Annotated in this window: 94 protein-coding genes and 1 pseudogene; 74 read left to right on the top strand and 21 right to left on the bottom strand. The window is 45.5% G+C overall.

Annotated features, from left to right (window positions below; all coding sequences use genetic code 11):
• Window positions 1-152 precede the first annotated feature (152 nt).
• From GC093_RS32190 to GC093_RS32180, 3 genes are all read left to right on the top strand, one after another.
• Window positions 153-2,612, top strand: a complete 2,460-nt coding sequence (locus GC093_RS32190) for a PAS domain-containing hybrid sensor histidine kinase/response regulator (RefSeq protein ID WP_171656039.1) — start codon at window positions 153-155, stop codon at window positions 2,610-2,612.
• Between the two features lie 106 nt (window positions 2,613-2,718).
• Window positions 2,719-3,834, top strand: a complete 1,116-nt coding sequence (locus tag GC093_RS32185) for a hypothetical protein (protein ID WP_171656038.1) — start codon at window positions 2,719-2,721, stop codon at window positions 3,832-3,834.
• 117 nt (window positions 3,835-3,951) lie between these two features.
• The gene (locus GC093_RS32180; protein WP_171656037.1) at window positions 3,952-5,163 is read left to right on the top strand and encodes a Rho termination factor N-terminal domain-containing protein; all 1,212 of its coding nucleotides are present in this window, start codon (window positions 3,952-3,954) and stop codon (window positions 5,161-5,163) included.
• Window positions 5,164-5,354: 191 nt separating this feature from the next.
• On the opposite strand, the gene GC093_RS32175 is transcribed toward GC093_RS32180, so the two are convergent.
• Window positions 5,355-5,783, bottom strand: coding sequence for a cell wall hydrolase (locus GC093_RS32175; protein WP_171656036.1), 429 nt, complete (start codon window positions 5,781-5,783; stop codon window positions 5,355-5,357).
• 179 nt (window positions 5,784-5,962) lie between these two features.
• Here GC093_RS32175 and GC093_RS32170 point away from each other — a divergent pair, with 179 nt between their 5' ends.
• The 17 genes from GC093_RS32170 (at window position 5,963) to GC093_RS32085 (ending at window position 23,856) form a co-directional block, all read left to right on the top strand.
• Window positions 5,963-7,240, top strand: a complete 1,278-nt coding sequence (locus GC093_RS32170) for an MFS transporter (protein ID WP_171656035.1) — start codon at window positions 5,963-5,965, stop codon at window positions 7,238-7,240.
• Window positions 7,241-7,403: 163 nt separating this feature from the next.
• Window positions 7,404-8,282 (top strand): radical SAM/SPASM domain-containing protein, encoded by an 879-nt coding sequence (locus tag GC093_RS32165; protein WP_171656034.1) that lies wholly within the window; start codon window positions 7,404-7,406, stop codon window positions 8,280-8,282.
• 27 nt (window positions 8,283-8,309) lie between these two features.
• The gene (locus GC093_RS32160; RefSeq protein ID WP_171656033.1) at window positions 8,310-9,452 is read left to right on the top strand and encodes an FAD-dependent monooxygenase; all 1,143 of its coding nucleotides are present in this window, start codon (window positions 8,310-8,312) and stop codon (window positions 9,450-9,452) included.
• Between the two features lie 62 nt (window positions 9,453-9,514).
• The gene (locus GC093_RS32155) at window positions 9,515-10,012 is read left to right on the top strand and encodes a CYTH domain-containing protein (protein ID WP_171656032.1); all 498 of its coding nucleotides are present in this window, start codon (window positions 9,515-9,517) and stop codon (window positions 10,010-10,012) included.
• Window positions 10,013-10,295: 283 nt separating this feature from the next.
• Window positions 10,296-11,069 carry a sporulation protein gene (locus GC093_RS32150; RefSeq protein WP_171656031.1) on the top strand — a complete coding sequence of 258 codons (774 nt, stop codon included), beginning with the start codon at window positions 10,296-10,298 and terminating at the stop codon, window positions 11,067-11,069.
• 259 nt (window positions 11,070-11,328) lie between these two features.
• Window positions 11,329-11,784, top strand: a complete 456-nt coding sequence (locus tag GC093_RS32140; RefSeq protein WP_171656029.1) for a MarR family winged helix-turn-helix transcriptional regulator — start codon at window positions 11,329-11,331, stop codon at window positions 11,782-11,784.
• 13 nt (window positions 11,785-11,797) lie between these two features.
• Window positions 11,798-13,015 (top strand): MFS transporter, encoded by a 1,218-nt coding sequence (locus GC093_RS32135; protein ID WP_171656028.1) that lies wholly within the window; start codon window positions 11,798-11,800, stop codon window positions 13,013-13,015.
• 94 nt (window positions 13,016-13,109) lie between these two features.
• On the top strand, window positions 13,110-13,463 hold the full coding sequence (locus GC093_RS32130) for a Na-translocating system protein MpsC family protein (RefSeq protein ID WP_171656027.1): 354 nt from the start codon (window positions 13,110-13,112) through the stop codon (window positions 13,461-13,463).
• A gap of 440 nt (window positions 13,464-13,903) precedes the next feature.
• On the top strand, window positions 13,904-14,947 hold the full coding sequence (locus tag GC093_RS32125) for a Nif3-like dinuclear metal center hexameric protein (protein ID WP_171656026.1): 1,044 nt from the start codon (window positions 13,904-13,906) through the stop codon (window positions 14,945-14,947).
• A 35-nt stretch (window positions 14,948-14,982) separates the two neighbouring features.
• Window positions 14,983-16,038 carry an ABC transporter substrate-binding protein gene (locus GC093_RS32120; protein WP_171656025.1) on the top strand — a complete coding sequence of 352 codons (1,056 nt, stop codon included), beginning with the start codon at window positions 14,983-14,985 and terminating at the stop codon, window positions 16,036-16,038.
• A gap of 4 nt (window positions 16,039-16,042) precedes the next feature.
• The gene (locus GC093_RS32115) at window positions 16,043-16,822 is read left to right on the top strand and encodes an ABC transporter ATP-binding protein (RefSeq protein WP_171656024.1); all 780 of its coding nucleotides are present in this window, start codon (window positions 16,043-16,045) and stop codon (window positions 16,820-16,822) included.
• Window positions 16,803-17,687 (top strand): ABC transporter permease, encoded by an 885-nt coding sequence (locus tag GC093_RS32110; RefSeq protein ID WP_171656023.1) that lies wholly within the window; start codon window positions 16,803-16,805, stop codon window positions 17,685-17,687. Before GC093_RS32115 ends, GC093_RS32110 begins: the two co-directional genes overlap by 20 nt.
• A 431-nt stretch (window positions 17,688-18,118) precedes the next feature.
• A complete protein-coding gene (locus tag GC093_RS32105) occupies window positions 18,119-19,165 on the top strand; it encodes a Nif3-like dinuclear metal center hexameric protein (protein ID WP_171656022.1) in 1,047 nt (348 codons plus the stop codon).
• A gap of 64 nt (window positions 19,166-19,229) precedes the next feature.
• Entirely contained in the window at window positions 19,230-20,285 is a 1,056-nt protein-coding gene (locus tag GC093_RS32100) for an ABC transporter substrate-binding protein (RefSeq protein WP_171656021.1), read from the top strand.
• Between the two features lie 4 nt (window positions 20,286-20,289).
• Window positions 20,290-21,069 (top strand): ABC transporter ATP-binding protein, encoded by a 780-nt coding sequence (locus GC093_RS32095; RefSeq protein WP_171656020.1) that lies wholly within the window; start codon window positions 20,290-20,292, stop codon window positions 21,067-21,069.
• On the top strand, window positions 21,050-21,931 hold the full coding sequence (locus GC093_RS32090; protein WP_171656019.1) for an ABC transporter permease: 882 nt from the start codon (window positions 21,050-21,052) through the stop codon (window positions 21,929-21,931). Before GC093_RS32095 ends, GC093_RS32090 begins: the two co-directional genes overlap by 20 nt.
• Before the next feature lie 473 nt (window positions 21,932-22,404).
• Window positions 22,405-23,856, top strand: coding sequence for a hypothetical protein (locus GC093_RS32085; RefSeq protein WP_171656018.1), 1,452 nt, complete (start codon window positions 22,405-22,407; stop codon window positions 23,854-23,856).
• Window positions 23,857-23,893: 37 nt separating this feature from the next.
• On the opposite strand, the gene yyaC is transcribed toward GC093_RS32085, so the two are convergent.
• Window positions 23,894-24,499, bottom strand: a complete 606-nt coding sequence (gene yyaC, locus GC093_RS32080; protein ID WP_171656017.1) for a spore protease YyaC — start codon at window positions 24,497-24,499, stop codon at window positions 23,894-23,896.
• A 184-nt stretch (window positions 24,500-24,683) separates the two neighbouring features.
• Here yyaC and GC093_RS32075 point away from each other — a divergent pair, with 184 nt between their 5' ends.
• The 18 genes from GC093_RS32075 to rbsK all read left to right on the top strand — a co-directional run bounded on the left by GC093_RS32075 (window position 24,684) and on the right by rbsK (window position 42,101).
• Window positions 24,684-25,430 carry a creatininase family protein gene (locus tag GC093_RS32075; protein WP_171656016.1) on the top strand — a complete coding sequence of 249 codons (747 nt, stop codon included), beginning with the start codon at window positions 24,684-24,686 and terminating at the stop codon, window positions 25,428-25,430.
• 62 nt (window positions 25,431-25,492) lie between these two features.
• A complete protein-coding gene (locus tag GC093_RS32070) occupies window positions 25,493-26,836 on the top strand; it encodes a hypothetical protein (protein WP_246315760.1) in 1,344 nt (447 codons plus the stop codon).
• Window positions 26,837-27,018: 182 nt separating this feature from the next.
• Window positions 27,019-27,723 (top strand): iron-containing redox enzyme family protein, encoded by a 705-nt coding sequence (locus GC093_RS32065; protein WP_171656014.1) that lies wholly within the window; start codon window positions 27,019-27,021, stop codon window positions 27,721-27,723.
• 306 nt (window positions 27,724-28,029) lie between these two features.
• Window positions 28,030-29,508 (top strand): aldehyde dehydrogenase family protein, encoded by a 1,479-nt coding sequence (locus GC093_RS32060; RefSeq protein WP_171656013.1) that lies wholly within the window; start codon window positions 28,030-28,032, stop codon window positions 29,506-29,508.
• Window positions 29,509-29,550: 42 nt separating this feature from the next.
• Window positions 29,551-30,024, top strand: coding sequence for a GlcG/HbpS family heme-binding protein (locus tag GC093_RS32055; protein WP_171656012.1), 474 nt, complete (start codon window positions 29,551-29,553; stop codon window positions 30,022-30,024).
• A 123-nt stretch (window positions 30,025-30,147) separates the two neighbouring features.
• Complete coding sequence (locus tag GC093_RS32050; RefSeq protein ID WP_171656011.1) at window positions 30,148-30,735, top strand: chromate transporter; 588 nt, start codon at window positions 30,148-30,150, stop codon at window positions 30,733-30,735.
• A complete protein-coding gene (locus GC093_RS32045) occupies window positions 30,732-31,262 on the top strand; it encodes a chromate transporter (RefSeq protein WP_171656010.1) in 531 nt (176 codons plus the stop codon). The genes GC093_RS32050 and GC093_RS32045 overlap by 4 nt, the downstream gene beginning before the upstream one ends.
• A gap of 80 nt (window positions 31,263-31,342) precedes the next feature.
• Window positions 31,343-32,020 carry a GntR family transcriptional regulator gene (locus GC093_RS32040; protein ID WP_171656009.1) on the top strand — a complete coding sequence of 226 codons (678 nt, stop codon included), beginning with the start codon at window positions 31,343-31,345 and terminating at the stop codon, window positions 32,018-32,020.
• Between the two features lie 41 nt (window positions 32,021-32,061).
• A complete protein-coding gene (locus GC093_RS32035; RefSeq protein WP_171656008.1) occupies window positions 32,062-32,349 on the top strand; it encodes a 2Fe-2S iron-sulfur cluster-binding protein in 288 nt (95 codons plus the stop codon).
• A 73-nt stretch (window positions 32,350-32,422) separates the two neighbouring features.
• A complete protein-coding gene (locus tag GC093_RS32030) occupies window positions 32,423-32,896 on the top strand; it encodes a RidA family protein (RefSeq protein WP_216624978.1) in 474 nt (157 codons plus the stop codon).
• Between the two features lie 57 nt (window positions 32,897-32,953).
• A complete protein-coding gene (locus GC093_RS32025; RefSeq protein ID WP_171656007.1) occupies window positions 32,954-33,253 on the top strand; it encodes a hypothetical protein in 300 nt (99 codons plus the stop codon).
• A 301-nt stretch (window positions 33,254-33,554) separates the two neighbouring features.
• On the top strand, window positions 33,555-35,315 hold the full coding sequence (locus GC093_RS32020) for a sensor histidine kinase (protein ID WP_171656006.1): 1,761 nt from the start codon (window positions 33,555-33,557) through the stop codon (window positions 35,313-35,315).
• Window positions 35,287-36,909 carry a response regulator gene (locus GC093_RS32015; protein ID WP_171656005.1) on the top strand — a complete coding sequence of 541 codons (1,623 nt, stop codon included), beginning with the start codon at window positions 35,287-35,289 and terminating at the stop codon, window positions 36,907-36,909. Before GC093_RS32020 ends, GC093_RS32015 begins: the two co-directional genes overlap by 29 nt.
• Before the next feature lie 122 nt (window positions 36,910-37,031).
• Complete coding sequence (locus GC093_RS32010; RefSeq protein WP_171656004.1) at window positions 37,032-37,928, top strand: nucleoside hydrolase; 897 nt, start codon at window positions 37,032-37,034, stop codon at window positions 37,926-37,928.
• 28 nt (window positions 37,929-37,956) lie between these two features.
• Window positions 37,957-39,288: an extracellular solute-binding protein gene (locus tag GC093_RS32005; RefSeq protein ID WP_171656003.1), complete on the top strand. Its 1,332-nt coding sequence runs from the start codon at window positions 37,957-37,959 to the stop codon at window positions 39,286-39,288.
• Window positions 39,289-39,365: 77 nt separating this feature from the next.
• Window positions 39,366-40,235 carry a carbohydrate ABC transporter permease gene (locus GC093_RS32000; RefSeq protein ID WP_312886656.1) on the top strand — a complete coding sequence of 290 codons (870 nt, stop codon included), beginning with the start codon at window positions 39,366-39,368 and terminating at the stop codon, window positions 40,233-40,235.
• Between the two features lie 12 nt (window positions 40,236-40,247).
• On the top strand, window positions 40,248-41,087 hold the full coding sequence (locus GC093_RS31995) for a carbohydrate ABC transporter permease (protein WP_171656002.1): 840 nt from the start codon (window positions 40,248-40,250) through the stop codon (window positions 41,085-41,087).
• A gap of 81 nt (window positions 41,088-41,168) precedes the next feature.
• Window positions 41,169-42,101, top strand: a complete 933-nt coding sequence (gene rbsK / locus GC093_RS31990; RefSeq protein ID WP_171656001.1) for a ribokinase — start codon at window positions 41,169-41,171, stop codon at window positions 42,099-42,101.
• 129 nt (window positions 42,102-42,230) lie between these two features.
• Here the strand turns inward: rbsK and GC093_RS31985 are convergent, their stop codons facing one another.
• Window positions 42,231-42,566, bottom strand: a complete 336-nt coding sequence (locus GC093_RS31985) for a 2Fe-2S iron-sulfur cluster-binding protein (protein WP_171656000.1) — start codon at window positions 42,564-42,566, stop codon at window positions 42,231-42,233.
• Window positions 42,567-42,805: 239 nt separating this feature from the next.
• Here GC093_RS31985 and nadX point away from each other — a divergent pair, with 239 nt between their 5' ends.
• The 5 genes from nadX to GC093_RS31960 all read left to right on the top strand — a co-directional run bounded on the left by nadX (window position 42,806) and on the right by GC093_RS31960 (window position 50,456).
• On the top strand, window positions 42,806-43,612 hold the full coding sequence (gene nadX / locus GC093_RS31980; protein WP_171655999.1) for an aspartate dehydrogenase: 807 nt from the start codon (window positions 42,806-42,808) through the stop codon (window positions 43,610-43,612).
• A gap of 33 nt (window positions 43,613-43,645) precedes the next feature.
• Window positions 43,646-45,049 carry an NAD-dependent malic enzyme gene (locus tag GC093_RS31975; protein ID WP_171655998.1) on the top strand — a complete coding sequence of 468 codons (1,404 nt, stop codon included), beginning with the start codon at window positions 43,646-43,648 and terminating at the stop codon, window positions 45,047-45,049.
• Between the two features lie 201 nt (window positions 45,050-45,250).
• Window positions 45,251-47,812, top strand: coding sequence for an Ig-like domain-containing protein (locus GC093_RS31970; RefSeq protein ID WP_171655997.1), 2,562 nt, complete (start codon window positions 45,251-45,253; stop codon window positions 47,810-47,812).
• A 100-nt stretch (window positions 47,813-47,912) separates the two neighbouring features.
• Complete coding sequence (locus GC093_RS31965) at window positions 47,913-49,325, top strand: glycosyltransferase family 2 protein (RefSeq protein WP_171655996.1); 1,413 nt, start codon at window positions 47,913-47,915, stop codon at window positions 49,323-49,325.
• Between the two features lie 303 nt (window positions 49,326-49,628).
• On the top strand, window positions 49,629-50,456 hold the full coding sequence (locus GC093_RS31960) for a sugar phosphate isomerase/epimerase family protein (RefSeq protein ID WP_171655995.1): 828 nt from the start codon (window positions 49,629-49,631) through the stop codon (window positions 50,454-50,456).
• A gap of 863 nt (window positions 50,457-51,319) precedes the next feature.
• On the opposite strand, the gene GC093_RS31955 is transcribed toward GC093_RS31960, so the two are convergent.
• Window positions 51,320-52,678: a hypothetical protein gene (locus GC093_RS31955; protein WP_312886655.1), complete on the bottom strand. Its 1,359-nt coding sequence runs from the start codon at window positions 52,676-52,678 to the stop codon at window positions 51,320-51,322.
• 90 nt (window positions 52,679-52,768) lie between these two features.
• Here GC093_RS31955 and GC093_RS31950 point away from each other — a divergent pair, with 90 nt between their 5' ends.
• Window positions 52,769-53,329 (top strand): SLOG family protein, encoded by a 561-nt coding sequence (locus tag GC093_RS31950; RefSeq protein WP_312886654.1) that lies wholly within the window; start codon window positions 52,769-52,771, stop codon window positions 53,327-53,329.
• 89 nt (window positions 53,330-53,418) lie between these two features.
• Here GC093_RS31950 and GC093_RS31945 read toward each other — a convergent pair whose 3' ends face one another.
• The gene (locus tag GC093_RS31945; RefSeq protein WP_171655993.1) at window positions 53,419-54,339 is read right to left on the bottom strand and encodes an aldo/keto reductase; all 921 of its coding nucleotides are present in this window, start codon (window positions 54,337-54,339) and stop codon (window positions 53,419-53,421) included.
• 344 nt (window positions 54,340-54,683) lie between these two features.
• On the opposite strand from GC093_RS31945, the gene nirB reads away from it, so the two are divergent.
• A complete protein-coding gene (gene nirB, locus GC093_RS31940) occupies window positions 54,684-57,107 on the top strand; it encodes a nitrite reductase large subunit NirB (RefSeq protein WP_171655992.1) in 2,424 nt (807 codons plus the stop codon).
• 81 nt (window positions 57,108-57,188) lie between these two features.
• On the opposite strand, the gene GC093_RS31935 is transcribed toward nirB, so the two are convergent.
• The 5 genes from GC093_RS31935 to efeO all read right to left on the bottom strand — a co-directional run bounded on the left by GC093_RS31935 (window position 57,189) and on the right by efeO (window position 64,464).
• A complete protein-coding gene (locus GC093_RS31935; RefSeq protein ID WP_171655991.1) occupies window positions 57,189-57,884 on the bottom strand; it encodes a class I SAM-dependent methyltransferase in 696 nt (231 codons plus the stop codon).
• 95 nt (window positions 57,885-57,979) lie between these two features.
• Window positions 57,980-58,975: a MerR family transcriptional regulator gene (locus GC093_RS31930; protein WP_171655990.1), complete on the bottom strand. Its 996-nt coding sequence runs from the start codon at window positions 58,973-58,975 to the stop codon at window positions 57,980-57,982.
• 1,445 nt (window positions 58,976-60,420) lie between these two features.
• Entirely contained in the window at window positions 60,421-62,220 is a 1,800-nt protein-coding gene (locus GC093_RS31925; protein ID WP_246315758.1) for an FTR1 family iron permease, read from the bottom strand.
• A gap of 27 nt (window positions 62,221-62,247) precedes the next feature.
• Window positions 62,248-63,537: an iron uptake transporter deferrochelatase/peroxidase subunit gene (gene efeB / locus GC093_RS31920; RefSeq protein ID WP_171655989.1), complete on the bottom strand. Its 1,290-nt coding sequence runs from the start codon at window positions 63,535-63,537 to the stop codon at window positions 62,248-62,250.
• 3 nt (window positions 63,538-63,540) lie between these two features.
• The gene (gene efeO, locus GC093_RS31915; RefSeq protein ID WP_171655988.1) at window positions 63,541-64,464 is read right to left on the bottom strand and encodes an iron uptake system protein EfeO; all 924 of its coding nucleotides are present in this window, start codon (window positions 64,462-64,464) and stop codon (window positions 63,541-63,543) included.
• A 393-nt stretch (window positions 64,465-64,857) separates the two neighbouring features.
• On the opposite strand from efeO, the gene GC093_RS31910 reads away from it, so the two are divergent.
• The 5 genes from GC093_RS31910 to GC093_RS31890 all read left to right on the top strand — a co-directional run bounded on the left by GC093_RS31910 (window position 64,858) and on the right by GC093_RS31890 (window position 70,509).
• Window positions 64,858-65,613 (top strand): spermidine synthase, encoded by a 756-nt coding sequence (locus tag GC093_RS31910; RefSeq protein ID WP_376768692.1) that lies wholly within the window; start codon window positions 64,858-64,860, stop codon window positions 65,611-65,613.
• A 56-nt stretch (window positions 65,614-65,669) separates the two neighbouring features.
• Window positions 65,670-67,802 carry an ABC transporter transmembrane domain-containing protein gene (locus GC093_RS31905; protein WP_171655987.1) on the top strand — a complete coding sequence of 711 codons (2,133 nt, stop codon included), beginning with the start codon at window positions 65,670-65,672 and terminating at the stop codon, window positions 67,800-67,802.
• Between the two features lie 383 nt (window positions 67,803-68,185).
• Window positions 68,186-69,175, top strand: coding sequence for an aldo/keto reductase (locus GC093_RS31900; protein ID WP_171655986.1), 990 nt, complete (start codon window positions 68,186-68,188; stop codon window positions 69,173-69,175).
• Window positions 69,176-69,249: 74 nt separating this feature from the next.
• Window positions 69,250-69,612: a cupin domain-containing protein gene (locus GC093_RS31895; RefSeq protein WP_171655985.1), complete on the top strand. Its 363-nt coding sequence runs from the start codon at window positions 69,250-69,252 to the stop codon at window positions 69,610-69,612.
• A 369-nt stretch (window positions 69,613-69,981) separates the two neighbouring features.
• The gene (locus tag GC093_RS31890; RefSeq protein ID WP_171655984.1) at window positions 69,982-70,509 is read left to right on the top strand and encodes a YceI family protein; all 528 of its coding nucleotides are present in this window, start codon (window positions 69,982-69,984) and stop codon (window positions 70,507-70,509) included.
• 115 nt (window positions 70,510-70,624) lie between these two features.
• Here GC093_RS31890 and GC093_RS31885 read toward each other — a convergent pair whose 3' ends face one another.
• Entirely contained in the window at window positions 70,625-71,191 is a 567-nt protein-coding gene (locus GC093_RS31885; protein WP_171655983.1) for a glutathione peroxidase, read from the bottom strand.
• 198 nt (window positions 71,192-71,389) lie between these two features.
• Here GC093_RS31885 and trxB point away from each other — a divergent pair, with 198 nt between their 5' ends.
• Entirely contained in the window at window positions 71,390-72,361 is a 972-nt protein-coding gene (trxB, locus tag GC093_RS31880; protein WP_171655982.1) for a thioredoxin-disulfide reductase, read from the top strand.
• Window positions 72,362-72,410: 49 nt separating this feature from the next.
• On the opposite strand, the gene GC093_RS31875 is transcribed toward trxB, so the two are convergent.
• Window positions 72,411-73,382 carry a C40 family peptidase gene (locus GC093_RS31875; RefSeq protein WP_171655981.1) on the bottom strand — a complete coding sequence of 324 codons (972 nt, stop codon included), beginning with the start codon at window positions 73,380-73,382 and terminating at the stop codon, window positions 72,411-72,413.
• A gap of 271 nt (window positions 73,383-73,653) precedes the next feature.
• Here GC093_RS31875 and GC093_RS31870 point away from each other — a divergent pair, with 271 nt between their 5' ends.
• A complete protein-coding gene (locus GC093_RS31870; RefSeq protein WP_216624977.1) occupies window positions 73,654-74,250 on the top strand; it encodes a type 1 glutamine amidotransferase family protein in 597 nt (198 codons plus the stop codon).
• A gap of 123 nt (window positions 74,251-74,373) precedes the next feature.
• On the opposite strand, the gene gdhA is transcribed toward GC093_RS31870, so the two are convergent.
• Entirely contained in the window at window positions 74,374-75,753 is a 1,380-nt protein-coding gene (gene gdhA / locus GC093_RS31865; protein ID WP_312886653.1) for an NADP-specific glutamate dehydrogenase, read from the bottom strand.
• A 414-nt stretch (window positions 75,754-76,167) separates the two neighbouring features.
• On the opposite strand from gdhA, the gene pdaA reads away from it, so the two are divergent.
• The 10 genes from pdaA to GC093_RS31815 all read left to right on the top strand — a co-directional run bounded on the left by pdaA (window position 76,168) and on the right by GC093_RS31815 (window position 86,379).
• Window positions 76,168-76,950, top strand: coding sequence for a delta-lactam-biosynthetic de-N-acetylase (gene pdaA / locus GC093_RS31860; RefSeq protein ID WP_171656092.1), 783 nt, complete (start codon window positions 76,168-76,170; stop codon window positions 76,948-76,950).
• Window positions 76,951-77,031: 81 nt separating this feature from the next.
• Window positions 77,032-78,705, top strand: a complete 1,674-nt coding sequence (locus GC093_RS31855) for a ribonuclease J (protein ID WP_281365349.1) — start codon at window positions 77,032-77,034, stop codon at window positions 78,703-78,705.
• Between the two features lie 220 nt (window positions 78,706-78,925).
• Window positions 78,926-80,317: an MATE family efflux transporter gene (locus GC093_RS31850; RefSeq protein ID WP_171655979.1), complete on the top strand. Its 1,392-nt coding sequence runs from the start codon at window positions 78,926-78,928 to the stop codon at window positions 80,315-80,317.
• Window positions 80,318-80,793: 476 nt separating this feature from the next.
• Entirely contained in the window at window positions 80,794-81,330 is a 537-nt protein-coding gene (locus GC093_RS31845; RefSeq protein WP_171655978.1) for a GNAT family N-acetyltransferase, read from the top strand.
• 60 nt (window positions 81,331-81,390) lie between these two features.
• Complete coding sequence (locus GC093_RS31840) at window positions 81,391-82,236, top strand: transporter substrate-binding domain-containing protein (protein WP_171655977.1); 846 nt, start codon at window positions 81,391-81,393, stop codon at window positions 82,234-82,236.
• A gap of 33 nt (window positions 82,237-82,269) precedes the next feature.
• A complete protein-coding gene (locus GC093_RS31835; RefSeq protein WP_171655976.1) occupies window positions 82,270-82,971 on the top strand; it encodes an amino acid ABC transporter permease in 702 nt (233 codons plus the stop codon).
• On the top strand, window positions 82,971-83,699 hold the full coding sequence (locus tag GC093_RS31830) for an amino acid ABC transporter permease (protein WP_216624975.1): 729 nt from the start codon (window positions 82,971-82,973) through the stop codon (window positions 83,697-83,699). The genes GC093_RS31835 and GC093_RS31830 overlap by 1 nt, the downstream gene beginning before the upstream one ends.
• A gap of 48 nt (window positions 83,700-83,747) precedes the next feature.
• Window positions 83,748-84,500 carry an amino acid ABC transporter ATP-binding protein gene (locus GC093_RS31825; RefSeq protein ID WP_171655975.1) on the top strand — a complete coding sequence of 251 codons (753 nt, stop codon included), beginning with the start codon at window positions 83,748-83,750 and terminating at the stop codon, window positions 84,498-84,500.
• 52 nt (window positions 84,501-84,552) lie between these two features.
• Window positions 84,553-85,095: a GNAT family N-acetyltransferase gene (locus GC093_RS31820; protein WP_171655974.1), complete on the top strand. Its 543-nt coding sequence runs from the start codon at window positions 84,553-84,555 to the stop codon at window positions 85,093-85,095.
• 105 nt (window positions 85,096-85,200) lie between these two features.
• Entirely contained in the window at window positions 85,201-86,379 is a 1,179-nt protein-coding gene (locus tag GC093_RS31815; RefSeq protein WP_171655973.1) for an amidohydrolase, read from the top strand.
• A 114-nt stretch (window positions 86,380-86,493) separates the two neighbouring features.
• Here GC093_RS31815 and GC093_RS31810 read toward each other — a convergent pair whose 3' ends face one another.
• Window positions 86,494-87,825, bottom strand: a complete 1,332-nt coding sequence (locus GC093_RS31810) for an MFS transporter (protein WP_171655972.1) — start codon at window positions 87,823-87,825, stop codon at window positions 86,494-86,496.
• Between the two features lie 315 nt (window positions 87,826-88,140).
• Between GC093_RS31810 and GC093_RS31805 the strand changes: the two genes are divergently transcribed.
• Window positions 88,141-88,986: a metallophosphoesterase family protein gene (locus GC093_RS31805; RefSeq protein ID WP_171655971.1), complete on the top strand. Its 846-nt coding sequence runs from the start codon at window positions 88,141-88,143 to the stop codon at window positions 88,984-88,986.
• A gap of 316 nt (window positions 88,987-89,302) precedes the next feature.
• Here the strand turns inward: GC093_RS31805 and GC093_RS31800 are convergent, their stop codons facing one another.
• Genes GC093_RS31800 through GC093_RS31790 form a run of 3 tightly spaced genes read right to left on the bottom strand, consistent with a single transcriptional unit; the run spans window position 89,303 to window position 91,135 of the window.
• Entirely contained in the window at window positions 89,303-90,016 is a 714-nt protein-coding gene (locus GC093_RS31800) for a 2OG-Fe(II) oxygenase (protein WP_171655970.1), read from the bottom strand.
• Window positions 90,009-90,560: a methylated-DNA--[protein]-cysteine S-methyltransferase gene (locus GC093_RS31795; protein ID WP_171655969.1), complete on the bottom strand. Its 552-nt coding sequence runs from the start codon at window positions 90,558-90,560 to the stop codon at window positions 90,009-90,011. Before GC093_RS31795 ends, GC093_RS31800 begins: the two co-directional genes overlap by 8 nt.
• Before the next feature lie 32 nt (window positions 90,561-90,592).
• Window positions 90,593-91,135, bottom strand: a complete 543-nt coding sequence (locus tag GC093_RS31790; protein ID WP_246315766.1) for a bifunctional transcriptional activator/DNA repair enzyme AdaA — start codon at window positions 91,133-91,135, stop codon at window positions 90,593-90,595.
• Between the two features lie 229 nt (window positions 91,136-91,364).
• On the opposite strand from GC093_RS31790, the gene GC093_RS31785 reads away from it, so the two are divergent.
• Complete coding sequence (locus tag GC093_RS31785; protein WP_171655967.1) at window positions 91,365-92,471, top strand: Ada metal-binding domain-containing protein; 1,107 nt, start codon at window positions 91,365-91,367, stop codon at window positions 92,469-92,471.
• 4 nt (window positions 92,472-92,475) lie between these two features.
• On the opposite strand, the gene GC093_RS31780 is transcribed toward GC093_RS31785, so the two are convergent.
• Together GC093_RS31780 and GC093_RS31775 are read right to left on the bottom strand one after the other, a co-directional pair.
• A complete protein-coding gene (locus tag GC093_RS31780; RefSeq protein WP_171655966.1) occupies window positions 92,476-93,654 on the bottom strand; it encodes a MalY/PatB family protein in 1,179 nt (392 codons plus the stop codon).
• Window positions 93,655-93,763: 109 nt separating this feature from the next.
• Window positions 93,764-94,831 carry a ParB/RepB/Spo0J family partition protein gene (locus GC093_RS31775; protein WP_171655965.1) on the bottom strand — a complete coding sequence of 356 codons (1,068 nt, stop codon included), beginning with the start codon at window positions 94,829-94,831 and terminating at the stop codon, window positions 93,764-93,766.
• A 285-nt stretch (window positions 94,832-95,116) separates the two neighbouring features.
• Between GC093_RS31775 and GC093_RS31770 the strand changes: the two genes are divergently transcribed.
• Together GC093_RS31770 and cysI are read left to right on the top strand one after the other, a co-directional pair.
• Window positions 95,117-96,940: an assimilatory sulfite reductase (NADPH) flavoprotein subunit gene (locus tag GC093_RS31770; protein ID WP_171655964.1), complete on the top strand. Its 1,824-nt coding sequence runs from the start codon at window positions 95,117-95,119 to the stop codon at window positions 96,938-96,940.
• Window positions 96,941-96,978: 38 nt separating this feature from the next.
• Window positions 96,979-98,706: an assimilatory sulfite reductase (NADPH) hemoprotein subunit gene (cysI, locus tag GC093_RS31765; protein ID WP_171655963.1), complete on the top strand. Its 1,728-nt coding sequence runs from the start codon at window positions 96,979-96,981 to the stop codon at window positions 98,704-98,706.
• 255 nt (window positions 98,707-98,961) lie between these two features.
• Here the strand turns inward: cysI and GC093_RS31760 are convergent, their stop codons facing one another.
• A complete protein-coding gene (locus tag GC093_RS31760; RefSeq protein WP_171655959.1) occupies window positions 98,962-99,396 on the bottom strand; it encodes a hypothetical protein in 435 nt (144 codons plus the stop codon).
• 1,027 nt (window positions 99,397-100,423) lie between these two features.
• On the opposite strand from GC093_RS31760, the gene GC093_RS31755 reads away from it, so the two are divergent.
• From GC093_RS31755 to GC093_RS31735, 5 genes are all read left to right on the top strand, one after another.
• A complete protein-coding gene (locus GC093_RS31755; RefSeq protein WP_171656090.1) occupies window positions 100,424-102,040 on the top strand; it encodes a type 2 periplasmic-binding domain-containing protein in 1,617 nt (538 codons plus the stop codon).
• An 86-nt stretch (window positions 102,041-102,126) separates the two neighbouring features.
• Window positions 102,127-103,095 (top strand): ABC transporter permease, encoded by a 969-nt coding sequence (locus tag GC093_RS31750; protein WP_171656089.1) that lies wholly within the window; start codon window positions 102,127-102,129, stop codon window positions 103,093-103,095.
• A gap of 61 nt (window positions 103,096-103,156) precedes the next feature.
• Window positions 103,157-103,984, top strand: a complete 828-nt coding sequence (locus tag GC093_RS31745) for a carbohydrate ABC transporter permease (protein WP_171656088.1) — start codon at window positions 103,157-103,159, stop codon at window positions 103,982-103,984.
• A gap of 118 nt (window positions 103,985-104,102) precedes the next feature.
• Entirely contained in the window at window positions 104,103-106,505 is a 2,403-nt protein-coding gene (locus GC093_RS31740; RefSeq protein ID WP_246315756.1) for a helix-turn-helix domain-containing protein, read from the top strand.
• 125 nt (window positions 106,506-106,630) lie between these two features.
• Window positions 106,631-110,944, top strand: a complete 4,314-nt coding sequence (locus GC093_RS31735; protein WP_171655962.1) for an S-layer homology domain-containing protein — start codon at window positions 106,631-106,633, stop codon at window positions 110,942-110,944.
• Window positions 110,945-111,059: 115 nt separating this feature from the next.
• On the opposite strand, the gene GC093_RS31730 is transcribed toward GC093_RS31735, so the two are convergent.
• Window positions 111,060-112,052: a GNAT family N-acetyltransferase gene (locus tag GC093_RS31730; protein WP_171655961.1), complete on the bottom strand. Its 993-nt coding sequence runs from the start codon at window positions 112,050-112,052 to the stop codon at window positions 111,060-111,062.
• 173 nt (window positions 112,053-112,225) lie between these two features.
• On the opposite strand from GC093_RS31730, the gene GC093_RS36735 reads away from it, so the two are divergent.
• The 3 genes and pseudogenes from GC093_RS36735 to GC093_RS31715 all read left to right on the top strand — a co-directional run.
• Window positions 112,226-113,191 (top strand): GNAT family N-acetyltransferase, encoded by a 966-nt coding sequence (locus GC093_RS36735; RefSeq protein WP_312886651.1) that lies wholly within the window; start codon window positions 112,226-112,228, stop codon window positions 113,189-113,191.
• Between the two features lie 422 nt (window positions 113,192-113,613).
• Window positions 113,614-114,846: an aminopeptidase gene (locus GC093_RS31720; protein WP_171655960.1), complete on the top strand. Its 1,233-nt coding sequence runs from the start codon at window positions 113,614-113,616 to the stop codon at window positions 114,844-114,846.
• Between the two features lie 270 nt (window positions 114,847-115,116).
• Window positions 115,117-115,343, top strand: a pseudogene (locus tag GC093_RS31715) (hypothetical protein); the annotation flags it as partial.

The raw sequence follows: 115,343 nt of genomic DNA, 5'->3' as shown, positions 1-115,343 counted from the left end.
AGCTTCCAGCTTACTCAGTGCTTTTTTCATAGCGAATAAAGGAATTTCCTGTCGGATTGAGGAATAAGTCCTAATGACTATTTTCAGGAGTTCATGACGGGTTCTTGGTGATTTGGTTCATGGTAATACAACCTCTGTGGGAGGGGATTCTATTGTTTCGGGACCTGGTACTAAATTTTGCAATCATTAGCCTATTTGTATTTTTAGCTGCACCTTTATTTATCAGAAAGAAAAATGCGGTCAAACCGATTTGGTTGTACCGGTTATATGTTGGCGCTGCTCATGGAGGACTTGGCGTTGTTTTGTTGTTTTTAAGTGTCGAGACCCCAAAATATACTTTTCTTAACTTGAGAGGAATTGCTTTTCTCCTATCATCCTTCTTCGGCGGACCTGTTAGCAGCTTCCTCACCTTCACCTTTGTTACCATTGGGCGACTAATAACAGAAGGCTCTATCGATATGCTCCAGAGTGGAATAGGCTTTGCAGCGGCTCTCGGAACAGGGGTGTTATTTAGCAAAATCAAAGCATATGGACTCAAATGGACTATCGGCACAATGTTTTTACTAAACTTTTATTACTTCAGCTTATGGTATGCGGGCAAAATTATTTTGAACGACGTATGGCCCTACATGCTTTATCAGTCTTGTGGTGCTTTATTGGTTGCCCTCTTTCTTCGCTATTTGATTCACACCTATCGATTTCAACAGTCGGCCAAGCAGGTGGAGCGGGAAATGATTCAGATGCTCTGCATGCAGCCTGGATTCACATTTAAGTTTCTTAAGAGAGATGACGGCAAGTACATATTTACTTTAATAGAAGGAGAATTGTTGCAGCGACTAGGGGTGAAGCCGAGCTTTTTTACAGGCCGAGCGGTTGATGAAGTTGAGTTTTTTCCTGATGCTTTTGTAGCTATGTTGAATAGTTATTATGACCGGGCATGGAAGGGCGAGAGAGTTGTTTTTGAGGCGGAATTGGACTCGTGCAGCATTCTGGTAACGTTAAATCCAGTCTTAATAAATAATGGAGTTAGCTATGTTATAGGCAGCGCATTAGATTTGTCCGAAAGCAAAGCAGCCGATAAATTAATTCAGGCAAGCGAGGAACGATATCGCAGGCTAGTGGAACATTCACAAGATTATATCCTTGGCTTTGATATAGAAGGCAATGTGACTTCAGTGAATCATAAATTAATTCATACCTATAAGCTGAACAGCAAGCCAACAACAGGAATGCCTTTGCCAGAGTTGATTAGCATAGACGAAGTGGGGAAGTGGCAGCATTATTTTCAACAGGCGATGCTCCAACAAGAGTCCCAGCAGTATGAAATGACTTTGAAGCTTCCCGATGACAATGTGCATATTTACACGGTCTCGTTGTCGCCGATTTTTGGTGCTAATCAAGAAATAATAAGCCTTACCTGTACGTTTCATGACATTACGGATTTGAAAAAGCGCCAAGAGGCTGATGAGTCTAATTGGGCAAAAAGTCGGTTTCTAGCTCAAATGAGCCACGAAATACGCACTCCGATAAATGCCGTTATTGGTCTTAATTATTTGCTTCAGCAGACGGACTTAACGGATCAACAACAGGAATATGTAAACAAATCCATGCGGTCGGCCCAAGGCTTGCTGACGATCATTAATGATGTCTTAGATTTCTCAAAAATTGAGGCCAAGAAAATCGTAATGGAGCAAATCGACTTTGATTTGTATGAGGTGCTTCACACGTTAACCGACATGATCAGCTTACAAGCTCGCGATAGAGGGTTGAATCTGCATACCGAGGTACATCCTAAGGTACCGCAAAAGCTTACAGGAGATCCGTTCCGACTCAATCAGGTGCTCTTGAATTTAACCAATAATGCTCTAAAGTTCACAGATGCTGGACAAGTATCAGTTCGGGTAGATGTTGTTTCACATCATGGATATGGCGTTACCCTTCGTTTTACTGTTCGGGATACAGGGATAGGTCTAACGAATGAGCAGCAAAAGCAGCTATTCCAAGAATTCATACAGGCCGATATGTCCACAACGCGCAAATATGGAGGAACGGGGCTTGGTCTTGTTATTAGCAAAAATCTGGTGGAGCTTATGGAGGGGACGATTGGCGTTGAAAGTGAGCTTGGTCAAGGAAGCTGTTTTTATTTTACCGCAAAGTTTGGCATTAGCTCTCAGACGATCTCCGATACGGCTATAGAGCCTCCATTTAAGGAGCTAGCTGAGAAATTTGCTTCACTTAATCATACAGACGTTTTACTGGTGGAAGATAACGAAATCAACCAACTGGTGGCCAAAGAAATACTCAAGGAGCTGGGAGTTCGGGTTGATGTGGCAGAGAATGGGGAGGAAGCGGTTAGATGTGTTGAAAATAAGCGGTACGATGCGATTCTGATGGACTTGCAGATGCCCATTATGGACGGCTACGAGGCTTCTAGAATCATTCGAAAACTGGAATATGCGAAGAATATACCAATCATAGCAATGACCGCGGATGCTATGCAAGGGGTAAAGGAGCAGGTACTAGAAGTAGGGATGAACGATTATATCACCAAGCCTTTTGAACCGGCTCAGCTCTATAGTATGCTGCAGCGAGTTATTCAAGCTTCGAAATGAATGTGATCCAATTGGTTGTTATGAAGTAATCCCCCTTATTTTTCCTGTAATGGTTTTTCTGATTTCAGTAGAAAATGAATCATATCAAATCAACAGGGGATAAGGGATGGTTACTATCTATAAATGGTTAGTTGTGTTTTTTGCTGCATTTATATTGGTTGTTTTATGTGATCCTCATGTTCTCGCGGCGCCTGAAGCAAAAGCGATGTTGACCGTGAAAGCTTCCTCTGAAGCACAAATGGAAACGCAATTAGCCTTAGACAATAAATTTCTCCAACATATCCGTCGGAACAGCAAGCATACAGCCGCTTCTATTATTCCAGTTACGGACACCGCTTTGACCCTTGTAGATAATGGAGTTACTGTAACCTATTCGGTAGACCGCAAAGGCAATTTATATCATACAGAAACCAACGAAATGATTCAATTGGATACGAAAATAAAACTGGAGCTTGTAAAGTATATTCAGCTCGCACGATCCACACATTTCGGGAAAGTTGTCCCGTGGGATAAGGCAAAAGGAATCATTCCAAAGAAAAAGAAGTTTAAAGTCATTGATGTAGAGACGGGACTGAGCTTTAATGTACAAAGAAGAGCAGGCAAGCATCATGCAGATGTACAACCTCTAACCAAAGAAGATACGGCTATCATGAAACAAATATACAAGGGCAAATGGAGCTGGAAACGAACAGCCATTGTTGTGCAAACGGGGAATAAATTCCTTGCTGCCTCTATGCATGGAATGCCGCATGGGGGAGATGGGATACCCGACAACGACTTCTCCGGCCATTTCTGTATTCACTTTTTGGGAAGCACCACGCACGGTTCAGGGAACGTCGACCCCGAGCATCAGCTAATGGTATATAAAGCAGGCGGAATGCTGGAGGAGTACTTCATTCAAGCATCTCCTTATGAAATAGTGGATGCTTACATTAACGCCTTCAACTTTCGTGATTCCCAGCTGTTGAAAATGAGCTTTTCCAATTCCAAGCATCAACAACTTGAATTACTGTACAAAAATAAGGATCAAATCACAGGGATGCGTAAAAGGGTAAAAACGATAACAAAAGGAACTTCAGGGCTGCTCTCATTGGAAATTCCGGTGGAGGTTGGTATTACACGGGGGGGGCGTGGCGAGGAACGGGCAACATTACTGTTTCAGATGAAACGAACGTCATTCTTCGAGCAGTGGACGATTGATTCCATCGATATGATTTCTTGATGATCATGCCATAATGAGAGGGCGCCCGTAAAAGCGCCCTTTTTTGTTATCCAAAAGGGTTGATGCAATGTGTTATAATAAATTAAATGATTAACCATGGCAAGGAAGGATGGGAAAATGGACGTGCAACTAAGAAAAAAGAACGAGAAGACACTATTGTCTCCTTTGGCAACGGCGAAAGACATGAGGAGGGAAATGGAGATTAAAGAGGAGGAGAAGCGCTGGCCCCAAATGGAAGTGCCAATTACCCTCGGAGATTGTCTTGCCGGTCTGACGAAAAATGATTTATCGGAGATCCGTACAAGTTTGGGTGTTTACGGAGCAAGCACACTAAAAAAACAAGAGTTGATTACGGTATTGGAACAACAGATTCCAATTATGCTGCCTCATCTTTTAAATAAAATAGACGATACGCGGTATAGAATAATAAAGCAGCTTGCGAGCCGTGGTGGACATGCCTTCCTGCCGTTGGAATCGAATCAGCTTGATTACTTTAAACATAGAGGAATAATCTTCTCAGGGATGCAGAATGGGAAGAAGACTCTGGCCATCCCCCAGGAAGTTCTCCAATGCTTCAATAGTATGGATACTGGTTCCTATAGAGAAACGGTTCGAAGAAACACGGAATGGGTGAAGCTTTCACAGGGCCTTCTTTTTTACTATGGCCACCTGAGCTTGGACGAATTGAATAGCATGGTTAGTTACCATGTGGGTATGAATGTAATGATGAGTGATTATTTACCGGTGATAGAAGAGGCCGCTTGGTTCTACGAGGAAATTCAGATTGAGACCGATGGCTTTTCAAATAGTAGGGTTTGGGACGGGGAAGAAGTGAAGAAAGAGCATCTAACTAGACCCGACTTACCGTTCTATCCATTTACTAAAGCTCAACTGATTGCTGCAGGTGAGCCGGACTTCGTTGATCGGACTCGAGCCTACCAAGCACTTGTCAGTTTCATAATGAAAAATTACCCTGTAGACCGGGTCCATGCAGATAGGCTTGTTGAAGAATGTGTATATGCTATTCAGATTGGAGAGGCGCCGAGTAATTTGCTCCAGTTTCTTCAGTCCCAATTGAAAATTGATAGCTTGGAATTGATAAAAGGTTTTATGGATCATATTGTTATGCTGAATAACACTACCAGACAATGGGTGATCAAGGGTCATTCGCCAAATGAGTTATCTTCTTCTAGAAATAAACCCAATATTCCGCAGTCTACTCCATTCAAGGCCGAGGTTATTGATATGGCAACGAGGAATAAAGTGGGGCGCAACGACCCTTGTACTTGTGGCAGCGGCAAAAAGTTTAAGAAGTGCTGCGCCAAATAATCAATATTAAATATTTATTGCGCTGTATACGCACACAAAAAAAACCTGAGGCACAGCCTCAGGTTTTTCTTATAATATCAGCATTTATATGTTTTCAGCGGAGCTGAACCATTCTGATATTGCAAGCAAAGCTACTTCTTAGACACGAATGTATCTTCATTGAAAGGGCTTCGATCAGAAGCTTTCTTACTTCAATAAGTGTTATAAATATTTTCGCACTCTTCTCCTGTCGGTTGATAGAAGCAGTGCTTTTTAAAACGTCCAACAAGGGGCTGATTATACCAAGTATCAGGACAGTCTCCTTCAGGTCTGAAATACCACAAGCTGAATTTAGCCGGCCACACTCTCTCGCCATCTACAGACCTTCTAGCTAATCGTTTGTCGCGGTCTCTTGATCTTTGATAAAAATATCCGTGCTGAACAGCTTCAAAAGCATGTGGCTGATAGATCATTTGCTCAATAGTACGGATATCCTTGAAATCAGAGCAATCCCCTCGTATTCGATTAATGCCCACATTTCCGACCATCAGCATGCCTTGTTCGCCTTCGCCCTCAGCTTCGGCTCGAAGTAATCTTGCCAAGAGATCAATATCTTGTTCCCTTGCTTTAACAACAGCCATAATTTCACCTCATAATTATCAAAATTAAGCCTTTATGTCAAGCGGTCTAGTCATTGACTAGTGTAATGTATGAGCGGATGTCCTTATTGGTGCCTAAATCAACTGTAAACAGTCATGCGATTATATGGTAACATATACAAAAAACCAATATTAGAGCGGGAAGGGAGAGATGCTTATCTATGTCGGAGGGAGCAGCAGTAACGGAAGCCCAGCAAGTAAGAATTGAGCCTGCAAAACGCAATCCATATAAAGACGGTCCCTTTTGGGGGATTTGTATCGGGCATGCTTTTACGCACTGGTACCCGTCTTCCATGTATATTTTATTGCCGTATATTGTTATTGCCTATAATTTTTCTATTACACAAGCAGGCTTATTATTAACGTTAAGATCTTTAATCACTGCATTCCTAACGATGCCGATAGGCGCTTTTACCGATATGTCCAGAAAGAAGCATCTGTTCTTGGCGGCTTCTTTGTTTTTGGTCGGAATGCCGTTTCTATTCATTGGATTTGTTCAGGAGTATTGGCTGTTTGCACTGCTTTTCATCGTGATGGGTGTGGGCAATGAATTCTGGCATCCGGCTTCCTACACAACCTTGTCCGTAAGATTTCCGGAACAGCGGGGATTGACGTTCGGTTATCATGCGATGGCCTCAAACCTCGGGGATATGCTGGCTCCTATCGTTATCGGAGCTTTGATTGTCACCTATACATGGCAGGAAATTATATATTGGAACTTTGTTCCGGGAGTGTTTTTCGCGATTTTCATTTTGATCACCTTAAGGAATATGAATGTCGATACATCACACCTAACAAAAGCCAAAGCCAAAGTAGAGTCGGCAGGCGGTGGGTTACAGGATTATTTTAGAGGGTTAAACGAATTGCTTCGCAATAAAACGGTTGTGCTGATTGCTATTTTAAGCGGAATTCGCGCGATGGCACAGAATGGTATAATGATTTTACTACCTTTATATTTAGCGATGGAAATTGGTCTGAACGCATTTTGGGTAGGTATGACATTGGGAGTGCTTCAGGCAGGTGGGTTGATAGCGGCCCCTATTGTAGGAAGAATGTCGGATAAATCGGGTCCGCGGAAAATTTTGACCAGCTTGATGGTCATTACGTCGATTATGCTTGTGATTGTTTCGGTTATCCATCATGAATGGATCCTGATTGGTACGATTGCCGTGCTTGGATTTTTCTTGTATGCCATAAGGCCCGTGCTGCAGGCTTGGGCGATGGAAAGTACGGATACAAAAGTGGCGGGGACCGCGACGAGCTTACTGTTCAGCATGCAATCCCTCATGGGGGCTGCCTCCCCAATCATCGGTACGTATCTGGCTCAAACCTACAGCTTCGCTGTGGCCTTTTACTTTTTGGCGGGAGTTATTTTGGCAGGTAATTTGGTTATTCATTTCATACCTAAAACTGTGGCAGACCAACAGAGTGTCAGGTAAGAAATAGTCCGCACATCGCCCCAATTAAATTCTCTTACTAAGGATGGTTTCTCCCAAGAGTCCAAATATTAGAAAGAACCTTGTTCTATGCACATCAAGGAACTGACGGTACAATAAATAGATAAAACAACTATTAAGTGCAGACTGAATGGAGTAGCTCATAATGAAAAAATTCAAGAAATTTTATATCGAGATCACGAGCGTATGCAATCTGGCCTGTACGTTCTGCCCGCAAACGCAGCGGCAAGCTAATTTTATTAAGGTAGATGCATTCACTAAAATTTTAGATGAAATAAAACCTCATACGGATTATATATATTTTCATGTAAAAGGGGAACCTCTTCTTCACCCCAAAGTCGATGAGCTGCTGGATTTGAGCCATGAAAGAGGATTTAAGGTTAATATTACCTCCAATGGAACGCTTATTAATAAGAACAAGCACAAGCTGCTAAACAAACCGGCTCTAAGACAGATCAACTTCTCCTTGCATAGCTTTGACGGACATGAGGGCTCTACCAATAAAGAAGAGTATATTATGAGCATTTTGTCATTTGTAAAGGAAGCTGTGGCGACTAGCAAGTTATTGATATCCTTTAGATTATGGAATCTGGATACCGATAACACTACCAACCTGGAAAGAAACAGAAATCGTGAAATACTTGAAATGATTGAAAGAGAGTTTAATCTGGATTACAAAATTGAAGAAAAATTCGTTCGAGGCAGTGGGCTCAAAATTGCAGATCAGATTTACTTGAATCAGGATCATGAATTTAAATGGCCTAAGCTAACGGAAAAAGAAGATGAAGGAAAAGGTTTTTGTCATGCGCTTAGAAATCAGGCGGCTATATTAGTCGATGGGACGGTTGTGCCTTGCTGCCTTGATGGGGAAGGTGTTATTAACTTAGGCAATATCAATCAAACTCCTTTCTCCGAAATTGTAGAGGGTGAAAGAGCGAACAAGTTGTTCGATGGATTTTCCAGAAGAGAAGTGGTTGAGGAATTATGTAGGAAGTGCGGATATAGACAAAGGTTTAGCATGTAAGTTGGCGAGCGAGTGGAGGCTTGAGCCGTGAGTAAGAAAGTGTTGATTATTGGAGCGGGAATCGGGGGATTGACAGCGGCCCTTGCGTTGAAACGAATAGGCTATGAGCCTGTTATATTCGAACGTTCACCACAGCCTTCATCTAATGGCACGACTCTTGTGTTATGGCCCAATGCATTCCGTGTCTTACAGGTTCTCGGTGTGGCTGACGATATCATGAAATTGGGTGTCCGCAACCTGAAGACGAGCGTGTTTACTGCAAAAGGACAACCGCTGTACGAGCTCTCGCTCGACATGGAAGCCGAATACGGCTACCCGGTAATGACTGTATTGCGGGCAGATTTGCAGCGTGTGCTTCTGGAACGGCTTGGGGAAGGCTCTGTAGTATGGGGCCAAGAATTTGTTGGCGCGAAGCAGGGGGATGAGCAAGTTACCGTTAATTTTGCCAACGGACACCGGGAACAAGGTTGTTTGTTAATCGGAGCCGATGGCATTCATTCTAAAGTTAGAACCGCATTGCTTGGAGAAGTGCCGTTGCGTTTTTGCGGGTTTGCTGCATATAGGGGGATGGTGGACAATCATTCAACCATACTGCCGCAACAGATAGGGATGGAAGTGTGGGGAGAAGGCAAGCGATTTGGCCTGTTTCATACCGGACATCAGGGGCTTTACTGGTTCGCCACGCTGAACAGCATGGCGGATAGTGATAGCTCACCACTCGGAATAAAACAGCATCTGCTGCATGAATTTGCAAGCTGGCATCCGCCTGTGGAACAGATTTTACATCAAACGGATGAATCCAAGATGCTGCGTCACCTGATCTATGACATACCATCATTGCCCTATTGGTCGAAGGGGCGAGTGACTCTGCTGGGTGATGCGGCGCATGCAATGACACCTAACCTGGGACAAGGTGCTTGCCAAGCTATTGAAGACGGTATGGCTTTGGCTGAGTCGATTCAGGGTGAATCTATTCTAAGCTTGGCCTTACAACGGTATGAAGCCAAGCGTAACTCACAAGTAAGAAAAGTGGTGAGCTTATCCAATCGCATGGGGCGGGTTTCCCAATGGTCCAATCCTATGCTATGTGGAGTTAGGAACTGGGTATTTGCTACCCTTCCAGGCTCTATGAAATTAAAGCAACTGGAACGAATTATTGGTAAGGGATAGCGTTTTTAGCGAATGACAAAAAAGTTGTTGATGCTGTGATACTAGAAAGGGGCATAATCGTCATGAGTAAGGAAATCGAAAGAAAGTTCCTATTGCCAGCTTTCCCTGCGAAGGAGCTTGAGAATAAAGCCATTGCTATGGTTTCGAAGCAGTACATTTATCAAACCTATTTGGCGTTTTCGGAGGATCAAGAAATTAGAGTCAGGAAATTGGTTAACAATGAGGGTCTTTCTGATTTCACTCATACTTTCAAATCAGGACATGGTTTAGTAAGGGAAGAGATTGAATATCCAATTTCAGAGAAAATTTATACGCAGCTGCTGAATAATACGAAGCTTAAACCGCTGGAGAAGATCCGCACTAAGGTAGAGTATGAAGGGCATATCTTTGAAGTGGACGAGTATAAACAAATAGATCTTATTGTTGTAGAAGTCGAATTTCCCGATGTGCATTCCGCAGAGGTATTCACGGTTCCGGATTGGTTTGGAAGAGAGCTGGGACAGGAAGAGGAATTTCGGAATAAGACTCTCTGGATCAAGCTGCAGACTGAAACCTTATAATTATATAGAAAAAGCGTCGGACTGGATACAGTGCCAACGCTTTTTTTATATCATTGAAAGGACTCCCCTATAAATTTTTGAGAAAACCTTTGTATTTACAGTTCTCTCTACATATACTATAGCGGTCTACGTCGTAGGATCGTCGCATTTCTGAATAAATATCCATAAGATGAAATTACAAAGAAACCAACTGTTTTCTGCATCGTAGTTAATGGAGGGATTAAAGTCAGTTTATGCTTACGATGCTGGTTTTGCTGAAGCAAAACCTTTAGGGGGAATACGGATGTCCACGTTTAAGAAAATGCTGGCTACTGTGGGGATAGGCGCCGCGAAGGTTGATTTGCAGATAGATAATGAGCAGGTGGCTGCTGGTGATATGGTAACAGGAGTCGTTCTTATTCAAGGCGGACGGGTTAATCAGGAAGTGGATGATGTATACGCATTCGTGAAAACGCAATATGTACAGGAAAAGGACAATCAGAGGTCTTTGGTGGAAACAACAGTCGGGAAGTTTCTGCTGGCAAGTAAATTTACGGTAGAAGCTGAGCAAGCTTACGAATATCCCGTTTCCTTCCAGCTTCCGTCGGGCACTCCCATAACGGTTAAACGGACTTCCATCTGGATTCAGACGGGTCTGGATATTAAAGAAGCTGTTGATCCGAAGGATGAGGATCGGCTCGAGGTTTTCCCACATCGACATTCTCAAATCGTACTGGATGCGATTGATCTGCTTGGCTTCCGGCGTCGTGAAATCACTTGTGAATATGCACCGAAGCTCGGACGAAACCTCCCATTCGTGCAGGAATTCGAATTTGTCCCAACGACACATTTCCTAAAGGATTTGGATGAACTAGAGGTAATCTTTCTACCGGATGAAGACGGTGTGGAGCTGCTGCTGCAGATTGACCGCAAGGCGAGAGGTCTGATGGGGATGTTCGCTGAAGCGACAGATACGGATGAGAGCTTTGTCCGTTGTCACTTTAGTGCTCACGATCTGCATAGTGGTGCAGACTCAGTTGCTGAAGAATTGTCCCAGATCATCCGGCAGTTTATATAAATTAATATTCTCCTATTACTCATGAAAAACGGTTGTTTTTGTCGGAGCGGGCTGACCATGCTGTCGCGATCCAAAAACTAAAAGATGCCAAAAGCGGGCCCTCTGTGTTGAATGACTTCATTCAGCAGGAGGGCTTTTTTATGAGTGTCTGGTACGGTGGGATGGGTTCAACTCGTATCAGCTCGGGTATCCTTGATTGACAATCATAGTTGCCACGAATATAATTGTCTTAACAACTATTTAAGTGGGAGGGAAACATATGACCAAGACTAGCGACAATGGAATGGAGCATTCTATAGGCTTCAATATGGGAGTAACCTATCGCAAGCTAACGAACCTTCTACAGGCTCGACTTAAGGAATATGACATTACGCCGGAGCAGTGGTCCGTTCTTTATCAGGTAGCCAGATCGGAAGGGTTGATTCAGAAGGAAATTGCGGATCGTGCAGGCAAGGATAGACCAACGACGACCCGAATTCTGGATCAGTTGGAGGGGAAGGGCTGTATTTATAAGAAAACCGGGGAGAATGATCGACGTTCGTTCTTGGTCCATATTACGGAGAAAGGAAAGCTGCTGATCGAAAAGACGCTCCCCATCGAGCGGCAAGTCATTAATGATATTAAGGAATGCATGACCACTACCGAATACGAATTGCTAATGGAGCTTATGCTTCGAATCAATAATCGCATCAGTGAACTAACAGACTTAGAGTAGGAGAAAAGACACCATGAATGCTCATGAATCAGAATCAGCTTCAAAATTGTGGACGAAATCATTTATTAGCTTAACGATTTGCTCGTTCCTGTTATTCTTAAATTTACAAATGCTGCTGTCCTCATTTCCCGCTTATGTAAAAGGGACTTTCTTAGTTGGGGATTTGACTGTCAGTCTTGTAACAAGTGTGTTCGCCATATCCGCGATAGCTACCCGTTTTTTGACTGCGGCGCTCATTCGGAGGATGCAGCGTAAAGTGATTTTGTTTATCGGGCTAGCCGTAGCGGCTATCATCACAGCTATTTATGGATGGGCCGATTCCATTGGATCGCTGCTTGCTATGCGCGTTGCCTATGGGATCGGTTTTGGCATGTCTAGCACGATAATACCGACATTGGTATCGCCTATTATTCCAAGTAAAAGGATGGGAGAAGGCATCGGTTATTTTGGTCTTTCGACTAGCCTTGCCATGTCCATTGGACCGATGATCGGTTTAAATATGATGAACCATTATGGCTTCGGAACTCTTGCACTAACGGGTGCAGCAACGGTTCTTTTGATTTTTCCAATCCTACTGTTGTCTCGTTCCCTTCCGCAGGAACCCGTTATACAGCGTGACACAAGTGCTGTTTCTGGGTCCCGGTCATTTAATCCCCTATTGTTATTTCCCGCTCTGCTTAATGTTCTTTTATCGGTGACATACAGTGGACTTCTCAGCTTTATTGCCTTATTTGGAGAAGTGGTGCATCTTGAACAGGTGGGGCTATTCTTCTTGTTTAATGTAATCACTATAATCATTATAAGGCCTATTTCAGGCAAAATATTTGATAAGAAGGGTCATGCAGCTGTCCTTATTCCTGCGGCAATTTGTGTGCTGGCCAGCATGACATTGCTCTCCTATACCACTACGATGCCAATGCTGATTGTGTCCGCACTGCTCTATGGACTCGGTTTCGGATCTATTCAGCCGACTATTCAAGCATGGATGCTTCGCTCGACGCCCCTAGCGCAGCACGGAACGGCCAACAGTATGTACTACAATTCCACAGACTTGGGTGTGGCAGCAGGCGCATTAATTCTAGGAGCCATCTCTTCTGTTTCTGGGTATGCGGCAATGTATCGATATTCGGCGGGATTTATGATTGTGTTCCTTGCTGCGTATGTAATCTATTGGATCGCAAGGGCCAGACAGACAAGAAATTATACGAAGACCCAGGCTGCCTCTAAATAAATTCATCTCCTAATTTATTATTCCACAAAAGGATTGTTCCCGGTATTCGTAGAAATTAACATAGATGTTACTGTCTACGAAGGAGGAAGCTTGGATGAAGCAACCATACTCGACCGGTGTATTGAAGCAGGAATTTATTAAAATTTATAATTCAATCAATCAGGAAATTTTTGGGACGGGCATCAAGTCGCAGAAGATTGAAATTTCCGGCGATAAAGTGTTTATTTTTGCAACGCACAAGCGTATACCCGCGCTAAAAATACTTGACGAATCCAACCGGAGTTTGACGGCCAGTGTAGACATCTTGTTAATGGAGGCCAACAAACGGATGCTCAAGGAACAGATCGAGAGTACACTGGGACTAGAGGTCAAGCTGGTACTCAAGGACTACGATCCAGTAACGGAATTTTCAGGAACCGTTATACTTTTGAAAGAACCATTGGAATAACATGTTAATTTATATAACATTACAATGACGAAAAACCTGTATTTTTGCGTATTAAATATATTTTTATTGATATTTATGAATTTAATTGTTATATTAACTAACATATTAGTGAGCAATCACATGATATCATGCAATAGCTCACACAAGCTTTGTGCTTCTGTACATTAAGGTATCGCATCCTTTTGCAAAAGAGAGATCCGGTTCCATTGTGTATAGCAAGCGAAATCCATACATATAGCAGGTGCTGAGGAACTCCTTACGGAGAGCTTTACAACCGCTAATTGTGACGTATCCGGGTCTGGTTTCTTTCAGCCCCAGTATGCTCATGATAGCGGTTTTTTTGTCTAATTAACCAGCGGGGACAAGAAGGATCAGAAGAATGCTTTTGGATGCGCAGCGGGGTTGTTCAACGGATGCAGCCAGAGAGGAGGAAACACAGGATGGCAGGAAGAGCGCGGACAGATGTGGCGAGTGTACTTGAGGCACTTAATAAAATTTCCAAAGGAAGGATGGTGATGGATTGGAATGAAGTGACCTCTGGAGCTAATCCCTATGTGGTTATGAAAACCTCGAACATTCCAGGTAAAGGTGTAATTGAAATCCCGGGCCTTATATTTGGTGACAAGCATAAGCCGGTATCGCGAATTGGTGTTGGAATGACATTGACTGAATCGGTCATTGAGCTTGCTTCTGCCATGAAGCTTGATCTTATCGTCGTTCACCATCCAGTAGCAGATGCAGCGAGCTCAGGAGGGGTGCCATTCTCGGATTATTTACCTCTGTATGATTTGGCTCTAATTGAAATGCACGAGGCTTTTCACGGACTCCATCCCGGACTTACGCTGTTGCACGGACACACCAAGCTGAAGACGGATATTACTTTCGGGGGTATCCCGGGAAATGTGCTTCATAAGGGTGTTGCACTTCCAGATGTGCATACAGTAGGGGATATATTAGCAAGAATAGAGCGGTTTATGGGACGGGAGATCGACCAAGATATGCTGGAGGCAGAGCGTGCGATCCGTGGGGAGTCAACGCTGCAGGAAGCAACACTCTCCAATCCGGCTAAGCTGCTGAGCGGTGGTATGACAAGTCCGGTGAAGCATATCCTGCACTTTTTCCCTCACACTGGATTTTCAGTTGATCATTTGGAGAAGGCTCTTCAGATGTATCCCGAAACGGACACGATTATCGTTAGTATCAGCAGAGTTAGGGAGGATCATCCTTTCGTTACGCTGGCCAAGGAGATAGGGCTTAATTTTATCGTAGGCAATCCTCATTCAGTTGAAATTATGGAGAATGGACTGCCGCTCGCTTATGCGTTGGAGCTGCTGCTTCCAGAGGTAGAGGTATTCTTGCTAAGAGAGCGCATAACGGCTGTGTCGCTGAAGGATGTGGGGCATCGTCAAATGGTGGAGTACGGCAGGGAGATGGCAGAGACGCATTTGGTTTCCATGCCGCCTAGAGCTGTTCAGACTTATTAAAGCTCGTCAAATACATAAATCGGGAGGAAGAAACCATGATAAAAGTTAAGAAATCCGCATGTATGCTGCTTTCTGTAGTGCTGCTAACACTTGCCGCGGGCTGCGGCTCCGCACCTGCTGTTGAAACAAAGCCTTCCGCACCTGCGCCAGAAGTAAAGAAAGAGCAGCCGCTGAAGACGGTTAAATTTTCCGAGGTTATCCGGTCCATCTTTTACGCTCCTCATTATGTGGCCATGCAAAAAGGCTTTTTCAAAGAAGAAGGCTTAGTTATAGACATGAATACCGCGCAAGGCTCGGATAAAGGGGCGGCCGCTTTGATTGCAGGGGTTGCGGATATTTCGTTGGTTGGGCCAGAAACTGCCATTTATATTTATAATCAAAAAGGAGATAAGACGCTCAAAATATTCCATCAGCTAACGATGAAGGATGGTTCGTTCCTGCTATCACGCAACAAGGCGGATGCTTTTAAATGGAGCGATCTCGAAGGGAAATCCGTTATAGGCTGGAGACCGGGCAGCGCCCCTCAAATGGTGTTAAATAACAAGCTGCTGTTGGAAAAAGTAAATAAGGTTGACGTTGTGACGAATATTGCTTCTCCGGCAATGGCGGGTGCTTTTACAAGCGGCAAAGGTGACTACATCCAGGTGTTCGAGCCCATTGCCTCCAGCTTGGAAAAAGAGGGGAAGGCATTCTTTGTAGCCTCGGTAGGTCAAGCATTTGGTGCATTTCCTGAAACCTCCTATGTAGCAACCTCTGATTATATCAAAAGTAACCCGGAAATCGTGCAAAAATTCGTCAATGCTGTAGCCAAAGGCGCCAAGTGGCTGAACACCGCATCCCAGGATGAAATTGCTGAAGCACTGATGCCATTTTTTGAAGGGACGCCTAAGGATGTTGTTATTCAATCGATAGAGCGCTATAAAAAGCAGGATACATGGCCTGCTGTGCCTGAATTGACAAGCGAACAATTCGAAACGCTGCAAAAGGTGTTAATAGATAACGGTGTGCTTAAGCTGGAGCAAAAGGTCACAGACATGGGAGCCATTGTTGATATGAGCTTTGTCAAAAATATCGGGAAGGTGGCGAAATAAGCCCATGGCCCAGATTGAATTGAACGAAGTGAACTTAAGCTATTTTACCATGAAGCAGGAAACAGAAGCTTTGAGGGATATCAATCTATCGGTAGAAGCCGGAGAGTTTATTAGTATCGTGGGTCCGAGCGGCTGTGGGAAGAGCACACTGCTCTCCCTGATCTCGGGTATGTATAAACCGACTCAAGGTAAAGTATTAATTGATGGGCAGGAGGTGTCGGGCACCTCCCCCAAGGTGGGGTATATGCTGCAGCATGACCATTTGTTTGAATGGCGGGATATTCTGAGCAACCTGATGGTTGGGGCGGAGATTCGCAAGATGGACCGCAAAAAAGCGGAGCGCAAGGCGTTGGAGCTCATGGAACGCTACGGCTTGGGAGGGTTTGCTCATCATAGTCCGGCGCAGCTCTCCGGCGGCATGCGTCAGCGGGTAGCATTAATCCGAACGCTTGTGACCGAGCCGGACATTCTGCTGCTGGATGAACCCTTCTCCGCATTGGATTATCAGACAAGGATAACGCTTGCTGATGAAATATTTAAGATTATTAAGGATCAGGGGAAAACAGCGGTTTTGGTCACTCATGATATATCTGAGGCCATCAGCATGGGGGATCGCGTCATGGTTATGTCGAACAGACCTAGCACCATTTCTACGATTTATTCAATTCAATTGGGTAACGGTCAGGATCTGACTCCTTGGAAGAAGAGGGAAGCGGATCAATATAACAACTACTTTAATGAAATCTGGAAGGAGCTGCAGGGGCATGTCGTCTCTACCGGTTAGTGAATCATCAGTCGTCGCGGAGACACAGGAGGAGAAAATTCAGGCAGTGCGTGTAAATAAACAATCCGTTTCCCCGCGATATGCCGAGTATAGGCAGGCTCAAAGGCGGAAGCAGTGGATGGTTCGCTTGTCCCAGCTGTTATTGTTTGTAGCTTTTCTTGCGCTGTGGCAGCTTGCCACTGACTTGAAGTGGGTCGACTCCATGTTGACCAGCAGGCCGTCGCAATTGTTCACATCCTTTCAAGAGCTCGCCTTTAAAGGTGAATTATTTAAGCACATGTGGACGACCAGCCTGGAGACCTTGATTGGTATTGTTGTTTCTATGCTGCTTGGGACCTTAATTGCTGTTGTGTTCTGGTGGTCCACCTTTGCCTCGAAAGTATTGGAGCCGTACATGGTCGTGCTGAACGCTCTGCCGAAGGTAGCGCTTGGTCCTATCTTTTATATTTGGCTGGGAGACAGGTACTCTATCTATGGAATGGCCATAGCGATATCCGTAATTGTCACAATCATCATGGTTGAGAGCGGATTTAGGGAAATTAGCCAAACGAAGCTGAAGCTGATGGAGTCATTCGACGCTACCAAGGCTCAAATGCTCCGGATGGTACTTCTGCCCGCAAGTATTCCGAATTTTATTGCAACGTTGAAGGTGAATGTTGGTTTGACGCTGGTGGGAGTCATCATGGGTGAATTTTTATCTTCTAAGGCTGGACTGGGCTACTTGATCATTTATGGAGGTCAAGTGTTCCAAATGAATATGGTTATGGTAAGTATTGCGATGTTGGCTATCTTATCTATCATTTTGTATGGCTTGGTAAATGCGGTGGGTCGCTTTGCGAAGAAAAAGTATCACTTTGGAAATTAAGCATAATAGCCGTTTCCTTGGAGGGATGCTCCCGTCGAGACGGCTTGTTTGTTCTTTTGAAATAAATTTCGTATACAATATGCAACAAGCCTAGCGCAATTGAATGAAGTATGTTATTATCTATGTAAGCGCTTTACAAACAAGTTTTACCAGTGAATTTTCAATTCATGATAAGTATGGTATTTGAGAACATTAAGGATCGAATCCTTTTATTTAAAAGAGATTAGACGCCATTTTGATTCTTTCACAAGACCATGCCTAAAGCAGGTAATAAGGAACTCTACGGAGAGCCTTGCAACCGCTACTTTATGACATATTCGGGTCCGCAAGGAATCCGTATGCTCATGGTGGCGGTTTTTTCTGTTTCTCAATTTGAACCATTATTTTTATATCAATCAAACTAAGCAAATGCAGCGAGGGAGTGGAAACGTATGAAGGGAACGCGGGACCAAGTAGATGTGGGAAATGTGTTAGAGGCGCTCAATGTAATATCCAAAGGAAGGATGGTCATGGATTGGAATGAAGTAACCTCTGGCACAAATCCGTATGTGGTTACGAAAACCTCGAATATCCCAGGTAAAAGTGTCATTGAAATTCCAGGGCTCATTTTTGGCGATAAACGCAAGCCGGTATCACGCATAGGTGTTGGAATGACGCTGACCGAATCGGTTATCGAGCTGGCTTCGGCTATGAAGCTTGATCTCATCATCGTTCATCATCCTGTGGCGGACGCGGCCAGCTCAGGTGGAGTACCGTTTGCCGATTATTTACCTTTGTATAATCTATCGCTTATCGAAATGCACGAGGCTTTTCACGGGCTTCATCCGGGACTTACGCTTCTGCATGGACACACCAAGCTGAAGACCGATATTGCCTTCGGCGGTATTCCGGGAAATGTGCTGCATAAGGGCGTCGCTCTTCCTGAAGTTCATACTGCAGGGGATGTGCTAGCTAGAATAGACCGGTTCATGGGACGGGAAATCGATCAAGATATGCTAGAGGCAGAGCGGGCGATCCGAGGAGAGTCCACTTTGGAGGAAGCGACAATCTCGAATCCGGCCAAGCTGCTGAGCGGCACGCCTGAGAGCTCTGTAAAGCACATCCTTCATTTTTTCCCGCATACTGGCTTTTCGATGAAGCATTTAGAAACGGCGCTGCAAATGTATCCAGAAACGGATACGATTATTGTCAGTATCAGCAGGGTGAGGGAGGATCATGAATTTGTAGAGTTAGCCAAGCGTCGAGGACTCAATTTTATAGTAGGCAATTCCCATTCCGTTGAGATTATGGAGAATGGGCTTCCTCTTGCTTACGCCTTGGAAATGCTGCTTCCGCAGGTTGAGGTATTCCTGTTAAGAGAACGTATAACGGCTGTCTCGCTCAAAGAAGTCGGTCACTCTCAGATGGTTAAATACGGTAGAGATATGGCTGAAATGCATCTGATATCTAAACCAACCCAAGCTGTCCAAATATTATAAAAGGTGGCTAAGAAGCCCCCTTTTGAACTTTCACTATAAGTATATTCTGAAAGGATGATATCTAATGAGAATGAGGAAAACCGCCTGTCTATTGCTTTCTGCCGTGCTATTATCGCTTGCCGCGGGCTGCGGCTCTGCGCCGTCTGCTGTACAATCGAATGCTAAACCAGCCGCTGCCTCGGAAGGAAAGAAGGAGGAAGCTTTAAAAACAGTCAAATTTTCGGAGGTCATTCGTTCTATCTTTTACGCTCCTCATTATATCGCCATGCAAAAAGGTTTTTTTAAAGAGGAAGGCCTAAATGTAGATATGAACACAGCACAAGGCTCTGATAAGGGGGCGGCTGCTTTAATTGCTGGGGTTGCAGACATCTCGTTGGTCGGACCGGAAACCGCGATTTATATCTATAATCAAAAAGGGGACAAGACGCTCAAAATTTTCCACCAGCTAACGATGAAGGATGGTTCATTCCTGCTCTCCCGTACTAAATCGGATGCTTTCAAATGGAGTGATCTGGAAGGGAAGTCCGTCATAGGCTGGAGGCCGGGCAGTGCGCCGCAAATGGTGCTAAATAATAAGCTGCTGCAGGAGAAAGTAAACAAGGTTGATGTTGTGACGAATATTGCTTCTCCTGCGATGGCTGGAGCTTTTACAAGCGGCAAAGGCGACTACATTCAGGTGTTCGAGCCAATTGCTTCCTCCTTGGAAAAAGAGGGAAAAGCTTTTTATGTGACATCTGTGGGGCAAGCCTTCGGTCCCTTTCCAGAAACCTCGTATGTGGCAACATCTGATTTCATTAAAAAGAACCCTGAAACCATTCAGAAATTCGTAAATGCCGTCTCCAAAGGAACGAAATGGTTGAACACAGCCTCTCCTGATGAGATTGCAGCTGCGTTGATGCCATTCTTTGAAGGAACGCCTAAGGATATTATTATTCAATCGATCGATCGTTATAAGAAGCAAGATACATGGCCTGCTGTTCCTGAGCTGAATGCAGAGCAATTCGAAGCGCTGCAAAAGGTACTGATAGATAACGGAGTACTTAAACCGGACCAGAAGGTCGCTGACCTGAATGCGGTTGTGGATATGAGCTTTGTGAAAAACATCGGGAAGGGGAAGTAAGTCTATGGCACAAATTGTATTAGATGATGTTTGTTTAAGCTATTTTACAATGAAGCAAGAAACCGAAGCTATTCGGGACATCAATATGTCCATTGAAGCGGGTGAATTCATCAGTATCGTGGGCCCAAGCGGCTGTGGCAAAAGTACAATGCTTTCGTTGATTTCCGGCATGTACAAGCCGACGAAGGGCAAAGTGCTGATCAACGGGCAGGTAGTATCCGGCACCTCCCCCAAGGTGGGGTACATGCTGCAGCATGATCATTTGTTCGAATGGCGGGATATTCTGAGCAATTTGATGGTTGGAGCGGAAATTCGCAAGATGGATTTGCGGAAAGCCGAGCGTAAAGCGATGGAGCTGATGGAGCGTTACGGCTTGGGGGGCTTTGCCCACCATAGTCCAGCTCAGCTCTCCGGCGGTATGCGTCAGCGAGTGGCGTTAATCCGTACGCTAGTGACAGAGCCGGACATCCTGCTGTTGGATGAGCCGTTCTCTGCCTTGGATTATCAAACAAGAATAACGCTTGCTGATGAAATATTTAAGATCATTAAGGATCAAGGAAAGACCGCGGTGCTGGTTACTCATGATATTTCAGAAGCTATCAGCATGGGGGACAGGGTAATGGTTATGTCGAAGCGGCCGAGTACAATTTCTTCCATTTATAATATTGAGCTGGGTGAGGGTAAGGGGCTTTCCCCCTGGAAGAAGCGGGAAGCGGTTCGTTACAATGATTACTTTAACCAAATTTGGAGGGAGCTGGAAGGGCATGTCGTCGCTACCGGTTAGAAAGTCGACTATTGGTCAGGAACCGAGGAAAGAACAATCGATAGCATTGGTTATAGAGAAGAAGAGCTCGCAGCAATACACCGAATATCTTCGAGTCCAAAAGCGTAAACTGTGGATGGTACGTATCGCCCAGTTATTGTTATTAGTCGGATTCCTTGGCTTGTGGGAATTGGCTGCAAATTTGAAATGGGTGGACTCGATGCTGACCAGCAAACCGTCGCAATTAGTCACATCGTTTCAAGAGCTGGCATTTCGAGGGGAGCTGTTCAAGCATACCTGGACTACGGCATTTGAGACGTTGATTGGAATTGTGGTTTCCATGGTGGCAGGAACCTTGATAGCGATTGTGTTCTGGTGGTCGACTTTTGCTTCCAAGGTGCTGGAGCCTTATGTTGTAGTGTTGAATGCATTGCCTAAAGTCGCGCTCGGTCCGATCTTTTACATTTGGCTGGGTGATAAGTATTCCATCTATGGGATGGCGATGGCTATATCCGTTATTGTTTCTATTATTATGATAGAGAGCGGGTTTAAGGAAATTAGTCAAACGAAGCTGAAGCTGATGGAGTCATTCGGCGCTACTAAGGCCCAAATGCTCCGGATGGTACTTCTGCCCGCAAGTATTCCGAATTTTATTGCAACGTTGAAGGTGAATGTTGGTTTGACGCTCGTAGGGGTTATTATGGGTGAATTTTTATCCTCTAAGGCTGGGCTTGGTTACTTGATTATATATGGCGGCCAAGTTTTCCAAATGAATATGGTCATGGTTAGCATCGCCATGTTGGCTATCTTATCTATTATTTTGTATGGCTTGGTTAATGCAGTGGGTCGTTTTGCGAAGAAAAAGTATCATTTTGAAGGTTAATTAATATAAGGTTATAGGTAAATGGTGGAAACCATAGTTAAGAAAAGCCTGCTAGCTTCATGGTTTGCGTTGATGAGGCGGCGGGTTTTCCTTGGTTTTATTGTATACAATATGCAATATGCCTAGTTATTTGTCTAGGTTTGTGATAAAATACATTTTACAGAAATGTAATCGCTTCCATTAACCGTTTTCATTAAATCTGAATGGGAAACATGCTGCGGGAGAATGGCGCTTACAGACAATACAACATTTTGAAACAATGCGAATAGCTGTAATGAAGCTAATGTTGCAGGTTTCTTTTGTTGTGTTATGTTTTATGACGTGATAAACTCGGAAACAAAGGAATTAGTCGGTGTTGAATCTTATATTCTATTAAAATTGTATACCAAATGCCGAAAAAGACTATTTAAGAGACAAAAAATGTGCTACAATCACTTTGAAGTACATTACATCGAAGAGGCAGGGGATTCTGAATGATCACATCATCACATCTTATGTACGCTTTTATCACAGTTGCGGTTATTGTAGTCATGTTGTTCAGACGTGGTGTAATCATTCCGACTTTAATCGGGACCTTTTTAGTCGGATGGATTTACAAGGGTGATGTGATTAGCGGTTTCAAGGCGGTTTACAACGCGAATCTTACTGCTGCAAAAGAACTCTTCACGATTTTCCTGATCATTACGTTTATGGTGGCGTTATTGGCATCATTGCGCGATATCGGGGCGGACCGCCGAATGATACGACCTATACAGAAGCTGATTGTTAATGGTCACATAGCATTCTTTGTACTTGCGGCGGTTACGTATGTTATTTCATTGTTCTTCTGGCCGACACCGGCCGTACCTCTGATTGGTGCATTATTGTTTCCAGCGGCGATTCGAGTGGGGCTTCCACCGATGGCTGCGGCAATGGCTGTTGCTCTTGCGGGACAGGGGATGGCCTTATCCTCCGACTATGTCATGCAAATAGCTCCAATGCTAAGTGCCAAAGGAGCTGGTGTTTCAACAGCGCTTGTTGCTGACAAGGCTATGGTGCTGTCACTGATTACGGGCGTGGTTTCCATTACGGGGGCTTACTTGATGCATCGTAAGGCGATCCGTAAATCGGATGCTCCTGTTCAGCAAGAGGCAACAGTAATTGAAATGAAGGCTGCAACAACAGTGGAATACGCGGAAGCGGCAGCAGCGACAGAAACCCTTTCGCCATCTGTGCTTAAGTGGTCCAAGATCTTTGCCGTACTGGTTCCAGTGTCTATGCTGGGAGTTATGATTGTTATGGCCGCAAGTAAGTTCGGCGGTACAAACATGGGCGGCTTTGAAGGTGGAGATGGAGCAGCTTTTATTGGCGGGGTTGCTGTCATACTGCTCATTCTATCCTGTACCGTGTTTTCGAAAATCAGTGCATTGGACAAGATTGGAGATCATCTTACTGAAGGCTTTGTATTTGCCTTTAAAGCAATGGGACCCGTTATTCCAATTGCAGGCTTCTTCTTCTTGGGTAATGCCGACTTTTCGAAAAGTGTTTTATCGTTAGGGGATAATGTCAAGGCACCAGCTTTTCTGTATGATTTGGTTATGTCCGTACAGTATGCAATTCCAACCAACGAGTTTTTTACAGCTTTTGGAATTTTGCTTATCGGTATTATCGCCGGATTGGAAGGATCGGGATTCTCTGGTCTGCCATTAACAGGCTCTCTCTCGGGCGCATTGGCGCCAACAGTAGGCATGGATCCTTCAACACTGGCTGCTATCGGTCAGATGGGTTCGGTATGGTCTGGTGGCGGAACGCTTATTGCCTGGTCATCACTTGTAGCTGTAGCGGGGTTTGCTGGGGTATCCGTTATTGAATTAGCACGTAAAAACTTCCTGCCGGTTTCTATTGGATTAATCGTATCAACCATTGCTGCTATGCTGCTGTGGTAATTGCATAATGCGTACGTTGTAAAAAAGTTGGAAAGCTCTATCTCCCCGAGGATAAGTGATCCGATAATTGGTCAATCGGCTGCTGCTCTTGTGCAAGCTTAGGAATAATATCTTGGCTAGATTTGACCAAGATGCGGCTAATGACGGCCGACATTTCTTGGACGAAGGTAAGACTGGTATGCTCCAGAACTTTATGATTTAGCTGACCATGATTGTTAATAATACCTTTAATATGAATGTGGCCAATGGGGGGCAGCTGTTTGTTAAGACTGACTCCAGGTTGAAGAGGCTCCTCCACGAGCTGGAGCGTACCGATTTTATAGAATTGCCCGAGACAAGCATCAACGGCGATAACGTAAGCACGGCTATGTTTGCTCGTGATGCTAGCTAATGTTTTGTGCATATTTAAAGCATGTACAGGCTTAGCGAGTGTTCCGTAAATATGAACAAAAGGGTGCCCATCAAGTCGCTCGGACAAACGGCTGCCAACCAAAGGTCCTAAGGAATCACCGTTGTAGCGGTTCGTTCCTATGCATATGATTACAATTTCAGTAAAGTTCGGATTTTTCAAGAAATGCTTGGTTAATAAATCCGAAATATAAGGTGCTGATTTTTTATCTAGGTAATGCTTGTGATGCATCATAGTGAATCGCCTGCTTTCTTGCTGATCTTATACTTGGAAGCACATCGTAGATGTCGTTATACTATATTGTAAACCATTTGGGTTCGTGCAATAAACAGTAATGAGAGAAAAAGATTTGTTAATTCTTCGTAATAATGGTATACAATACACCATATTATATAGTAAGAGAGGAGTTTATGCCATTATGCCAAACCCATACTTTTTAACACAGATGACTTGGCCTGAAGTGAAAGAAGCGCTTCAAACTGTTAAGATCGCTATTATTCCGCTAGGGGCGCATGAGCAGCATGGTCCTCATATGGTAGAAAGCTGCGATGCGGTTCTCGCGGAGGAAATGGGCAAACGGTTAACCGAGAAATTGCATCCTGAGGCAGTCCTGACTCCTACTATTAATATGGGGGTTTCACCGCATCATATTCACTTCCCGGGAACGATATCCTTAGAGCCGACGACAGTCATTGCTATTCTGCGTGACATGATGAAATCGTTAAAGCAGCATGGCATCCAACAATTTCTTATACTCAACTCACATGGAGGCAATCAAGCTACGCTTGGAGTTGCTGTTGATATGCTTACTACTGAGTTGGATGTGCGGATTTATTATGCCAAAACGACGGCATCGGCTAAGGATGTCATGGATAGACGAATCGAATCCAAGCTATATGGTCACAGCTGTGACCGCGAGGTATCGGAAGCCCTCTATCTGGCTCCTCATATAGTAAGGAAGGATAAGCTGGAAGCGGCCGACTATCAGGAAGGCCGATGGAAGAAGCTGCGTCCGGGCAATCCGCTGCAAGGGTTTTACTATTACGATGAAATGACACGTAATGGCTGCATTGGCGATGCTACCAAAGCCAGTGAAGACATAGGCAAGGAAATTGTAGAAACCGCTCTGGAGCGCTTAACCAAGGCAGTTAAAGAAGTGATATAAATATGAAGCAATCTTTATTCATACTAGCGATAGCTGCTTATCTTTGCTCGGCTTTCTATCCCATGGAGCTACTCCAATGGGTCATCTCTATAGCATGCTTGTTGATTGTTATTTTGGTTTTCCCTTCTGTTAAGAGATTCGTTCAAGGGATGGGCATAGTGTTCTTGGGCATAGGCGCTTTGCTGTTGATTATGAATGGAGCACCATGGATAAGTTTTATATCAAGCTTCGGTAACATGCTGAATATTTTAAGCTTGTTTGCTTTGCTTCCGCTAATTGCTTTGCCGATAGAGCTAGGGCAATATGCATCGCGGATTCAGTTAATCATTCAAAGTAAAATCAAGCATTCCGGTTTACTCTATACTATCACTTCCGGATTGTCGTATATATTAAGCTCTTTTATGAATTTAGCCACTTTGCCTATGATGTATCATACCATTCGTCCTTCGCTTGATTTGTATCCCATTGAAAAGAAGGAACGCTTTATAAGCAGAGCTATTACCCATGGCTACAGTATGCCGATTGTATGGACGCCAGTAGCGCCGATCGTTGGCATTATTGTCGAGATGACGGGTGTCGCTTGGAGCTCTATTCTACCAATCGTTATTCCGTTCAGCTTACTTGGGCTTGTCTTGGATGGTTTTATGGGAAAGTGGATCGCTAATCGCAGGCAGAAGCTGCTGGGTCAAACCGTGCTCAATGAAATAGCTGCATCCAGGGAAGTATTGTTAGAATCCGGACAGCGGCAGCCAGGGGGGCTTAAAGCAAGCCATCCTATACAAATCCTTATTGCCATTCTTATTTTTAATAGTTTGATTTCTTTATTGGAGAATTACTCTCATTTTAGCTTTTTGCTGTTAGTTTCTGTGTCTGTTATCCCTTTTGCGTTTTTATGGTCGCTGATGCTGGGCAAGGGCAGATTGTTTATTAAAAGGAGTCGCAGCCTGCTGCCGGAGCATTTGCTGAGGATGAAGGAGCAATTTTTTGTTTTTCTTAGTGCGGGCTTTATGATATCGGCCATTCAAACTACGGGTGCAGGACATTTTATTAATAGTTGGATTATAGGTGTAAAAGATATGGTAGGAGCGGATCTGTTTCTACTATTCATTCCTTTAATTCCTTTAATACTGGCCTTTGTAGGCTTGCATCCAGCCGTTGCTCTGGCTCTGGCTGGTGAGTCTCTTAACCCAAATGCACTTGGAATCTCCGTAGAGCTGACAGCAATTGCGATGCTCACAGGAGCCGCTGCGGCCTTCATGGTAGGTCCTTATAATGCAACAGCAGGTATGATGGCGGGACTCTCAGGACAGAGCTCTTACCGGGTCTCCAACTGGAATATTCCCTTTACAGCTGCGTATTTATTAATGGCGATGCTGCTTCTGTTAATACTTAAAAAAGTAGGTTGACAGATGAGCCTAGGTAAGCAATAATACAGGTATAAGGTTTTTGGTATACAATATACCAAAAACCAAACAAAGAAAGAATGAGAATTAAAATTCAGACTAACTAGGGTCCGGATTGCCGTGCAGGAAATGAGTTAGAGCAATTTATCCTACTTTTTTTCAAATTTGAGAGGAGTGCTTTTATAATGACATTGACTAAATCACGCTTAATGAACAAAGAGGAGTTTCGCCACGCTTTGGAGCAAGCAATTGAAGGAAATGCGGTAGCTAAAGCACCTTTTACAACTATGTGGGCAAACGGTGAATTGAAGAAAGAACATTTCGCAAGCTGGGTTGAGCAGCATTACGCATACGTTGGTCCATTCGCAGAGTACTTGGCTTATATATATGCTAACTGTCCACATGAGGATGCAAGAGATTTCTTGCTGCAAAACATGTGGGAGGAAGAGCTTGGCGGCGACCGTCATACGGATCTGTTGATTCGTTTCGGTGAAGCTTGTGGAACTACTCGTGAGCGTGTTGAATCGATGGAGCATTTGCTGCCTGAAACCATTGGTCTTCAATCCTGGTGCTACCGTATGGCATTCAAAGAGAACTTCTTGTTTGCTACCGCGGCTCTAGTGGTAGGACTTGAATCGCAAGTGCCTGCTATCTATCGCAGACAAACACCTACACTTCGTGAGAAATACGGCTTTACGGATGAAGAAGTGGAATTCTTCGATCTTCACATCGTATCCGATGAAATTCACGGAGAGCGTGGCTATCAAATCGTTCTGGAATATGCTAGAACGCCTGAAGATCAACAGCGTTGCATTGAAATCGTTGAAGAAGCAACTAAAATGCGCAGAATGTACATTGCAGCTATCTCTCGCGAATTTTGCTTAGAATAATACAGATCTTATAACCTAGTATTTCTTATCATTAACGATATAGCACATTAATAATTCCCGAGAATTCCTTCTTTCTCGGGAATTGGTTTAACAATAGCCCTATCTAGTGCGAGTTTAAAAAGTCCGGTTTCAGAACCGAGAAGATTGGACGAAAGCCGAGGAAGGAGGAACGGAGCGTAGGCAGTACCTACGTGAGTACCGGACTTCCCGGGTTTGTTCAATATTCGATGTCGAGTTACTTCCTGAACTACTACGTTATCAAAGTGGACTTTTTAAACAACCTCTTAGTGAGGAAAGGGGATTTATATGGTAATCGAGACAGCGGTACAAACATTTAAAAACCTAGTTAACGGGCAATGGGTGGATTCGGTAAGCGGTGCTACATTCGAGAATACGAATCCGGCTAACGCAACGGAAATTGTCGGACGATTCCAAGCCTCGGTAGAGGAGGATGTCAATCTGGCGATTGAATCCGCAGACCGCGCGTTCCAAACTTGGCGTTACACAGCTCCGACTAAGCGTGCTGAAATTCTGTATAAAGCAGCCGACTTGTTAGAAGCTGGCTTGGAGCAATATGCACAAGAGCTGACCCGAGAAGAAGGGAAAACGCTGGCAAGCAGCCGTATGGAAGTTAAGCGTTCAGCTCAAACATTGCGTTACTACGCATCAGAAGGCCTGAATGTAGCAGGGGAGACCCTTCCTTCCGATGACCCTACTACCTTTGTCTATACAAAAAAAGAACCATTAGGCGTTATAACGGTCATCACTCCTTGGAACTTTCCATTATCCATTCCGGTTCGGAAGATCGCTCCCGCCTTGGTTTCAGGTAACACGGTGGTGTTCAAGCCGGCATCAGATACGCCATTAATTGCGCTTCGTCTGGTTCAGGCCTTGCATGATGCAGGATTGCCTGCAGGCGTCCTCAATTTTGTAACTGGATCGGCTTCTAGAACAGGGACTCCGCTTGTAACTCATCCAGCTGTCAAAGCTGTTACATTTACAGGCTCAACAGGAGCAGGGGAGAAAATTAATAAATCGGTTCGTTTATCGACTCGCGTTCAACTGGAGCTTGGCGGCAAAAACCCGCTTATCGTTATGGCAGATGCCGACGTGGAGCAAGCGGCTGAATTAGCTATCAAAGGCGGCTTTGAGTTGACAGGCCAGGCCTGCACTGGCACTAGCCGCGTCATCGTAATGGATTCTGTGCATGACCAGTTTGTAAATGCGCTGATTGCCAAAACCCAATTATTGACTGTGGGCAGCGGCCTTACTAAAGGTATCGAAGTTGGACCCCTCGCCAATGCCAGCCAATTGAAGAACGTGCTGGATTATGTAGAAATCGGCAAAGCTGAAGGTGCTGAGCTTGTATATGGCGGAGAGCATTTGTCCGAGGGCGAATACGCAGAGGGCTATTATGTCCGGCCAGCTATCTTCACTAATGTGCTGCCAAACATGAGAATTGCTCAGGAAGAAATTTTCGGACCGGTCATTTCGATCATTCGTGTTACCTCCTTCCAAGAAGCTATGCGCATTGCTAATGATGTGGAGTTTGGATTATCGGCAGCTATTTGTACCTTTGACCCTAATCACATTCAGCATTTTATTAATAACATTCAAGCAGGTGTGGTCAAGGTTAACCGGACAACAACAGGCAATGCCTATAACGCTCCGTTCGGCGGTGTGAAAATGTCCAGCACCGCAACGTACCGTGAGTCAGGACGCGGAGCTCTGGAATTCTATACACAAATTAAAAGTGTCTACCACGGAGTAAAAAGCATCGATTAAATTGCAGAGCTTACTTATATAGAATGGAGGAGCTACCTACCTATGAAATCCGTATTGAAATTGGAATTGGAAGAAGCGAAAGTCATGCTGGAGGCGGCGAGAATCGCGGCTGAGGAAGTAAAAGCTCTGGAATCGATTTGTATTGTCGATGACGGCGGGTATGTAATAGCTATGGAGCGTATGAACGGCGGACGTATCACAGGTCCTGAGATTGCGATTGCTAAGGCGTTTACAGCAAGCGGACACAAGCGGTCGACTCATCTGTTCAATCAGCCAGGAGGTCCGGCTTCAACGACGGGCGAAGCGTTTGGTATCCATGCTATGCTTCCCGGCAAGTTCGCTATATTCGTAGGGGGCTTTCCCATTGTTGTGAATGGGGAAGTAGTCGGCGGTGTTGGAGTCAGCGGAGGCAATGGGGAGCAGGATACTGCAGTCGGAACAGCTGCATTGAAGGCGCTGCAAAATTACTTGGGCAATGAGTACGAAGTCATGACCCAAGCGGATATTAAGAAGTAGAGCGGAGAACAACGAGCGGAGCGGCCGAAAGCGTTCTGGAGAAGCGTTCGCTTTAGAAAGAATGCTTCGGCTACGAAGCGGGACTTGTTCGCAGACTTGTGACAGATAGGGTGGAGAGGCAAGATGGAGTATTGGAATTTGTTCCTCGGATTTTTCCGGATCGGCGTCTTGGGTTACGGCGGAGGACCTACCATGATTCCTCTTGTTCATGCGGAAGCCGTACAGAAGTATAAATGGATGACAGACGAAGAGTTTACGGACGTGCTGGCTATGGGGAATGCCTTGCCAGGGCCAATCGCCACGAAAATGGCCGGGTACATTGGCTATAAAGTGAAAGGGACCGCAGGTGCTTTCATCGCGATCTTGGCAATGGTCATTCCTGTTCTAGCTGCGATGATTTTTCTGCTGGGTCTCATTTATAAGCTCAAGGATTCCGGAATTGTAGGCGGCATGACACATGGGATTCAACCGGTAATCGGTGTGATGATGGCAGTTATGGCTTATGAGTTTTTCTTAAAATCATGGAAAGGCTGGACGAAGAACAGGACAATCGGATGGACGGTCATCTCATTAGTCGTCTTGGTTCTGCTGGATTTGAATCCGGGACTGCTCATAGGTATTGCCCTTGCTTACGCATTTATCGAATCGACCTACTTATTTAAAAAGCGGAAGAAGAAGCAGGCCGATTCTGACAGGGGATTTTCAGCATGATACTACTGCACATATTTTGGGCCTTTTTCATTCCTAATATTTTGGGATACGGCGGCGGGCCGCCGATCATCCCTTTACTGCAAGCCGAGGTAGTCGATCATTACGGGTGGATGACCTTGGAGCAATTCGGAGATGTGCTGGCGCTCGGGAATGCACTGCCAAGTCCTATTGCAACTAAGCTTGCTGGGTACATTGGATATCAGGTAGGAGGCGTCACCGGTGCTGTGGTGGCTTTGATTGCAACTATAGCGCCGACCGCCATCGCCATGGTCATCCTGTTCAAATTTCTACAGTTTTTTAAATCGGCTCCGCAGGTTGCTGCTATGACTCAGATCGTACGTCCGATTGTAGCGGTTTTACTTGGAACGTTAGCTTTTCAGTTTTTTGCAAGTGCTTATCAGTCCGCAGGAATATGGCAGACAGCAGCGCTTACAGCAGTTAGTTTAGTTGCTCTGGAGAAGCTTAAAATTCATCCGGGTCTGGTAGTTGCCTCTGCTATGGTATATGGAGCTGTTTTTCTTAGTTAAATGGAATACCTTCGAAATTGTTGTACTCTATATGTCATTTCGTTTACACTGAGAAGAAACAACATTCGGAGGTATACCAGATGCCAGATATGCCAGTCATATGGAAAGATGAAGAATTAAGCCCTATTCGTGATAAGGTATACCAGTATATTAAACAAGCCATTGTTCAAGGGATGTATAAATCGGGTGAACGCATTATCGAGCGCGAGCTGGCTGATCAATTAAATGTGAGCCGTACGCCCATCAGAGAAGCGCTATTTCGGCTTGAATCTCAAGGCTTTGTCAAAACGATGCCGCGAAAAGGTGTGGTTGTGTCCAAGCTATCACCGGAAGAAATCGTTGAAATATTCACGATATTAGCCGCTCTTGAGAGCTTGGCGATGAAGATGGCCGCACAAAAGGTAGAACAATCCCATCGTGATGAATTAAAGCGCATCATTGAGGAAATTGATCATGCGCTCGCTCAGCCGGTTTTTGATTTAAAGAACCGCATGTTCCATTTTTCGATTAACGATATTATTTTCCGGGCTGCGCAAAGCCCAAGATTGACACAGATGCTGGATAGCTTATCGGATTATATTCGCGCTTTTGCCCATCTTGGATATGAGCTTCCAGGACGGATGCGTAAGGCCGCGGAAGAGCACCGGGAGATGGCAGTGGCCGTCCTTAACGGCTATGGAGATCTTGCGGAGCAGCTAACGAAAATTCATCTGGAAAACTCCAAAAAAGCTTATATGGAAGCTTTGGAAAGAGAATAGAGAATAGAACAGCATGCTAAATTGTATAGAGGAGGTTTGCTATGCCCAATGTGAAATTACATCATAATAATGGAGAGCTATATGAGCAGGAAGTGGCGGCAAACAGCAATTTAGTTGTATTAGCCGGGATCAAGAAGTTTCCTCATCTGAAGTATGGCTGCGGCATGGGTAAATGCACCAAATGTATGGTCACCGTTCTTGCAGGCGGCGAGGCTCTAGCTGAACCTAACTGGAAAGAGAATAAAATGATAGGCGACAAGTTAAATGATGGCTGCCGTTTAGCATGCCAATTGTATATTTCAGAAGATATTGAGATCCGCCAAGAATAGCTTTGAGCTACTCGGAACTACTGCCGTGAGCTTATACCTTGGTTTTCAGACAAGCCTGGAGGGGGCGCTCCAATTGGAAAAATGCATACAGGTCGAGGAGAAGCTTAAGGAGCTAAATATTCAACTAGAATCACTTCCTAAGCCGAGCGGTAATTATGTTCCCTATACTATAGTAGGGCCGATGATCTATATGAGCGGTGTAACTCCTAAAGTAAACGGTGTGCTCCAATATAAAGGCAAGGTTGGGTTAGATCTAACGAAGGAAGAAGGCTATCAAGCGGCTCGGCAATGTATTATTAACCAACTGGGTACACTAAAGACCATTTTAGGGGATTTGGACCGGGTGGTAGGGATTGTCAAGATGGAAGGCTTTATTCATGCAGCCTCTGATTTCTATGATCTGCCTTATGTGTTGAACGGTGCTTCCGATCTGCTTGTTGAAGCGTTTGGCGGCGAAAAGGGGGCACATGCCCGTTCAGCGATTGGTGTCGCTGCCTTACCTGGCGCTGCTGCTGTCGAAGTAGAGCTAATTGTCCGATACGAATAAAATCCGATTTCAAATGGTTTACACCATTAACTAATAAATTAACTGGAGGTTTTGGAGATGAGCGAATTTATTTTGGTATCCACAACAGAACGTTACAAGACGGTAACCGACAATCCTGACCTGGAAACGATAGCTGAATACGAATATCACTTTTTTGGTAAGAAAAAGACTACATTTTCCATCTGCAAAATTAAAAATCCGGTTACCAGAATTGTGATTCAAGGTGTTTCAGAGGTGTTTCCGGACAACAGCATTCCCATTAAAGTATTCCCTAAGTTTGATACAACGGAACAGATCGAGAAAGAAATTTTCGAGTTGGATATGGATAAAGACAGCAAAATCGTAAGAGTCCAATAATTTGCCATAGCAAAAGTGCAGGCTTGATGAAGCTTGCATTTTTTTGCGTAGTGCTGCTCTAAATTGAGATTAAGATCAGGCTGTTAAGCCTTGATCTTTTTTTGTTTTTTCCATGCACAGGGAATAATGAAGTTATAGCTGCGTCTTGTTTTTGACGGTATAAACTCATATAATTGCCACGAGTTGTACAAGGAGCTCCAAGATTAACGCTCAGCAGCTCAGCTTGCCGGTTGGTGTTGAACTTTGCTAAAGCGAACGAAGAATGGGGCCGCTAAATCTTGTATGCGCAAAGGGGATTCTGATGATAATCAAAAAAAATATTTTTACTAAGCTCAATGCCGTTATCTTCATTTTTTTAATACCGATCTTACTTCTTTACGGCTTATCCAATCAGGTTAGCGTTCAGGTCGTAGAGGGCTTGTTACAGAAGGAAAAGAGCAATCAGCTGGAGTTTTTCCGCAAGCAATTGGATGCGACAGCTTTAAGCTTGGCCATGAATGCGATCACACTTACGAGAGACACAACTGTCCTGGGAATGGAAAGAGTGATGTTGACAGGCATAGAACAACAGTTGAATCAGATCGAATCCAACGTTCAAGAGAAATTAACTCTTCAGAGCTCTGCAAACAGCTGGTACAACGATATCACGTTGTATTTTCCTTCTGTTCAAAGAACGTTATCTACTTCATTTCGCCAAGTTCCTTATGATGAACGAAAACTAGATAAAAGTGTAAGGAGTCCCGGTTGGAGCTATAGACCAGACCCTGACCGTCCGGATACGTCATCCTTTGTTTATTACGCAGGCGGACCTATAAATGAAAATGGAAAACTCGATCAGAGCTTGGTTATTGTGGAAATGGCGTTCTATGAGTCCAATGTTACTTCCCTGCTGGATCAGTTGAAGACAGGCAGCAAAGGTGACCCTTTTATGGTGGACCGACAAAATCATCTCAGCTACAACCGCAGCTCCGACAAACAAACAACAAGCGCTGTGGTTGACGCTCTTTTTCAAAAAACGCTGGAGGAAAAAGGTGACTTTGTTACGGAAATCGGCAAAAAAACGTATCTGGTTAACTACGTTTATTCGCAAGCACTCGGGTATTATGTTGTTGATTATACGCCGCTAGAGCAAATTTTATCTCCGATCACTAAGATTCGCAACTTATTCTACGGCTTTATTATCCTATTGCTTGCAGTAGGGATTATGGCTTCCTTTTTGCTGTATAAACATGTTCAGGCTCCGCTCCACGCACTCACAGGTGTATTAAAAAGATTTCAAAACGGTGATTTTAGCGTGAGGCTGCATAGATGGTTTCACAGTGAATTCGATTTTGTCGTCGTTCGATTTAATGACATGGCGGGGCAAATTCAACATCTGATTGAAAATGTATATGAAGAGAAGAATCGATCCCGGATGGCTACACTCAAGCAGCTGCAGGCGCAAATTAATCCACATTTTTTGTACAACTGTCTTAATTTCATCATCAGCTCTGCCAATCTTGGCCGTAATGAGTCCGTTATTGCTATGGCTTATAACCTAAGTGATTACTATCGTTATATCACCAGGCTTGATGACCCCAACACATGCTTGCGGGATGAACTAAAATTAGTGAAAAATTATTTGGAAATCCACATGCTAAGGCTGCAGCGGATCCAATACGAAATTAACGTTCCTGAAGAAATGATGGGCATACGGATGCCAAGACTGCTCATACAACCGATCGTGGAAAATGCTATTGTGCATGGCTTGGAGCCCAAAATGGGTGGTGGAACCCTCGTTATAAGCGGAGAGATTATAGGGGAATACATCCGCATTACGATTGAAGACAGCGGTGTTGGAATTTCCTCAGACAGACAACAGCAGCTAATGGAGCAGCTTAATCAACCTATGGATGAGACAGTCGGATACGGGCTCTGGAATATACATCAACGGTTGAAGTATTGGTATGGTGAAACCTCGGGTCTGGAAATAACCTCCTCGTCAACCCAATCAGGACTTTGTGTAACTATATACTGGAAAGAAGGCTATGATCATGATTCGATTACTGCTGGTGGACGATGAGCCTGTTATTTTGGAGGATCTGGCGTTATTTATAAATAAAACAGCGGACTTTGAACATGTGTATACAGCAGCTTCCGGCCAGGAGGCCGTAGAATTAATAGAGCAATTTCCCATCGATATTGTTGTTACAGATATTCGTATGCCGGGGATGTCAGGACTTGAGTTTTGCGAATATGTCAAACAAAAACAGATGGATATCGAATGTATACTCTTATCGGGCTATGCTGAGTTCGAATATGCGCAGCAAGCGTTAAAAACCAATGCAGCGGCGTACCTGCTGAAGCCTGTGAAGAAGGACGAACTGCTGCAAACCATTCTCCAAACAGTGGAGGTATTGAAGCAAAAGAGGGAAGCAGCAGTATCGAACAAAAAGGCGCACGAGACGCTTCGCTCTCATTTGGTGCACTTGCAAGCCTCCTTGCTGCTTGATTTGCTCAAAGGGAAGAAGCTGACGCCAGAGAAACTGACCGAAGAAATGGAAAGGTTGAATATTCCTTTCGCTGTGGGCGATTGGGCAGCTATCATGCTGCTTAGAATTGAGAACCGCTTCTTGGAGTATGATGAGCGCAGCATTTCCTTATTCGAATTTGCAGTCGTCAATATTACGGAGGAAGTGCTTAATGACCATTTTGAAGTCTGGGCATGCAAGGATGACAGTCAATACTTGGCATTCTTGATCAAAATGAAAAACAGCGATTTGACGGATGCACCTCGAAAAAAGGTTCTTGAGCAGTTGATTCCGCAATTGCAGCATTATATAACGATCTATTTGCAAGGGAAAATTTCGGTAATCGTTAGTGACTTCGAAGCATTTCCAGTATGTCTTGCCGAGTTATATCAAAAAGCTCTGCTGTTGTTCAGAAGGCTGCCCGGCAGCGAGCAGGAGCTCTTTCTTCGCCTGTGGGATCAACCGCCACAAACACCATTGCGCCCTCTCCAGCGTTTGCATGAGCCTCCAACGATTTTGCAGCTGATTGAAACGGGTCGGTGGCAGGATGCGCACGAGAGATTGGATTATATTTTTGAAGAGCTAAGCAGCAATGGTATGGATACCGGGGAATATTTGTCGGAAGTGTTCTTTGCTTTATCGAATGCTTATACCTATGTGATTCACATGAACGGACTGCAAATGGCAGATGTGGTAGAGGAGCCCTATATGACAGGGAATAATGTCGCTACGTTCCGTACCGTAAAGCAGCTGCATGGGTGGGCGATGCAGGTGCTGGAGCGGATTAAAGAGCGCGTAGCAGATGGCAGCAAAGTGACGAGAGGTTCCTTTGTTTTGCAAATCCATCAATATATTGAACGGCATTTATCTGAGGATGTAACTCTGCAGGCAATTAGCGAGCATGTGCATCTGCATCCGGCTTACTTGTCGGTTACGTACAAGCAAGAGACGGGTGAGAATCTGAGTGAATATATATATCGCTACCGCATGGAAAAGGCCGCCTATTTGTTAAGAAATTCGAAAGCCAAAATCTATGAAATCGCAGCCCAGCTCGGCTACCAGTATACTCCCTATTTTACGAAGCTGTTTAAAAGCTATTATGATGTATCGCCGCAAGAGTATCGCGGTATGTCTAACCGGGAATAAGCAATATCTTTAAATTGTCCTCTATTTTCTTAAAATATCATCCGTATTCGTCTCCCCCTATACAACTTATACTTTAGTTAAGAAGCAGTAACAACTTTCAAAGCATATAGGGGGATACAGCAGTGAATCGCATAATACTTGACACAGATATCGGAACGGACTCAGATGATGCCGTCGCATTGTCGCTTGCACTGAGATCACCGGAAATCAAGCTTGAAGGAGTGACAACGGTTTATGGTAACGTGCATGTCCGTGCAAAGATTGCCAAGAAAATAATGGCGTTGTCCGGCGATAGCGAAGTCAATGTTTATCCCGGAGTTGTACAAACCTTGCTGCATAACCGAGAGGTATTCTGGGCGGGGATTGAGGGTGAAGGGCTGGACATTGAAGATCACAGCATGAAGGACGTCAAGCACGCCGTAGATTATATCATTGAAACGGTTATGAATAACCCGGGTGAGATTACTTTAGTGACCATTGGGCCGCTGACCAATATTGCTGCTGCTATTATTCGGGAGCCGCGCCTCGTAAGGAATGTCAAGGAAATCGTTATGATGGGCGGGGTTGTAAGGTTGGGCAGCAGTGCAGTAGAGCTCCCTCCGATTGAACATAATGTGAAATGCGATCCTGAAGCGGCATCGCTGGTATTTTCGAGCGGAGCTCCGATCCTTATGGTTGGGCTTGATGTTACAAGACAGGTTTCAATTACGAGACAGGACAAAGATGATTTGGCAGCATCGGGAACTCCGTTGGCCGTTACTTTGACCAAGCAAATCGAAGGCTATATGGATTATCGGAAAAGAGATTTCACCTTTATGCACGACCCCTTGGCTGTTGCACTGCTGGTAAACCGCCAATTGGTAACGACCAGAAGGATGAGCATCCAGGTTGATTACGATCATAGACATCCGACGGGAATTACAGTTGGGGAGCTGAATGAAGAGGGAAATGTGGAGGTTTGCCTAGAAGTAGACCGCGAATCCTTCCTGAAGCTGTTAAAAGAAAGAGTATTTTGCTGACACGCATTCATTATAAGGGGGCTTTACTTTGAAAAAAATACAAACCAGTATCGTTTGCTCGCTTGCTCTCCTGCTTGCCGCAGGATGTTCCGGTGCTCCTGGCAAGCAAGCTCAACCTGTCAAACAAACGGATAATGCTTCAGGCACGACTGAAATTTCTTATTTGGCTAACTCGATTTGGGAAAAGCCTATTAAAAAGGTTATCGAAGAATTTGAAAAGGAAAATCCTACTATCAAGGTTAATCTACAGCTAAGTCCTTCGACCAAGCTGACTGAAACCATCGAAATCAAGCTAGCCTCCAAAGCACAGGATCTGGATGTTATTTCTGTTGATGTTCCGCTAACCATGGGCTACTCGTTAAAAGGATATTTGGAGCCGCTCGATGCGCTGATTGGTGCGGATGCCAAGCAGAAATGGATATCCTCGGCAACGGATGCAGGATCCTATCAAGGACAACTAATGGCTGCACCGATGAACACCTCCAGTGTCGTGCTGTTTTATAATAAAGATTTATTCCAGAAAGCAGGCGTTTCATTTCCATCGGATCAATTGCAATACCGGATGACCTGGGAGAACGTACTGGAAGTCGCCAAGAAATTATCCAAGGATACGAACGGCGATAATCAAAATGATGTATTTGGCTTCAGCTTCGACCAGGTTGGCAAGGCCTATCAGCTAATATCCCTTGGTCAAAGTAAAAATGCGAAGGTGCTGAGCGACAACGGCCTTACAGCCAAAGATTACACGAATTCACCGGAAATGGTGACCGCGTTTCAGTTCTACTCGGACCTGTTCAATAAAGAGAAGGTTAGTCCCAAAATCAAACGTGAGGAAGCTTTGGATTACTTTATTTCCGGTAAAGTAGCGATGTTCTTGGCTTCAACCCAGAATATGCCCCGGATTAAGGACGCCGGCATGGACTTCGGCATAGCGCCTCATCCGTATTTCGCAGGGGGTAAAGTAGCAACTCCTACCGGCAGCTGGCACGTTGGTATTTCCAAATACTCAACGAAGAAAGAAGCGGCAGCGAAGTTCGTCAAGTATTTGACTTTAGGAAAAGGCTCACAAATTTGGTTCAATGAAAATGGTGCGCTGCCAGCCAGCTTGGAGCTGCTGGATCAGATCGATAAAGATCCGAAATATAAGGATTTCCCTAATAGCATTATGAAATTAGCCGCAGGCGAAGCGCGTGAAACAGCGGCTGTACGCCCGAAGACGCCAGGTTATCTGGAGTGGGAAAACAATGTTAACAAGGCATTCGAAGATATTAAAAACGGAACGGATCCAAAGAAAGCATTGGATGATGCGGCAACTTTAATAGACAGTCAATTGAAGAAATATCAATCCGTGGTGAAGTAATACAACCGCGCTGGGATGGGGAATCCATTTCCCCGTCCCTTCTTATTTAAGGCTGTTAGAAATTCAGATGATTGAAGGTGAATGATATCAAAGCAGGGAGAATCACCCCTTATATATTTTTATTTCCAGCGATCGCAGGCTTGCTAATGTTCAAGCTGTATCCGGTTTTTAAGGGCTTGGAGGACAGCTTCTATGCACCGTCCTTTTTAAATGCAAGCGAAGCGTTCGTTGGTTTGCAAAATTATAGCTTTCTATTTACAGATCCGGTATTTTGGAGCTCTCTGAAAGTTACGTTGTTATTCAATGTATTCGTCAATCCGATTCAGGTCATTCTTGCTTTCATGCTGGCACTGTTACTTAATGCCAAGCTCAAGCATATCGGTTGGTTTAGGGGAATTCATTTTGTTCCCGTAGCTGTTTCAGTTTCTACCGCTTGTATCCTGTGGAACATCATGCTGAGCCCGGAGCAAGGCGTCGTCAATTCGATGCTGGTGGGTCTTGGCTTGGATCAGCAGCCTTTTCTGACAGGCTCTAAACAGGCCCTTGCGTCAATCATTGGTATAGCAACATGGAAAGGCATCGGGTACTGGGCTATCTTTTTTCTGGCAGGGCTGCAGGAGGTTCCAGTGTCGCTATATGAAGCTTCATCCATAGATGGAGCATCCCGCTGGGAGCAGTTTAAGCAGGTTACTTTCCCGATGATGAAACGGTCTATAACCTTTGTCGCAGTATCGGTGACGGTGTCCAACTTCTTATTATTCTCCCCGATGTATATTCTTACTCAGGGCGGACCGGAGCACAGCACGAATGTTTTGATGCTGGAGAGCTACAACAGCGCTTTTCTTTACTCCGATTCAGGCAGAGCCTCCGCGATTGTTATTATCTTATTGCTTTTAACTTTGAGTATTGTTGCCTTGCAATTCAAATTCCTGAAGGCAAAGCATTAGAGAGGAGATCCCATGAAACGTAATAAAGGCTCAGTCCCTTTACTGTATATCGCTCACATCCTTCTGGGGTTAATCATTCTGCTTCCTTTGGCGTTTGCACTTGTATCTTCTCTGCGGCCTCTGGATGAAATCTTTCGCTATATGTCTCCTGTTTCCTGGCGAACGTTTATCCCGACTCAGATTACTTTTGATGCTTACGTCTCCTTATTTGTAGAAAGAGGCTTCGGCCGAATTTTCTTTAACACGTTCTATGTTTCTATTGTCAATGTTGTGGTGGGGTTGGTTATCGCTTCGATGGCTGCCTTTGCTTTTGTATATTTCGAATTTAAAGGCAGAGCTTTATTGTTCTTCCTCGTTATTCTTACTTTTATGATACCGTTTGAGGTTATTGCAATTCCTTTGTATGGCTTGGTTGACAGCTTGGGGTGGATTGATACTTACTCCGGCATCATTGTTCCGGGTTTAGCTAATGGGTTAGTCATTTTTCTATACAGGCAATTTTTCCTTGACCTTCCCAAGGCTCTTATTGAATCGGCTCGGATTGACGGAGCTTCGTGGTTCAAAATATATGCGGGAATCATCCTGCCGCTTTGTAAGCCTGTTACGGTAAGTGCCGGATTGTTAATCTTTATCCATCAGTGGGAGTCCTTCATGTGGCCGTTGATAGCAACCCGTTCGAAAGAATATAAGGTTATACAGGTTGCATTAAGCGATTTTGTTACCGAGTTTGCAACCTATTGGAATGAAATGTTCGCCGGTATCATTATAGCTGTTATCGTGCCTGTCCTTGTTTTACTGCCGCTGCAGCGTTATTTTGTCAACGGTATCGCCAATACAGGGTCCAAAGAATAGAGCCGTGAAACGGTTGGTGAAATTCGAATTGCAATGGAGAGACAAAAATCCGTTTGGCCTATACAAAGGGAGGTTGTTTCAATGGAAAATATAGTGGTAGTAGGCAGTATCAACATGGATTTTGTATGTTATATTCGCAAGCTTCCGCTGCCGGGAGAGACGGTTCAAAGCTATAAGACGGAGACGAAGTCCGGTGGAAAAGGAGCAAATCAGGCTGTTGCAGCAGCGCTTTCGGGTGGGAAGGTAACTTTAGTCGGGGCCGTTGGAAACGACTTCTACAGTCGGGATATAGTGTCTGGCCTTAAAAGCTTCCAAGTAAATACAGATCGAATATTGTGGAAAGATAGTGATATCGGCACAGCTTTCATTGCAGTGGATGAGTCAGGTCAAAACAGCATTGTCCTTAGCGAAGGGGCAAATGGCTGCTTGACTGTAGAAGATTTGGTCATCCTGCCGGAGTTGTTTGCAGAGTCATCGGTTTTACTTGTACAGAATGAAATACCTTGGAATTGCACGCGATTTGCTCTCGAAGCTGCAAAACAGCAGGGAATACAAACTTATGTAAACCCGGCTCCAGCTCTAGCTATACCAGAAGAAGTATTTCCTCTAATAGATGTATTGATATTAAATGAATCCGAGGCTGAATACATTACTAGTGTGAAGCTTAACGAAGATTTATCTAACGTTAAACAAGCTGCAAGCCAGATCCTTGCATCAGGGGTCCGAGAAGTTATCGTTACATTGGGTGAAAATGGTTCATTCTATATGAACAAGGAAGAAGAAGTCATCTTCACGCCTGCTTTTTCTGTAAATACCGTGGATACAACAGCTGCGGGTGATACTTTTATTGGCTCCTTAATTGTGGCAAGGCAACAAGGCTTGGCAATTAGAGACGCCCTGCAGCAGGCGAGCGCTGCTTCAGCTATCGCGGTGTCGCGAGCGGGAGCTCAAGAATCGATACCGACTGCGGACGAAGTTCATTTGTTTTTGAACAATAACAAAGCTGGAAACTAATAAATGTGCAATCGGATTGGCTTGAGATTCCGGTTGCATGCTTTTACACAAGTATATGGACATGAAAAGGAGCCCGAGTGAAATTGAACCAGGGCTCCTGCTTATTCTATTATGTGAGCTAATAAGTTCTTATTGAGCTGCATTAATCCGTCTTTGAGCAATTTTATTTAAACGGTCGACATCCTCTTCGCCCCATAAGACTGTAACGTCTCCGGTTACGAAGGTTTGACAAGCTAGACGAAAGCCCTGCTCAATCTTTTCGGTTCCTAGTCTATCGATTTCTTTCTTCATCACTTTGCTTAGATGCTCGTTTCCGTCCACGATCTGCACGCGGCACGTTCCGCAAAGTCCTCCGCCGCATTTGAAGGGAACGGCTCCCTCATATCTGATGGATGTTCTAAGAAGATTCGCGTCTTTATCCACTTCGATAGTTTTGCCTGATGTTTGAAAAGTCACAGATGGCATAAGTATCCCTCCCCTTCGGTATAAGCCCATTATAACATATTCATCTGGGTTATGGTATACCAAATACAATATTTTTGGTATGATAGAAGAGTAGTAATAAACTGAAAATCTCCGCTTATGTTTATTTAAGAAAGTTTCTTACAAAAACAGTATGTTTGGGATGCTGGTATTGCCAAGGCAAAACTCTGAAGATGCTTTTGAAGTTGGTTTTGCTAAAGCAAAATCCATAGGAGGGCTTTATGAAAAAGGTAGGGATAATCGGGTACGGAACTATTGGGGAGGATGTTGCCCAAGCGATACTTCAAGGTGAAGCTGGAACGGTTCAGTTGGATGCGATCTTGGTTCGGGATAAATCAAAATTGGAGGATTCGAATTCAACGGAATATTTGATCACGGATAGTGAAGATGAGTTTTTTAATCAACAGCTGGACATTGTCATAGAGTGTGCCGGTCATGAAGCCGTCAGAAAATATGGGGAAAAAGCATTGCAGCATGGCGCTGATTTGATTTTGGTGAGCGTAGGCGCTTTTGCCGATGAATCGTTGCAGAAGCTGCTGAGAGACAAAGCTGAAGAGAGTGGACGGAAAATCATAGTCCCTTCCGCTGCCATAGGCGGATTGGATCGAATTGCAGCCGGAAGCGTGGGCCCGATGGAGGAAGTAACACTAGTTACGAGAAAGCCGCCGAAGGCTTGGTACGGTACTTTGATTGAACAGCAAGTGAACTTAGCCGAATTGAATGAGCCTTATTGTGCCTTTGAGGGAGTTGCAAGAGATTCAGCTCGATTGTTCCCTGAGAGTGTAAATGTGTCAGCAGCATTGAGTCTTGCAGGTATCGGGTTTGATAAAACAAAAGTGAAAGTATATGTAGACCCACATATTAGCCATAATACGCATGAGATAGAAGCCAGAGGCAAATTTGGGCAAATTAAGCTGCAAATTCAGAATACACCGTCCGCAAGAAATCCGAAAACCGGATATATTGTAGCGATGAGTGTTATTAAGACGCTTAGGGATATGAGCTCTTCATTTGTAATTGGAATATAATCAGGGACTGCGAAGAAGAAGGGAGCGAATGGGATGGCTTACAACAGTATTATACTACGTTTGGAATTAAATCATGCCAAAGTGAATTTTGGTGATGTAGCATCGATCATTAGTAAAGCAGGCGGAGATATTACCTCCATAGATGTTATCCGTCCTGGACAAGAAACATCCACTCGCGACATTACAGTTCATATTGCGGATAAAGCTGAAGCCTTAATTGTGGAGTCGCTTCGTCAGATGGATGGAATTCAAGTCGTCAATGTATCCGACAGTACATTTCTCGTGCATCTTGGAGGCAAAATATCGATTCAGCCGAATCTTCCTATTAAAAACCGGGATGATTTATCCAGAGTGTATACACCGGGCGTGGCTCGTGTGTGTACAGCTATTCATGAAAATCCGCAGAAAGCCTATTCCTTAACAATTAAGCGTAATATGGTGGCGGTTGTGACCGATGGAACGGCTGTATTGGGGCTGGGTGACATCGGACCGCACGCGGCTGCACCAGTAATGGAAGGTAAGGCGATGCTATTTAAGCAGCTCGGCGGGGTGGATGCGTTCCCAATCTGCTTAGACACCAAGGATACCGAGGAGATCATCCGTACGATCAAAGCGATTAGCCCTATTTTTGGCGGAATTAATTTGGAGGATATCAGCTCGCCTCGCTGCTTCGAGATTGAAACGCGCTTGGCAGAAGAGCTGGATATGCCGGTGTTCCATGATGATCAGCATGGCACGGCTATAGTGGTTATTGCGGGATTGCTGAATGCCCTGAAGGTAGTAGGGAAGCGTATGGAGCATGTGCGCGTTGTTGTAAATGGGATTGGCGCAGCAGGGGTGTCCATATGCAAAATGCTGCTAGCTGCAGGTGTGAAGAGGCTCGTTCCAGTTGATCGCGATGGAGCTATTGTACGTGGCGGGAACTACGATTATCCGATGTGGCAATGGCTGGCTGAGCAGCCTCAGGTTGAAGCTGAATCAGGAAGCTTGAAGGAAATGATAAAGGGCGCTGATGTGTTTATTGGTGTATCCAGGGGAGGACTTTTGGGTGCAGAGGACGTTCAGAAAATGGCGCCGAACAGCATAGTATTCGCTATGGCTAACCCTAAGCCGGAGATTGATCCGGAGGAAGCTCTGCCGCATGTGCGCGTGTTTGCCACTGGGAGAAGCGACTACCCGAATCAGATCAATAACGTGCTAGTGTTCCCCGGTATCTTCAGAGGGGCACTGGACTGTCGGGCACGCCGCATCAATGAGCCGATGAAGCTTGCCGCGGCTCGCGCCATTGCTTCGGTTGTCTCCGAGAAGGAGCTAAACGATCAGTATATTATCCCTAGTATTTTTAACGAGCAGGTCGTTACGAAAGTAAGGCATGCTACTATCGAAGCTGCTATATTAACCGGTGTCGCGAGGCGTATACCGCCTGAATTCAGATAAAGTAAAATCAATCGTGGACAATGAAAACCCTTAGCGAATAAGGGTTTTTTGTTGTTTTATGGATAACAACTATCCTATGTCGATTTTTGTTTAAAAATATGAATACGTGTAAAATCACACACTTTTTTGGTAGAAATTATGATAGACTAAGGTTATAGATTTGATCGGAATAATTGATTTATCCAAAGGGGAATTGAGTTTATGAAAAGGAAAAAAAACACCGGCAAACGAAATTCCGGTAAGCAATTAGCAAAGATATTAACGGCATCCTTGGTGATGAATCCTGTGTTTTATGTGCTTCCTTCCGCGACTACTTATGTACATGCTATATCTGCTCCGGTAGCGCCTCTTATGACGCCTTTTGTCAAAAGCCCGCTGCCCGATATTAAGGCAGGAGTTGGAAAACCACTGACACTGGATTTAAGCCAGTATTTTGATGGGGCAACCAATTATTCATCCTCAGTCAGCAATCTGCAGGGCTTCAGTGCCTCGGTTAGTGGTAATCTACTTATTCTAAGCAGTGATAGGATTGGAACAGCAACAGTAAGTATAACGGGTGCGGCAGCCGATTTGCGAACAGTAACTGATACATTCGATGTATCGGTTATACCGGATACGATGGACCGGGACAATGATAACCATATAGATATTGGTGAGATTGCAGCTTATGCAAGCAGTCATTCGGTTGACCGGACAAGCTTGAATCAAATCCTTCATTTTATAACTCCGCAGACTTCCTTTACTCCCAATACCCCGCCAAAATCGAAGGGTACATCCTTATCAGTTAATAAAAATGAATCCATAACCATTAGTCCTGACCAATTGTTCGATGATATGGACAACAATGCCCTTACTATTGAAACGTTTAGCCTTAGTACAACAGGAAATGTATCATCTGCGTTATCTGGCAACCGTATTACTGTTACAGGTCTTCAGCATGGATCACTGAATTTGAATGTATCTGTGAATGACGGATTCGGGGGTAAAGCGAGTAACTCGTATCCACTATCCGTGGTAGATGCGACTTATGTGGCTAACCATGCTCCGAAATGGAATGATATACCAGGGGTAACCGTAACGAAGGGAACCTATGCAACCGTTGATTTGCATGCTGGATTTACGGATGATGACGGGGATGCTCTTCAATTTAATCCGGTTCAAATCAGCTCTTCCTCCCTCAATCTCATTCAAGTAGAACAAACCCAAGGGCTATTGAAGATTTATGGTGCGGCAGTGGGCACCTCGACAGTGACGGCATCTGCTTATGATGGCAAAGGCGGCTCGGCGCAGGGAAGCTTTTTAGTATCGGTCGCGAGCGAGTCGCCTGTTAATCATGCTCCGGTGTATGCTGCTGGAAGTTTAGTAGATATGATGGCCAGCCCGGATAATGGTCCTGTCACGATTAATTTGGCGGAAGCATTTACGGATCAAGATAATGATACATTGACTTATAGTGCACTCGTTGGCAATTTAGATATGGCAACCGCCGAAGTAGCATCGGAAAATCTAACTCTATTCCCAACTCCGACAAGTCATGGAATTACTCCTGTTACAGTGAGCGCTAATGATGGTCATAGCGTGACACAAGCGAGCTTTAATCTGACTCTGAATAGAGTGCCGACTTTGATTAACAATGCTATTCCTCCGAAAAATATTAATCATAACAGTTCTGTAAGTGTTAATGTATCCTCCCGATTTATGGATGGGGATGGGGATAAGCTAAGTTACTCCGCTGAATCGGACTTGGGAGGCGCCTTAGCATTAACAACACAGCTTAGTTGTGGAAATACTTATGCTAGTATAGGTGGACTGCCTATCGGCACCAATGTAGTCACTATTCGAGCAACAGACACCTATGGCAGCATTGTAACGGACACCTTTATTACGAATGTACTGAACAATGACCCGGTCTTCACCTTAACACCTCAGACCTTGCATTTAAAGTCATCACAATCGACGCAAGTCTTGGCAAGTGATTACTTCAATGACGCAGATGGAGATAGTATGACAATCACATCCGTTGCTTTGGGTACTAGCGGTGTTGTGCTTGCATCACTGAGCAGTGGAATATTGAGTTTGGCAGCTGTGGGACATGGGACAACAACTGTAACGGTTACAGCTATTGACGCCCCGCATGGCGGGATATCGAGTGGAACTTTTGATGTGGTGGTTAATGACGCTCCGACGGGGAATATTCCATTTGAGCTCAGAATTTTAAAATCCAACGGCAGCTTGCTTTTCAATCCTAGTAACGATTATTTTTTCGATCCTAACGAAGATATGTTGGAATATAGTATCCAGGTTTTATCGAGTGATAGTACGGTTGTAAGTATAGGCGAACCTGGATACGAAGAAATAGATTATAGAATTAATGGTTTAGAACCAGGAGAAGCTACGATAAAGGTAACGGCTAAGGATGCTTATGATGGTACGGTATCAGATACCTTTATGGTTAAGGTTTATGATCCTGATGATTATGTTTATGAGGAAGAAAGTAAGTCTGCTCTAGCTTCCTATTTTTTAGATCTCACTAGCATATTCACTACATCTACATCATTAACAAGTTACACAATCACAACAGATGGCTCCTATTCAGATTTGTTCAACTCGTATTCACTTATTTCAAACAATATTCTTTTAAATAGAAAAGAGAGTTCCTACTTATCAGGTACAACTACGATAACCGTAAAAAGATCGGATGGTGAAGTTGAGGAAACTAAACATATCGTATTTAACTTCTACAATGACAGCGATTCGCTTTAAAGCATTTTTTTCAAATACCACCGAAGAGGGCCAACCCCAAGTTGGCCTTTCTTTCTTCACGCAATAAGGATACTTAAGGAAATAGGTGAAACCATTGCAAATGCCAATCGATACACTGCAACCGATCATAGACGCATTGAAAACCAAACGCTACAAAGAGGCGGAGACCCTGTCCGTCGAAGTGCTGCGGAACAACCGTTTCCTAGCCCAAGCCTGGGTATACCTTGGTGAAGCCTTGATGCATCAAGGCTATGGTAAAGCAGCGCGGCGGGTGTTCGACCGAGCGTGGATGCTGGACCCGCAATCGGGCTGGGTACACGCTGTTAGTAAAGCGGTGAGGGATGTGCCTGATGGTCCTGAGAGGGCATCTATCCATGAGCTGCTTGAGGTCAAAAAGGTGACGGTTGCCGCGGCTATCTTGGTCTACAATAATGAACGATCCATAGAACGCTGTTTGACCCAACTGATCGGTGCTGTGGATGAGATCGTAGTGATAGACTCAAATTCGACGGATCGTACCGTTGAGATCGTGAATCGGTTCCCACAAGTTAAGCTTGTTAACGTAGAGTGGCGTGAGGATTTTGCTGATAAGAGGAATCGTGGACTTGAGCATGTGGAAAGCGACTGGGTGCTGTGGGTAGATTCGGATGAGTATCTTGTTGCTGAGGATAAGCATGCAGTTCGTGATATAGCAGGTATATTCGACGAGCTTGCGATTCCGCCTGTGCTGTTAATCTGGCAGGTCAATCAGATGGGCGGAACTACTTCGGATGAGTTCACCCAAACTCGGATGTTTCCGACAAAACGCGGCCTGGTTTACCGTGGACGTGTCCATGAACAGATTGTTCTCGACGGTCAAGGAGTGTTTGAGGGAGATTCATATCGTCAATCGGTGCGAATACGGCTGCTACACGACGGTTATGAGCCCTCCATTGTAAAAGATGAAAGAAAGCTTGAACGAAACCTTAGGCTGCTTGAGCAAATGGTTGCCGAAGAACCGGATAATCCGGGCTGGCTGCTCTACTATGGCAGGGAAAGTATGGCGTACGGGGATGTAGAGAAGGCTATAGAGCTGTTCCTGGCTGCTGAATCGAAGGCTGCTGATTATCCACGGTTTGGACGTACTCTGGATATCCAAATGTTTCTCGTGAAGATCTATATGTCTCGAAAAGAATTGGACTTGGCGGAACAGGCTTGCAGGCGTGCTCTTGAAAAAGTGCCGAATTTTCCGGATGCGATCTACTATTTAGCACAAATTCAGATGAGACAGGCGGTTCGTTTGCTTCAAAGTTCCGAGAAATCACTGCGCAGTATTAAGGAGCAGTTTCAAACCTATCGTGGCTCCACTCCAGCGGATACGCAAATCCCACAGTGGAAAACCGATGTAGCCATTGCAGATATAGCTATGATCTCAGGAAAAAAACAAGAGGCTCTAGCGATATTGTGTCAGCTGCTGGAACGTAATCCGAGCTTGGAGGCTGTACGTAATAAGCTGCAACAATTGGAGAAATGATCCACCCTTATGCTACTTGTGATTATTCATCTATTGCTTAATGAAGTCTCTCATTTCTGCTGCTGCAGTGGAAGCGAGGGGCTTCTTCATTTGGATTCTAGACATTGAAGAATGGCATCATTTACAATGGATTTTCTCTAAGCAAATGAGGACTGTGATTGTATCGCAAAAAGAATTAAGGCATGTTTACCCAAGTATGCAGTCGCAACTTTACAACAGGCTATGGTATGATGAAAGCGTTTTAGAATAATGTTGTACAAATGAGAAGTATGGTAAAATCTATTCATTAGGAGGATATGACCGATGTCTTATTTATCCATTAGCACTTGGAGCTTGCATCGTCTATTGGGCCCGCTTCGCTGGACGGAATGGGATGCCAATTCGCTCGCACACACAACTCGTATACAAGAGCAGCCGGAGGCTCTGACGTTGTTGGAGCTGCCTGTTGAAGCTGCGAGGCGTGGTTACAAGGCCATAGAGGTATGCCACTTTCATTTCCCATCCAAGGAAGCTGCATATTTGGCGCAATTGAGGGAAGCATTCTCAGCTGCAGGCATTTCCTTTGACACTTTACTGCTGGATTATGGTGATCTGACTGCAGTGGATGTCATTCGACGTGAGGCGGATTTTAATCTGATCCGGAGCTGGATCGATATTGCAGCTGCAGCGGGCGCTAAGCAAATCCGAGTCATTGCGGGTGATGCCCAACCAGCAGATGAAGAGGCGATTCGCAGGTCAGCCGAAGCTTTGTCGGAGCTTGCTGATTATGCATCCACACAGGGAGTGCGTGTTATTACTGAAAATTTCCGGGCACTCACCTCTACAGCTGAGAGCTGCCTTAAGATTGTTGAGCAAGCAGGTGCTCAAGTTGGGCTCATTACCGATTTCGGTAATTTTAAGCTGCCGTCTAAGTACGAAGAGTTTGCCATGACGTTACCCTACAGTGTATCGGTTCATGCTAAGGCACAGTATGATGAGAATGGGATTCCGGATGAAACGGAATTTGTGAGCTGTCTGGATACTTTGAAGGCGGCCGATTATAAGGGTGCGGTTGTGCTTATTTATGACGGACCAGGCGACATGTGGGAAGGATTGGAGCGAATCCGCGCAATCGTTCAGCCCTATTTGTAAGCTAAGCAATGGCTTGAGAAAGATAATCATTGTCATTTACTTATTATTAGTAAACCACTTTACTTATGTAAGTGAGTGTTGTACAATAGGCTTATCGAATTTAACTAAGGAGGCGAACACGATGGGACAATGTGCCTGTGGTAACACTAAGAATGCAGAAGGTAACTGTGACGGTTCACACGCTAAGAAAGATAAGTAGTTTCTAAGCTTCTATATGAAATAACGAAAAGACCTAAAGTATGCATTGTGCATACTCTAGGTCTTTTTTTTGAGAAATAGGATTTAGATCAATCTAACTGGATTGAACCTTAAGCTAATCTTCTCCTTTGGTATGAAATGTCCCAAATTCGCTTCATTAGAAGGATCATTCCCCAACTTTTCCAGCTAAACCTCAAAATCAGTGCTTGACCCTCTCCCGAATTAATCAGCCTGCACAAAATCCTGCAAACATGCAGTTATTTTCTACCGAAATTTGCTGTAGAGAGGAAAGAACTGCGAAAGTACAGCAATGTCCATGCAAACGGGCCCGATTTCAGCTAAGAATGAAAAAAGAGATGCACAATTGCACGAATTCACGAAGACTGCTGATAAAACGGCCAAAGGCTGTATAAATACATGCTTTTGGGGTAGGCACTTGCTTCGGCCAACAACATCCATCCCCCAAAAAACGTGTACACCATGGATACCGTATCGTATGTAGGTTTCCTAACATATAAGAATTGATTCTGGGGTGAACATTCTGGATGGACTTTTTGAATGAACAATTTGGGGAGAACGAAGCTTACCCTTATTTAAGTTAGGGCTACCTAACTTTTTCATCAGCAACGATTATTGGTTCGGCACCGTCGCTCCCTTCACTTCACTTATAGCAAGCAGAGAGCAGCGACAAGGCCGATTGCTCCATAAACAACACCAAAGGTAAAGTTCCATAATGTAATCCGGTAAGGATTAACTTGCAGCAGACCGCTCATAATTGTAACCGTTGTGTTGAAGGTTCCCATGAAGGAAGAGCTTAAGCAGGATGTAATAAGAACGATGGCGATGCTGAGCGGGTTCATCACTTGTAGGATGGGCTGCAAGAAGAAGCCGAACAAACTCATTACCACCAAAGGATGCACACCGATTATGGGTAAAATCAAGCTGACCAGAAAAATAAACACAAACAGTACCACAGGCCACTGAGACATGGCTTGAACCGGTTCTTCCATCAACTGAAACAAATGAGTTTTGGAAACCGCACTGTTGAAAAAACCGAAGGACAAGAACAATACGAGCAAATGGCGCAGCCCATCCACGCTGTCCTTCCACTGCTTGCGGCTGGTAGACACAAAACGTCTAAACCGTCTTAAGATGATAGACCATAACACGGAAAAGGGAAGCAAGGCGAACGTCATAGCCGCAAAAAATGAAATGCCCAGCCCAGCCTGCAGCGCAAAAGCCGATGCGATAAGCAGCACAAGAGCCAGCAGGAATGCGCCTGTTTTGGACCAAGAGGGAGCTAATGGTGTTACGTCGGTCTCTTGGTTCAACGGGATTTTACGGAATTGTAGGCCCCATAATCCCCCAGCAATAAATAGAATCGCTGATAACCCGAGCATCCAAGGCAGCAAGGACAAGTAAGATACTCCGGTGATCAAGACGGCCGTTGCAACCAAGGGTTCAACGGGGCTCCAGACGGAGACGATTCCGAACCCGCGAAGAATGGACATGCTCATGAGGCGGTTCGTCAGACGGGAATCCTGCCCTTGAAGATGCTTGCTTAGCACTCGATGAAGCAGCGGAATCGCCGCAAAAAATAAAAAGAGGCTCAGCAAATAGCTGACCGCCAAAGAACGTACATACAGATGCCCCAAGTGACCGGACTGTACATTGAGCCATCTGCTCAAATGTCGGTCATAGCCCCCGATTCGAATGACGCGGTTGACGAACGGCAGCATATACAACAAAGAGATCAGCATGACGTTGGATGTCATTAAGAAAGGGACTTGAGTGAGTGGGATATCCGCCCACACGATACATGCAATACCGGCACTGATAAAAAGAGTCGCAACAATTTGAAACATTCTTCTTGCGGCGTGCAGGGAGACGATCAAGCTAAGGAGGGCTAGCGTTCCTTCAACTGCTTGCAGCCATTTCCATCCGGTAAAAGTCTCTAATACAAAAGCAATGACCAGCATGGTGAAGAGGATGGGTCTGGATGCGTTCATCATGGAGTAAATCACAGCTATTCTCCTGTCTGATAAAAATGACTATAATAAATTCATGGGTAGTATAGCATGGATTGTATCTGAATGGATAGAGGAGTTAAGCATGTGAATAGAATTCTGGTGATGGGATATAAGGCGTCTGAGCTGGGGATATTTTCACAGAAACACAAAGGAATTGAGATTATTAAGAAGGCTATCAAAAAGCAAATCATTGCCCTCATCGATGAAGGCTTGGAGTGGGTTATTGTCAGTGGACAGTGGGGGGTGGAGCTGTGGGCAGCGGAAGCGGTGCTGGAATTGCAGCTGGAGGATTCGTATAAGCACCTCAGATTGGCTGTCATTACTCCCTTCTTGGAGCAAGAGGAGAAGTGGAGTGATGAGAAGAAAGGCATTTACCAAGCTGTGCTGCAAAAAGCCAACTATGTAAACAGTGTGTCCAAGAGCAAGTACGATGGGCCTTGGCAGTTTAAAGAGAAAAACAAGTTTCTGCTGCGCAACTCCGACGGGATGATCCTCTTATATGATGAGGAGCAGGAGGGCTCACCGAAGTTTATTAAGGAACAGGCTTCAAGGCTGGCTCAGCTGCAAAACTACCGTATTATAAACATCACAGCCGCCGATCTGCAAAGTATTGCTGAGGATGAGCAGCAGCCTGATTATTTTTAGTTAAACGGAAAAAACCTTGAGGTGTGTATGAAAACACAACTCAAGGTTTTTTTGTGTATCTAACTCTAGCGTTGGCAAAATGCCATCGCTTAAATATTGAATCTATCGAGCTGTTCCTTGGAGAACAGCACATTACCGGCTTGAGCGTTAGCAGCAGCCTGCGCAGGGGATTTTGCACCGGGAATTGCTACGGCCGCCGTAGGGTGAGAGATAACAAAGCGCAGAGCCGCAGTAGCCATATCTTCATCATCATGCAGTGCCTCTCTGACCTCGTTCAACTTGTGGATGCGGGTTTCAAACTGCTGGCGCCCTGCGCCATCGGAGTTCCAGTTGGCGCGCACGCTGTCGGTAAAGACCGTTTCTGCCGAGTAGTTACCGGATAATAAGCCCATGGATAAAGGACCGCGCACAAGGACGCCTATGCCGTGCTCCTCGCAATAAGGCAGAAATTCTGGTTCGGCCGCTCTGTTTAACAGGGAATAGTCCACTTCGACGACACGACAATTGCCGTGAACATTGAATTTCTTCAGCACTTCCAGGCTATCCGTAGATATGCCGTATTCTCTGATTTCCCCATTTTGCTTCAAAATTTCAAAGCCCTCCAGAAATACAGAAGGATCCTCAATATTCGATATGTGGCAGAGCATGACATCAACCCAATCCGTTCTTAAACGGTGCAAAGAAGCATGTGCGCAAAGTCTGATCATATCGGGAGTGGTTAGAGGAACTCCTTGTCCGGTTCGCTTGCCGAAGTTTCCGATTTTGGAAACGATATACACCTTGTGTCGCTCGCCTGCCAGCGCTTTTCCGAGACGTTGTTCGGATAAACCATTCGGGATTCCATAAGACTCAGCGGTATCGAACAGATTAACGCCATGGTCCAGTGATGTCCTGATCGTGGCGAAGGAAGTGGCATCATCCACCTCTCCCCATTGATTTCCAATATTCCAAGTACCGAGTCCTATAGACGAAACCTGCCATCCTGTATTTCCAAAGCTGTGGTATATCATCACTCACCACTCCTTAATAATAATGATTAGAAATCGCTTACAAATGACTTTCCTTTATTATACATGAAAAAGTACTGACAAGCTTTTGATAATTAATGTCATATAAAATAACATAAAACACGAACAATTCATTTATTTTTAAATTTTATATTCGTATTTATGAAATTAAATTAATGAAAATGTAAATAAACATCACATATACTATTGAAATATACGTTTAATTAAGGTAAATTATTAAAAAGAGTATTTTATGTTATATTTAATGACATATATTTGACAGGGATTACTTTGAATTAACTTAACTGTCCTACAATAAATGATAATACTAACGGGAGCGTGATTCGATGAAAAAGAAATTGGTGCTGATAGGTAACGGTATGGCTGGAGTTAATTGCGTGGAACAAATTTTGAAGCTTGCCCCAAACCGCTATGATATCACGATCTTCGGAAGCGAGCCTCATCCCAATTATAATCGTATCTTACTGTCGTCGGTTCTGGCGGGAGATGCGGATATGGGTGATATCGTGATTAATAGTTGGGATTGGTATAAGCAAAATAATATTACTCTTTTTACAGGAACAACAGTAAACGGCATCGACTCATCACGAAAGACGGTCAGCGCTGATAATGGCATCAGTGTGCCGTACGATGAACTGATCGTGGCCACTGGCTCGCTTCCGTTTATGCTTCCGCTGCCTGGTGCTGATAAAACGGGGGTTATTGCTTTTCGTGACATCAAAGATTGCCAAATGATGATGGAAACGGCCAAATCTTATAAAAAGGCGATTGTCATAGGCGGTGGATTACTCGGATTAGAGGCGGCTAGAGGGTTGCTGAATCTCAATATGGAAGTGTCTGTTGTTCATATACACAAATATTTGATGGAAAGACAGCTGGATGCAACGGCGGCTCTTATGCTGCAAAAGGAGCTTAAACAGCAGGGGATGAAATTTTTACTTGAGAAAAACACGGAAAGAATTATTGGAATAAAGCGGGTTACCGGCGTCAGATTTACAGATGGTTCTGAGGAGTCTGCGGACCTTGTAGTTATGGCAGTGGGAATAAAGCCTAATGTGCAGCTTGCTAACAGGAGCAAGATCGAGATTAATCGTGGAATTGTAGTTAATGATTATTTAGAAACGAATATTCCTCATATCTACGCGGTTGGCGAATGCGCAGAGCATCGTGGAATTGCCTACGGACTTGTAGCTCCTCTCTATGAGCAGGGCGCAGTTCTTGCTAAAAGACTAGCTGGAGTAGACACGGAAGGGTACCAAGGTTCCATAGTTTCAACTAAATTAAAGGTATCCGGAGTAGATGTATTTTCGGCAGGGCAGTTTACGGATAGTGAGGACACACGGGCGGTACGCGTGCAGGATGAGTTTGGCGGCATGTACAAGAAGGTCGTTATTAAAGAAGGCAAGGTTACAGGAGCTGTCTTGTTCGGAGATATAAGCGATGGCTCGCGTTTGTTCGCTATGATACGAAGTGGGGAAGATGTAACGGGCAGAGAGAAAGAAATCTTGCTAGGCTCAGGTGGTTCTGGATCCGTTAAGTCGGGAGCTGATATGGTGGCGGCTATGAAGGATGATGAAATCATCTGCGGATGTAATGGCATATCCAAAGGAGCCATCGTACAAGCGATTAATGAAAAAGGCTGTTCAAGTGTGAATGATATCAAGGCATGCACCAAAGCTTCCGCATCATGTGGCGGGTGCAAGCCGCTTGTGGCGGATGTGCTCACCTATGTACTCGGGGCTGATGGAGTAAAGATGGTCAAAGAAGGCATTTGTGGATGTACGACATTAAGCCGGGATGAAGTGGTTGACGGTATCCGCAGCATGAGATTGACGACATCGAAGGAAGTTATGAATGTGATGGAATGGAACAACCCAGAAGGCTGCTCCAAATGCCGTCCGGCTCTGAACTATTACCTTGGCATGGTATGGCCTGACGATCATGAGGATGAGAGAGAGTCGCGTTTTGTAAATGAAAGGAACCATGCCAATATCCAGAAGGACGGTACTTACTCGGTTGTTCCAAGAATATACGGCGGTGTTACCACCCCTAAGGATTTGAAAAGAATAGCTGAGGTGGCCGAAAAGTATGATGTTCCTTTAGTTAAAATTACCGGAGGGCAGCGGATCGACTTGTTGGGTGTGAAAAAACAGGATTTACCGCAAATGTGGTCGGATCTTGACATGCCTTCAGGATACGCTTATGGTAAAACCCTGCGGACGGTTAAAACTTGTGTGGGATCGACCTTCTGCCGATTTGGAACACAGGATGCGATCAGCATGGGAGTCGAAATGGAGAAGCGGTTTGAGCGTTTGAGTACACCAGCGAAGGTGAAGATGGCTGTGTCCGGATGCCCGCGTAATTGCGCGGAAGCAACAATCAAAGACTTCGGTGTAGTAGCTATTGATGGAGGATGGGAGCTATATGTCGGCGGTAACGGCGGGACGAAGGTAAGGGCTTGCGATCTGCTCAGCAAGGTTAAAACAGAGGAAGAGGTTCTGGAGTGGACAGGAGCGTACCTGCAGTATTACCGCGAGACTGGCAAGTACAACGAGCGTACAGCAGAATGGCTGGAGCGGGTAGGACTGGACACCATCAAGGCTGCTCTGGAGAAATCGGAGGACCGCTTGGCTCTAGTAGAACGTATTGAACACGCGCTTAGCTTGACGAAGGATCCGTGGAAAGAGATTATTGAAACGGATAAGCTGCGGACATCGTTTGAATCCTTAGTAGGCTCCTCGATACAATAACAGTTGAAGCTCCTTTTCGAATAGCACGGGAAAAATAAGAGCCTCCATTCCACTTTTCAGTGGTTATGGAGGCTTCTTTAATTATACTTGGGGAAGCTGGAGCCACCAAATTCCTGCGCATTCCGGTAAATGGACGAGGTTTTGGTTAATGACTCTTTCCGCCAGCTCCTCGCCAAAAAAGAAACGGGTTAACTCCTCAGCTTGCAGCAGGCTATCAAAGGTATAATCGGTTCTAATCCATTTGTGGGAGAAGCCATAGTTATTTACCAGCATGGAATAGTAGCTCTTTAAAAAATCAGGAGCTGTTGGCGTATCGTGCCCCGTACCTAATGTTTCGAAAATAATGACGGTCCCATTGCTGCGCAGAACGCGCTTTATTTCTCCTATAACCTGATGGATATTTTGTTCCCAATCTTGGACATTCGTGCTGCCTAAGTAACAAATACTCCAGCCAGCAACGATTAGATCGGCGCTTTGATCTTCCAGCGGAAGCTTCCGATGATCGCTAGCTTGAGTACGCCAGTTCGTTAAGCCTGCTTGGGTAAGCCTGTCTGCTGTGATGCGCAGCATGGCCTCGGAAGCATCAAGAGCGATGATGGATTTGGCCTTTGCTGCCAGTGAAGCTGTAAATCTTCCTGTGCCTGCACCCAAATCTACAATGTCTAACCCATTTAGGGGTCGTATTTCTTCAATCCATAGATCTAAATCAGCTTGCTTGGAGATTAATTCGTGGTATTTTTCCGCTTCATTTTCATAAATGCTCGTATGATTTGGCATCGTTTATTTCCTCCTCGTATTGGAACTGATGAACTTAACAACTCTATCGTACAAGTTGACGTAACGAGAAGGTCAATACCTATGCATACTTTTATTTATCTTATGGGAACGGCATATAGGATATGCAGTAAATGGTTTATCTGATGCTGCTTAATCATGTAGCCGTTTTCCTCAAACCATCGGTGCAAAACGGGCATGATAGGGTATTCCTCGCTGTTTTCTTGTATAGGATCATGGGCTGTGTGCATAAGGTCGGCCAAGCAAATACGTCCGCGAGGCTTTAAAACCCTACGCATTTCCTCTAATGCCAGAAGCTGCTGTTCGGTCGTCAGGTGGTGGAAAGCAAAGCTGGAAACGACAAAATCGAATTGTCCGCCAAGGTAAGGAAGCGCGAGGAAATTTCCTAGCTTGGTTTCCAGGTCGGGGTGTTTTCTTTGGCATTGCCGCAGCATTTCTCTGGACTGGTCTACAGCCGACATACTAGCGCCGAGTTCTATAAGTCTACCAGCCAGATTACCTGTTCCGGCTCCGATGTCCAGACCTTGTTCTCCTTGAATAGGTGAAACCCATTTTACAATCAGAGCCAGAGCTTGTTCATAGTCTGAATAGTTCCCGGTATTAGTAGAAACACGTTCGTCATGAGTGGATGCTTGTTGATCAAAATTCCACTTATCCTTCCAATTTTTCCGCTGCTCCCTTAACAATTTGGAGGCTTCTGCAAGCTGATAAATATCTTCCAATGGCAACGTGTTTTTGGTTTTCAATAGTGCAATCATATGGTCGGTTGTTTCAATAACCTGTTTTATTTCCAGCCATTGAGACATCATGACGGTTCGTTGGAGCTCCAGATAATACTGAAGCTGTTCATGGTTGGTCTCGTCTATTTCATCTAAAGCTTTCTTAATATCCGTTAGCGGCATTCCTGCTTCTCTGAGCGAAATGATGGTTTGTAGCCGCCATACATCCTTTTCAACGAAGGTGCGATACTGGTTGTTCTCCTGTTTTGCTGGAGATAACAGCCCTTTTTCTTCATAGAATCGGACTGCTCTTGGAGAAATGTTAAGCTTGTTGGCTATTTCTTTAATCTGCATACCAGACTCCTCCCATCCCACTCATTATAAACATTAACGTAACGTTAATGTAAAGGGGGGCAGGCAACATATATCATCACAACGAATGCCCAGGTGGATTCGAGCCCGTTTGGAAAAGGTAGACCAGGGAAGGGGCAGAGCAGAGTAAGCCAGAGTAAACATTAGAAAATCCGAGTAAACCAGAATAAACCAGAGTAAATAAGAGTAAATCGGAGTAAATAAGAGTAAATCGGAGTAAATCAGAGTGAATCCAAGTGAATCCGCGCAGACCATGACAGATTAGCCCCAAATCAAACTCAGCCTCAGCCCGAGACCCAGCCCCGAACAAACCCAGAACAAACCCAGAGCAAACCCAGAGCAAACCCAGAGCAAGCCCAGAACAAACCCAGAGCAAACCCAGAGCAAACCCAGAGCAAACCCAGAGCAAACCCAGAGCAAACCCAGAGCAAACCCAGAGCAAACCCAGAGCAAACCCAGAGCAAACCCAGAGCAAACCCAGAACAAACCCAGAGCAAACCCAGAACAAACCCAGAGCAAACCCAGAGCAAACCCAGAGCAAACCCAGAGCAAACCCAGAGCAAACCCAGAGCAAACCCAGAGCAAGCCCAGAACAAACCCAGAGCAAACCGAGAGCAAACCCAGAGCAAACCCAGAACAAACCCAGAACAAACCCAGAGCAAACCGAGAGCAAACCCAGAGCAAACCCAGAGCAAACCGAGAGCAAACCCAGAGCAAACCCAGAACAAACCCAGAGCAAACCCAGAGCAAACCCAGAGCAAACCCAGAGCAAACCCAGAGCAAGCCCAGAACAAACCCAGAACAAACCTAGAACAAACCCAGAACAACCCAGAACAACCCAGAACAAACCCAGAACAACCCAGAACAAACCCAGAACAACCCAGAACAAACCCAGAACAAACCCGAACCAAACCCGAACCAAACCCAGAATCAAACCCAGAATCAAACCCGAACCAAACCCAGAATCAAACCCAGAATCAAACCCAGGCCCAGACCCAGACCCAGACCCAGACCCAGACCCAGACCCAGACCCAGAGCAGACCCGAACCTGCAAAGTAGGTATTGCTCGGATTTGGTAACCTGTGTATTCGAACTTAAAAGCTTAGCGCAAGAGGGTGTTAGTTGTACTAGTCCGGGCTTCCATAGAAGTGGAGGTGATAGCGGAAGTAAGTCTTCCGCTATCGCTTGGAAAACACAATAAACAGAGGAAAAGCGGAACCGCTAGTTCCGTTATTCCTCTGTTTATTGTGTAAAGAGCTCCTATTTGCCCAGTTAACGGAATTCCGACTTCCGCTAACGCCTTAAATTGGAGGCGGTAGATTGAATAACGGAACTCCTAGTTCCGTTCAATTCTTTTCAGGCCTCCTAGCAGCTTCGGCACTGTGTCCGTATAAAAAGATGATGATAACCTGATATTTCGATCTCATCTAGTTAGTAGTTGGCTGGAGTGGCTTGACCGACTTGCGTCGAGTGTTGAGGAAGAGATTGATTAGAACAATGGCCAGCACGACAAGCTGTGGCACGGTTGTCTCCCAGCTTGGATAGATACCCAGCTTCGGTACGTTGAATAAGTGATCCGAGCTGTGCGCGGGGATTCTTCCAGTGACCTGCAGCGCATGAACGCTGACGCCTATGAACTTAAAGGCCATATAGTAGAGAAGCAAGCCCGCTGCCAAGAAGAATGGCCGCACCGGGATTCGTGAACTGAGCTTGGTTATCGCATAGCCGATAAGAGCCAGCACGACGAGGGAGCCGACAATACCTAGCACTAGATCGCTCAAGCCGATCGTAGCTACCATGCCGAAGTAGAAAATAATCGTTTCCGCACCTTCCCTGATAACAGCGAGAAAGGCGGTGAAGCCTAACGACCACAGTGTTCCTCGAGCCAGCGAGGTGCCAAGAGTCTGCTCAACATAACGGTTCCAGACTTGCAGGTTGGATTTTTTGTGCAGCCAAGCTCCAATCGTCAGCATAAATAGAACAGCGACTAGACCGGTAATTCCTTCTATCGTCTCGCGCGAGCTGCCTGTAGTTAGGTTAGACAGGACGATGCTCAGAATAACGGCAAGGATAGCGGAGGCAACGAGCCCGATTGCGGCTCCGGACCAAATCCATTTACGTTTGTCCGCATTGCCTGATTTGTTCAAAAACGTCAGCAGGGAAACGATAATCAGTATGGCCTCCAGCCCTTCTCTGAACAGAATCAATGCTGCATCCCAAGCTGTGTAAGAGGATGCTTCTGCAAAAGGCTGCAGCTCTGTCCTCATCTCTGCGATGAGGGAGGAAGCCTTATCCCAGTTAGGGGGATTGGATAGAATAAGGGTCGGGACGGCGACCATCTTCGTTTCGATGCTGCTGTAAGTGTCAGGCGCCCTAGTGATGACGACACCTTCTACCGACGGCCAGGCTGCGATGAAGCCATCCATCTTGTTGGCAGCCATGTCCGGCTGCTTGCTCTGAACGTCAGCTTGAACGGCTTCGAGAAGCTGTAGGAGCGAGCCGATGGTCGGTTGTTCTGACGAGGCGGAAGAAGCTGTTGCATTTGCCTCTGCTTTGCCGGATACGTAATCCTCTACGGCCGTAATTAACTCCTGTAGCTTCATTGTGCTTTTCGCGGCATCCGGAGGATCGATATTTAGTGCGATCCGCGCGCCGCTAATTTTCAATTCCATATTGCCATAGACCTGCGCATTTTCATTTCGGATCAGGTTCTCAGCTTTATACCAGCCATTAACGAAGCTGTTATAGGATTGCTTGGCTTGGGGCCAGTTTCCCGCTGTAACCGCGGCTAAGCTTTTGTTCAGCTGAGGGAGAAGCGCTCCAATCTGCTTATGGGCTTTTTCCTTGGGCTGGCTGCTATCTTCTTGGGCCGTAACATAACGGTCGACAGCTTTAGCTAGACTGGAAATGGCCTCCGAAGCGGGCTCTGGTGCTGTCTTAACCTTTGCGAGCTCCTGCTCCGCCTTAAGTAGTGCTGAAGATAACGTCTGGGCTTCCGCCGATTTATCCGTGTTTGCTTCCCAGAGAGCTTTCAAGCGGTTAACGGACAGTACCGCTTCCTCCCAATTATTGTCCCTGCTGCTGATCAGAGCGTCGCTAGACAGTGCGATCAGCTGGTTGAGCTGGTCAGGCTGAAGTGCAGCGGCAGCGGCAGCAGAGCCCTGAAGTCCAGTGATTATCAGCAGCAGGAACATACAGATGCTGAGCATAGTGCGTTTCAAGCTCAAGGTGTTCACTCCATCCCTGACTATGATTTAAAATAATGTGTCCCCAATATATCCGCCTGCGCTTGCCCCAGGTAGACAGGCGTACAAGCCGCTGCCAACATGTGCGATATATTCATTGAGTTTATCCATGGATGCCAGCTTCTGCTGCATCGGAATGAATTGCTTGCGTGGATCACGATTGAAGCAAATGAACAACAGACCGGCATTCAGTTGCCCTGTTTTTACGTCCATACCGCTTGAGTAGGAATAGCCTCGCCGTAATATTTTTACCTGGCCATCCATATGGGATAGAGCTACATGCGAGTTTGCAGGAATGACGGGGTTGCCCTTGTCATCCTTGCGGTCCAGCTCAAGCTCATCGAATTCGCCGGCTTTGCTGAGAGGGGCGCCTGAATGGCGATGCCGACCGAATGTAGCCTCCTGATCATCCAGTGAGGATCGATCCCATACCTCGATTCGCATGCGGATTCTCCTCATCACCATATAGCTTCCGCCAGCCATCCATGCTGGGTTGTCGGAGGATTGCGCCCACACGATCTCATCGGCAACCGCCGGGTCGCTAACCTTGGGATTATTAGAGCCATCCTTGAAGCCCATCAGGTTTCGCGGAGTGGAGCCAGACGGATCTGAGGCTCCGGTGCGCTGGAAGCCTTCCTGCACCCAGTGGAGCACCGCTTTTCCGCGTGCAATGCGGGCTAGATTGCGTAGTGCATGGAAGGCGACCTGCGGATCGTTCGCACACACTTGGACGACAATATCCCCGCCGGACCATTCCTTGCGGATTTCATCACTGTTAAATCGGGGGAGATCCACCAAAGGAGCAGGCCGCTTGCCGGCCAGACCGAAGCGATCATCGAAGAAGGAAGCGCCGAGACCGAACGTAATGGTGGTGCGCACAGGACGGAGTCCAGCGCTTTCTCCTGTATCACCTGGAGGGAGATGCGGATTGTCGCTCTCCTCCTCGACGAACTTGCCTTCGGCGAGTCTTGCCGATGCTGAGGTCCAGATCTTAAACAGCTTGCGGACATCCTCGAGCGTGGTGGCTGTTAAATCAAAAGCAGCCATGCAGATGAAGTCCTGCATGGGTGTTAGGATTCCTGCCTGGTGCTTGCCGTAGAAGGGAATGATCCCTTCTGCGGAAGCAGTGGCTGAAGCGGCGGCGGTGGAGGCTTTGCTAGAGCCAGCACCGCCTTGGAGCCAACCATTCATGCCTCCCGCGCCCAGCAGCAAGCCGACGCCTCCGACGCCAGCTAGCTTCAGAGCGTCTCGGCGTGTAATTTTTTTGTGCGAAGCGTCTTCGGGCCGTTCCGTTGTCATGAGTTATCCCCCTAGAATGGTTCCCATTTTGGATAACGGCTCTGCCAAGGCATCAAGTGCTTGACTCAATTTTTTAACTTGGTCTTCCTTTAGCTCAGTGTAAAGCACATAATCTTTATCTTTACGGTAAGGCGTGAGAGCTTTGTCAAGCTCGCTGAAGCGAGTTTCAATTTCTTTGGACAGAGCAGCATCCTTCTTCTCTACAGAAGCTTTGAGCACTTTGAAAATTTCGGAAGCTCCTTCAACATTAGCAGCAAAATCGTACAAGTCCGTGTGAGAGTACCTTTCTTCCTCGCCGGTTACCTTGCTCGATGAAACCTCGTTAAGCAGCTCGACAGCACCGGTTACCAGAAGCTTAGCGTCGATATCTACGCTTTCTACTTTCACGCGAAGCTGTTTTACATCCTGCAGCAGCTGGTCGGCAACCTTATCTTGACCGGCCAAAGATTTCGTTTCCCACAAAGCTTTCTCTAATTTATGATATCCGCGCCATTCATTATCAGGGACATCGCCTTCGCGGGCGTCGATCCACGGATCGAAGTCACCCAGTGATTCAGCGATCGGCTCTATTCTTTCAAAATAAGCGCGAGCAGGCGCATATTGCTTCTTCGCTGCTTCTATATCGCCTGCCTTGACAGACTTAGTGAAGCCTTCAGTTGATTTCACGAGCTGATCGGTTTGTTCAATAACCCACTTGCGATATTGATCGATAGAAGCCTTTAGATTTGGATCGGCATCCTTGGCAGCAGCAGGCTTTTCAGCGACTTTATCTGCAGGCTTATCTGCAACAGCTGGTTTTGCTGGTTGAGTGGCCTCCGGCTTTTTTGTATCTTTATCTTTACTAGTCTCTGAATTCCCACATCCTGAGAGCAGCAGTGCAGAACCCAAAACAACTGCTGACAGAGGATAGCCCCATTTTTTACTCATGCTTAACATCCCTTCATATTCAATGTATGATCCATTCAATTGAGAATAAAAATCATTATCACCTAGATTAATTTATACCTTTCCTCCATTTTTTGCAATAGTTTTGATGACCAAATTTGACGATATTTTGACGGATTAACTAGGGTTTCTAGCTATAAAAATAAGAAATAGATTTGTATTGGACAAACCTGTTCTTGTGGTCGGTGCGCAAGGTGGCGATAATTGGAGTTCATTGATGGATTCATACAAAAAACAAAAGGGTTGATCAGGGGAACAATATTGTTTAAAAAGATCAATGAGTAGTTTATGATGAAAATAAACCAATATGTACACGCGATTCCAATTGAGAGGGAATATTCAAGCTAATTCATTGTACTGAAGGAGACCGATGACTTGCATCTGCTAGCTAAGGAGTTCAGCATGTTTAACGAGATTGCGGTATACGATACTAACCAGTTATATGGAGAGATGGGCAAATATCGCTTCTTACAGTTTTCAGATGATGCCATGCAAGGTGCGATAGACTTGAAGGATCTGAGTCGCATCGTGCTAGAATACCCTAGAGCCATTATCCATTTAATGGAGTATAATAATCCATCGTTCGAAAACTTGTTTATCATTGGGCACGGGATTGGGACGATTGCCAGCCATTACCCGGACAGGGGAGTTACAGTAGCGGAAATTGACGAGAAAGTAGTGGAATTAAGCAAGCTGTTTTTTAAATACCGGAAGGATAACGTTATTGTCGGAGATGGGCGCCAGATCCTTATGAATGAAGAATCTAATTCGTATGATTATATTATCTTGGATGCTTTCAATAAAAAGGGTACTCCGCTCCACCTAACAACCACTGAATTTTTCGAAATGACTAGGGAGAAGCTCAACTCCCGGGGAGCTGTCATCATGAATCTAATGGGGAAAATCAAGAATGACAAGCTAATCGACGCCATTCATTCAACGTTTAGAGAAACCTATGTCTACTCAAAAGCTTTCTCACTGCCTGGGGCGGATGAGTCTGATATACGAAATATTATTGTCATAGGCAGCAATAGGACTATCGAATTTCAAGCAAGAGAGATGGCAGGCTTTTTGGAGATCGAATTAGGGCAAGGACATATCATAGTGGATAGCGACCCACAGTTTCTTTAAATGAATGAACGTTCGAATCCGTATTGAAGAAGGTGATGACATTGATTTTTATCCGCATGATGCGCCATTATTTGGCTTCTCAGAAGCTGCTGTGCGTTTTATTTGCTGTAAGTATCCTGATAGAGATCGGTTATGCTGTGGCGGCCCCGTTAAGCTTGAAATATCTGGTTGATTTCGCGTTTGTTCCGAAGGATGCACAGATGTTTATTCTCATCCTATCTTTACTCATTATAGGCAGTTTATTCAATATAGGGGCGGGAGCAAGCGGTGATTATACGCTTGCCAAGCTATCCGGGCGTCTGCTGCACATGCTCCGAACTGAATTGTTCACACATATGCAGAAGCAGTCGCTAGACTTTTTTGTTCGCTATCGGGTAGGCGACATCACAACAAGATTTAATTCCGACCTGTCAACCATAGAGAGAGTGATAGGGGCAACGTTTCCGTTTGGACTGAAGGAAGGCGTTACGGTCATCGTAGGGTTATGCTTGCTGTTCAGTTTGGAGTGGCGGCTTGCATTAGCAGTGCTGCTTGGATCGAGCCTTCTGTTCATCGGGCCCCGATTGCTGCAGCAACGAGCAGAAACCGCAAGCCGGACGGTGAAGGAAGCGGAGGCGGATTTCGCGGGTACAATCGATGAATCGCTGAAAGGACATAAGACGATCAAGGGCTTGCATCTGCAGGACTTGCTGCTGGAGAAGGCCAATATGCAAATCCAATCGCTGTTTACGCTGGGGCTTCGCAAAAGCATTATGAACTCGCTCATGGAGCGAATCCCGATGACCGCCCTTATGGTGATAAATGCGATCATGATCGGCTTCGGGGGTTGGCTTATATTTCAGGACAAACTCAGCATAGGTGAGTTTGTTGCGTTTTTTACGTTGTTTTTGAGTGTCGGTCAATCGGTGTTTCACTTATCCTTCTTAATTCCAAACATCATTGAATCAGGTGTCAGCTTCGAACGGGTCAATCAGGTGCTGGAGGATCGTCCTGCTGTGGCAGAAGCGGATCATCCAGTAGACATACCATCGATTTCCAGCCATATTCGCATGGATGAAGTGACGTTCGGCTATGCAGATGGTCCGGATATATTGAAGCATGCTTCGCTGTACATTCCGGCAGGCAGCTTTGCGGCATTCGTTGGACCCAGCGGCTCTGGCAAAAGCACTGCTTTACAGCTGCTCCAGCGATTTTACGATCCGAGGCAAGGACGCGTAACCATTGATGATCTGGACTTGAAGCAAATTAGCGAGAAAAGCTTGCGTGAGCAAATGGGCATCGTTTTTCAAGATACGTTTCTGTTCAACGTGACCGTTAAGGAAAATATAATGCTCGGCAACCGAAACTTAACAGAAGTAGATATGGTCGCAGCGGCGAAAGCGGCAAATATGCACGAGACGATAATGAGTTGGCCCCAAGGTTACGACACTCCGATTCTTCAGGAAGGCGCAAGCCTGTCGGGAGGACAACGTCAACGGTTATCAATCGCCAGAACTTTGCTGCGGAAGCCGAGCATCCTGCTCTTGGATGAGGTGACTTCGGCTTTGGATCCTGCGACGGAGGCCGATATTAACCGGACCCTTGAGCAGCTCAAGGGAAATACGACGATCGTATCGGTCACGCACCGGCTATCTTCAATCGTTCATGCCGACCTTATTTTTGTCTATGAGGACGGACAGGTTGTCGAAGTAGGCTCGCATGAAGAACTGCTCAGCAGGGAAGGGCTGTACCGGGAAATGTGGGAAAAGCAAGCAGGCTTCAGCTTATCGCAGGATGGGCTGCATGCGAGAGTCGATGTGAACCGGTTAGGCAAAATCCCAATATTCGAGGGGATGGCGCAGGAGCTTTTGCTTCACTTAACGACATTGCTGACGACTGAGACGTACGAACGCGGACATACGATAATGCGGGAAGGCGATGAAGGAGACAAGTTTTATATAATAGCGAGGGGCAGCGTTGAGGTAAGGAAGCAGCTTCTAGACGAGAACCGACGTGTTGCCGTACTTCAGGATGGGGATCATTTTGGCGAAATCGCATTATTGAAAAACATCCCCCGAACGGCCAGCATCATCGCCATTGAACCTACAGTGCTGTTGTCGCTGCGTCGGGAATGGTTCCTCGAATTGACAGCCAGTTACCCGCAGTTGTTGGAAGTGGTGGAACGGACAATAGTGAATCGGATGAAATGAGTCAGCTGTAATTAAACGGCGATCGCTTCACGGAGAAATCTTTTTTTCAAGTACCGGACAGCAGGGGCTGCGGTTGAATATCACAAGGGAAGCAGGATATGACGTGGCTACTTTTAAGTACAATCAGGAACGTTTGTTTCGGGAGGACCCGGATCTGCACCTTCTCTAAAACTATTACCTTTTATGAAGCCGATCGTCTCGATCCTTGGACATACTCTTGGGTAGCTTTTCATAGAGCGCAAGTGGAATCGATCCTGTCACGTACCCGGCTGTTTACAGAGCGGCCTTTGAAGACATTATTCCATAAAGTTCATCCTTAATGACATAGGAATTAGTCTAATTATCCGATACAATGATCTTAAATTTATTGAGGAGGGACTAGCATGCCTTATCTAGCAAATCTCGAACGATACGACACTATGACATATCGACGCTGCGGCAAAAGCGGATTAAAGCTTCCGGCTATTTCATTAGGCCTATGGCATAATTTCGGGGGTATAGACTCCTTTGAGAATGGTAGAACTTTGGTTAGAAGGGCTTTCGATTTAGGAATTACCCATTTTGATTTGGCCAACAATTATGGCCCGCCCGCAGGATCGGCAGAGGAGACATTCGGTAGATTGCTTAAGGAAGACCTGGCGTCTTACCGGGATGAGCTGATTATATCGACTAAGGCCGGTTATTACATGTGGCCCGGACCCTACGGTGAATGGGGCTCGAAGAAGAATTTAATCGCCAGTCTCGATCAAAGCTTAAAAAGGATGCAGCTGGATTATGTTGATATTTATTATCACCACCGTCCGGATCCGAATACGCCACTGGAAGAAACTATGGCGGCGCTTGATCTAATCGTACGGCAGGGAAAAGCGCTGTATGTGGGAATTTCCAACTACAAAGCCGATGAAGCGCGCGAAGCATCACGCATATTGAAAAGACTAGGTACTCCGTGTCTAATTCATCAGCCTAAATATTCCATGATGTCCAGATGGATTGAGGATGGGCTGCAGGATGTGTTGGATGAGGAAGGAATCGGTTCCATTGCCTACTCTCCGTTAGAGAAAGGCATTTTGACAGACCGCTACATCAACGGGATTTCGCCTGATTCCCGTGCTGCGGGACCAAGTGTGTTCCTTAAGCCGGAGGATATAAATGAAGAGCGGATTTTGAAAGTGAAGCAATTAACTGAGTTAGCCGCGAATCGGGGACAGAAGCTTTCCCAAATGGCATTGGCTTGGGTGCTGCGTGGAGGACGGGTAACCTCTGCTTTGATTGGAGCCAGCAAAGTAAGCCAGATCGAAGATGCTGTTGGCGCTTTGCGTGTGCTTGATTTCTCAGAGGAAGAGTTGTCACGGATCGATGCAATTTTGAAATGAAGATAAAGGCAAGTACAACAACGAAACGGCTGCTGAGAAGGAGACGTTTCGTTGTTTTTATAAGGAGGGTAAACATGAAAGCATACCGTTTAAACCAACTATCCGATATAACGGAAGGACATATTTTAAATGAAATACTTCCGGGCAAATACATTTCTTATGGCGGACTTGCTTTTGAAAAGCCCGGTGCGCGGGCGCATACCAACGATGGCCCGGGCGGTATCGATTATCATGTCCATGAAGATTGCGAAGCATTTATCATCCTTCAAGGACAAGGGACTGTAGAAATCAACAAGCAGCTTTTCCATCCGGTCAGAGCCGGCGATGTCATCATTATTGAGCCTGGGGAAGATCATCACCTGACTTCTGGTATAGAAGATCCGATTGTTGTTTTGTGGTGTCATGCAGGTCCGGAAAGAAACAAAAATCAGCTATAGAAAGCCACTTATTTCCTTAACAAATGGGTTTTTCTTTATCATTATCACAAGTATGTTCACTTAGATTTAGCGGGTTATTTAAATACGGCATCCAGGCAACCAGCATATCACGAGCAGGCCTGTATATCGCTTGAATCCAATTCATCGGATTGAGAAGCTGAATATGCAGGCTATTTGCTATGTTCGTACGCATCGCCCACACGGAAAGCGAAAGAACTGGTTCTGTGCGATTAATTAAATAAGTGTATAAAATGGAAAAAAAACCAAGTTTGTCTCTTGACAAAAGGGATATTATGGAATAAAGTTTAATTGTTATTAGTTTGTTAGTTGATATAATTTAGTAAGTTAAATATTGGGGAGGTAATACTTTTGGCTAAAGCGAAATGGACGGTAGACACTACACACAGCAGCATTGACTTTACAATCCGACACATGATGATTGCAAAGGTAAAAGGCACATTCCATACCTTTGAAGCGGAGATTGAGGCTGATACGGATGATCTAACATCAGCCGATGTTCATTTCAGTATTGATTTAAGCAGCATTGATACTCGCAATAGTGACCGGGATGCCCACCTTCGTACAGCGGATTTTTTCGATGTCGAACAGTTTCCGTTGCTGACGTTCAAATCCAGCCAAATTGTGAAAACAGGAGAAGGGGAATATGACGTGACGGGCGATGTAACCCTTCATGGTGTGACCCGTTCTGAAACGTTTGCCGTTACCTTCGAAGGTTCAGGTAAAGACCCGTGGGGGAATGAGAAGGCAGGCTTTAGCGGACAGGGGAGCTTCAAACGCAGTGATTACGGACTTACATATAATGCGGCACTCGAAACAGGCGGCGTTCTCATCGCGGATGAGGTCAAAATCTCCATTGAAATTGAAGCGTCCAAATAGGGTTGGGAAATTTGTAACGCTTGGTTCATATAAAAGTGAAGCCTCCATTCCACTGTTCAGTGGTTGGAGGCTTCTTCGTTTAGAATAGAAAGCGTAAGTTTATACTCTGCTTCGCTCAGCCTTGACTCGTACGCTGGTGTAGCAGGTCATCAATGCTTGACTTTAGTGCATCGAGTTCATCGGTGGGTTCAAATCTACGGATGACGTTCCCTTCCTGGTCAATAAGAAACTTGGTGAAATTCCATTTAATCGAGTCGCCGTATAACCATTCAGGGGATTTCTCGGTAATCATCATTTTGAGCAGCTTGGCGTTAAAATTAGTCTCATCAAATCCTTGAAATGGAGCTGTTTTCTTTAAGTAATCGAATAAAGGATGAGCATTATCACCGTTAACCTCGAGCTTTGCAACAATAGGAAATTTCACACCGTAATTAATCTGACAAAAGGATGAGGCTTCTTGGTTGCTGCCCGGTTCCTGTTCTCCGAATTGATTGCAAGGAAAACCTATAATTTCAACTCCATGTGTATGATATTGTTCATAAAGCTTCTGTAGGTCTTCAAATTGGGGGGTAAACGTGCATTTGCTCGCCGTATTTACAATCAGAACAACCTTATCTTTAAAATGGTATAAAGGCATGCGTTCGCCGTTTGTCTTAACAATATTAAAATCATAAATAGTCATGCATTTCACCTCATCAACAGGGTTTATTCTTGCAAGAATAGTATAAATATTCCCATAACGCAATAGCTTGCCTAAAGTTTCATGAAACCTTCATTCGATCTTCATCATATCTTCATGAAGCTAATAGCAGCAGGTGATATGATTTGTTTACGAAAACAACTTATACTTAGTTTAAATATATGAAAAGAGGTAAACGCCATGTATAAAACGGTTATTATTGGAACTGGGCCGGGAGGATTAACGGCTGCCATTTATTTAGCGAGAGCGAATCTGAATCCGTTAGTTATTGAAGGGCCTGAGCCAGGCGGTCAGCTAACTACTACAACTGAAGTCGAAAATTTCCCTGGATTTCCCGATGGAATAATGGGTCCGGAATTGATGGATAACATGCGGAAACAAGCCGAGAGGTTCGGAGCCGAGTTCAAATCCGGTTGGGTTAATAAAGTAGATTTCTCCAAGCGTCCATTTACACTGACAGTGGAAGGAATGGGTGAGGTACAAGCGGAATCAGTCATTATTTCTACAGGAGCTTCTGCTAAGTATCTTGGAATACCGGGCGAGAAAGAAAATGTTGGCCGCGGTGTTAGCACTTGTGCTACATGTGACGGATTCTTCTTCCGTAACAAAAAGATCATCGTTGTTGGTGGGGGTGATTCGGCAATGGAAGAGGCTAATTACTTAACTCGTTTTGCTTCAGAAGTCGTTCTTGTTAACCGACGCAGCGAGCTTCGCGCCTCGAAAATTATGCAGGATCGCGCACGTGCAAACGGCAAAGTCAGTTGGGGATTGAATAAGACGCCCCTGGAGGTATTGGCCGGTGAGCGCGGGGTAATTGGATTGAAAGTGACCAACAATGATACAGGCTTAGAGGAAGTTATTGAAGCTGATGGTGTATTCATAGCAATCGGCCACACGCCGAACACCAAGTTTCTTGGTGGCCAGCTGACAGCTGACGACCATGGCTATCTGCTCGTGAAGCCTGGTACAACGGAAATGAACATTCCTGGCGTATTTGCCTGCGGAGATGTTCAGGACAGTCGTTATCGTCAGGCGATTAGCGCGGCAGGATCAGGATGTATGGCTGCACTCGATTGCGAAAGGTTTTTGGAGGACTCACACGCTAATTCAGAATTAATTCTTGCAGGCTCAGGCGCGTCCGAAGGAAATTAACATACAGATAGACCGTTACCTCTGCGTGAGGGCGGTCTATTTTTTTGTATTACGATTTAATCACTCTTTTGGCCGAAATCATACGTCCCTTCCAGTTGTCGTCAAGCTCAGTGACGGTAACTCCAATCCCTACCCGATAAGTTTGCAATACTTTATTATCTCCGAGATAGACACCTACATGTCCAATCTTCTGAAGTCCCGATTCATTTTTGCGTTGAGGTGTTGTGAAGAACAGCAGGTCGCCTTTTCGTATCTTATTTAAGTCCACAGCCTGTCCAATTTGGCTCTGATCTCTGGAAACACGAGGTAACGTCACACTATGTTCTCCAAAGATATATCGCGTAAAGGAAGAACAGTCGAATGTATCCGTCTGCTTAGGTGAAGCGCCGAACTGATACGGTGTGCCCAAATACTTCAGCCCGGTAGCGATGATAGCATCTGCTTGGCGCTCCCACGTGGGCCGATCTGCCTCGAAACGGTAATCTGTCGCTGCTGCGGACACATAGCCCTTCCGGCCGTTAACCGTAATTTCGAGCCATTCTCGGCTCGTTTCCGCAAGGATCTCTACCTTCGTATTCGCCGATAATGTTTCAAGAACCGCAGCGTTTCCATCCGGCTTCTCCAGCATGACAGTTGAAGCTTTCAGTGCAGCCGTATTAGGTGCATACTCCGTCTTGGACGGTGTGGGAAGGTCGGAGGCCGGATCGTCGCTCTGAGAGGGATCTATGATGGTGGCCATTTTCGATGAATCGTCCCATCCTATGTCATATCCAAACGTCTCGGCAAGAAGCCGGATAGGAATATAGGTTGTACCCTGGTAATTTAAGCTGCCGGGAAGCTGCTGTGTTCCATCGTTATAGCCATCTTCAGCTGAAAAGCTGGAATTCCCCTTCTTCCAATGGAAAGGAGAGAGGTCAGCCGTCACCTGTTGTATTTTTCCTGATGCCAATGATATCCCAGAACCAAGTCCTCCTGCAAAAACGGCAATTCCTAGAGTGATGTATAGGGCTGATTTTTTCATGATGTTTGCTCCTCCAGAGAAAATGGTTATCTCTAAAATATTCGGAGCAGCCGTCGATTTAGTGGGAGTATGGGATTGGGTGGGGCAATTTACCACATTAGAGGACTCTTCTATTGCCAACCTCCGAACGAAACTGTGTTATCTGTACGGATGAAAATAGCAGTATTCCTTTCAAATTCGACTGTGTTGAAATAACACTGACATACAGCTGTCAGTGGTGTTTGTATATATTAAAGATAGAAGAAAACTCAAAAGGGGCTGTGGATGACATATGAATACACAAGTGAAGGAAGTAGTGCTGATTGTGCTAACGGATGGGTTTGCGGATTGGGAGGCTAGCTATGTTAGTGCGGAGATCAATAAACCTGATTCGAAATATATAATAAAAACTGTAGCGATTGATAAGGAGCCGAAGGTTTCCATGGGAGGCTTACAGGTTTTGCCGCATTATAGTTTGAATGAATTTGCCAGTATTACTAGTGTTGCCATGCTAATTATCCCTGGAGGTACAGGATGGCGGGAGCGGCAGAATCAGCAGTTGAGCGGGCTGGTGAAAAACTGCTTTCAGAATAAAATACCGATTGCGGCCATTTGTGATGCGACTACTTTTTTGGGGAATAACGGATTTCTGGACAATCATAAGCACACGGGTAATACATTGCCTTATTTAAAGCAAGGAGCTCCTCATTATAGAGGTGAGGCATATTACGTAAATGCACAGTCAGTCAGCGACAGCTTTCTAATAACGGCTAACGGAAGTGCTGCAATTGAATTTTCCAAGCATATTTTAGAGAAATTGGGTATTCTAGAAGGGGAGCAGTTAGAACAATGGTACGATATTTATAAAAAGGGTTATTTGCCAGCGTGACACTATTTTGTTATCTAGCTAAGCTTCAATCATCAGAGTATTAGCTCGTTGTTTAACCGTATAAATCAAAGACCTCTTCCAACGTAAGGTTAGAAGAGGTTTTTGATTTATGTTGATATAAGCTTAAATAATGCCGTGAGCGAGCATGGTATCTGCTACTTTTAAAAATCCAGCAATGTTGGCACCTACTACAAGATTACCGGGATGACCGTATTCCTCTGCTGCGTTGACAGAGTTTCTGTAAATGTTTTTCATGATTTCATGAAGCTTGTCATCCACCTCGTGGAAGGACCAGGAATATCTCATGCTGTTTTGAGCCATTTCAAGTGCAGAAACAGCTACGCCTCCAGCGTTTGCAGCTTTAGCAGGTCCGAACAGTACATCAGCATTTAAGAATATGTCGATAGCTTCCAAAGTAGAAGGCATGTTAGCACCTTCACCGATTGCTATGACTCCGTTTGCTACCAGACGTCTAGCTGATACATCATCAATCTCATTTTGTGTAGCGCATGGAAGAGCAATATCACAAGGAATAGTCCAAATATCTTGACAGCCCTCAAAGTAAACGGCATCCGGGTGTTCATTTACATATTCGCTGATACGTTTTCTTTCTACTTCTTTTAATCTCCGTACTGTTTCGAGGTTAATTCCGTCTTTATCATACACATATCCGTTAGAGTCGCTGCAAGCAACAACTTTGGCGCCTAATTGGACAGCCTTTTGGATAGCGTAAATAGATACGTTACCAGAGCCGGAAACAACAACAGTACTTCCGTCAAAGCTTAGTCCTTTTGATTTCAGCATTTCATTGACAAAGTAAACAGCACCGTAACCTGTAGCTTCCGTACGCGCCAAGCTGCCGCCATACAGAAGGCCTTTACCTGTAAGAACTCCGGCTTCATTACCGCCGCGGATTCTTTTGTATTGGCCGAACATGTAGCCGATTTCTCTAGCGCCGACACCGATATCGCCTGCTGGCACGTCAGTGTCTGGGCCGATATATTTGGACAATTCAGTCATGAAGCTTTGAGTGAAACGCATTACTTCTCCTTCAGACTTACCCTTGGGATCGAAATCGGATCCGCCTTTACCTCCGCCAATCGGTTGTCCGGTAAGGGAGTTTTTGAAGGTTTGTTCAAATCCAAGGAACTTAATGATGCTGGCATTAACGGAAGGATGGAATCGAAGTCCGCCTTTGAAAGGGCCGATTGCGCTGTTGAATTGTACTCTGAAGCCGCGGTTAACGTTAACAATTCCTTGGTCATCTACCCAAGGCACTCGGAAGGTGATCATGCGTTCCGGTTCTACCATTCTTTCAAGAATGCCGTTCTCCATATACTTCGGATGTTTGGCGATGACAGGTACTAATGATTCAAGAATCTCTTTTACCGCTTGATGAAATTCGCTTTCATGAGGATTACGCTTGACTACAGTTTCGTATACCCCCTGAACATAATCTTTTGCGCTTAGTTCCTGTTGATTCAAGGTTTGAAGATTACTCACTACGGTTCAACCACCTTCATAAATGTCGTTATTTTATTAATCATTGAGCCCTATAATTCAACTTTATTCGCTACTTTATTTTTACATAATAAGCTGGAATCGGCAACAATAATTTACATGTTATGTAAGGTTACAGTTAAAGGTAAGTAAACGAATAAAGCTCTGACATCTATCGACATTTCTCTCACGAGACAAGCGAATAGTTAACATTGGTGGGCAACTCATGTTCCTTTATCCGATAGATTGCCCCATATAGTAGGGAAGACATTAGATATTGGGTAGGTATTGGCTCAAATTGCTTGAGCTTATACAGAATAAAGTACAGAGGTCAGGGGAAATTTATCAGGGTATATTCATTGGCTGCGAGTCGGCAATTGCAGGTTAAGCACTAGCTGAAAGGAGTAACGAACATTGATGAAACGTATGGCCTCATGTATGATCTGTCTGGTTATGATTGCCTTATTAACCTCAGGTACTGTATTCGCTCAAGGGTCTCAGCCCTATCATTTTGGATTTAAGAAGAGCAAGGATGGCAAGCTTCCCTCGATAGCAGAGGAGGGCTTTATGGCCACTGTTCAAAAGCATGAAGCTATCTTTCTTGGGGATACGGAGCAAAAGGAACTCTATCTCACCTTTGATAATGGTTATGAAAATGGGTATACGGCACAAATCTTGGATGTATTGAAGGACAAGAAGGTACCCGCCGCTTTCTTTGTTACGGGTCACTACGTTAAAGAGCAGCCTGATCTGGTCAAAAGAATGTTTAATGAAGGACACTTGGTCGGCAATCATTCGTGGACTCATCCCGATATGAGTCAAATCTCGGTAAGTCGCATGAAGGATGAGCTGGACAAGGTAAAACAAGCCGTAACGCAGCTTACAGGCCAAGAAGCTATGCCGTATTTACGACCGCCTAGAGGGATTTTTAGTGATCAAGTGCTGAGAGCCACCCGCGAGCTGGGTTATACCAATGTGTTCTGGTCCATAGCCTACAGGGATTGGGATACAAAGCAGCAAAAGGGCTGGAGCTACGCTTATGAAAGTGTAATGAGCCAGCTTCATCCAGGTGCGGTAATTCTGCTCCATTCGGTATCGAGTGACAATGCCAAAGCGTTAGCAAAAATTATTGATGACACCCGTCAGCAAGGATATGAATTTAAGAGCTTGGATCAATTGAAAAATAAACATTATCATTAATTGCTCCATCCCCCAAACATAAAATTGCTTGCATAGGGAAAAATGAATAATACTGTGATTTTACCGAGGGGGGGCTTTTTCTTGAGTAATGATACTAATAAATTGTCTATTTTTGCGTTAGGCGGAGTAAATGAAATTGGGAAAAATATGTATGCGATCCAATATGCTGATGATATCGTAATTATTGATTGCGGTTCGAAGTTTCCTGATGAAACCTTGCTTGGCATTGATTTAATAATTCCCGATATTACTTATTTGCTGGAAAATCGCGATAAAGTTCGGGGAATCCTTATAACCCATGGACATGAAGATCATATTGGTGGGTTGCCCTACATATTAAGGCAATTCCCTATGCCCATCTATGCAACGCGGCTTACTCTGGGGCTGATTGAAGGCAAGCTAAAAGAGGCCAAGCTGCTTGGAGGGACGGAACGGATACTAATCCATTCCGAATCGGAGGTTCAATTGGGCTCGATAAAGGCAACCTTCTTTAAGACGAACCACAGCATCCCCGATTGTCTAGGTATTGTGTTTCATACCCCAGAGGGGGTGGTCGTTCATACGGGAGATTTCAAATTCGATTTAACCCCTGTAAACGAGCAGTATGCGGATCTCCATAAGATGGCCGAAATTGGAAAGGCTGGCGTTCTGGCGTTATTATCTGAAAGTACAAATGCGGAGCGTCCTGGCTTTACCCCTTCGGAACGGGTCGTTGGCGAGTATATTGTAGAAGAATTCCACAAAGCGCGGCAAAAGGTGTTTATCTCAACCTTCGCGTCTAATGTCCACCGTCTTCAGCAAATCATTGATGCCGCTCATGTTACGAATCGCAAGCTAGCCTTACTAGGCCGGAGTATGGTTAATGTGGTTACGATTGCTTCAGAGCTGGGATATCTGAATATTCCTGAAGGAATGATAATAGAACCAGCGGAGGTTAATCGATTCGACTCCAGTCGAGTTGCTTTATTGTGTACTGGAAGCCAAGGGGAACCGATGGCGGCTCTGTCCCGGTTGGCTCGAGGAAACTTTCGCCACATCGAGATTCATCCAGGGGATACAGTCATATTCTCGGCAACACCTATCCCTGGAAATGAGCGAAATGTAGCTCAGACGGTAGATGACCTTTACCGCTTAGGCGCTAAAGTTATCTATGGCTCAGGATCTGTGACAGGGATGCATGTATCTGGTCATGCGAGCCAAGAAGAGCTGAAGTTAATGCTGAGTTTAATGAAGCCTCAATATTTCATACCGATACATGGTGAGTTTCGCATGCTGCATCAGCATCGATTGTTAGCTGAAGCTGTAGGTGTGGAGCCGGGGCATACGTTCATTCTTAATATTGGTGAGGTTGTGGAAATCCGTAAGGGGATTGCTCGTCAGGCAGGAAAAGTCCCTGCCGGAAATACACACGTGGATGGTCTGGGTATAGGAGATGTCGGGAATATTGTACTGCGGGATCGCAAGCATCTCTCTCAGGATGGTATTCTCATTGTAGTGACGATCCTTAGTAAGTCTGAAGGGAAAATAGTGTCCGGACCGGACATGATCTCTCGAGGCTTCGTATATATTCGCGAGTCGGAGGGTTTGTTGGATGAAGCCAATCGTTTGGTAACCGATGTGATCAACAAGCTGCAGACAGAGAACATCAATCAATGGAGCACGATTAAATCTCATGTAAAAGAAGTGCTGGGGAGATTTTTGTATGAGAAAACGGGGAGAAGACCGATGATTTTGCCAGTTATTATGGAGATTTAAAGTTGTGTGAATGGATAATGGGACAGCTTATGCGATTCCACGAAACAACAGCTGCCGCAATAACAACAAAGCTGATGCCCGCGCTGGTGTCGGCTTTGTTGTTGTTATTCAGCAGCTGTATGCCTCTTGAGTAAAAATTCCAACAGCTGGGTGCAATGAGCTATAATATAAAATAGTAACAATTTATTTCCTTACCGGGAGCACAAAGGAGACCTTGAATATGTCCAAGTCACAGGCTGGTAAACCTTCTTTAACTGAAGGGCCGATAGCAAAAACGCTTTTCTTATTTTCGTTACCGATCTTGCTAGGTAATGTGCTGCAAAGCTTGAACGGTTCCATAAACGCTATCTGGATCGGCAAGTTCCTTGGCGAGCAAGCGCTTGCGGCTACGTCTAACGCTAATATTATTATGTTCCTTTTAATCAGCGGTATATTTGGAATTGCGATGGCGGCGGTTATTTTGATTGGTCAAAATTTGGGAGCCAAAAAGGTTGATGAGGCCAAAAAAGTAGTCGGCACCAGCGCCGTGTTTTTCATGGTGTTATCTATTATCGTAGGCTGTATTGGGGTGTTTTTCTCTCCTCATATTTTAAGCTGGATGAATACGCCTCCCGATGCTTTCGAGCTAGCGGTTTCGTATACACGGATTATGTTTGCGGGAATTCCCTTTATTTTTGGTTATAACCTGGTCATGGCCGTACTGCGGGGCTCTGGCGACGCGAAGACGCCCTTTTACTTTTTGCTGCTGTCCGCTGGTCTCGATATTATACTGAATCCGCTGCTGATTGAAGGAATGGGGCCTTTCCCAAGAATGGGAATATCCGGTTCTGCTACCGCAACTTTTATATCACAGCTTGTCAGCTTCGTTCTGTTAATTATTTACCTGTACCGGAAAAAGTATTTTTTGCGTATTACCAAGGATGATTTCCATATGCTTACTTTGAACTGGACGATTATTCGATCGCTAGTACAAAAGGGTCTTCCGATGGGGTTGAATATGGTTGTAGTTTCAGTCAGCAATTTAGTTCTGATTCATCTGGTCAATTCTTACGGGTCTGAGGCTTCGGCTGCTTTTGGGGTGGCCAACCAGATTTCCAGCTATGTTCAGATGCCTGCAATGGCTATTGGAGGAGCGGTAACTTCCATGGCCGCGCAAAATATTGGAGCGGGGAATTGGCACAGAGTCAACCGTATTACGTGGATTGGCGTTGCATTTAACATAGTGTTGACGGGACTGCTCGTTATCTGTATTCATTTCTTTAACCGTGAAGCCGTTAGCTTGTTTCTGCCTCCTGAAGGTAAAGCAATCGATCTGGGGGTTCATATCAATAACGTTACTTTATGGTCCTTTATTCTATTCGGTATCTTCAATGTGGTGGCGGGTGTCGTAAGATCCTCGGGAGCTGTTATTGTTCCACTGGTTGTTTCTTTTATTGCTTTATTGTTTGTAAGAAATCCTGTTGCTTATCTCTTAGGCTATAATTATGGATTCGACTCGATTTGGTGGAGCTTTCCTATCAGCTTTTTTATAGCTGCGACTCTGAACATTCTGTACTATAGATTCGGCAACTGGAAAAAAGCGAGAATGGTAAGCGCCAAGGCTGCTTCATAGACCTGAAACACATAAATAGTTGAGCGGAATTGAGAGTTCCTTATTCAATCTGCGGCTTCCAATTTAAGGCGATAGCGGAAGTTGGAATTCCTTTATTTAGGCAGAATGAGAGCGGTAAGCACAAAAACAGAAAAATAAAGGAACTAGTACTTCCGTTACTACTCTGTTTTTGGTACGTACGGAATCCCGCATCCATCCCTCGAAAACGCACAAACGTAGATCGTAAACCAAGGACGCCGCAAGGCGTTTTTTTTTTAGTTGCCGGAATAAGCAGTTATTCATTATTTTGTATGGCTGTATTTGGCTCTGCTCATGGTTTATAGAAAATCCTGATTGATTAATAGAACATTTCGATAAATGCTATCCCCAAATGGTGGTATATAATAAATGCATATATTAATTCCTATAAATCACATGGGTATAATATGGATAGACGGCATTCCCTTGAACCGAAGTTGTATAAAGGAGTGGAAAAAATGACGATTGCAAATCATGTGCTCGTCCGTAATGCCCAACTTGAGGAATGGGAGGAGGCAATTGATTTAACCATAGCGGCCTATCAGCAATATGAGGAAAGCTTTGGACAGCCGTTATGGGATTCATACATAAAGAACATAAGGTCGCAATGGGAGAATCAAGAGAATACGCAGCGGATTATCGCGGTTCAGGAGGGAAAGCTGGTGGGCAGTGTACTGTTGTATCCTCCCCAGGAAGGTTTGTACGAGAAGTTAAATGAGCTGATCCCTTATCCGGAAGTTAGGCTCTTGGGCGTACATCCCGTGTTTAGGGGAAAAGGTATCGCCACCACGTTGATTCGTGAATGCGCTCAGCGCGCAATTGGAGCCGGGTCGCCTTATTTAGGACTGCATACCTCGGATCGAATGCCGTCCGCAGTACGGCTGTATACGAGGCTTGGGTTCGAGCGAGTGCCTAAATTCGATTTTTTCGGAGGCGACAATCGAACCTTGGTTGAAGCTTACAGGCTTACGCTTGCTGACAATTTTAGCTTCTGACTCCAATGCTGCAATACTGCATTCCAAATAATATGAAGTATAGATCAGGAGGAATTATCCATGAAATTGATGAGTTGCATGACAATTACGATTGCTTCAGTGTTACTGCTTGCAGGTTGCGGAGCGAAAGAACAGAGCGTTACTAAAGGGGCGACGGCCAATGTTGCGTCCCCCGCAACCGCAGCGCCACAGAAGGTACAAAAGATCGTTGTCGGTACGAGCGGCACCTTCAAGGACGTTACTTTTCTAGATGATAAGGGCAATCTAACAGGCTATGATATCGAATTAACCAAGGAAATTGACAAGCGTCTGCCAGGTTATGAATTCGAGTTTAAGACGATGGAATTTGCCAATATCCTGTTGAGTTTGGAAGCCGGCAAAATCGATCTGGCCGTTAACCAGTATGAAGTAAATCCGGAGAGGCAAGCCAAATTTCTTTTTAACGATGAAGCTTATAACATCTGGCCAAGCAAAGTCGTTGTTCGTAAAGATAATGAATCGATCAAATCGATCGAGGATCTAAAGGGCAAGAAAGTAATAACAAGCCCGGGAAGCAATGGAGCGGTGTGGCTGCAGGATTACAATAAAACCCACGGAAATCCGTATGAATTAGTTTTCTCGGGAAGCGGTGGGACTAACGATGTCATCAGCCAAATCAAAACAGGCCGAGTTGATGCTACCATTGGTACGCCGTTCTCCATAACGAGTCGTAACAGAGACGCCGATGCGCAGCAGAAAGTGGTAGGTCCTGTCCTCTATACTTCCAAAATTTATTACGTACTGCGTAAAGACGGAACTGAATTGAAAAGCAAAATTGATGAGGCGATTCGGGAAATTAAAAAGGATGGAACGCTGGCGAAGCTGAGCAAGCAATGGCTTGGCGAAGATTTTACAGTTAATGAATGAATTCGCAGGGTGAAGGGAGGCATAGGGGGTTAAATGGGGAAATCATTTGATTTTACACTCATCTGGGTCTATCTGCCGAAGCTGCTGTCATTTCTGCATGTGACCTTGTTCATTGTAGTGGCTTCCGTTGCTCTTGGCATCCTTATTGGCCTAGTCACGGCATTGCCCCGATTGTATAAGATTCCGGTTCTCAACCGAATGGTGATCATTTACATTTCTTATACTAGAGGCACCCCGATCCTGATCCAGATGTTTCTGGTCTATTACGGATTGCCGGAGCTGCTCAAGGCTGTCCATATCGATGTAACTGATGTGCAGCCGCTTGTGTTCGTAGTTATCACCTATGCGCTGCACTTTGCCGCTTATTTCTCCGAAATCGTACGCGCAGCAGTGAATGCCGTCGACCGTGGTCAAGCGGAAGCCGGATATTCCATCGGCATGGGAAACTACGATGTATTGACGAGGATCGTACTTCCCCAAGCCTGGCAGGTTGCGCTGCCAAACGTCGCCAATCTGATTATTGGCACCTTGAAGGATACGTCCCTTGCTTATACGCTAGGTGTAATGGATGTTGTCGGACGGGCCGAAATGCTGGGAACAACATACCATTTTCTGGAGATCTGGATCGCGCTTTCGATTATCTATTACACGATTGTCCTTATCTTTGAGTATTCATATCGCAGATTGGAACGCAGGTTATCCAAGTATGAGAAGCATGTTGCTGCTATAAATTAATGAGGAGGGGATGGGATATCCAAATCGACTTCAGCTTTATTATAGAGGCTTTCATGGCAATGCTTAAGGCGCTGCCACTTACATTGGTCATTTCAATTGTGCCCCTGTTTACGGGCTTTATCGTTGGAGTTGTTGTTGCCTTTGTGCGTATGTATAAGGTCAAATACATTCACCGGATTGCTCAATTCTATGTTTCCTTTTTCCGAGGGACGCCTTTGTTGCTTCATATTATGCTGGTTTATTTTGCGCTTCCGATGATCCTTGATGCGTTGTCGGTGCGGTATGGCTGGGGGATAAGTTCTAGCTTCATTCCACTGATTATGTTTATCTTCGTTGCGTTTACGTTGAATATCGGCGCTTATATGTCGGAAACGATTCGTTCCGGGATCTTGTCGGTAAGCATCGGACAATTGGAGGCAGCCTATTCGGTAGGCATGACAACCTCGCAAGCGATGAGGCGCATCGTGATTCCTCAGGCCTTAATGGCGAGCCTGCCAAATCTGCTAAGCAAATTCGTCGGATTGCTACACGGCTCTTCGCTTGCGTTTACCATTTCCTTGCAGGAGGTGAACGGAACGGCACACATTGTGGCTATGAGAAATTGGAAATATCTAGAGGCCTTCATTGCCGCCGCTGTTATCTATTGGATATTGACCATAATAGCTGAACATATTTCAGGCTTACTGGAAAAACGATTGAATGTGTACAGCAAAGGCGGCGTAGCCTAAGCTTTCCTGGATTTTGCGAGACGTAAGGCGATATTGGGGGAGGGTAACATGATTACATTATCCAAGATCACGAAATCATTCGGACGGAACCAAGTACTCCGAGGCATCGACTTAACGGTAAATAGAGGTGAAGTGGTGGCTATCCTGGGGCCGAGCGGCTCCGGGAAAACGACGCTGCTGAGGTGCATGAACTACTTGGAGAAACCTAACGACGGCTTCATTACGATTGATGATTTCAGCGTTGATTGCAAACGAGCCAGCAAGAAGGAAATCCACCAACTGCGCCAAAAGACAGCGATGGTATTCCAACAGTACAATCTCTTCCGTCATAAGACGGCGCTCGAGAACGTCATGGAAGGGCTGTTGGTCGTAAAGAAGCAGGCGAAGGACGAGGCCCGTCAGCGAAGTGTCGAGCTGTTGGAGAAAGTAGGGCTTGGAAGCAAGCTTGATTCTTATCCCTCCCAGCTATCGGGAGGTCAGCAGCAGCGTGTAGGAATCGCACGTGCGCTGGCTTTGAATCCGGAAGTCATTTTATTCGATGAACCGACCTCAGCACTTGATCCTGAACTGGTTGGCGAAGTGCTCTCAGTCATTCGTAAGATTGCTAAGGAAGGGATTACGATGGTCATCGTCACTCACGAGATGACCTTCGCTCAGGATGTTGCGAGCCATGTTGTATTTATGGATGAAGGAGTCATTGTTGAAGAAGGCAAGCCTGCTGAGCTGTTCAACGAGCCTAAAGAAGAACGGACGAAGCAATTTCTGAGACGGATTAGACCGGAGCTGTCTTATTCCATATAGGAAGCAACCACCACAGAACCATCCATATACCTGAGAAAGAGGTGTGACTAATATGAGGAAAGTATGCCGTCTTGCCACCCTGGAGGATGCTGAAAGACTGCGTCATGTTATCTATGAGGCCTATGTGACGATTCGGGAGCTGGAGCTCCAATGGCCTGCGGCTAACGCGAATCTTGCTCTTGTTCAAGACAATATCCTCAAGAATGATTGCTACGTCTTAGAACTGGATGGAGAGATCGCGGCAACCTTGACCTTGTCGAAGGAGAAGCTTAATAGATGGAACGTTGACCTTCCTTTCGTCAAATGGTTTGCGGTGGGTCCAGAGTATCAAGGGTTAGGGCTCGGCACGGAACTTCTAGTTTGGGTGGAGGAAACGATTATTAGGGATAAACTGGGAGCATTTGCGCTTACACTGGCAACTGCCGAGAAGCATCCCTGGCTTTTGGCTATGTATGAACGGAAGGGGTATGAGAGAATAGAGTCGATTGACCGAGGCAACGGAGATGGTACGATGCATCTGCTGCGGAAAATTGTGAATCCACACTTATTTGAAGCTCAAATTCGCAGCAAGGAGAAACAAGAAGCACATCAATAAACTTCCAATCCAAATTATCCCAACATATAAGCTTGAATCATTAAATTCATGCAATCACTTCTACCTTTTGCTGGAGGAGTCATTCGATGAGGAGGAGGCGGCAGTATGGCAACAAACGGCAAGGGATCGATCATAATCAGCGAGAGCATCGAACAAGAGATGCTGGATATTAGACGTCACCTGCATCAATATCCAGAGCTTTCTCATGAGGAATATGAGACAACAGCTTATATTCGCGAACGGTTGGAAGAAGCAGGAATTCGGATATCCGTGCAGTTTCCACTTGAAACCGGAATAATTGCCGAGGTGGGTGGGTTGCAAGGGGGACCCGTCATAGCTTTACGGGCTGACATTGATGCTCTTCCGATTCTGGAGGAAACGGGGCTGCCCTTCTCTTCCAGGATTTCTGGCAAAATGCATGCTTGCGGTCACGACTTCCATACGGCGGCCATTCTTGGAGCAGCTTTACTGCTGAAAGAGAAGGAGCATGAGCTGCCGGGGACGGTTCGCATCGTGTTTCAGCCTGCGGAGGAAAAGGCTGCCGGAGCGGGGAAAGTGCTGCAGAGTGGTGCGTTGGATGGAGTGCGTGCGATCTATGGCATGCACAATAAGCCGGATCTGCCAGTGGGCACCATCGGCATCAGATCAGGACCGCTGATGGCTGCCGCCGATGGCTTTCTCGTCGAGTTTGAAGGAGTCGGATCACACGCGGCAGTACCGGAAGCTAGTATCGATCCGATCGTTGCGGCCGCTCATTTGGTCACGGCGCTTCAGTCGATTGTCAGCCGCAATGTAAGCCCACTGGACAGCGCGGTCATCAGTGTAACCCGTCTAAACAGTGGAACAGCTTGGAACGTCATCCCTGATACGGCAGTGCTTGACGGTACGGTGAGGAGTTTCGATGAGTTGGTTCGCGCTCGGGTAACAGAGAGGCTTAGCGAGGTTGTAAACGGAATTGCAGCGGCCTATGGTACGAAGGCCGTTGTGCGATGGATACAAGGACCGCCACCCGTAAATAACGATGCAGAGCTGGCGGAAGCTGCACGGAGGACTGCAGAACGGCTGGGTATCAGCGTAGTTACCCCTAAGCCGTCATTGGCTGGTGAGGATTTTGCTTTCTACCAAAAGCATATTCCAGGATTCTTCGCTTTCATGGGAACGGGGGGATCTAAGGAATGGCATCATCCTGCCTTCGATGTCGATGAGCGAGCTTTGCCAATCAGTGCCTCCTTCTTCGCTGGATTGGCTATTGCCGAGCTGGAGCGTTTCGTTGCTGAGCCATAAGGCTTAAGGAGAAAATAGTTTAGATAACTTTAAGCTCAAATGTATGGATTCAACAAGAACCTGGCCAACGGCCAGGTTCTTTCGTATGACTACAGATTACTTTTGCTAGGGATATCACGAGTCGAGGCTGTTTTTAAGTGGCTGCTTGGACTTCGTATACCTCCACATGGTAAACAATGAGAGCAGCAGGACCACAACCAGTAACATATAGATGTGCTGATAAGCAAACAGAGGAGCCAACTGACCCTGCCAAACGATCAGCAGTCCACACAGTGCAACCGCGAAGGAGCCTCCCATATATTGCGATAGTTGGGAAAGACCCATTCCAGAGCCGATCTGTTCCTTGGGAAGAATACGCGACACCTCATTGGATAAGGTGGATGTGATAGTTGATAAGGATGGGGCAAATATCAGGTAGGCAAATGTTAGGACAAAGGCGGACATATGGATCCCTAAGGATATGAGGATTAGCGAAAGCCCCATTAAAATATGTCCTGCCAGTAAAAACCGCATATTTCCAAACCGATCTATCCAGCGTCCGACATAACGCATTAAGAATGCGGATACTATTGCGCCTGGGAAGATCATCAATCCTACGGATGCTGCCGATTTGTGGAAGCCGTTTGCCAGTACAAGAGGCATAAGAAACAGCATCGACATGTTAAGCACGAATGCCGAGAATGCCATAAAAATTAATTTGCGGTAACCGGAATTTCGGAATAACAATGGCTGGATGAACGGTTCCTTTACTTTGTACAAATGTCTGAATAAAATGATGGCCGCTGCGATGCCGATGATTAGAAAGACTACAGATAACGAAGCTATGGCAATTAATAGTGCAGTAGCCGTCACCACAATAAGAGCCGCGCCGAATAAATCGAACCGGACCTTCGACTGCTCCTCCTTGGGCAGCATTCTCCAAAGAACCGGAACCAAAGGGATCACTAGGCAAGTGACTAGGAACAGCTCCTGCCAACCGAAAAACTCCGTAATAATACCTCCGGCGACCGGACCAACCCCGAAGGCCAAGGCGCTTCCGGAGGCTATCATAGTAATGGCGCGTCCTCGTCGTTCAAATGGCACGTAACGGCTGGCAAGCACCATCCCTAAGCCTGGCATAGCGCCAGCGCCGCAAGATTGCAGCAGTCGGGCTGTTAGCAGCATATCGAAGCCTTGCGCCATAAATCCTATTACAGACGATACTCCAAGACAGGAAAGTCCAATAGCTAGCAGCTTGCGGATGGGTATGAAGTCCGACAAACGGCTAAATATAATCGTGGACAAGGCGAAGCCAATCGAATAACCCGATACGATCCAAGAGGCAAATCCGGCTGATATATGTAGCTGGGCCATAATTTCTGGCAATGAAACATTGAACATCGTTGTATTCATAACAACTAGAAAGGTCCCTATGGACCAGACGGGTATTACCACATTATCTTTCATGAAGCTCCCACCTATAAATGAATTGATTGTTTATTATTACCCATGTATGCTAGTTCAATAAATGTCTCTGCCAGCATAATAATAGATTAACACTTCATTTACTCTGCGATAATAATCGTGTTCTATTCTGTTAGTAGTATATGTTTATTCGAATCTTTGGAAATGGAGCAGAAATTTTCAAAAGCTATCCTATTATAGCGTCTATTACCAAAGCAGATCAAACAGTGAATGTGTGGACTGGTCAGATTTGAAGAGCAATCAATAAGAGTAAACGAGAAAGCCCGAATGTTAGTAAAATATAGGAGGTAATGTTCGATGCGACTGGTACTTATGGGAGATTTTCATTATTCATTAATGGAGAACGGAACTGAGGAGATGATAGGGGCAAGAGACCAAGCTTATTCGGTCATGCTCGATACATTCGTGAATACGGAGGGGCAATTCCATATTTCGTTAGGCGATCTTACTCATGACGGGTTTCCTGAGGAGTTCGGCTATGCATTTGATCGTATAGGAAGCAGCGAACGCAACTTCATCCATGTGTTAGGCAACCATGATACGAATTCAATCCCCAAGGCGGATATTTTGGCTATTACGGGTCAGCAACGCTACAGCTCCATCGAAACGGATGAAGCAATGCTCATCTTTCTCGATTCTACCAAGGAAATGAATAAATCCGACTGGGGAGGCGAGATAGACGGAGCACAACTGGAGTGGCTGGAAGCCCAGCTTGAACAGTCGGGGGAGAAGCCGGTTTTTGTTTTCGCCCACCATCCGGTCTATGATACAACAGCTTGTTCAACTATGGAGAAGCTGTCGATCCATCCGGATATTGATATGAAGGCTGTTTTGAATAAAAAGCAGGGCGCTGGATTTTACTTCTGTGGACATAACCATGTGAATTCGGTAGTCCAGCAGGACGGATGGCATTATATTCAATCTGCCGCATGTCTGGATCATCCAGCCTTCCGAATTGTTGAGCTTAAGGACGGTCTGGTAACAACGGAGCTGGTAGCTATCGAACAAGCGGATCTTATGGATTCTATTGCTCTATTTAACTCGAAAATGAAGGGTTTCACTCCTATCCTGGAAGCACACGGAGATATTGCCGATTATAGTTTACGTGTGGAGATTAAGGACATTGGCACCAAAGCTCGTTAAAGCATATTAAGAAGAGCTGGGAAAGCTATTGCGTTAAAAGTCTACATAAGTAGGGCGGCAAAAGACCAAGGAGCTCATCACAATTGCGATGAGCTCCTCTTTTCATTTCATATTATATGTATCTAATCCCTTGTTTTGGTATAGCTTATGGAAGAGATACATACAGTGGGGGTTGGCTATGGAGACAGCATTAATAGGCAGCTTTATTTCGGCAATGGCCACCGTTGTCCCTCTTTTGTTTGTGAAGAGGTTGTCAGAGAAGTAGAAGGATATCCTCATAGCTTTTACTGCGGGGATCATGATTTCATACACACACTTATTTGGCATCATGGAAAATAATACCTAGACTATACCTCGTTCCTGAAGTAATCGTGCTGACACCGTGCCGAAGTGTCGTTTTATAGTAGCCGCGCGCTCCCGGTACAGGGCGATGGTTCGTAGGAAAGATAACCCCTGAGCCTTGTTCTAAAGTAAGCACATGTCCTCTGCTTTGTGCTCTCGGCCGTTGCTCCGTCAACAAAAATTCTCCGCCTGTGTAATCCATCTCTCTTTGATTTAAAGCGAATACGACCTGAAACGGAAAGAACACCTCGCCATATAAATCCTGATGAAGGCAGTTGTATCCTCCAGTTTCGTATTTAAGAATTAAAGGTGTTGAGCGCAGCTGCCCTTGCCGGTGACAATGATCAAGAAAGGCGGATAACGCAGGAGGATAGACGGTATCGCGGTCGAGCTGCTCTAGCCAACGATTCGCTGTTATGGCAAGCTCGGGGTAAAAGCCTTCACGAAGCTGCTGCAGTAACTCAGGAAGGGGGGCCTGATAGTATTTGTACTCCCCGATCCCGAACCGGTACCTGGCCATATCAATAGTACTTCTGAAATGTGCAGCTTCCTCATACGTATTCATGATTTCATTGCATTGCTCTTGATCCAGTAAGGTAGGAATCGCAGCATAGCCTTGCTCGTCCAACGTGTGCTGCAGCAAACTCCAATCTAACGCGGCAATACGTTCTGCAAGTTGGTTAGGCATGTACCGGACTCCCCCCAACGACCAAAGAGCTATCATGTTCCAGCTTCAGGAGCTGTGTCTTCATCTCCAAGCCGCCCCGATAGCCGGTGAGCGAGCCGTCTTTACCGATCACCCGATGACACGGTACGGTAATTAATACCGGGTTGGCGCCAATAGCAGCCCCAACCGCACGTACCGCGGCAGGCTTTTGAATATGATTGGCAATATCTGAATAGGATTGGGTTTGTCCATAGGGTATCTTACAGAGTGCGTTCCACACGGCAAGCTGAAACGAAGTTCCATGGAAATCAATGGGGACGGTAAAGGCTCTGCGTTTTCCTTGAAAATACTCGCTTAATTCTGCCGTATACGAATGCAGCTTTGTATCATCATGAATCAATACTTTACCTGGAAAACGGCCTGCAGCCCAATTGGATAATTCCTCAAACGGCTTGTTCGGGGAGCCTACGTAACAAAGCCCCTTTGAAGTTGATGCTATATATAGGCTCCAAGTCTCGTGAACCAACAATGTCCAGTATATCGCCTCATAAGTTTTGGCTTCCACTTTGTAACGCCTCCTCCGTAATGTGTTTATTACTATTTATTTATCGATAATCGATAGTCGGTAGGTGTATGTCCGGTTTTCTTCTTAAAGAGGGTTATAAAATAAGGTGTGTTGGAGATACCTACGCTAAAAGCAATATCTGCAATCGATTTATCTGTATGAATGAGGTATTCGATAGCCTTATTTATTCGCATTTGCTGGACATATTCGACCGGTGTTATACCCTTAATCCGTTTGAAGGTGCGATGCAAATGATAAGGACTGCCATGGCATATATCCGCCAAGTTTGCCAGCGTTAGCGTTTCACTGAAATTGTTGTCCATGTATTGGGTTATTTGATCTACCCAGTCATGATCAGGCAAACGCTCGCCAGTCGGTTTACACCGTTTGCATGGACGGAAATTTGCGGATAGTGCTTGCTTTGCATTATGAAAAACACGCACATTCATCTTGTTGGGTACCCTTGATTTACAAGAGGGCTTGCAAAAAATACCTGTGGTCTTTACTGCGTAAATAAACTGATCATTGTAAGTAGCGTCGTTGAGTATTATCGCTTGCCATTTCTCTTCTGTCATAAGCTCCTCGTTGGTGTCCGCTGCATTTGCATCGCGATTTACCCTAGATAGATCCGCACGCCCCTGTCCTTTAAAATCCTTCATTTGCCTCACCTCCACACACAGTATACCCCCAAAGGGAAGCGTATGTACGCATTTTCGAATGTAATAGCAAGATAACGAAACTGCCCGCAGTCTTTTTATGTTAAAAATAAGAATGCAGCAGTATTGCGATGAATGGAGGGTATTTATGAATATAAATACAGTTAATCAGGAATGGGACTCACCTTATTTTACGGGTGTAAAAACAATGAAAATTTATTGCTTCCCTTGGTGTACAGGACAACCTAAGCCGGAAAACACGATTCGGTTTGAGTCGCGCGCAGAGGCAGAACGGGCTGGCTACAGGTCGTGTAAAAATTGCTGCTCCGGTCTGCCGAAAGGCTCCTGGGAAGATAACAAGCAAGAGTTAAAATTGGTTACACCACAAGAATTTAGCTTTGCTGAAAATAGGAACTATTTGTCCAATGCTTCGAACGAATGCTTGTTCCATATTAAGGATCAGAGGATTTACAAAGCTATACCGGTTGAACATGAGACACCTGTAGTTGAAATAAGCTCGAATCATGATAATGTGATCACTATTCGTTTTATAGGAGAAACAACGCCTTCACGCAGATGGGTACGTGCAGAGGTCGCGCGTTATGTGAGGGAGTGGTTCGATTTGGATACGGACCTGCTTCCGTTTTATGAATTGGCCAAAACCGATGTGCTGCTGCAAAGAGCCGTGGGCTCGTTCCATGGACTGCGTAATGTAGGCATTCCCGACTTATTCGAAGCCATATGCTGGGGGATCATCGGACAGCAGATTAACCTGACTTTTGCGTACACCTTGAAAAGACGATTTGTGGAAAACTTTGGTCGCGGGTTGGAGTGCGAGGGGGAAGCCTATTGGATATTTCCAACTCCTGATGTAATAGCTGTTTTGACGGTTGAAGACATGGCAATACTGCGAATGACGGTTAAGAAATGCGAGTATCTCATTGGTGTGGCGCGACTAATCGTTGATGGGAATTTAACCAAGGAGCTTTTACTGGACGCAGGAGATTATAAGAAAGCGGAGAAGATGTTAGTCAAAGTCCGCGGCATTGGCCCATGGACGGCTAATTATGTTTTGATGCGCTGCCTGAGATTTCCGTCGGCTTTTCCCGTAGATGATGTTGGTCTTCACAATTCAATTAAACATCTTCTGGGTACGGAAAATAAACCGACGAAAAATGAAATCATGCAGCTATCTTCTACTTGGACTAATTGGGAATCTTATGCCACTTTTTATTTATGGAGATTCCTTTACTAAGCTGTTAACGGCGCGCTTCAATTGCTTTCAGTAAGCGCTGAAGTGCTTCCTCAATAGTAGCTCGCCGACAAGCAGCGTTCATCCTCATGAAGCCTTCTCCCTCCGTCCCGAAGCTGATACCCTCGTTGAGAGCAAGCTTGGCTTCCTTCACCATGAAGCGCCTTAGTCCCGCTGTATCCAGGCCGAGTCTACTGCAGTCAAGCCAAAGCAAATAGGTGCCTTCGGGATTGATCATTTTGATTTCCGGAATATGCAGGGCGAAGAATTCCGCTGCGTAATCGATATTGGCACGGATATAGGCGAGGCACTGCTCCAGCCATTCACCTCCATCCTTATAGGCGCTTTCCGAAGCTGTAATAGCGAATGAATTACTCATCGCCAGATGTCCTCGGGCCATCGTTTTGTTGAAGGCATTGCGCAGCTCCTTGTTCGGTATCATGATATAGGAGGACTGCAGCCCAGCCAGATTGAAGGTTTTGCTTGGTGCGAAGCAGACGATGGTTCTGTCGGCTGCTCGCGTGGACAATGAAGCCATCGGGATATGCTGAAAAGGCGAATATGCCAGGTCGGCATGAATTTCATCGGAGATGATCAATGCATCGAATTCCTCGCAGATAGCCTCAATTCGGGAGAGCTCTTCACGCGTCCATACTCTTCCTACCGGATTATGCGGGCTGCAAAGGATGAGCATTTTGGCACCTGTAGTCCGGAATTTATCGGCCAGATCCTCGAAATCGATTTCATACCGATTATTCACATAACGAAGCGGATTTGTTACCAGCTCGCGGTCGTTATCCTTCACAATTTTGAAGAATGGCGGATATACCGGAGGCTGAATAATGATCCGGTCTCCTGGCTTGGTGAAATTTTGAATACAGACAATCAAGGCAGGAAGAACACCAGGTGACCAGCATATCCATTCCTTGTTAATCTTCCAGTGATGCTTGCGCTCGACCCAGCCTGCAATTGCCTCGTATAGCGAGTCCGGACGCTGGGTATAGCCGAAGGTCCCGATCTCCGCACGCTGCTTCAAAGCCTCCATCACAGGTTCCGGCCCCCGAAAATCCATATCCGCCACCCACATGGGAAGTAAATCAGTTGCGCCGAAGATGTCTTGCAGGGTCTCCCATTTGATGCCGTTCGTGTTCTGCCGATCGATGATTTCGTCAAAGTTATATCTCATGTAAGTTATCCTCCGTAGGTGTGTTTATTATTACTGAAATAGGACATGTCGTTCTACAATTGTAGAGTGCATGCCCTCTTTTGAGATTCGTCTAGGTATTCATGCTTAATTAACCCATTTCGGTTGCTAAAGCTTTGGACTTAACCAGCTCTCGTACGTTCTTCCATTCCGTCAACTGCTTCTCCAAATCGTTAATGAGCAGATCCAGGTTATTTAAAAAGTATTCTTCATCACTTGGATAAATATCCTCAACTTCAGACAGTAGTGGATTGCGGGCAGGCAGGAAAGCCAATAGCTGCTGAAGCTTGCTCTCGATAGGCGCTGCAGCTGCCTCTTTGTTTGTAGGTTCATTTGTAGCAGCTGCTGGGCTTACAGTTTCTTTCTCTGTTGAAGGGGCATTGTTATTGCTTTCATGCTTATTGTTTCTCGTCTCGGCCTTTGGCTCAGCGGGAGGCTTGGCTCTTTCGGCTTTATTTTGTTCGTATACGGACCAGGTTTCCAGTAATTCACGTCCTGATTTGTATAGGAGCTTGTCTTTGGTGCCATTGGAAATATTTTTGTCTTTAAACAGCTTGACGATTTTTTTGACATCACTTACCGGCACTTCGTCTCTTGCGATAATTAAGGCCAGTGCATCGAGATGCTCCATCGGCAAATCCTTAATCGGCAGCAACTGCTGCTCGGTTAGCTTGTCTTTTTTAATATCGGTGCCATTGACAATCAGCTTTTTAACGGCGTTGCTGAACTTCAGCAGATCGCATTTGTTCTTGATATAGGCTTCTGGCTTGCCAAGCTTACTGGAGAGAAATTTGGTCGAGCTGCTGAACTTCGGATCATTCATAAGCTTATGGAAGGCTTCCGCTTCCTCAATTGGTGAAAAGCCTTCTCTTGTCAGATTTTCGGCTATTTGCTCCAAATAAATTTCCAGTTCATCGGTCACTGTAGATACGATACACGGGATCGTTGGGCGAGCTAACGTTTTGCATGCTTTGTACCGTCTGTTGCCATAAATGATTTTATATCGGCCATCAGGGGTTGTTCTCACTTTAATTGGAGATAGCAGCCCAAGCTCCTCGATGCTGTTCATTAATTCCTGAAGCGAATCTTCATCGAATTGGTATCTGGGCTGATCGGTATCTTCATCTATTAAATGTGTAGCAATTTGAATAATGTCCATATGAGTTCTCCTATCCTTCTTAGGTTACCGGATCTAGCCGCCGGCAGGGATATAAGTATTATATAACAGGGTTCTTAATCGTGGAAATATTTGCTTAGGAGTTTCACCCGTTCCGGCAGGCTGTCCTTTGAGGGTTTTGCCCTTTTATCAATATAACTGATAGATCTTATAAGATCATTCTAATTGACCCGTTCCGTATGCTATGATAGGGTCAAGAGAGTGAAAATTAATTAGATACTAATACTAGGGATTAATATCATTACATGCTGCGTGGGGTGGATAAAGTTGGAATTTCAAGTAACAAACAGTCCTTTTAATCAAGAGCAAGCAGAACTGCTCAATCGCCTGCTGCCTTCGCTAACCGAAGGGCAAAAAATTTGGCTAAGCGGGTATCTTGCAGCTCTACAAGGAGCGGCAACCGCGGTGACGTCTGTTGCTGCGCCATCGACAGTTTCAGCATCGAATGTAGCCGCCACTCCCAAGGAAGTGACCGTGCTCTTCGGATCGCAGACAGGCAACTGTCATGGGTTGGCGAAGAAGGTGTCCAAAAAGCTGGAAGAGCAAGGCTTTAAGGTAGCGCTCTCCTCGATGGGCGACTTCAAGCCTAATAGCTTAAAGAATGTACAAAACCTGCTAATTCTGGCGAGTACCCAAGGTGAAGGAGATCCGCCGGATAACGCGATTCCGTTTTACGAGTTCCTTCATAGCAAGAGAGCGCCTCAATTGGAGGGCAAGCCGTTTGCCGTGCTTGGTCTGGGAGATACATCCTACGAGTTTTTCTGCCAAACGGGCAAGGATTTCGACAAGCGTCTTGAGGAGCTTGGCGGTAAGAGACTTATCTCGCGTGTAGACTGCGATGTGGATTATGATGAGGCCGCATCGGAATGGATGAATAATGTTTTAGCTTCCTTAAGCGAAGCGTCGTCTGCTACGGCACTTGTTGCTGGCTCCGGCGCGGCGGTCGAGAGTGGTGCGGAATCGGAATACTCAAGAACGAATCCATTTAAGGCCGAGGTTCTAGAGAATTTGAATCTGAATGGCCGTGGATCGGACCGTGAAACTCGTCACATTGAGCTATCTCTTGAGGGATCTAATCTTCAGTATGAACCAGGTGATAGCCTAGGTGTCTATCCTGAGAACCATCCTCGTCTTGTGGACGAATTGATCGAAGCGATGGGTTGGAAAGCGGATGAGCTCGTTACCGTTAATAAGAATGGCGAAAAGCAGCCGTTGCGTGAGGCATTGCTACGCTATTATGAGATTACCGTGCTGACCAAGCCGCTGCTGGAGCAAGCGGCAAAGCTTACTTCAAGCAATGGGCTGAAGGAGCTTGTGGAGGCTGGACGCGAGCAGGAGCTTAGAACCTATCTTAATGAGCATGATCTATTGGATTTGGTGCAGGACTATTCCCTTAAGGGTGTATCCGCAAGCGAGTTCGTGACGATTCTTCGGAAGATCCCTGCTCGCCTATACTCTATCGCTAGCAGTTCCAAAGCATTCCCGGATGAAGTGCACCTTACAGTCCGTACCGTGCGTTACGAGGCTCGAGGACGGGAACGATACGGTGTATGTTCCGTTCAGCTTGCTGAGCGAATCCAGTCAGGTGACACACTGCCGGTTTACATTCAATCGAATTCGAATTTCAAGCTTCCAGAGAGCACAGATACGCCGATCATTATGATTGGACCAGGCACAGGCGTTGCTCCGTTCAGAGCTTTCTTAGGAGAACGTGAAGAGACCGGAGCCGAAGGGAAAACGTGGTTGTTCTATGGAGATCAGCACTTCTCCACAGACTTCCTTTATCAGACTGAATGGCAGCGTTGGCTTAAGCAAGGTGTGCTGACACGTATGGATGTCGCGTTCTCTCGTGATACCGACAAGAAAGTGTATGTACAACACCGGATGCTTGAGAAGAGCCGGGAGCTTTATCAATGGCTTCAAGAAGGTGCTTCTGTGTACGTTTGTGGCGATGAGAAGAAGATGGCACATGACGTCCATGCGGCTCTGACAACAATCATCGAGCAAGAGGGCAACTTTAGCCCGGAGGAAGCAGCTGAATATTTGACCCGCATGCAACAGCAGAAACGTTATCAGCGGGATGTATACTAGACCCAAGTCCTAGGGATCGCGAGAGGAGAAAAGCAAGCATGTCAGAAAATAATTTACTTTCGCCGAACAGTGCTCCGCACAGTGATGTAGAGGCTATCAAACGCAGAACCAACTATTTGCGGGGAAGTCTCGCAGAGACGCTTGAAGATGTAATCACGGGGTCGATACCCGAAGATGATAATAGATTGATGAAATTTCACGGCAGCTACATGCAGGATGATCGGGATTTGCGTAACGAACGGAACAAGCAGAAGCTTGAACCTGCTTATCAATTCATGCTTCGCGTTCGCGCGGCGGGTGGAATTGTAACATCGGATCAGTGGTTGATGATGGACCGTGTCGCACAGAAATATGCGAACGGAACAATTCGTCTGACAACCCGTCAGTCCTTCCAGCTGCATGGCGTAATTAAATGGAACTTGAAGAAGACGATTGCGGAAGTGAACGATGCGATGCTGAGTACGTTAGCCGCTTGTGGCGACGTGAATCGTAACGTTATGTGTAACCCAAATCCGTACCAATCAGAGATTCATACCGAAGTGTACGAGTGGGCCCGCCGGGTCAGCGATCACCTCGATCCAAGGACCAGAGCGTACCATGAGATCTGGCTTGATGGTGAGAAAGTGGTAGACAGCCAGGATAGCGCTGTAGAACAAGAACCCATTTATGGACCTGTTTATCTGCCGCGTAAGTTTAAAATTGGTATGGCCATTCCTCCTTCCAATGATGTAGATGTATTCTCACAGGATCTGGGTTTCATCGCGATTATTGAAGAAGGACGCTTGAAGGGCTTCAACATCTCCGTTGGAGGCGGAATGGGGATGACTCACGGCGATACTGAGACCTATCCGCAGATTTCCCAAGTGATCGGGTTCTGCTCGCCGGAGCAGATCGTTGACGTGGCGGAGAAGACGGTCATGATTCAACGGGATTACGGTGATCGCTCCGTACGTAAGCATGCGAGATTTAAGTATACAATCGACGACCGTGGCATCGAGTGGTTCATCAATGAGCTGCATGCTCGTCTTGGATGGAAGCTTGAAGAAGCGCGCGCATACAAGTTCGACCATAACGGCGATCGCTATGGTTGGGTTAAGGGAAGCAACGGTAAATGGCATTTCACTCTCTTTGTTGAGAACGGCCGGATCAAGGATACTGACAACTACCCACTGATGACGGGTCTGAGAGAGATCGCCAAGGTGCATAGTGGCGGGGATTTCCGTCTGACTGCGAATCAGAACCTGATCATCGGCAACGTGAGCAGCCAGAAAAAGAAGAAGATTGAGGAATTGATCAAGGAGCATGGACTCACCGATGGGCTATACCACTCGGCATTGCGGAGAAACTCCATGGCTTGTGTATCCTTCCCAACCTGTGGGATGGCTATGGCCGAATCCGAGCGCTACCTTCCCACATTGCTGGATAAGATAGAGCCAATGCTCGAGGAGGTTGGCTTACGCGAAGAGGAGATTGTCATTCGCATGACGGGCTGTCCGAATGGATGCGCTCGTCCGATGCTGGCGGAAATCGCGTTCATCGGCAAGGCACCTGGCAAATACAACATGTATTTGGGAGGCGGGTTTGCCGGAAACCGACTAAACAAGCTGTACAAGGAAAATATCGGCGAAGCGGAGATTCTAAAGTCGCTTGAACCGATCTTTACACAATATGCGAAGGAACGGCAGGAAGGCGAGCACTTCGGTGATTTTGTCATTCGCGCTGGCCATGTTAAAGAAGTACGTTCGGGACAAGATTTTCATTCGTAAGTTTTATATCTTATTTGAGGAAAGCCTGAGAAATCAGGCTTTTTTTTGTTGTAATATCAGAATTGATAAGTTTTCAGCGGAGCTGAACGAATCTGATATTGCAAGAAAAGCTACTTCTTAGATCTGAGCGTATCTTCATTGAAAGGGCTTTGATTAGAAGCTTTTCTTAATTAGACTCTGCTTCGTTCAACCTTGACTTAACGTTGCACTCATCGGTCAGAGGCAGGTTGTACCGATTGCAGCTCTTTTCGTGAATTATCCGCTCGTCCCTAAAGTACGGTCTGGAACATCCACATCCCCAGTACCAGCCGCATCCACAACACCATCCACAGTACCAGTCACAGCCACAACACAATCCACAGTACCAGTCACAGCCACAACACAATCCATAGTACCCGTCACAGCCACAACACCATCCACAGTACCAGTCACAGCCACAACACAATCCATAGTACCCGTCACAGCCACAACACCATCCATAGTACCCGTCACAGCCACAACACTATCCACAGTACCAGTCACAGCCACAACACTATCCCCAGTACCATCCCCATCCCCAGTACCATCCCCAGTACCATCCCCAGTACCATCCCCAGTACCAGTCACAGTACCAGTCACAGTACCAGTCACAGTACCAGTCACAGTACCATCCCCAGCCAAAGTAGCATCCACATCCACAGTACCAGCCATTTACTACAACCTTTTATCCTTGTAGATGCGCCTAGCCAAGCAAAGTACAACGAATTGATGGAGGCTCCATGGAGGTAAAAGCTAAATTGCCTCATTGTTGACGGGCAGGTGGTGGAAAAATCGAAGCTTACAACAAAGTAAACTCGGTAAGGGGTTCAAGCAAGACAGCAGGCTCTAACTCTGCGATAGAAGGATTTAATTCTTTATAGCGATAAAGTTATTAAATGAGGATGCCCATAATTAAAAGTCGGACAACTTCTCAGTCAAATTCTGGTGTAGACATGGTATGAGCTATGAAGTACTTTAGAGGAACTGAAAGTTCCCTTATCCAATCGGATTAGTTAAATTCGAGGCCATAGCGGAAGCTGCATTTCCTTTATTAAGGGGAATGTGGGCATCCATCACGAAAAACTAAGAAATAGCGGAACGAACGCTTCCTTTATTTCTCCATTTTTTGCTCCCTTTTGGAATTAACGGAATTATTACTTCCGCTATATTTTTCTCAAATCAGAGATGCAGTAAAAGGGATTGAGGTCCCTGCAGGGAGGGGGCTTAAATAGTGCTACCCTACCTCTACCTAGTAAGCCTAACCTTAGCGAAAGCCACATGTCCGATAAACCGTGAGTGATAAAGCTGAAAGAAAGAAGTCCCATTGCAATTTAGCTGCAATCCTGCCGTAGAAACATGTCTGCGCACGGAGCAAAAGATCTCACTACATCGAATTTTATAGGGGGCTAACGTGCTTTGTTAAGATGCTTGGCTAATTTTTTAATGAGCATTATTTCATCGGTTCTACAATTGAAGTAAGCGCTTTTACTCTATGCTCATCCATGTTTTGTGGGCTATTACGCCATTTCTTTATATTTGGAGGTATACTTTAAAAATTGTATGCCCTTCAATGTTAAGAATCTTCTACCTTTCTGAAAAAATCAATGTTTAATGCGGAGCACTCTTTCGATATTGTAAAGCTTATGATTCTTCAAATCTAAAACTGGGGTTTTAATAAAAGGAGGCGTTATTGTTGTTCATGAAAAGACCTGCAAAATACGGCACCGCAGTGTTGACGTTAACACTAGCTCTATCTGTTGTATCAGGGTGTGTGCCGGGAAGTAATAAGGCCAGCCAGAAGGTAGACTCTAAAGAAGGTGCGGCAGCGGCTAAGCTGACTTCATTATCTTATTGGGCGGCATTTAATCCTGCGGCAGCGGCTACAATGAAAAGCTACAATGAAATGGAAGTTTATAAGGAACTGGAGCGAATTACAGGGGTCAAGGTGGACTTCCAGCATCCTCCACAGGGAGCGACAGCAGAAAAGGAACAATTCAATCTTATGCTTACGTCCGGAAACCTTCCAGATGTGGTCGAGTACAATTGGAATACCTACCCGGGTGGACCTGAGAAAGCGATCAAAGACAATCGGATCGTCAAGTTGAATGACTACATTGACAAATACGCTCCCAATTACAAAAAAGTGCTCGATTCCAATCCGGAGTGGAAAAAGCAGGTAACTACAGATGACGGCAGTATTGTCGGGTTCCATTTTATTCGTGGTGACCGTTCTTTGCAGGTATTTAAAGGTCCTATCATTCGGAAGGATTGGTTGGATAAATTGGGGCTGAAGCAGCCTACTACAATCGATGAGTGGTACAACGTACTGAAAGCGTTTAAGGAGAAGGATCCGAATGGAAATGGCAAAGCCGATGAAATTCCACTTCTGCTTACGCTCTCTGAATTAAAGAATTCTCATGCGTTCATTGGTGCGTATGGCATACCGAACAGCTTTTATAAAGAAGGAAATACAGTTAAATACGGGCCTATTGAGCCGGGGTATAAAGAATTCCTGACTACGATGAGTAAATGGTACAAAGAAGGACTGATCGATAAGGATTTTGCGGCAACCGACACTAAGCTTCTTGACGCTAAAGTCACTGGTAACCAGCTCGGAGCCATGATTGGGAATGCAGGCGGAGGTCTTGGTAAATATATGAGCCTGATGTCCCCGAAGGATAAAAGCTTTAAGCTTACTGGTGTGCCATATCCCGTGCTGAAGGCCGGCGAAAAGCCGCAATTCGGACATTTGGATCAACCGGTACCGGGTAAATCCGCGGCGATCAGCACAAGCAATAAGAACATTGTGGAAACTGTAAAATGGCTCGATATGGGCTATGGTGAGCAAGGACATATGCTCTTTAATTTCGGTAAAGAAGGCGTTAGCTACAAGCTTGAGAACGGCTACCCGAAATATGCAGATATCATTACGAAAAATCCAGAAGGCTTGCCGATGAGCCAGGCTATGGCTAAGCATAACCGCGCTTCCTGGGATGGGATCATGGTACAGGATAAACGGTATTCCGAACAGTTTCAAGGTCAAATTCCAGAGCAATTAGAATCGATCAATATATGGTCGACGCCAACCAATGAGAAGGAAATGCCACCGGTTACTCCAAATAAAGAAGAAAGCACCAAATACGCCGCAGTTATGACTGACATTAATACGTACAGGGATGAGATGTACAATAAGTTTGTTATGGGAGCCGAACCCATTGAAAATTTCGATAAATATGTAAAAACGCTGAAAAGCATGGGAATTGACGACGCCATCAAAATTCAACAGGCCGCGCTTGAGAGATATAACAAGAGATAACAGCAGCACACTGAGGGGGCTGGGGATCTTATGTGAATCCCCAGCTGAACTCTTTCGTTATCTGGATTAGAAAGGAAGTGGACTATATGGCGATGATGGAGAATGAGCTTACCGCCAATCCCCGGGGAAGGTCCCGAGAGAAGGAAAGCAAATTGGTCTTTATACTAAAGGACTTAAAGAAAAATAAGTACATTTATATTATGCTGCTGCCGGTGTTAGCCTATTATGGGGTTTTCCACTATGCACCTATGTATGGTTTGCAGATTGCTTTCAAAGACTTTAGCCCAGGTCTCGGAATCTGGGGAAGCGAATGGATTGGATTTCAACATTTTATTGAATTTTTCAATGGATTTTATTTCTGGAGATTGATAAAAAATACACTGCTCATCAATATATATGAGCTCCTGTTTGCTTTCCCAGCTGCGATTATTCTGGCTTTACTTTTAAATGAGATTCGCAGTAATATGTTCAAGAGGATTGTTCAGACGATTTCATATTTGCCTCACTTTATATCCATCGTTGTCGTTGTAGGGATGATGGTTGATTTTCTAGCCCGAGACGGCTTGATTAATCAATTGCTCGTTATCTTCGGTTTTGAGTCCATCGCATTCCTGCGTGAGCCGGAATGGTTCCGATTCCTCTTCGTTTCTTCTGGCGTTTGGCAAGGGATTGGATGGGGATCCATTATTTATTTGGCTGCTATGGCCAACATCGATCCAACCCTGTACGAAGCCGCCAAAATGGATGGAGCGGGCAGGTGGAAGCAGACCTTGCACATTACTCTCCCTGGCATCATGCCGACTATTATCATTTTGCTGATCCTTAACATGGGCTCTATGCTGAGCGTAGGTAGTGAAAAAGTACTGTTGATGTATAATCCGTCGACGTATTCTACCGCGGATGTTATTTCTACTTATGTTTATCGTAAAGGGATTTTGGAGGCCAGCTACAGCTATACAGCGGCAGTCGGCTTGTTTAACTCCGTTATCTCCTTCATCCTAATCGTTAGTGCGAATAGCATCAGCAAACGCTTCAGTGAGAATAAGCTATGGTAAGGGGGGAGCAATCTTGAGACTTAGCTCAGGTGAAAAGGTATTTGGCATTCTTAATTCCATTATGATGATAATTCTTTGTTTTATTACTATGTATCCATTTCTCTATGTCCTGTTCGCTTCGCTAAGTGATCCCGCGAGAGTTGCTATGCACAGAGGGTTGCTGCTCATCCCGCTGGGGTTCACATTGGAAGCTTATAAAGCGGTTTTAGATAATCCGATGATTAGCACAGGCTATCAAAATACTATATTCTATGTAGTCGCTGGAACCGCGGTCAACTTGCTTATGACTGCAATAGGCGCTTATGCGCTTTCCAGAAGGAACGTATATTTCAAGGATTTCATCATGTTTGCTATCGTCTTCACGATGGTGTTTCACGGGGGCCTGATCCCAACTTATCTAGTTGTAGGCAATTTGGGCCTGCTGAACACGCCATGGGCGTTAATTATTCCGGGTGCTATCAGCACATTTAACCTGATTATTATGCGTACTGCCTTTCAGCAGGTGCCTATCAGCCTTGAGGAGTCAGCTCGAATGGACGGTGCGAACGATTTTACGATATTATTCCGTGTCATAATCCCACTGTCGATGCCGGTTATCGCCGTTATGGTTCTGTGGTATGCAGTAGGTCACTGGAATTCCTATTTCAGCGCGTTAATCTACTTGCGTGATCGGGAGCTCTATCCGCTCCAGCTGATTTTACGGGAGATTCTGGTTAACAACAATACAGACAGCATGATGACTGGCGCTTCTACCTTGGACAAAATTGATGTGGGAGAAACGATTAAGTACGCTACGATCATTGTCTCCACTTTACCCATTCTGGTCCTCTACCCATTCCTGCAAAAGTATTTCGTTAAAGGAATTATGATTGGGGCTATTAAGGAATGAATATACTACAAATTACTATTAAACTGTAAGGGCTTGCGCGATAAATGAATGTTCAAAAGGAGACTTTTGGAACTTCCGCTATAAGGTTGGAGCCCTATTTCGAGGAGGTTATCTTACTATGCTGCCTTATGTTAGAAATCTCCTTATAAATAAGAGGCTCAATAACCGCAGTGTGTTTATCAGCATGTTAATTTCGAATATAGTGATTTTGCTGCTGCCCTTGGTGATCGGATTCGTTCTGTACACCAAGGTGGAACAGATCATGATTGCCAACGCAAACCGCTCTAACTTGGCTATGCTGGAGCAGCTGCGCCTGACGATGGATAATCAATTCAAGGAAGTCCATCAATTAGCCCAGCAAATCATTTTTAACCCGAAGATTGACCTGTTGTTAAACAAGGACAGCTCGGAGGACAGGTACAATGAAATTGAATTTATACGTTACCTAAAGACCTATCAAAAAATAGACAGCGGTTTTATCAAAGACTATTACGTGTACTTTCAAGGCAGTGATACCATCCTATCGCCTTCGATGCGAACGGATTCCAAAACCTTTTATGATCGGTATTACAAATACGAGGATATGAGCTACGAGCAGTGGAGCAAGGAGCTGCTCGGAAGCTATCACAACATGAATTTCCTCCCTACCGCTACGCTGCTGCGAGACGGGGGGATGGGAATGATGAACAATCAAGACAGAATGCCGATCAACGTCATCACTTATGTGCAGTCGCTACCCGTCCGCGAAATTTCGAATATTCGAGGCAGTCTAGTCATTCTCCTTGACGAAGAGCAGATTAAAGACCGGCTGAAACAGATTGAGGAGGCGAATCAAAGCTCTCTTTATATTGTTGATGACAAACAGAAGTTGATCTTGAGCACCTCGGATGAATATACGTTATCTGATGATTTCTATGCCCAAATGACGAGTGGGACGGGTTTGTTCAACTATATCTTGAATGGGAAGGACATGATGGTTTCCTATACAAGCACCAGTCAGGCTGGATGGAAATATATTTCGGTGATGCCGAAGGATCTCTATATGAAGCCGGTTAATGGAATTAAAATGACGGCGTTCTGGTTATTTATATTATGCCTTATAGCTGGAGCTGGATTCGCTTATCTGGCTGCCTACCGGAACTATAGCCCTATCAAAAATATGGTCAATGCCATTATGCAGGGCAAACGGACCGTGAAACGTCCTTCGGGGGATGAATATGAGTTTATAAGGGAATCAATCGAGGGCTCGCTTGTCGAGGAGAAACAGCTGCGGGGAATACTCTCTCAGCAAGCTCCAGTAATGAGGGCGAATTTCTTATCCCGTTTAATTCGGGGACAAGTCGATCTAAGCCAGAACAACTCTGAGGAGTCGCTCGGATTCATGGACATATCACCGTTTGTCTACAGCTCTTATGCTGTACTAGTGATTCAGGTTGACGATGCTTCAGGCTTTACCCCTAACCAATCAGAAAAACAGTGGGCCCTTATCCGGTTTATTATTACGAATATCGGCATGGATCTGCTGAATGAACGTCACATCGGGTACATGGTCGATCTGGACCGCGATCGGTTAGCGGTGCTGATCAACCTTGATAGCGATGGGCATGGGAAAGCAGCTGCCGAGCTTAAATTTATAGCCAGCTCACTTAAGCATATCATCGAAACCCGATTCAAAGTGATCCTTACCGTAGCTATCAGCAAGGTTCATGAAAGTCTTGAGGAGATTGGTGAAGGCTACGAGGAAGCTCTCGCAGCATTAGATTACAAAATGCTCATGGGACAAAGCGTCATTATTTGTTTCGATGACATTAAGGAGGCCGAGCTGCACTATCATTATCCGATCGAAACGGAAGCACAGCTGATGAACCTGGTGAAAAGCGGAGATTTTGAAAGCGTTGAGAAGCTGCTCGACACTATTTACGAACTGAATTTCTCTTCGAACCAATTAACGCCAGAACTCGGAACCTGTATTTTTTTCAATATGGTGAGTACCTTGCTTAAAATTATGAATGCCACAAATACCGGCTACGGCGGGATGGAAGAGGCAGGCGTATTCGATCCGATTAAGCAGCTACAGGGATGTAATACAGCCCAAGAGATGCATGTGAAAACGAAACGGTTTTATGAGCATCTGACTAGACTGCTGCAGTCTGAGCGAAGTGATCATAGCGACCAGCTGCTCGCTGACATCAAGCGGTTTATCGATGGTCAATTCACGGATCCGAATCTCGGCCTTGCTATGATTTCCAATCATTGCGGGAAGACGCCGCAGTACCTATCCACCTTTTTCAAAAAAGCAAGCGGGAAAAATATAACGGACTATATTTCTAAAATTCGTATCGATCAGGCAAAGCTGCTTATGGAAAACAAAGCTTTGACGAATCTGCAAATTGCACAAATGGTCGGTTACACGAATGATTTGGCTTTTATACGCGTATTCAAAAAAAATGAAGGGGTTACTCCAGGCAAGTACCGTGAAAGTCTTTCAACTATGACGGTTTATGAATCTGAAACCAAATAGAATCTTGCAGAATCATAATTACGGTTAGGGTTCATAGAAGGAAGCACGAAACCGGTACAGGAGTACCACCCACGCTTAATGATAACGCTTACAAAAATATGGGAAACTCTAAGGAGAAAAATAGAATGAAATATAAACAAACCATTAGTGCATGGCTTATTTTGGTTCTTACCGTAACGTTATGCTTGCCTGCGGGATTGGTTTTCCAGACGGATACGGCGAATGCAGCAACCGCGAATTTGGTGAAGAACAAAGCGTACACCAAAAGCTCGGATATAGCAGCTGGACGTGCGGACAAGGCAATAGACGGGGATACAGCCACCTATTGGCAGCCTACGAGTGCGGATCGCAGGGATGATCAAAAGGTCTGGCTCCAGATCGATCTGGGCAATAATGAAAAGTTTGATCAATTTGATTTGGATTTTAAAGAAAATCCTGTCAGCATGACTGGCTACAAGATCGAATACTCGACTAACGGAAGCAGTTGGTCCGTGGCCTATGACCAGTCCGTAACGCCCGGTTCTACCCCGGATCAAGCGGCAACATTTCCTGAAGTAACGGGGAGATATATCAAGCTTACTATTTCGTTAAATAATACAGCAGCCTTAGACCCGAATTTCCAAATAAACGAATTTGCGGTTTATTATAGCCATGGTCCTCAGCTGAATGATAATGTTTTGAAAAGTGTTTATTTTTCCAGCCCTCCGAACCGTATTTATCTATCCGATGAAGCTATTTCGATGAGCACCAACGATGTTTTGCAATTAGGTTTAAATGGGGAGATGAAAAACGGGACCCCGGCGAATCTTTCTACAGCTACAGTTAACCTGACCAGTTCTAAGCCGACCGTTGCTTCAGTTGATCCGACTGGCAAGGTTGTGGCGCTGCAAGCAGGGGTTTCGCAAATAATAGGCACGGCTTCGTTAAATGGCGTGAGCCAGACAACGCGAGTTTTGCTGGATGTTTACGATCCTGCTGTTCTTGTTGTCAATGCCGTGCTGAACCACCCGACAATGAAGCAAGAAATCGGCCAGCCAGCCTTGCTGAGTCAAGGTGACTCCTATCCCTCCGTTACGGTCAATGTGTATAAGAACGTAACAATAAGCGGAGAGGTCGTGCTTAATTCCAATCAAACTATCGTTCCATTGCCGGAAACGGTTATGTTATCCGGTACGGCTAAGCAGATTCAAATCCCCGGTATCGCTCAGCAGCCAGGGCTATACCAAATTCGCCTGAAGGTGAAAGAGGAAGGGAAGCCGCTCGTTTATGACTCCTTCTATTTCACCGTATTGGATCCATTAGTAAACCGTACCGGCCAAAGCAGCATCGCATTCCCAGGTGCGGACGGCAATCTCGATTATGTGTCTGACTATAAAGGCAACCGAATTATTGACTTCTCGAACGCTGGTTATATGGGCGGCGGGGTCAAGCTGCCTGATGTTCAGGCACGAGTGGCAATTGAGCCTGGCGAAGGGGATGATACCCAACGCATCCAGGACGCAATTAATCAAGTATCCGCGATGCCTTTGTCTGCCGATGGCTTCCGTGGAGCGGTTTTGCTTAAGAAAGGTAAATATGAGGTTGGCGGCCCGCTTACCATCAAAGCAAGCGGCGTGGTGCTTAGAGGTGAAGGCCAGGGTGAAGACGGAACGATATTGTTTGCTACCGGTAAAGTAAAAAGAACAGTTTTGACCGTTGGTGGCGCATCCGGCCCTCAGCTTCTTCAAGAAACGGCGACTCCAGTGACGGATCTATTTGTTCCTTCGGGTGCTCGTTCCTTCCATCTGGAAGCCGCGGGGCAGTTTAAAGTCGGAGATAAGATAATGGTCAGCCGTATAGGTAATGATCGCTGGATACACAACATCGAGATGGATCAAATTGTCGATAGACCGGGCGCAGGAGATGCTACCCAGCAGTGGCCGCCATTTGATTTGAATTTTGACCGGATCATCACGGGGATTGAAGGCAATGTCGTCACCGTCGATGCTCCGATTGCCAATTCGATAGAACGCCGATGGGGCGGTGCCCTGTTAATCAAATACGATGACACCGACCGGATTGAGCAGGTGGGTATCGAAAATATGCGCGTCGATTCCGAATTCGATAAAAGTAAAACCGCCATATTATCAGGATCGGTAACCCCAACGTTAAACGGCCAGACCTATTATTCGGACGATAATCACGCGTGGATCTTCGCTGCACTGGACAGCGTGAAGAACGCATGGATGAGAGATGTTACCGCCTATCATTTGGGTCACAGCTTGGTTACGGTCGGACGGTCAGCGAAATGGGTTACTGTGCAGGATTCCAAGGTTCTTGATATGGTGAGTGTCATTGTCGGTGGGAATCGGTATGGCATTAGTTTGTCAGGCCAATTGGCTCTTGTGCAAAGGATATATACGGAAACTGCTAGGCATGCCTTTTTAGTAGATAGCCGCGTTCAGGGTCCGAATGTATTCCTTAATAGCGAAGCGAAAATCGAACACTCGACAAGTGAACCGCATCACCGTTGGTCTGTAGGCGGACTTTACGATAATGTGAAGGCTTCGATGGCCATTGTAGATCGCGGATGGTTAGGCAGTGGGCATGGATGGTCAGGTGCTAACTATGTGGCATGGAACTCCGAGGGTCTTCTCTCGGCGCAGCAGCCGCCTACAGCTCAGAACTACGTGATCGGTCATAAAGGAACGAAAGCTAAGCCGTTTCTTCCGAATAGCGATGATCTTCGTCCGAGAACCGATGCTTTCTGGGATCAATACGATCAGCCTGTGTTGACTCAAAGCTTGTACCTCAAGCAGCTGGAGGAACGTCTAGGTGCCGCTGCTGTTCAGAATATTGAGAAAACCCGAGTGGGAGGCGGACTTTTAGATATTCCGAACGATAAACCTGTAGCAGGAAATTCAGAGCTAACCACTCCGGCAAATACCGCTGTAGTTGGTACTTTGACTGCAAGCGATGCGATTGGAGATCCGCTGACTTACAGTATCGTAAGCAATGGGAAGAAAGGCAATGCAGTGGTTACAGACCGTATATATGGATCGGTTACAGATCAAGTAACCGGAACGATTACGAATTATGTGTACGGATCGGTTACGTATACGCCGAAACAGGGTGCCTTCGGTATGGATACATTTACGTTCAAAGCAAATGACGGCATTGAGGATTCCGATGTTTCCACGGTAACGGTGCATATCGTAGATACGATTTTACCGGTTATCAAGTTGAACGGAGAAGCGAGTGTGAGTCTGACGGTAGGCGGAACCTATACGGAGCTGGGTGCTACTGCAACGGATAACGTTGGAATCGCCGGGGATGTCGTTATAACGGGAACCGTGAATACGGGAGTTATAGGAACGTATACTCTGCAATATAACGTGAAGGATCTTGCAGGGAATGCAGCCGTTGAGGTTACGCGTACAGTAATTGTCAAACCGGCAGTGAGAGGTAATAGTGGTCATTCGACGACTTCAGAAGGAAACGCGAGCTCTAACCCTGGCAACACGATTACCATTAACGCTTCCAAGGGAGGAACTGACTCCATTAAGGGTGTGGACATTCAATTCCCGGCTGGTGTAATGGATGGCAACTTTAAAGTCACAGTTGAACCATTGAAGGATACATCGGCTACGCCAGTTGAAGCGGGTACTAAGCTGGTAAGCGAAGTGTTCTCCATCACAAAGGACAAAGACGGGAACTTCAACAAGCTCGTTACGATCACCTTGCCTTTTGATAAATCAACTATCGATCCTAGCAAGGTTGAGTTGGCCGTATACTGGTTCAACGAAAATACGAAAAAGTGGATTAAACTGGATAACATCAAAGTCGATTTGACCAACGGGAAGGTCAGCGGGGATACCATGCATTTCACGAAATTTGCCGTATTGGCTACTGCCAAAGCTGACGAAGCAGCAGTGAAATCTGTTGTTAACCTGACAGATATATCCGGACATTGGGCAGAGCAGTCCATTCAACGGCTTGTCTCCCTTGGTGCGATTAATGGGTATTCTGACAACAGCTTTAAGCCTAATAGCAGGATCACAAGGGCAGAGTTTGTCGCAATTCTGGTAAAAGCATTCAAGCTGGAGAAAAGTGAGGGTCAATCGTTTGCAGATACGAAAACTCATTGGGCTTCAGATGCGATTGCCAAGGCAGTTTCAGCAGGGATCGTTACCGGCTATAGTGTAGATCGCTTCGGACCGGATGATTCTATTACACGCGAGCAGATGGCATTGATGGTTACGCGTGCAGCAGGGATCAAACCGGGTACGGGAGCCGTGTCGTTCACTGACAGCGGGCAAATATCTGGCTGGGCTCAAAGTGCTGTGGCAGCGGTACAAGAGAAGGGAGTCATAGCCGGGTATTCTGACGGCAGCTTCAAGCCGCAGAATCTTGCTACTCGGGCGGAAGCGGTCACCGTTATTGTTAAGAGCTTGAAATAGCATTCAGGTAACATATGGGCAGGGCTGCGGCTGAGAAATGTTCTCTCAGCTGCAGCCCTGTATTTCTTTATATCAGTTGCAGTTGTATGGAGCAGCACCAAACTCTGACCTGCACCTAGTCGGAGCGAAGCTCTTTGATCATCCGGTAGTTGCCTGGAGAGGCGATGTAGCCTAAACGGTTGCGGTTAATGGCGAGCATAGGCGCGTTTGCTGAATCGTTATGTGTACTCATGTAGGGGGCATTGAGCAGCTTGGATAAACGGATTGCTCTAATTTTGAGTGCTGAGGCGATGTGTCTGCCGCGGTATTCCCTGTCGACTCCGGTAAACTCGTGATACATACCGGAGGTTTTCTCGTTATGCAATAGATGTACGACACCAACGTACTTGTCGCCATCTGCCGCAATGAGCACGAGCTCTGGGCGGTATCCCTCCATATGGAGAAACCATTTTTTCCACTCAGCTACGTTCGGATAGCTTTCGCGGTTTCCTGGAATATCGGCTGCGGCCTGTTTATACAGGTGGTACAGCTTTAATTCGCTTTCCTCTCCAGGCTCCTCCAGCAGGGTGAAAAAACGGATTCCTTCCGAAATGAGCCGCAGCTCATCATCTCCTTCTGACGCTTCCACAAATTCGGCAGGCTTGAGGATGGATTTAAATGCATGTCGGGCTGTTAGGTACCCGCGTTTTTGAGCAAATGCGAGGGAAGCTTCATCATGGTCGGCTACATTGACCACTAGCTCCGATGCCTTCATCTCATGGGCCCATTGCTCTAAAGCCCCCACAAGTGCAGCGCCTACCCCTTTGTTGCGAAACTTTGGGTCTACAACCAGTGTATGATGCAGGGTGCCTGCTTCGGTCCAAGGAGCCCGCCAGCTGTTGGCATATCCAATCATGAGTCCGTCCGGTGACAGTGCAGCTAAACGAATCCGGTCGTATCCGGTCAGCTTGCCGTTCTCATCGTAGGTTGGCTTGCCTTGCTTGTACATTTTGCGGTCATCTTCCTCTAATCGCTCCGCCCACGTTGGCTCCGAGAAGATGGTATTAAGCAGCTCAGCCATTCTCTCATAGTCGCCTGGAACTTCTAGGGGTCTTATTGTAATGTTCATTTTATGCACCTCAATTATTTGTAAGAAATAGGTTCATCTTCATCTTACTAACGATTGGACGAAAATGGAAAATAATGAATGGTTATTAAGAAAATTGTATCGCTGAAAACTAATGGGCTCTGGTAGTATAATGAAATCATCCTATATTTGCGGAAAAGGGGACGGTAGATTTTATGAATATTTGGAGAGGCGCGGCAGCCATTTGTGTGAATGAAAACAAGCAGCTGCTCATGGTGCTGCAGGGGAGAGCGGATGAAGAGAAGCGGTGGTCTGTCCCATCAGGAGGCGCAAACAGCGATGAATCGTATGAAGCCTGTTGTGCACGTGAGGTCTGGGAGGAGACAGGCTATAAGGTTCAGGTGGGCAGCTATTTGCATGAAAAAAGCGGTGTTAGCAGAGGAACGGTTTACAAGGTTAAGTATTACGAGACTCAAGTGGAGGGAGGCGTGCCGACGCTGCATGACCCTGACGGTCTGATTTATGATATTCAGTGGAAATCGGCCAATGAGATCGAAGAGCTCAAGCTGACTTACCCTGAGGACCGTAAGTTTCTGATGGAATATGTAACTAAGGGCGAGAGCCCTATTAGATACCGGAGCAATCCGCTCACTGTACGCAGACTAACCGAGTCTGATGCTTCGCTGCTTCATAAGTGGCTGAATGATCCGGAAGTACTCCGCTATTATGATGGACGGGACCGGGCGCATACCCCGGAAATGGTGCAGGACCATTTTTACCCTGAGGAGGACCGTTTGTTCAGAAGTATTTTGGAATATGATGGGCATCCAATCGGATACATCCAATTTTATTTGCTGGACGATGAAGGGATACGGTACTTCAGATTGGAGGAGTCGGATGGTACACGAGTATTTGGTACCGATCAGTTCATTGGTGAGCCTGACTATTGGAACCGTGGAATCGGCAAGCAGTTAATGAGCTCGATGCTTCGCTATTTGGAGGAGGAGCATCAGGTCAGCCGCGTTGTTATGGATCCGCAAGCATGGAATGAGCGAGCCATTGCCTGTTATGAAAAAAGCGGTTTCCGCAAAGTGAAGCTGCTGCCTGAGCAAGAATGGCATGAAGGGGAGAAGCGGGACTGCTGGCTGATGGAGTGGCGAGCGGTTATACCTATTTTGTAAAGCTCAAGTCTTGGGGATTTCCTTGGGTTCAAAGTTCATACAAGGCTTGCCTGATGAAGACAGAACGGTTTGACTCGGCATTGTATGCGATTTAAATCCAAAAGCTTTACACCCTTTGGGAAACTTGGGATCCCAAGTGACATAGAAATGCTGGCATTTTATACAATTGATACGCTGTGTTTCGGTCATTTCGATTCCTCGTATTGGATGGTATAAGATACATCTATTATACCTTAAGTATGTCTAATTGTGTCCGTATACAGATATACTATAGTAAAATTCTAAGGACCAAGTTTTTTCAGGATACGATGGGAGATTACGAAAATCAATCATTGGACAGACTACTTGGCTTCCTAGTTTTGAATTCATGACTTTGTTGCTATAAAATAAAGAGAAACTAAGTACTTATTGGAGGGATCACAATGTCGGAATTCCAACAACTGCTGAGCAGCTATGCCGAGTTGGTCGTCAAAATAGGTGTCAATATTCACAAGGGCCAGACTTTGGTCGTTAACGGCTCCATTGATGCGGCCGAGCTAGTTCGGTTGATCGTGAAAAAAGCTTATGAAGCCGGCGCTTACCTGGTCAAGGTCAATTGGACCGATGATACGGTATCCCGCTTGCGGTATGATCTGGCGGCGGATGAGTCATTCTTGGAGGAGCCCAAGTGGTATGCTGGAGAAATGCTGGAGCTAGTCGAGAAAGGCGCCGCGGTTATTAGTATAGTATCTTCAGACCCTGACCTTCTTAAAGGAATACCTCAGGATCGGATTGTCAATTACCAGAAAACATACGGCAAAGCGATGGCTAAGTATCGGCAATATTTACAATCGGACAAATTCAGCTGGTGCGTGATTGCGGCTCCCTCGAAGAATTGGGCTGCGAAGGTGTTTCCTGAGCTGCCTGAGGAGGAGCGTGTGGCGAAGCTCTGGGATGCTATTTTTAAAACAGTACGAGTCGATCAGGCTGATCCTATCACTGCATGGGAGAAACATGTCCAAAGCCTGAACAGCAAATCGGATTACCTCAACGCCAAGAAATACAAGAAGCTGCACTATCGGGCTCCCGGAACTGATCTGACGATTGAATTGCCTGAGGGACATATTTGGGTGGCTGCTGACAGTATTGATGAGCAAGGTCATTCATTTGTGGCGAACATGCCGACGGAGGAAGTGTTCACCGCACCATCTGCTGGCGGAGTGAACGGCAAAGTATCCAGTACCAAGCCTCTAAGCTATGGAGGCAATATTATTGATGGGTTTACGCTTACGTTTGAGAATGGGCGTATTGTCAATGTTTCCGCGGCTCAGGGGGAAGAAACGTTGAAGGGCTTGATTGAGATAGATGAAGGCTCGCATTATTTGGGTGAGGTGGCTCTTGTACCCCATCGATCCCCAATCTCCGAGTCTAATATCCTTTATTACAATACACTTTTTGACGAAAATGCCTCCAATCATTTGGCAATTGGCAGCGCCTATGCTTTTTGCCTAAAGGACGGAAAAAAGCTATCGCAGGAAGAGCTGAAAGCCAAAGGGCTTAATACCAGCATCACTCATGTAGATTTTATGATTGGTTCCGGTGAAATGGACATATACGGGGTTACAGCTGAAGGTGCTGAAGAGCCTGTATTTCAAAAAGGAAACTGGGCATTCTAGAAGCTTGAAGCTATAGGTAGGTATAATGTAATTACGATTGCTGCTTTCCTTCTCGTGTTATCGAGTAGGGGGCGGCTTTTTTCTTGTGTGGAAGTGCAGATGCGTCTTCTTCTCACGAGAAAAGATTGTCCAAAATTGACAGAATGAAAATGAAAAGTTGGGAATAGTAAGGGTTGTGTCAAAACAATTTTATTATAAGGATGGTGTTTGTTTGAAATGAAGGATTGGAATTGGAAGTCCCGCGGATCACACTCAAAATCAAGGTGGTTAGTGGGAAGATACCTTGGCACGATGCTGCTGGCAATAGCATTATTATTGTGTATGCCTAATGTCAGCTGGGCGGTCGGTAAAGGTGCGAATGGACCTGACGTGTTCGTAATTCAAGGGGTGCTGAAATCTCTTGGGGGTGAAGGAAAAGGCCCAGAGCAAGGCAAGGGTAAAGGTAAAGGAAAAGGCCAAGAGCAAGGCAAGGGTAAAGGTGGAGGAAAAGGTCAAGA

This window comes from Paenibacillus foliorum, assembly GCF_013141765.1.
In the GTDB taxonomy this organism is placed as follows: Bacteria; Bacillota; Bacilli; order Paenibacillales; family NBRC-103111; genus Paenibacillus_S; species Paenibacillus_S foliorum.
This window is presented reverse-complemented; position numbering and strand designations above follow the sequence as displayed.

Excerpts from the sequence above, each read along its gene's own strand:
- GC093_RS31885 (WP_171655983.1), bottom strand. The coding sequence starts at position 71,191 with ATGACTATTTATGATTTTAATATTGTTAAGACAAACGGCGAACGCATG.
- GC093_RS32120 (WP_171656025.1), top strand. The coding sequence starts at position 14,983 with ATGATAAAAGTTAAGAAATCCGCATGTATGCTGCTTTCTGTAGTGCTG.
- GC093_RS31870 (WP_216624977.1), top strand. The coding sequence starts at position 73,654 with ATGAATACACAAGTGAAGGAAGTAGTGCTGATTGTGCTAACGGATGGG.
- GC093_RS32135 (WP_171656028.1), top strand. The coding sequence starts at position 11,798 with ATGAATGCTCATGAATCAGAATCAGCTTCAAAATTGTGGACGAAATCA.
- GC093_RS31820 (WP_171655974.1), top strand. The coding sequence starts at position 84,553 with ATGAGGAAAGTATGCCGTCTTGCCACCCTGGAGGATGCTGAAAGACTG.
- GC093_RS32170 (WP_171656035.1), top strand. The coding sequence starts at position 5,963 with ATGTCGGAGGGAGCAGCAGTAACGGAAGCCCAGCAAGTAAGAATTGAG.
- GC093_RS32090 (WP_171656019.1), top strand. The coding sequence starts at position 21,050 with ATGTCGTCGCTACCGGTTAGAAAGTCGACTATTGGTCAGGAACCGAGG.
- GC093_RS31830 (WP_216624975.1), top strand. The coding sequence starts at position 82,971 with ATGAGGAGGGGATGGGATATCCAAATCGACTTCAGCTTTATTATAGAG.
- cysI (WP_171655963.1), top strand. The coding sequence starts at position 96,979 with ATGTCAGAAAATAATTTACTTTCGCCGAACAGTGCTCCGCACAGTGAT.
- GC093_RS31800 (WP_171655970.1), bottom strand. The coding sequence starts at position 90,016 with ATGCCTAACCAACTTGCAGAACGTATTGCCGCGTTAGATTGGAGTTTG.
- GC093_RS31805 (WP_171655971.1), top strand. The coding sequence starts at position 88,141 with ATGCGACTGGTACTTATGGGAGATTTTCATTATTCATTAATGGAGAAC.
- GC093_RS36735 (WP_312886651.1), top strand. The coding sequence starts at position 112,226 with ATGAATATTTGGAGAGGCGCGGCAGCCATTTGTGTGAATGAAAACAAG.
- GC093_RS31745 (WP_171656088.1), top strand. The coding sequence starts at position 103,157 with ATGATGATAATTCTTTGTTTTATTACTATGTATCCATTTCTCTATGTC.
- GC093_RS32055 (WP_171656012.1), top strand. The coding sequence starts at position 29,551 with ATGAAATCCGTATTGAAATTGGAATTGGAAGAAGCGAAAGTCATGCTG.
- GC093_RS31960 (WP_171655995.1), top strand. The coding sequence starts at position 49,629 with ATGTCTTATTTATCCATTAGCACTTGGAGCTTGCATCGTCTATTGGGC.
- GC093_RS32115 (WP_171656024.1), top strand. The coding sequence starts at position 16,043 with ATGGCCCAGATTGAATTGAACGAAGTGAACTTAAGCTATTTTACCATG.
- GC093_RS31775 (WP_171655965.1), bottom strand. The coding sequence starts at position 94,831 with ATGGACATTATTCAAATTGCTACACATTTAATAGATGAAGATACCGAT.
- GC093_RS31840 (WP_171655977.1), top strand. The coding sequence starts at position 81,391 with ATGAAATTGATGAGTTGCATGACAATTACGATTGCTTCAGTGTTACTG.
- GC093_RS32025 (WP_171656007.1), top strand. The coding sequence starts at position 32,954 with ATGAGCGAATTTATTTTGGTATCCACAACAGAACGTTACAAGACGGTA.
- GC093_RS32155 (WP_171656032.1), top strand. The coding sequence starts at position 9,515 with ATGAGTAAGGAAATCGAAAGAAAGTTCCTATTGCCAGCTTTCCCTGCG.
- GC093_RS31835 (WP_171655976.1), top strand. The coding sequence starts at position 82,270 with ATGGGGAAATCATTTGATTTTACACTCATCTGGGTCTATCTGCCGAAG.
- GC093_RS31975 (WP_171655998.1), top strand. The coding sequence starts at position 43,646 with ATGGCTTACAACAGTATTATACTACGTTTGGAATTAAATCATGCCAAA.
- GC093_RS32075 (WP_171656016.1), top strand. The coding sequence starts at position 24,684 with ATGCCAAACCCATACTTTTTAACACAGATGACTTGGCCTGAAGTGAAA.
- GC093_RS31730 (WP_171655961.1), bottom strand. The coding sequence starts at position 112,052 with ATGAACATTACAATAAGACCCCTAGAAGTTCCAGGCGACTATGAGAGA.
- GC093_RS31875 (WP_171655981.1), bottom strand. The coding sequence starts at position 73,382 with ATGAAAAAATCAGCCCTATACATCACTCTAGGAATTGCCGTTTTTGCA.
- GC093_RS32150 (WP_171656031.1), top strand. The coding sequence starts at position 10,296 with ATGTCCACGTTTAAGAAAATGCTGGCTACTGTGGGGATAGGCGCCGCG.
- GC093_RS31760 (WP_171655959.1), bottom strand. The coding sequence starts at position 99,396 with ATGGCTGGTACTGTGGATGTGGATGCTACTTTGGCTGGGGATGGTACT.
- GC093_RS32065 (WP_171656014.1), top strand. The coding sequence starts at position 27,019 with ATGACATTGACTAAATCACGCTTAATGAACAAAGAGGAGTTTCGCCAC.
- yyaC (WP_171656017.1), bottom strand. The coding sequence starts at position 24,499 with ATGATGCATCACAAGCATTACCTAGATAAAAAATCAGCACCTTATATT.
- GC093_RS32110 (WP_171656023.1), top strand. The coding sequence starts at position 16,803 with ATGTCGTCTCTACCGGTTAGTGAATCATCAGTCGTCGCGGAGACACAG.
- GC093_RS31900 (WP_171655986.1), top strand. The coding sequence starts at position 68,186 with ATGCCTTATCTAGCAAATCTCGAACGATACGACACTATGACATATCGA.
- GC093_RS31790 (WP_246315766.1), bottom strand. The coding sequence starts at position 91,135 with ATGACAGAAGAGAAATGGCAAGCGATAATACTCAACGACGCTACTTAC.
- GC093_RS31965 (WP_171655996.1), top strand. The coding sequence starts at position 47,913 with ATGCCAATCGATACACTGCAACCGATCATAGACGCATTGAAAACCAAA.
- GC093_RS32125 (WP_171656026.1), top strand. The coding sequence starts at position 13,904 with ATGGCAGGAAGAGCGCGGACAGATGTGGCGAGTGTACTTGAGGCACTT.
- GC093_RS31985 (WP_171656000.1), bottom strand. The coding sequence starts at position 42,566 with ATGCCATCTGTGACTTTTCAAACATCAGGCAAAACTATCGAAGTGGAT.
- GC093_RS32070 (WP_246315760.1), top strand. The coding sequence starts at position 25,493 with ATGGAGCTACTCCAATGGGTCATCTCTATAGCATGCTTGTTGATTGTT.
- GC093_RS32020 (WP_171656006.1), top strand. The coding sequence starts at position 33,555 with ATGATAATCAAAAAAAATATTTTTACTAAGCTCAATGCCGTTATCTTC.
- trxB (WP_171655982.1), top strand. The coding sequence starts at position 71,390 with ATGTATAAAACGGTTATTATTGGAACTGGGCCGGGAGGATTAACGGCT.
- GC093_RS32015 (WP_171656005.1), top strand. The coding sequence starts at position 35,287 with ATGATTCGATTACTGCTGGTGGACGATGAGCCTGTTATTTTGGAGGAT.
- GC093_RS31905 (WP_171655987.1), top strand. The coding sequence starts at position 65,670 with ATGATGCGCCATTATTTGGCTTCTCAGAAGCTGCTGTGCGTTTTATTT.
- GC093_RS31930 (WP_171655990.1), bottom strand. The coding sequence starts at position 58,975 with ATGCAGATTAAAGAAATAGCCAACAAGCTTAACATTTCTCCAAGAGCA.
- GC093_RS31785 (WP_171655967.1), top strand. The coding sequence starts at position 91,365 with ATGAATATAAATACAGTTAATCAGGAATGGGACTCACCTTATTTTACG.
- efeB (WP_171655989.1), bottom strand. The coding sequence starts at position 63,537 with ATGACAACGGAACGGCCCGAAGACGCTTCGCACAAAAAAATTACACGC.
- GC093_RS31735 (WP_171655962.1), top strand. The coding sequence starts at position 106,631 with ATGAAATATAAACAAACCATTAGTGCATGGCTTATTTTGGTTCTTACC.
- GC093_RS32100 (WP_171656021.1), top strand. The coding sequence starts at position 19,230 with ATGAGAATGAGGAAAACCGCCTGTCTATTGCTTTCTGCCGTGCTATTA.
- GC093_RS31750 (WP_171656089.1), top strand. The coding sequence starts at position 102,127 with ATGGCGATGATGGAGAATGAGCTTACCGCCAATCCCCGGGGAAGGTCC.
- GC093_RS31850 (WP_171655979.1), top strand. The coding sequence starts at position 78,926 with ATGTCCAAGTCACAGGCTGGTAAACCTTCTTTAACTGAAGGGCCGATA.
- GC093_RS31815 (WP_171655973.1), top strand. The coding sequence starts at position 85,201 with ATGGCAACAAACGGCAAGGGATCGATCATAATCAGCGAGAGCATCGAA.
- GC093_RS32035 (WP_171656008.1), top strand. The coding sequence starts at position 32,062 with ATGCCCAATGTGAAATTACATCATAATAATGGAGAGCTATATGAGCAG.
- GC093_RS31825 (WP_171655975.1), top strand. The coding sequence starts at position 83,748 with ATGATTACATTATCCAAGATCACGAAATCATTCGGACGGAACCAAGTA.
- GC093_RS31810 (WP_171655972.1), bottom strand. The coding sequence starts at position 87,825 with ATGAAAGATAATGTGGTAATACCCGTCTGGTCCATAGGGACCTTTCTA.
- GC093_RS32130 (WP_171656027.1), top strand. The coding sequence starts at position 13,110 with ATGAAGCAACCATACTCGACCGGTGTATTGAAGCAGGAATTTATTAAA.
- GC093_RS32040 (WP_171656009.1), top strand. The coding sequence starts at position 31,343 with ATGCCAGATATGCCAGTCATATGGAAAGATGAAGAATTAAGCCCTATT.
- GC093_RS32175 (WP_171656036.1), bottom strand. The coding sequence starts at position 5,783 with ATGGCTGTTGTTAAAGCAAGGGAACAAGATATTGATCTCTTGGCAAGA.
- GC093_RS31740 (WP_246315756.1), top strand. The coding sequence starts at position 104,103 with ATGCTGCCTTATGTTAGAAATCTCCTTATAAATAAGAGGCTCAATAAC.
- GC093_RS31995 (WP_171656002.1), top strand. The coding sequence starts at position 40,248 with ATGAAACGTAATAAAGGCTCAGTCCCTTTACTGTATATCGCTCACATC.
- GC093_RS31845 (WP_171655978.1), top strand. The coding sequence starts at position 80,794 with ATGACGATTGCAAATCATGTGCTCGTCCGTAATGCCCAACTTGAGGAA.
- GC093_RS32180 (WP_171656037.1), top strand. The coding sequence starts at position 3,952 with ATGGACGTGCAACTAAGAAAAAAGAACGAGAAGACACTATTGTCTCCT.
- GC093_RS32060 (WP_171656013.1), top strand. The coding sequence starts at position 28,030 with ATGGTAATCGAGACAGCGGTACAAACATTTAAAAACCTAGTTAACGGG.
- GC093_RS31970 (WP_171655997.1), top strand. The coding sequence starts at position 45,251 with ATGAAAAGGAAAAAAAACACCGGCAAACGAAATTCCGGTAAGCAATTA.
- GC093_RS31935 (WP_171655991.1), bottom strand. The coding sequence starts at position 57,884 with ATGCCAAATCATACGAGCATTTATGAAAATGAAGCGGAAAAATACCAC.
- GC093_RS32185 (WP_171656038.1), top strand. The coding sequence starts at position 2,719 with ATGGTTACTATCTATAAATGGTTAGTTGTGTTTTTTGCTGCATTTATA.
- GC093_RS31755 (WP_171656090.1), top strand. The coding sequence starts at position 100,424 with ATGAAAAGACCTGCAAAATACGGCACCGCAGTGTTGACGTTAACACTA.
- GC093_RS32045 (WP_171656010.1), top strand. The coding sequence starts at position 30,732 with ATGATACTACTGCACATATTTTGGGCCTTTTTCATTCCTAATATTTTG.
- GC093_RS31895 (WP_171655985.1), top strand. The coding sequence starts at position 69,250 with ATGAAAGCATACCGTTTAAACCAACTATCCGATATAACGGAAGGACAT.
- GC093_RS32165 (WP_171656034.1), top strand. The coding sequence starts at position 7,404 with ATGAAAAAATTCAAGAAATTTTATATCGAGATCACGAGCGTATGCAAT.
- GC093_RS31780 (WP_171655966.1), bottom strand. The coding sequence starts at position 93,654 with ATGAGATATAACTTTGACGAAATCATCGATCGGCAGAACACGAACGGC.
- rbsK (WP_171656001.1), top strand. The coding sequence starts at position 41,169 with ATGGAAAATATAGTGGTAGTAGGCAGTATCAACATGGATTTTGTATGT.
- nirB (WP_171655992.1), top strand. The coding sequence starts at position 54,684 with ATGAAAAAGAAATTGGTGCTGATAGGTAACGGTATGGCTGGAGTTAAT.
- GC093_RS32140 (WP_171656029.1), top strand. The coding sequence starts at position 11,329 with ATGACCAAGACTAGCGACAATGGAATGGAGCATTCTATAGGCTTCAAT.
- GC093_RS32050 (WP_171656011.1), top strand. The coding sequence starts at position 30,148 with ATGGAGTATTGGAATTTGTTCCTCGGATTTTTCCGGATCGGCGTCTTG.
- GC093_RS32105 (WP_171656022.1), top strand. The coding sequence starts at position 18,119 with ATGAAGGGAACGCGGGACCAAGTAGATGTGGGAAATGTGTTAGAGGCG.
- GC093_RS32085 (WP_171656018.1), top strand. The coding sequence starts at position 22,405 with ATGATCACATCATCACATCTTATGTACGCTTTTATCACAGTTGCGGTT.
- pdaA (WP_171656092.1), top strand. The coding sequence starts at position 76,168 with ATGAAACGTATGGCCTCATGTATGATCTGTCTGGTTATGATTGCCTTA.
- nadX (WP_171655999.1), top strand. The coding sequence starts at position 42,806 with ATGAAAAAGGTAGGGATAATCGGGTACGGAACTATTGGGGAGGATGTT.
- GC093_RS31720 (WP_171655960.1), top strand. The coding sequence starts at position 113,614 with ATGTCGGAATTCCAACAACTGCTGAGCAGCTATGCCGAGTTGGTCGTC.
- GC093_RS32095 (WP_171656020.1), top strand. The coding sequence starts at position 20,290 with ATGGCACAAATTGTATTAGATGATGTTTGTTTAAGCTATTTTACAATG.
- GC093_RS31945 (WP_171655993.1), bottom strand. The coding sequence starts at position 54,339 with ATGATATACCACAGCTTTGGAAATACAGGATGGCAGGTTTCGTCTATA.
- efeO (WP_171655988.1), bottom strand. The coding sequence starts at position 64,464 with ATGAGTAAAAAATGGGGCTATCCTCTGTCAGCAGTTGTTTTGGGTTCT.